Origin of the sequence: Pseudomonas sp. 22085, assembly GCF_052045815.1 — a bacterium.
Lineage (GTDB): Bacteria > Pseudomonadota > Gammaproteobacteria > Pseudomonadales > Pseudomonadaceae > Aquipseudomonas > Aquipseudomonas glycinae.
On the sequence record NZ_JBQEQA010000004.1, the window covers coordinates 228,283 to 343,612 of the forward strand.

88 protein-coding genes (1 of these 88 cut by a window edge) are annotated in these 115,330 nt (G+C 58.4%); 52 read left to right on the plus strand and 36 right to left on the minus strand.

All coding sequences use genetic code 11. The features are described 5' to 3' along the window. From glpK to glpD, 3 genes are all read left to right on the plus strand, one after another. Positions 1-316, plus strand: the 3' end of a protein-coding gene (gene glpK / locus ACTJK7_RS06475; RefSeq protein ID WP_011335748.1) for a glycerol kinase GlpK. It extends 1,187 nt beyond the left edge of the window; only the last 316 of its 1,503 coding nucleotides appear in the window; its start codon lies beyond the left edge, outside the window; the stop codon is at positions 314-316. Positions 317-411: 95 nt separating this feature from the next. Then, entirely contained in the window at positions 412-1,167 is a 756-nt protein-coding gene (locus ACTJK7_RS06480) for a DeoR/GlpR family transcriptional regulator (protein ID WP_007953179.1), read from the plus strand. A 323-nt stretch (positions 1,168-1,490) separates the two neighbouring features. Next, on the plus strand, positions 1,491-3,026 hold the full coding sequence (glpD, locus tag ACTJK7_RS06485) for a glycerol-3-phosphate dehydrogenase (protein WP_085654760.1): 1,536 nt from the start codon (positions 1,491-1,493) through the stop codon (positions 3,024-3,026). A 56-nt stretch (positions 3,027-3,082) separates the two neighbouring features. Here glpD and ACTJK7_RS06490 read toward each other — a convergent pair whose 3' ends face one another. Beyond that, entirely contained in the window at positions 3,083-3,970 is an 888-nt protein-coding gene (locus ACTJK7_RS06490) for a LysR family transcriptional regulator (protein ID WP_064383840.1), read from the minus strand. A gap of 106 nt (positions 3,971-4,076) precedes the next feature. Here ACTJK7_RS06490 and ACTJK7_RS06495 point away from each other — a divergent pair, with 106 nt between their 5' ends. The 15 genes from ACTJK7_RS06495 (at position 4,077) to ACTJK7_RS06565 (ending at position 20,262) form a co-directional block, all read left to right on the plus strand. Beyond that, on the plus strand, positions 4,077-5,444 hold the full coding sequence (locus ACTJK7_RS06495; RefSeq protein ID WP_108563141.1) for an MFS transporter: 1,368 nt from the start codon (positions 4,077-4,079) through the stop codon (positions 5,442-5,444). Then, positions 5,425-5,841 (plus strand): DUF4440 domain-containing protein, encoded by a 417-nt coding sequence (locus ACTJK7_RS06500; protein WP_108563142.1) that lies wholly within the window; start codon positions 5,425-5,427, stop codon positions 5,839-5,841. Before ACTJK7_RS06495 ends, ACTJK7_RS06500 begins: the two co-directional genes overlap by 20 nt. Continuing rightward, entirely contained in the window at positions 5,838-6,770 is a 933-nt protein-coding gene (locus ACTJK7_RS06505; RefSeq protein ID WP_064383843.1) for a PDR/VanB family oxidoreductase, read from the plus strand. Before ACTJK7_RS06500 ends, ACTJK7_RS06505 begins: the two co-directional genes overlap by 4 nt. A 40-nt stretch (positions 6,771-6,810) precedes the next feature. Next, entirely contained in the window at positions 6,811-8,085 is a 1,275-nt protein-coding gene (locus ACTJK7_RS06510; RefSeq protein WP_234420588.1) for an aromatic ring-hydroxylating dioxygenase subunit alpha, read from the plus strand. Beyond that, entirely contained in the window at positions 8,066-8,548 is a 483-nt protein-coding gene (locus ACTJK7_RS06515) for an aromatic-ring-hydroxylating dioxygenase subunit beta (RefSeq protein ID WP_064383845.1), read from the plus strand. The genes ACTJK7_RS06510 and ACTJK7_RS06515 overlap by 20 nt, the downstream gene beginning before the upstream one ends. Positions 8,549-8,576: 28 nt before the next feature. Next, entirely contained in the window at positions 8,577-10,277 is a 1,701-nt protein-coding gene (locus ACTJK7_RS06520; protein WP_440779868.1) for an NAD(P)/FAD-dependent oxidoreductase, read from the plus strand. Between the two features lie 31 nt (positions 10,278-10,308). Further along, positions 10,309-11,646, plus strand: a complete 1,338-nt coding sequence (locus ACTJK7_RS06525; protein WP_064383847.1) for an amidase family protein — start codon at positions 10,309-10,311, stop codon at positions 11,644-11,646. Between the two features lie 69 nt (positions 11,647-11,715). Continuing rightward, on the plus strand, positions 11,716-12,984 hold the full coding sequence (gene mtr, locus ACTJK7_RS06530; RefSeq protein WP_440779869.1) for a tryptophan permease: 1,269 nt from the start codon (positions 11,716-11,718) through the stop codon (positions 12,982-12,984). 263 nt (positions 12,985-13,247) lie between these two features. Beyond that, a complete protein-coding gene (locus ACTJK7_RS06535) occupies positions 13,248-14,174 on the plus strand; it encodes a glutamate/aspartate ABC transporter substrate-binding protein (protein WP_108563146.1) in 927 nt (308 codons plus the stop codon). A gap of 193 nt (positions 14,175-14,367) precedes the next feature. Continuing rightward, complete coding sequence (locus ACTJK7_RS06540) at positions 14,368-15,114, plus strand: amino acid ABC transporter permease (protein ID WP_064383850.1); 747 nt, start codon at positions 14,368-14,370, stop codon at positions 15,112-15,114. Further along, a complete protein-coding gene (locus ACTJK7_RS06545; RefSeq protein WP_064383851.1) occupies positions 15,114-15,785 on the plus strand; it encodes an amino acid ABC transporter permease in 672 nt (223 codons plus the stop codon). The genes ACTJK7_RS06540 and ACTJK7_RS06545 overlap by 1 nt, the downstream gene beginning before the upstream one ends. Beyond that, positions 15,782-16,516: an amino acid ABC transporter ATP-binding protein gene (locus ACTJK7_RS06550; protein ID WP_064383852.1), complete on the plus strand. Its 735-nt coding sequence runs from the start codon at positions 15,782-15,784 to the stop codon at positions 16,514-16,516. Before ACTJK7_RS06545 ends, ACTJK7_RS06550 begins: the two co-directional genes overlap by 4 nt. A 157-nt stretch (positions 16,517-16,673) precedes the next feature. After that, on the plus strand, positions 16,674-18,587 hold the full coding sequence (locus ACTJK7_RS06555) for a sensor histidine kinase (RefSeq protein WP_440779871.1): 1,914 nt from the start codon (positions 16,674-16,676) through the stop codon (positions 18,585-18,587). After that, positions 18,584-19,912 carry a sigma-54-dependent transcriptional regulator gene (locus ACTJK7_RS06560; protein WP_064383854.1) on the plus strand — a complete coding sequence of 443 codons (1,329 nt, stop codon included), beginning with the start codon at positions 18,584-18,586 and terminating at the stop codon, positions 19,910-19,912. The genes ACTJK7_RS06555 and ACTJK7_RS06560 overlap by 4 nt, the downstream gene beginning before the upstream one ends. A gap of 20 nt (positions 19,913-19,932) precedes the next feature. Beyond that, complete coding sequence (locus ACTJK7_RS06565) at positions 19,933-20,262, plus strand: GlpM family protein (protein WP_162831789.1); 330 nt, start codon at positions 19,933-19,935, stop codon at positions 20,260-20,262. Position 20,263: 1 nt separating this feature from the next. Here ACTJK7_RS06565 and ACTJK7_RS06570 read toward each other — a convergent pair whose 3' ends face one another. Then, positions 20,264-21,298, minus strand: coding sequence for an alpha/beta fold hydrolase (locus ACTJK7_RS06570; RefSeq protein WP_064383855.1), 1,035 nt, complete (start codon positions 21,296-21,298; stop codon positions 20,264-20,266). A gap of 205 nt (positions 21,299-21,503) precedes the next feature. On the opposite strand from ACTJK7_RS06570, the gene ACTJK7_RS06575 reads away from it, so the two are divergent. Then, positions 21,504-27,038: a dermonecrotic toxin domain-containing protein gene (locus ACTJK7_RS06575; RefSeq protein WP_440779872.1), complete on the plus strand. Its 5,535-nt coding sequence runs from the start codon at positions 21,504-21,506 to the stop codon at positions 27,036-27,038. A gap of 42 nt (positions 27,039-27,080) precedes the next feature. Here the strand turns inward: ACTJK7_RS06575 and metE are convergent, their stop codons facing one another. Then, positions 27,081-29,393 carry a 5-methyltetrahydropteroyltriglutamate--homocysteine S-methyltransferase gene (metE, locus tag ACTJK7_RS06580; protein WP_440779873.1) on the minus strand — a complete coding sequence of 771 codons (2,313 nt, stop codon included), beginning with the start codon at positions 29,391-29,393 and terminating at the stop codon, positions 27,081-27,083. Between the two features lie 111 nt (positions 29,394-29,504). On the opposite strand from metE, the gene metR reads away from it, so the two are divergent. Next, positions 29,505-30,422, plus strand: a complete 918-nt coding sequence (metR, locus tag ACTJK7_RS06585) for a transcriptional regulator MetR (RefSeq protein ID WP_007953158.1) — start codon at positions 29,505-29,507, stop codon at positions 30,420-30,422. Here the strand turns inward: metR and ACTJK7_RS06590 are convergent. From ACTJK7_RS06590 to ACTJK7_RS06605, 4 genes are read right to left on the minus strand one after another with little or no spacing between them, the layout of a single operon-like run. After that, positions 30,406-30,936: an N-acetyltransferase family protein gene (locus ACTJK7_RS06590; RefSeq protein WP_440779921.1), complete on the minus strand. Its 531-nt coding sequence runs from the start codon at positions 30,934-30,936 to the stop codon at positions 30,406-30,408. The genes metR and ACTJK7_RS06590 overlap by 17 nt on opposite strands. Positions 30,937-30,938: 2 nt before the next feature. Further along, positions 30,939-31,577, minus strand: coding sequence for a LysE family translocator (locus ACTJK7_RS06595; RefSeq protein WP_011335760.1), 639 nt, complete (start codon positions 31,575-31,577; stop codon positions 30,939-30,941). Between the two features lie 23 nt (positions 31,578-31,600). Continuing rightward, positions 31,601-32,035, minus strand: coding sequence for an NUDIX hydrolase (locus tag ACTJK7_RS06600; RefSeq protein WP_108563151.1), 435 nt, complete (start codon positions 32,033-32,035; stop codon positions 31,601-31,603). Positions 32,036-32,095: 60 nt separating this feature from the next. Further along, positions 32,096-33,451, minus strand: a complete 1,356-nt coding sequence (locus ACTJK7_RS06605; RefSeq protein ID WP_323150940.1) for an HD domain-containing phosphohydrolase — start codon at positions 33,449-33,451, stop codon at positions 32,096-32,098. 255 nt (positions 33,452-33,706) lie between these two features. Between ACTJK7_RS06605 and ACTJK7_RS06610 the strand changes: the two genes are divergently transcribed. From ACTJK7_RS06610 to ACTJK7_RS06630, 5 genes are read left to right on the plus strand one after another with little or no spacing between them, the layout of a single operon-like run. Next, the gene (locus ACTJK7_RS06610) at positions 33,707-35,980 is read left to right on the plus strand and encodes a GGDEF/EAL domain-containing response regulator (RefSeq protein WP_064383861.1); all 2,274 of its coding nucleotides are present in this window, start codon (positions 33,707-33,709) and stop codon (positions 35,978-35,980) included. Then, positions 35,977-37,851, plus strand: coding sequence for a putative bifunctional diguanylate cyclase/phosphodiesterase (locus tag ACTJK7_RS06615; RefSeq protein WP_440779875.1), 1,875 nt, complete (start codon positions 35,977-35,979; stop codon positions 37,849-37,851). Before ACTJK7_RS06610 ends, ACTJK7_RS06615 begins: the two co-directional genes overlap by 4 nt. Then, positions 37,848-38,792, plus strand: coding sequence for a cytochrome-c peroxidase (locus ACTJK7_RS06620; RefSeq protein ID WP_440779876.1), 945 nt, complete (start codon positions 37,848-37,850; stop codon positions 38,790-38,792). Before ACTJK7_RS06615 ends, ACTJK7_RS06620 begins: the two co-directional genes overlap by 4 nt. Next, positions 38,789-40,603: a DAHL domain-containing protein gene (locus tag ACTJK7_RS06625; protein WP_440779878.1), complete on the plus strand. Its 1,815-nt coding sequence runs from the start codon at positions 38,789-38,791 to the stop codon at positions 40,601-40,603. Before ACTJK7_RS06620 ends, ACTJK7_RS06625 begins: the two co-directional genes overlap by 4 nt. After that, on the plus strand, positions 40,600-42,003 hold the full coding sequence (locus ACTJK7_RS06630; RefSeq protein WP_440779880.1) for an ATP-binding protein: 1,404 nt from the start codon (positions 40,600-40,602) through the stop codon (positions 42,001-42,003). Before ACTJK7_RS06625 ends, ACTJK7_RS06630 begins: the two co-directional genes overlap by 4 nt. Positions 42,004-42,010: 7 nt before the next feature. Here the strand turns inward: ACTJK7_RS06630 and ACTJK7_RS06635 are convergent, their stop codons facing one another. Next, on the minus strand, positions 42,011-43,336 hold the full coding sequence (locus ACTJK7_RS06635; RefSeq protein ID WP_323150937.1) for an APC family permease: 1,326 nt from the start codon (positions 43,334-43,336) through the stop codon (positions 42,011-42,013). Positions 43,337-43,540: 204 nt separating this feature from the next. Further along, positions 43,541-44,356, minus strand: a complete 816-nt coding sequence (locus ACTJK7_RS06640) for a carbon-nitrogen hydrolase family protein (RefSeq protein WP_440779882.1) — start codon at positions 44,354-44,356, stop codon at positions 43,541-43,543. Positions 44,357-44,481: 125 nt separating this feature from the next. Here ACTJK7_RS06640 and ACTJK7_RS06645 point away from each other — a divergent pair, with 125 nt between their 5' ends. Together ACTJK7_RS06645 and ACTJK7_RS06650 are read left to right on the plus strand one after the other, a co-directional pair. Beyond that, positions 44,482-45,282, plus strand: coding sequence for a helix-turn-helix transcriptional regulator (locus ACTJK7_RS06645; protein WP_011335770.1), 801 nt, complete (start codon positions 44,482-44,484; stop codon positions 45,280-45,282). Between the two features lie 36 nt (positions 45,283-45,318). Then, on the plus strand, positions 45,319-46,938 hold the full coding sequence (locus tag ACTJK7_RS06650) for an FMN-binding glutamate synthase family protein (RefSeq protein ID WP_064383868.1): 1,620 nt from the start codon (positions 45,319-45,321) through the stop codon (positions 46,936-46,938). Positions 46,939-47,033: 95 nt separating this feature from the next. On the opposite strand, the gene ACTJK7_RS06655 is transcribed toward ACTJK7_RS06650, so the two are convergent. The 9 genes from ACTJK7_RS06655 to ACTJK7_RS06695 form a co-directional block, all read right to left on the minus strand. After that, positions 47,034-48,443 carry a glycosyltransferase family 39 protein gene (locus tag ACTJK7_RS06655; RefSeq protein ID WP_440779883.1) on the minus strand — a complete coding sequence of 470 codons (1,410 nt, stop codon included), beginning with the start codon at positions 48,441-48,443 and terminating at the stop codon, positions 47,034-47,036. Positions 48,444-48,486: 43 nt separating this feature from the next. Next, the gene (locus ACTJK7_RS06660; RefSeq protein ID WP_323162312.1) at positions 48,487-49,428 is read right to left on the minus strand and encodes a lysylphosphatidylglycerol synthase transmembrane domain-containing protein; all 942 of its coding nucleotides are present in this window, start codon (positions 49,426-49,428) and stop codon (positions 48,487-48,489) included. Next, positions 49,425-50,165, minus strand: coding sequence for an SDR family oxidoreductase (locus ACTJK7_RS06665; RefSeq protein ID WP_085655323.1), 741 nt, complete (start codon positions 50,163-50,165; stop codon positions 49,425-49,427). The genes ACTJK7_RS06660 and ACTJK7_RS06665 overlap by 4 nt, the downstream gene beginning before the upstream one ends. Then, the gene (locus ACTJK7_RS06670) at positions 50,162-51,472 is read right to left on the minus strand and encodes an FAD-binding oxidoreductase (protein WP_085655322.1); all 1,311 of its coding nucleotides are present in this window, start codon (positions 51,470-51,472) and stop codon (positions 50,162-50,164) included. Before ACTJK7_RS06670 ends, ACTJK7_RS06665 begins: the two co-directional genes overlap by 4 nt. Positions 51,473-51,519: 47 nt before the next feature. Continuing rightward, positions 51,520-53,028 carry a hypothetical protein gene (locus ACTJK7_RS06675; protein WP_108563154.1) on the minus strand — a complete coding sequence of 503 codons (1,509 nt, stop codon included), beginning with the start codon at positions 53,026-53,028 and terminating at the stop codon, positions 51,520-51,522. Between the two features lie 66 nt (positions 53,029-53,094). Next, positions 53,095-54,564, minus strand: a complete 1,470-nt coding sequence (locus ACTJK7_RS06680) for a UbiA family prenyltransferase (protein WP_108563155.1) — start codon at positions 54,562-54,564, stop codon at positions 53,095-53,097. Then, positions 54,561-54,935, minus strand: a complete 375-nt coding sequence (locus tag ACTJK7_RS06685) for a GtrA family protein (RefSeq protein WP_064383875.1) — start codon at positions 54,933-54,935, stop codon at positions 54,561-54,563. Before ACTJK7_RS06685 ends, ACTJK7_RS06680 begins: the two co-directional genes overlap by 4 nt. Before the next feature lie 108 nt (positions 54,936-55,043). Further along, positions 55,044-56,549 (minus strand): glucosyltransferase domain-containing protein, encoded by a 1,506-nt coding sequence (locus ACTJK7_RS06690; RefSeq protein ID WP_108563156.1) that lies wholly within the window; start codon positions 56,547-56,549, stop codon positions 55,044-55,046. A 170-nt stretch (positions 56,550-56,719) separates the two neighbouring features. Beyond that, on the minus strand, positions 56,720-58,141 hold the full coding sequence (locus ACTJK7_RS06695; RefSeq protein WP_011335773.1) for an amino acid permease: 1,422 nt from the start codon (positions 58,139-58,141) through the stop codon (positions 56,720-56,722). 433 nt (positions 58,142-58,574) lie between these two features. On the opposite strand from ACTJK7_RS06695, the gene ACTJK7_RS06700 reads away from it, so the two are divergent. Both ACTJK7_RS06700 and ACTJK7_RS06705 read left to right on the plus strand, forming a co-directional pair. Then, positions 58,575-61,700, plus strand: a complete 3,126-nt coding sequence (locus ACTJK7_RS06700) for a transglycosylase domain-containing protein (protein WP_108563157.1) — start codon at positions 58,575-58,577, stop codon at positions 61,698-61,700. 283 nt (positions 61,701-61,983) lie between these two features. After that, a complete protein-coding gene (locus ACTJK7_RS06705; RefSeq protein ID WP_440779886.1) occupies positions 61,984-66,906 on the plus strand; it encodes an NEL-type E3 ubiquitin ligase domain-containing protein in 4,923 nt (1,640 codons plus the stop codon). A 52-nt stretch (positions 66,907-66,958) separates the two neighbouring features. Here ACTJK7_RS06705 and ACTJK7_RS06710 read toward each other — a convergent pair whose 3' ends face one another. From ACTJK7_RS06710 to ACTJK7_RS06735, 6 genes are all read right to left on the minus strand, one after another. After that, a complete protein-coding gene (locus tag ACTJK7_RS06710) occupies positions 66,959-68,221 on the minus strand; it encodes a hypothetical protein (RefSeq protein WP_440779887.1) in 1,263 nt (420 codons plus the stop codon). Between the two features lie 52 nt (positions 68,222-68,273). Beyond that, complete coding sequence (locus ACTJK7_RS06715; protein ID WP_064383880.1) at positions 68,274-68,777, minus strand: CS1 type fimbrial major subunit; 504 nt, start codon at positions 68,775-68,777, stop codon at positions 68,274-68,276. Positions 68,778-68,835: 58 nt separating this feature from the next. Beyond that, a complete protein-coding gene (locus ACTJK7_RS06720) occupies positions 68,836-69,576 on the minus strand; it encodes a hypothetical protein (RefSeq protein WP_064383881.1) in 741 nt (246 codons plus the stop codon). A 33-nt stretch (positions 69,577-69,609) separates the two neighbouring features. After that, positions 69,610-70,833, minus strand: a complete 1,224-nt coding sequence (locus ACTJK7_RS06725) for a hypothetical protein (protein WP_108563160.1) — start codon at positions 70,831-70,833, stop codon at positions 69,610-69,612. Between the two features lie 3 nt (positions 70,834-70,836). After that, the gene (locus ACTJK7_RS06730) at positions 70,837-73,359 is read right to left on the minus strand and encodes a CS1-pili formation C-terminal domain-containing protein (protein WP_323150663.1); all 2,523 of its coding nucleotides are present in this window, start codon (positions 73,357-73,359) and stop codon (positions 70,837-70,839) included. Between the two features lie 82 nt (positions 73,360-73,441). After that, a complete protein-coding gene (locus ACTJK7_RS06735; protein WP_011335783.1) occupies positions 73,442-73,936 on the minus strand; it encodes a CS1 type fimbrial major subunit in 495 nt (164 codons plus the stop codon). A gap of 503 nt (positions 73,937-74,439) precedes the next feature. Here ACTJK7_RS06735 and ACTJK7_RS06740 point away from each other — a divergent pair. Continuing rightward, the gene (locus tag ACTJK7_RS06740) at positions 74,440-75,015 is read left to right on the plus strand and encodes a PadR family transcriptional regulator (protein ID WP_108563162.1); all 576 of its coding nucleotides are present in this window, start codon (positions 74,440-74,442) and stop codon (positions 75,013-75,015) included. After that, complete coding sequence (locus tag ACTJK7_RS06745; protein WP_108563163.1) at positions 75,012-75,797, plus strand: siderophore-interacting protein; 786 nt, start codon at positions 75,012-75,014, stop codon at positions 75,795-75,797. The genes ACTJK7_RS06740 and ACTJK7_RS06745 overlap by 4 nt, the downstream gene beginning before the upstream one ends. Positions 75,798-75,815: 18 nt before the next feature. Here the strand turns inward: ACTJK7_RS06745 and ACTJK7_RS06750 are convergent, their stop codons facing one another. Then, positions 75,816-76,454, minus strand: a complete 639-nt coding sequence (locus tag ACTJK7_RS06750; RefSeq protein WP_440779889.1) for a Pr6Pr family membrane protein — start codon at positions 76,452-76,454, stop codon at positions 75,816-75,818. Position 76,455: 1 nt separating this feature from the next. Then, on the minus strand, positions 76,456-76,686 hold the full coding sequence (locus ACTJK7_RS06755) for a VF530 family DNA-binding protein (protein WP_007956650.1): 231 nt from the start codon (positions 76,684-76,686) through the stop codon (positions 76,456-76,458). A gap of 301 nt (positions 76,687-76,987) precedes the next feature. Between ACTJK7_RS06755 and ACTJK7_RS06760 the strand changes: the two genes are divergently transcribed. From ACTJK7_RS06760 to cmoB, 12 genes are all read left to right on the plus strand, one after another. After that, positions 76,988-78,349: a carbohydrate porin gene (locus ACTJK7_RS06760; RefSeq protein WP_108563164.1), complete on the plus strand. Its 1,362-nt coding sequence runs from the start codon at positions 76,988-76,990 to the stop codon at positions 78,347-78,349. 241 nt (positions 78,350-78,590) lie between these two features. Continuing rightward, positions 78,591-81,002, plus strand: coding sequence for a glucose/quinate/shikimate family membrane-bound PQQ-dependent dehydrogenase (locus tag ACTJK7_RS06765; RefSeq protein ID WP_108563165.1), 2,412 nt, complete (start codon positions 78,591-78,593; stop codon positions 81,000-81,002). A 407-nt stretch (positions 81,003-81,409) separates the two neighbouring features. Next, complete coding sequence (locus ACTJK7_RS06770) at positions 81,410-81,784, plus strand: DUF6124 family protein (RefSeq protein WP_108563166.1); 375 nt, start codon at positions 81,410-81,412, stop codon at positions 81,782-81,784. A gap of 735 nt (positions 81,785-82,519) precedes the next feature. Beyond that, positions 82,520-84,943, plus strand: a complete 2,424-nt coding sequence (gene lon, locus ACTJK7_RS06775; protein ID WP_064383890.1) for an endopeptidase La — start codon at positions 82,520-82,522, stop codon at positions 84,941-84,943. A gap of 160 nt (positions 84,944-85,103) precedes the next feature. Continuing rightward, positions 85,104-85,553, plus strand: a complete 450-nt coding sequence (locus ACTJK7_RS06780) for a hypothetical protein (protein ID WP_064383891.1) — start codon at positions 85,104-85,106, stop codon at positions 85,551-85,553. Between the two features lie 29 nt (positions 85,554-85,582). After that, complete coding sequence (locus ACTJK7_RS06785; RefSeq protein WP_064383892.1) at positions 85,583-86,014, plus strand: hypothetical protein; 432 nt, start codon at positions 85,583-85,585, stop codon at positions 86,012-86,014. 156 nt (positions 86,015-86,170) lie between these two features. Beyond that, positions 86,171-86,563, plus strand: coding sequence for a protease inhibitor I42 family protein (locus tag ACTJK7_RS06790; RefSeq protein WP_064383893.1), 393 nt, complete (start codon positions 86,171-86,173; stop codon positions 86,561-86,563). 2 nt (positions 86,564-86,565) lie between these two features. Beyond that, positions 86,566-87,222 carry a lysoplasmalogenase gene (locus ACTJK7_RS06795; protein WP_170928983.1) on the plus strand — a complete coding sequence of 219 codons (657 nt, stop codon included), beginning with the start codon at positions 86,566-86,568 and terminating at the stop codon, positions 87,220-87,222. A 136-nt stretch (positions 87,223-87,358) separates the two neighbouring features. Then, positions 87,359-87,541 (plus strand): hypothetical protein, encoded by a 183-nt coding sequence (locus tag ACTJK7_RS06800; RefSeq protein ID WP_323150662.1) that lies wholly within the window; start codon positions 87,359-87,361, stop codon positions 87,539-87,541. A gap of 271 nt (positions 87,542-87,812) precedes the next feature. Continuing rightward, entirely contained in the window at positions 87,813-88,244 is a 432-nt protein-coding gene (locus ACTJK7_RS06805) for a hypothetical protein (RefSeq protein WP_323150661.1), read from the plus strand. Between the two features lie 258 nt (positions 88,245-88,502). After that, on the plus strand, positions 88,503-89,210 hold the full coding sequence (cmoA, locus tag ACTJK7_RS06810; protein ID WP_234420636.1) for a carboxy-S-adenosyl-L-methionine synthase CmoA: 708 nt from the start codon (positions 88,503-88,505) through the stop codon (positions 89,208-89,210). Beyond that, positions 89,207-90,163, plus strand: a complete 957-nt coding sequence (cmoB, locus tag ACTJK7_RS06815; RefSeq protein ID WP_236196435.1) for a tRNA 5-methoxyuridine(34)/uridine 5-oxyacetic acid(34) synthase CmoB — start codon at positions 89,207-89,209, stop codon at positions 90,161-90,163. The genes cmoA and cmoB overlap by 4 nt, the downstream gene beginning before the upstream one ends. A 133-nt stretch (positions 90,164-90,296) precedes the next feature. Here the strand turns inward: cmoB and tadA are convergent, their stop codons facing one another. Both tadA and ACTJK7_RS06825 read right to left on the minus strand, forming a co-directional pair. After that, positions 90,297-90,794, minus strand: a complete 498-nt coding sequence (gene tadA / locus ACTJK7_RS06820; protein WP_323150660.1) for a tRNA adenosine(34) deaminase TadA — start codon at positions 90,792-90,794, stop codon at positions 90,297-90,299. After that, complete coding sequence (locus ACTJK7_RS06825) at positions 90,794-92,170, minus strand: multicopper oxidase family protein (RefSeq protein ID WP_108563175.1); 1,377 nt, start codon at positions 92,168-92,170, stop codon at positions 90,794-90,796. The genes tadA and ACTJK7_RS06825 overlap by 1 nt, the downstream gene beginning before the upstream one ends. A 150-nt stretch (positions 92,171-92,320) precedes the next feature. Here ACTJK7_RS06825 and ACTJK7_RS06830 point away from each other — a divergent pair, with 150 nt between their 5' ends. Beyond that, entirely contained in the window at positions 92,321-95,449 is a 3,129-nt protein-coding gene (locus ACTJK7_RS06830) for a membrane-targeted effector domain-containing toxin (protein ID WP_440779890.1), read from the plus strand. 179 nt (positions 95,450-95,628) lie between these two features. Here the strand turns inward: ACTJK7_RS06830 and ACTJK7_RS06835 are convergent, their stop codons facing one another. Next, positions 95,629-96,666: a PIN domain-containing protein gene (locus ACTJK7_RS06835; RefSeq protein ID WP_392526744.1), complete on the minus strand. Its 1,038-nt coding sequence runs from the start codon at positions 96,664-96,666 to the stop codon at positions 95,629-95,631. Between the two features lie 469 nt (positions 96,667-97,135). Between ACTJK7_RS06835 and ACTJK7_RS06840 the strand changes: the two genes are divergently transcribed. From ACTJK7_RS06840 to ACTJK7_RS06865, 6 genes are all read left to right on the plus strand, one after another. Further along, entirely contained in the window at positions 97,136-98,362 is a 1,227-nt protein-coding gene (locus tag ACTJK7_RS06840; RefSeq protein WP_440779891.1) for an ABC-three component system protein, read from the plus strand. Continuing rightward, positions 98,359-99,024 carry an ABC-three component system middle component 1 gene (locus tag ACTJK7_RS06845; protein ID WP_440779892.1) on the plus strand — a complete coding sequence of 222 codons (666 nt, stop codon included), beginning with the start codon at positions 98,359-98,361 and terminating at the stop codon, positions 99,022-99,024. Before ACTJK7_RS06840 ends, ACTJK7_RS06845 begins: the two co-directional genes overlap by 4 nt. Then, a complete protein-coding gene (locus ACTJK7_RS06850; protein WP_440779893.1) occupies positions 98,999-101,338 on the plus strand; it encodes an AAA family ATPase in 2,340 nt (779 codons plus the stop codon). The genes ACTJK7_RS06845 and ACTJK7_RS06850 overlap by 26 nt, the downstream gene beginning before the upstream one ends. A 568-nt stretch (positions 101,339-101,906) precedes the next feature. Continuing rightward, the gene (gene trbJ, locus ACTJK7_RS06855; RefSeq protein WP_440779894.1) at positions 101,907-102,701 is read left to right on the plus strand and encodes a P-type conjugative transfer protein TrbJ; all 795 of its coding nucleotides are present in this window, start codon (positions 101,907-101,909) and stop codon (positions 102,699-102,701) included. A 193-nt stretch (positions 102,702-102,894) separates the two neighbouring features. Continuing rightward, positions 102,895-104,460 carry a P-type conjugative transfer protein TrbL gene (gene trbL / locus ACTJK7_RS06860; RefSeq protein WP_440779895.1) on the plus strand — a complete coding sequence of 522 codons (1,566 nt, stop codon included), beginning with the start codon at positions 102,895-102,897 and terminating at the stop codon, positions 104,458-104,460. After that, positions 104,457-104,780, plus strand: a complete 324-nt coding sequence (locus ACTJK7_RS06865; protein ID WP_440779896.1) for a hypothetical protein — start codon at positions 104,457-104,459, stop codon at positions 104,778-104,780. The genes trbL and ACTJK7_RS06865 overlap by 4 nt, the downstream gene beginning before the upstream one ends. 267 nt (positions 104,781-105,047) lie before the next feature. On the opposite strand, the gene ACTJK7_RS06870 is transcribed toward ACTJK7_RS06865, so the two are convergent. Both ACTJK7_RS06870 and ACTJK7_RS06875 read right to left on the minus strand, forming a co-directional pair. Continuing rightward, positions 105,048-106,328: a replication protein gene (locus ACTJK7_RS06870; RefSeq protein ID WP_440779897.1), complete on the minus strand. Its 1,281-nt coding sequence runs from the start codon at positions 106,326-106,328 to the stop codon at positions 105,048-105,050. 162 nt (positions 106,329-106,490) lie between these two features. Next, entirely contained in the window at positions 106,491-106,709 is a 219-nt protein-coding gene (locus ACTJK7_RS06875) for a helix-turn-helix transcriptional regulator (RefSeq protein ID WP_440779898.1), read from the minus strand. A 91-nt stretch (positions 106,710-106,800) separates the two neighbouring features. Between ACTJK7_RS06875 and ACTJK7_RS06880 the strand changes: the two genes are divergently transcribed. Continuing rightward, complete coding sequence (locus tag ACTJK7_RS06880; RefSeq protein WP_440779899.1) at positions 106,801-107,742, plus strand: LuxR family transcriptional regulator; 942 nt, start codon at positions 106,801-106,803, stop codon at positions 107,740-107,742. A 121-nt stretch (positions 107,743-107,863) separates the two neighbouring features. Further along, positions 107,864-108,709: a hypothetical protein gene (locus ACTJK7_RS06885; RefSeq protein ID WP_440779900.1), complete on the plus strand. Its 846-nt coding sequence runs from the start codon at positions 107,864-107,866 to the stop codon at positions 108,707-108,709. A 288-nt stretch (positions 108,710-108,997) separates the two neighbouring features. Here ACTJK7_RS06885 and ACTJK7_RS06890 read toward each other — a convergent pair whose 3' ends face one another. From ACTJK7_RS06890 to ACTJK7_RS06910, 5 genes are all read right to left on the minus strand, one after another. Continuing rightward, positions 108,998-109,558 (minus strand): hypothetical protein, encoded by a 561-nt coding sequence (locus ACTJK7_RS06890; protein ID WP_440779901.1) that lies wholly within the window; start codon positions 109,556-109,558, stop codon positions 108,998-109,000. 343 nt (positions 109,559-109,901) lie between these two features. After that, positions 109,902-111,113 (minus strand): tyrosine-type recombinase/integrase, encoded by a 1,212-nt coding sequence (locus ACTJK7_RS06895; RefSeq protein WP_440779923.1) that lies wholly within the window; start codon positions 111,111-111,113, stop codon positions 109,902-109,904. Between the two features lie 307 nt (positions 111,114-111,420). Further along, positions 111,421-112,998 (minus strand): glutamine-hydrolyzing GMP synthase, encoded by a 1,578-nt coding sequence (guaA, locus tag ACTJK7_RS06900; protein WP_011335797.1) that lies wholly within the window; start codon positions 112,996-112,998, stop codon positions 111,421-111,423. A 99-nt stretch (positions 112,999-113,097) separates the two neighbouring features. Continuing rightward, positions 113,098-114,567, minus strand: coding sequence for an IMP dehydrogenase (gene guaB, locus ACTJK7_RS06905; RefSeq protein ID WP_011335798.1), 1,470 nt, complete (start codon positions 114,565-114,567; stop codon positions 113,098-113,100). Between the two features lie 115 nt (positions 114,568-114,682). Continuing rightward, positions 114,683-115,231 carry a sugar ABC transporter ATPase gene (locus ACTJK7_RS06910; protein ID WP_108563177.1) on the minus strand — a complete coding sequence of 183 codons (549 nt, stop codon included), beginning with the start codon at positions 115,229-115,231 and terminating at the stop codon, positions 114,683-114,685. Positions 115,232-115,330 lie beyond the last annotated feature (99 nt).

Below are 115,330 nucleotides of genomic sequence, written 5' to 3' on the forward strand. Positions count from 1 at the left end.
CTCCGGCGAACGCCTGAAGGCTCTGCGCGTGGACGGCGGTGCGGTGGCGAACAACTTCCTCATGCAGTTCCAGGCCGACATTCTCGGCACTCAGGTCGAGCGTCCGAAAATGCGCGAAACCACGGCACTGGGCGCAGCTTATCTGGCCGGTCTGGCGTGCGGATTCTGGGGCAGCCTGGAAGAACTGCGCGGCAAGGCCGTGATCGAGCGCGAATTCGAACCGAGCCTGGACGAAGTCGAGAAAGAGAAGCTGTATAAAGGCTGGAAAAAAGCTGTCAGCCGTACCCGTGACTGGGCACGTGAAGACGCTGAATAAGCCAACCTGAGTACTCGTATCCGTATGTAACTGGTAGGGAGCGGATTCCTGCGGCATCATGGGCAAATTTTGCACGGCAGCCCAAAGGAAGCCCCATGAATCTGCCTCCCCGTCAGCAGCAAATCCTCGAGCTGGTCCGCGAACGCGGCTATGTGAGCATCGAGGAAATGGCCACGCTGTTCGTTGTTACCCCGCAAACCATCCGCCGCGATATCAATCAACTGGCGGAAGCCAATCTGCTGCGTCGCTACCACGGCGGCGCCGCCTATGATTCCAGCGTCGAAAACACCGCCTACGCGATGCGCGCCGATCAGATGCGCGATGAAAAGCAACGCATCGGCGAAGCCATCGCCGCGCAGATTCCCGATCACGCCTCGCTGTTCATCAACATCGGCACAACGACCGAATCGATTGCCCGCGCCCTGCTCAATCACAGCCATCTGAAGATCATCACCAACAACCTGCACGTCGCTTCGATGCTCAGCGCCAAGGATGATTTCGATGTGTTGCTGACCGGCGGCAACGTGCGTCGCGACGGCGGCGTGGTGGGTCAGGCGAGCGTGGACTTCATCAATCAGTTCAAGGTCGACTTTGCGCTGGTGGGCATCAGTGGCATCGACGAAGACGGCAGCCTGCTCGACTTCGATTACCAGGAAGTGCGCGTATCTCAGGCGATCATCGCCAATGCCCGGCAGGTCATCCTGGCGGCGGACTCCAGCAAGTTCGGCCGTAACGCGATGATCCGCCTCGGCCCGATCAGCCTGATCGATTGCCTGGTGACCGATCAGCAACCGGTGCCGGCCCTGGCGCAACTGCTGAGCCAGCACAAGATTCGCCTGGAAGTCGTTTAACCCCCCCCCCTTTTTATTTCTCGTTCCCACGCTCCGCGTGGGAATGCAGCCCGGGACGCTCCGCGTCCCCTCCCAAGCGCTGACGCAGAGCGTCAATGTATGTATTCCCACGCAGAGCGTGGGAACGATCAGCCACACTGCGTGCAACGATCAGTGCTCTGACGCGCATCTGATGTTCGAATATTTTCTTTTAGCCGCCCTTCGATGAGTTTTTTCAATCGAAGTCGGCTGGCTGCGCGCGTCTTTATGGGCTACCATTTTCGCAAATGAACATTAATGTTCGATTTCCAAGACAGAAAATCAAAAGAGCCCGAGGCCAGCCGATGTCCACCTCTACCTTGCGTACGCCCCCTATCTCCGAGATCTACGATATCGCCGTCATCGGCGGCGGGATCAATGGCGTGGGGATCGCAGCGGATGCCGCCGGTCGCGGTCTTTCGGTGTTCCTTTGCGAAAAGGACGACCTGGCCAGCCACACCTCGTCAGCCAGCAGCAAGCTGATCCACGGTGGCCTGCGCTATCTCGAACATTACGAATTCCGTCTGGTGCGTGAAGCCCTGGCCGAGCGCGAAGTGCTGCTGGCCAAGGCGCCGCACATCGTCAAGCCGATGCGTTTCGTGCTGCCGCACCGCCCGCACCTACGTCCGGCGTGGATGATCCGCGCGGGCCTGTTCCTGTATGACCACCTCGGCAAACGCGAAAAACTCGCCGGTTCCAAGAGCCTGAAGTTCGGCGCCGACAGCGCGCTGAAAAGCGAAATCAGCAAAGGCTTCGAATACTCCGATTGCTGGGTCGACGACGCCCGCCTCGTGGTGCTGAACGCCATGGCCGCCCGTGAAAAAGGCGCGCACATTCACACCCAGACCCGTTGCGTCAGCGCCCGTCGCGCCAAGGGCCTGTGGCACCTGAACCTGGAACGCGCCGACGGCAGCCTGTTTTCGATCACTGCCAAGGCGCTGGTGAACGCCGCCGGCCCGTGGGTCGCCAAGTTCATCCGTGACGACCTGAAGATGGAATCGCCGTACGGCATCCGTCTGATCCAGGGCAGCCACATCATCGTGCCGAAGCTGTACGAAGGCGATCACGCGCATATCCTGCAGAACGAGGATCAGCGCATCGTTTTCACCATTCCGTACCTGAACAACCTGACTCTGATCGGCACCACCGACCGCGAGTACACCGGCGACCCGGCCAAAGTGGCGATCACCGACGGCGAAACCGATTACCTGCTCAAAGTGGTCAACGCCCACTTCAAGAAGCAGATCAGCCGTGACGACATCCTGCACACTTATTCGGGCGTACGTCCGCTGTGCAACGACGAGTCCGACAATCCTTCGGCCGTGACCCGCGACTACACCCTGGCGTTGTCCGGCAGCACCGAAGAAGCGCCGCTGCTGTCGGTGTTCGGCGGCAAGCTGACCACCTACCGCAAGCTCGCGGAATCGGCGATGGCGCAACTGATGCCGTTCTTCACCCAGATGCGTCCGAGCTGGACGGCCACCGCTACCCTGCCCGGCGGCGAAGACATGACCACGCCACAAGCCTTGAGCGCGCTGATCCGCGACAAGTTCGACTGGGTACCGACCGAAATCGCCCGCCGCTGGGCCACCACCTACGGCAGCCGCACCTGGCGCATGCTCGAAGGCGTCGACACCCTGGCCGACATGGGCGAACACATCGGTGGCGGGCTCTACACCCGCGAGGTCGATTACCTGTGCACCGAAGAGTGGGCCACCACGGCACACGACATTCTGTGGCGTCGCAGCAAACTGGGCCTGTTCACCACCCCGGCCGAACAGGAAAAACTGGCGACCTACCTGAACAAGGTCGAGCAGAACCGCAAGATCGAAGCGGCCTGATCTTCAAGCCGCGTTGACGAAAGCCCCTGAATCGCGAGATTCAGGGGCTTTTTGCGTTACTGCGCCAGGTGCAACAGGAGGAAATCGATAAACGCCCGCGACTTGTGCGGCAGATGCGCGGTATTGGGGAATACGACGTTGATCGACTGAGAAGGCAACGTATACGCCGGCAACAGGCGAACCAGGCGTCCGCTGGCGATATCGTCCTCGACCACCCAGCCCGGCAACACCGAGACACCGAGCGACGACAAGGTCATCGAGCGAATCGCCGTGGAGGAATTGGATTCGAAATGGCTGGTGCCATTGACCTCCACCGTACTCCCCCGATCATCGCGCAGTACCCATTGCGTGGGTGCCTGCAAATTGTTGTTGGCAATCCATGGCACACCGTTCAGGTCTTGCGGGTGCGCCACCGGGTGGCGCTCGACAAACGCCGGAGTCGCCACCAGCACGATTTGATAATCCGCCAGCTTGCGGCTCTTGAAAGCCGAATCCGCCAGATTGCCCAGACGCACCACCAGATCCAGCTTTTCCGCCACCAGATCATTCAGTGACGAGTTGAAGTTGTAGCACAGGCGAATTTCCGGATAACGCTCGCTGAACAATGGAATCAACGGAAGTATGAACTTCTCGCCGTATTCACTGGTTGAACTAATTCGTAACTTTCCAGAAACCCGGTTATTACCCTTCAGCACATTGTCAAAGGCATTATCAATGTCCGCGATAATCCCCTTGAACTCTTCATAAAAGTCCTGGCCAATTTCAGTCAGCGATATATTCCGGGTATTGCGGATCAGCAACGTCGCCGAAAGAACTTCTTCCAGCGCCTTGACATGCAGGCTGGCCATGGCTTTGCTGATACTCAGGTAGTTCGCGGCCTTGGTGTAAGAGCCGAAGTCGACCACGGCGAGAAATGTCTGAACCCGATTCAGATGAGAATGCATGGCGGTAGAGTTCACTGTTTAATCCTTTCAAACATTGTTTCAAGGATAGTCGTATCGACACTCCAAGTCCATCGCCCCTATGCTTTGCGACAAAGAGGAAACATCAATGAACTATCGCTACAAGATCGCGCTGATCTTTCTGATCGGCTTTTTTATTGACTGCATAAACATATTCATGTCTGCCGTGGCATTACCGAGCATATCGGCGACATTGCAAGTAAGCAGTTCTTCGGTGGCTTGGGTGGCGAATGCCTACATCCTTGGCCTGACCCTGATCATTCCGGTCAGCACCTGGCTCGCCGGGCGCTTCGGCAGCCGCGAGATTCTCACCGCTTCGATGCTGGTGTTTACCGGCTCCGTATGGATGTGCGGCCTGGCCGACAGCTTCCATGAACTGGTGATCTGGCGCTTCGTCCAGGGCATCGGTGGCGGGTTGTTGATTCCCGTGGGTCAGGCGTTGACCTTCAACCTGTTCCAAGGCGAGCAACGGGCGAAAATCTCCACCCTGGTGATGGCCGTGGCCCTGATCGCCCCGGCCATTTCGCCGACCGTCGGCGGCATCATCGTCGACAGCAGTTCGTGGCGCTGGGTGTTCTACAGCAACATTCCGTTCTCGCTTATCGCTGCCGGATTATCCTGGTTCTGGATTCGCGAGAGCCGACCTGCCAGCCTGGCACGTCCGGATATCCTCGGCCTGCTGCTGGTCAGTGCCGCGCTGGGCAGCCTGCTGATGGGCATGTCGCTATACGGCGGCGACTATCCCGCCATCGAGGCCATTGCCTGTGTCGCGGCGGGCCTGATGTTCGTGGCGCTGTACCTGCTGCATTACCGTCGCAAGAGCGACGCGATCATTGACCTGAGCCTGCTCAAGAGCAAAAAGCTCAGCACCTCGATCTTCATCTATTACGCGATTCCCGGCGTGTTCACCGGGGTCAACCTGATGAGCATCTTCTTTCTGCAGAACACCCTGCACTTCAGCGCCCGCCTGACCGGCATGTTCATGATCCTCTACGCCATCGGAGCCTTCATCGCGATGCTCACCTGCGGCCGGCTCTACAACAAGGTCGGCGCCCGACGCCTGTTCACCCTCGGCATGCTGATCCACAGCGCCGGCATCGTAACCCTGATGCTGGTGGATGCGCCGACCGATATCGGGGTGATCGTCATCGCCTACAGCCTGATGGGCATCGGCGGCGGGATCGGCGCCAACACCGCGCAAACCACCTCGCTGATGGACTTCAAGGGCAGCGAAACCCACAAGGCCAGTGTGATCTGGAACATCAACCGGCAGATGTCGTTCAGCGTCGGCGCGGCCTTGTTCCTGATGATCTACAACCTGCTGCTCAAACAGTTCGACTCAACCCCGGCCTATCACGCCACGTTCGCGATTGCTGCGCTGGTCGGACTGTTCCCACTGCTTCAAATGAGCCAACTGAACCCTCCAAAGGAATGCCATGAACAACAACCCGGTTGAACTAGCCCGCCACAGCATCCACCACGTACATGAACTGATTCATCGTGTCTTCACCAATGCCGACGGCGCCGGCGAGGCCACCATCGCGCCACTGATGGATGTCTTCAGCGAAGACTTCAGCATGGTCACCACCTCGGCCGCCGTGGTTGGGCGAGCCCAGGTCGAGCAGCTGTTCAAAGGTGCGGTCGGTGCCCGTCCAGGCCTGGAGATCGACATCAGCGACCTGCACACAATCTGGCACGAAGGCCCGACTGTCGCCCTTCGCTACAAAGAAACCCATCGCCAGAACCAGTACGAGACGTCGCGCATTTCCTTGGCGATCCTGCACGTGCACCAGCACAGCACCCGCTGGCTTTACCTGCACGAAACACCGCTGGCCCAGGAAAACCCGGCATGAATTACACCGTTACCCATTGCCGGATGCTGTCGGCATCGATCAAGGAAATCACCGTCACCGGCGCTCCCGCCGCCACGCTATCGACCCATGCCGGTGGGCACTTCAAATGGCTGATAGCGCCCTCGGGTGAATGGCGTCATTACTCCACCGTGGAGCTGGGCGACCGCGCCGAAGGTCATTTCACCTTCGCCATTCGCCTTAGCGACGATTCCCTCAGCAGCCAGTACCTGCGCTCGCTCGCGGCCGGCGACCAGGTGCAGCTCGAGGGCCCGTTCAACACTTTCAACTACCCGCTCGACACCCAGACCGGTCGCGACATCGCGATTGCCGGCGGCATCGGCATCACTCCGCTGACCGGCATCCTGCGGCATCTGACAGCCCTGGATCGTTCGGTGCACCTGCATTACTTCGCCCGCAGCGTCGACGATGCGGCCTACGCCGAAGATCTGCGTTCACTGCTGCAAGACCGCATGAACCTGCACCTGTCCGGCCAGCGCCCGGCGATTCACCAGGTACTCGCTGACCTGTGCGCCGAAGACCGGCTCTACGTCTGCGGCCCGGCGGCGATGCTCAACGACATCCTGAGCCACGCCGAATCCGCCGGGCTGCCCCGCGATCGCATTCATCTGGAGGTGTTCAACATCGCCCCGGATGAAGGCTCCCGGGGTTTCACGGTCGAGGCGGCGGATTCCGCTGTGAGCATTGAGGTCGGTGCCGACCAGACCTTGCTCGAAGCCCTGGAGGCCGCGGGCCTGGATCCGATCTCTGACTGCCGTCGCGGCGAGTGCGGCGTCTGCGCGCTGGACGTGCTGGAAGGCGACGTCGAGCACCGGGATTTCATCATGAGCGAACAAGAAGCGGCCTGCAGCGCACGGATCTATCCCTGCGTTTCCCGGGCGAAAAGCCCACGCCTGAAGCTGGCGATCTGAAGAGGACACCCCGTTGGACAACTATTTCAATGGCAGAGAAGTGCACAAGTCTCTGTTCCTTGATCAACAACTGTTCGAACAGGAACAGCAACGCGTCTTTGCCGCAAGCTGGTGCTACCTGGGCCACGACAGCCTGATCCCAGAAACCGGCGATTACTTCACCGCCACCCTCGCCGCCCAGCCGCTGGCCATGGTGCGCCAGAAGAACGGTGACATCGTGGTGCTGCACAACCGTTGCCCGCACAAAGGTGTGAAAGTGCTGGCGCAAGCGCGTGGCAACGTGGGCCGCTTCATGCGTTGCCCCTATCACGCCTGGACGTTCAAGACCGACGGCGAGCTGTTGAGCATCCCGGTGAAAAAGGAATACGACGACTGCGACCTGAGCAGTTGCTCGGCCCACAAGGGCATGCAGCCAGTCGCGGCGGTACGCAACTATCGCGGCTTCGTGTTCGTGCGCCTGAGTGAAACCGGCATGGGTTTCGACGAGTTTTTCGGCGACTCGCTGTCAACGCTGGACAACATGGTCATGCGCTCCCCGCAAGGCAAGCTGCGCGTGGTCGGTCAGCCGCTGCTGCACAAGCATCGCTGCAACTGGAAGATGGTCGTCGACAACCAGACCGATACCTGCCACCCGATGATCGCCCACGAATCCTCGGCCGGCGAAGCCATTCGCCTGTGGAAGGAAACCGGTGACCAGAGCCAGCCTGCGCCGATGGCCGTGGAACTGTTCTCGCCATTCATGGCTTCGTACGAATTCTTCGCCGGCATGGGTATCCGCGTCTGGCCCAACGGCCACGGACACACCGGGGTCAGCAACTCGATCCACAAAGCCTACACGAGCATTCCCGGCTACTGGGAGCTGATGGTGGAAAGCTACGGCGAAGACCAGGCCCGAGCCATCCTCGACGATACCCGGCACAACACCGTGTATTTCCCCAACCTGATGGTCAAGGGCCCGATCCAGACCTTGCGGGTGATCCGCCCGGTCAGCGCAACGGAAACCATCGTCGAGTCGTGGATCTTCGAACTGCAAGGCGCTCCGGTGCAGTTGCTGGAGCGCACCGTGCAGTACAACAACCTGATCAACTCGCCATGCTCGATGGTCGCCCATGACGACGTGGAGATGTACGAGCGCGCCATGGAAGGCCTGCACAGCGACGCCAACGAATGGGTCAACGTTGCCCGCCTGTTCGAACCGGGCGAGACCTACGATCAGACCCGCGTAGTGTCCGGCACCAGTGAACTGGCGATGCGCAACTTCTACGACAACTGGCAAAACCTGATGCGGGATGACCATGCACCACGATCAAACTGAACGGGCCATCGAGCGTTTGCTCGAGACCGAAATGCACCTGCTCGATCAACAGGACTTCGACGCCTGGCAGCAATTGCTGAGCGATGACTACACCTACTGGATTCCGATGACCCGCGAACAGCGCAGCCCGCTGCACGAATCCTCGCTGGTGTATGAAGACCGCTTCCTGACCACCCTGCGCATCAACCGCCTGGCCAATGCCCGCAACTTTTCCCAACAGCCGAAAAGCCGTTGCCTGCACATTGCCCAGCGCCCCCGGATCACGATTGAAGAGCCGTCGTACAGCGCCGTTGCCAGCAGCAATCTGCTGTATTGCGAAGCCCGCGGCGAGCGCGAATGGCATTACCCCGCCACCGTCGAACATCGGCTGATCAATCTCGACGGCGAGTGGAAAATCCAGGGCAAGAAGATCCTGTTGCTCAACCCCGATCGCGCCCTCGAAAGCCTGCAGCTCATTATCTGACCGACCGAGAATTACCCCTGTGAACTCCATGAACAATCCTGCCAGCCAGGATACCGCGTGCCTGTCTTTCCCTTATGTCGACCTGCTCTACGATTACGGTCAGTTCCTGCGCAACGCCGACCAGGCCATCGGAAATCTGCCGGCACTCACGGCGGAAAAACACATCGGCATCGTCGGCGCCGGCCTGACCGGGCTGGTGGCGGCCTATGAATTGCTGCGCGCCGGTGCCCGTCGCGTGACCCTGTTCGAGGCCGAAGCAAGCCACATCGGCGGTCGCCTGTTGACTCAATGCTTCGATGACGAACAACCGCAGTTCATCGCGGAAATGGGCGCCATGCGCTTTCCACCGAGCGAGGTCGGGCTGTTCCATTACCTGAACAAGTTCGGCATCCAGACCACCGAAGCCTTTCCCGATCCGGGGGTGGTCGATACTGAGCTGCACTACCGTGGCGAGGCCCATCACTGGGCCGCGATGCAACCGCCGCCAGCGCTGTTCAGCACCGTGCATCAGGGCTGGAATGCCTTCCTGCGCGAAGGCGCGGTACTGGACGACGGCACCCGCCTTGCCCCGCCGCTGCTGCTGACCGAAATGCTCAAGCAGCACAATTACTGCGAAGTGCAGCCGGAATGGCAACGCTATCTGGACTGCTTCGGTGACAGCTCTTTCTATTCGGCGATGGTGCGTATCTTCACCAGCAAGAACCCGCCGGGCGGCAAGGTCTGGCGCAAACCGGAAGACTTCCACCTGTTCGGCTCGCTGGGCATCGGTTCCGGTGGTTTCCAGTCGGTCTATCGCGCCTCGTTCACCGAGATTCTGCGGCTGGTGGTCAACGCGCTGGAAGTCAATCAGCGACTGGTGCCGAACGGCATCTCCTCGCTGGCCGAGTTGATTGCCGACACCCGGTTCAATGGCATGCAACTGCGCGACATGATCTGCCGTACCCGCATCGAATCGATCAACAGGGGGGCCGACGGGCAAATCCTGCTGGCCGGCAGCAACGGTGAAACCTACGCCTGCGACCGGGTGATCACCACCACCACGACCCGCGCCTTGCAGGTCAATCTCAAGCTCACCCAGAACCAGGCGTTCGTCAATCGCGACGTGGCCCGGGCCATCAATGAAACCCACATGGTCGGGTCCTCCAAGCTGTTCATCCTGACCAGGGACAAGTTCTGGCTCAAACATGGCCTGGCGCAGAACATCCAGACCGACACCCTCGTCAAGGGCGTGTACTGCCTGGATTACGCGCCACAGGACCCGGATTCATGGGGCGTGGTGCTGATCAGTTACACCTGGGAAGACGACTCGCACAAGATGGTCTCCATGACCGACAAAGTGCAGCGCTGCCTGCGCCTGGTGGACGAGCTGGCGATGAGCGCGCCGGAATTCGCCCGCCACCTGATCCCGCTCAACGGCGACTACCAGCGCTACGTGCTCGAATACGACTGGCTGACCGACAAGCATGCCCTCGGCGCCTTCAAGCTGAATTTCCCCGGCGACGACATCTATTCCGAACGTCTGTTCTATCAGTTCCGCACCGCTCTCGATCCGCGTCAGGACACCGGTCTTTACCTGGCGGGCTGCGGCGCTTCGTTCACCGGCGGCTGGGCCGAAGGTTCGATCCAGACAGCCCTGAACGCAGCCTGCTCGGTCATCAGCAGCCTGGGTGGCGATCTGATCGACGGTAATCCGCTCGACGGGCTGGTTCCGCAGTACCGCTACTGCTGATTGCGTTCCTTTCTTTTCGCCGAGATTCTCCATGTACAGACAGTTTTCCATCGAACAACTCGTCAACGGATTTCGCCGTGGCGAGCTCTGCCTCGACACTTGGCAGCAAGCCCTGCGCGAGCGCCATGACCGGGCGCAGCATCTGCACAGTTTCATCACCTTCGACCCCGCGCTGTTCGCCTACACGCCGGACGCGGATCGCCAGGCGCCGCTTTACGGGCTGCCGGTATCCTTCAAGGACAACATCAATGTCAGCGGCATGCCGACCACGGCCGGCACCCCTGGCCTGGCCGATTACCGGCCGCAGCACGACGCCGGTATCGTGGCGCGCTTCAAGCAACTGGGCGCGCGGGTGGTGGGCAAGAACAACATGCACGAACTGTCGTTCGGCGTGACGTCGGCCAACCACACCTACGGCGCGGTCATCAACCCGGCCAACGAGCTGCATGGCGCCGGTGGCAGCAGCGGTGGCTGTGCCGCCGCTGTCGCCGCCGGGCTGGTGCCCTGCGCGGTAGGCACTGATACAGGCGGCTCGGTGCGTATACCGGCGGCGTTCTGCGGCGTCGTCGGGATGCGCCCGACGACCGGCGAATACCCGGCCGACGGCATCGTCCCGGTCTCGCAGACCAAGGACACACCAGGCCTGCTGACGCGTACAGTGGAAGACTGCCGGTTCGTCCACGGCCAACTGAGCGGCCGACACCTGCCAGCACTGCCCGAAGATCGTGCTCTGCGCATCGGAATTCCCGAGCGTTTCCTCTGGGCCGATCTGGACAACAACGTCAGCCGCGATTGCCGTGCCGCCATCGATGCGCTCGCCAGCGCCGGCATGGAAATCGTTGCGGTCGACGATACGGTGATCGGCGAGATCAACGAGTGCATCCAGTTCCCGCTGCCGATCTACGAATTCTTCATCGACTTTCCACGGTTTCTGATGAAGGAAGGCCGCGGCGCAGAATTCCTCGACATCCTGGCGCGGATCGGCGATCCCGGAATCAAGAAAATCCTCACTGCACAGCTGCAAAACCCGGCAATTTCCTATACCGACTATGTGCAGGCCTTGATGGGCAAGGTCCGGCTGGAGCAGGAGTACCGGCAACTGTTCAGCCACCACCAGCTGGATCTGTTGGCCTACCCGACGGTCAGTTGCAGTGCGCCGTTGCTGGCTGATTGCGCGGATGAAAGCCATTTCGAGCGGTTCGTGCGCAACACCGATCCGGCCAGCAACCTGGCAGCGCCGAGCATGACCGTGCCGGTGGCGGCGAAGGGTTCGCTGCCGGTAGGCCTGTCGTTCGATGCATTGCCGGGGCAGGACGGATTTCTGTTGCAAGCAGTGAGTCGGTTGTCCCCCCTGCTGAACATCCGATGAGCACGGCTCGCCCCGGCAAGGGGCGAGCTGGATCGAATCCTTCATGACAAAATCAATGCAGGCCCTGCCATGCGTGCCACGCCACTTGCTTCATCCACTTCCACCGCCGCACTCGAACGCTCGCCCTCGGTCCTCGGCGGCGCCATGATCATCGGCGGAACCATCGTCGGCGCCGGAATGTTTTCCCTGCCGGTGGTCATGTCCGGGCTATGGTTTTACGGTTCAGTCGCCGTGTTGGTGTTTGCCTGGTTCTGTACTTTGCATTCGGGCCTGATGATTCTCGAGGCCAACCTCAACTACCACGAAGGCGCGAGTTTCTCGACCATCACCCGTGATCTGCTGGGGCGCACGTGGAACCGGATCAACGGCCTGAGCATTGTTTTCGTGCTCTACACGCTGACCTACGCCTACATTTCCGCCAGCGGTTCAGTGATCCATCACACCGTCCAGTCCATGGGCATCTCGCTGCCACCGCGCATCGGCGGGCTGGGCTTCACCGTGCTGGTGGCGTTCATCGTCTGGCTCAGCACCTCGGCGGTGAGCCGGATGACCACCGTGGTGTTCGGCGCGAAGATCCTTGCATTCTTTCTGACCTTCGGCGGCCTGCTCGGCCATGTACAACCGGCCACGCTGTTCGACCTGAACAGCGGCACCACCCACTACTGGCCCTACTTGCTGGTGACTCTGCCCTTCTGCCTGACTTCGTTCGGATTTCACGGCAACGTACCGAGCCTGATGAAGCATTTCGGCAAGGACCCGCAGCGAATCCGTGCGTGCCTGCTGGGCGGCACGCTGATCGCTCTGGGCCTGTATCTGATATGGATGCTGTGCAGCATGGGCAACATTGAGCGCGAAGCCTTCAAAGGCATCGCCCGGCGCGGCGGCAACATCGACGTGCTGATCAGCGCTCTGGGCTCACGTCTGGACAGTGCCAATGTCGACCTGCTGCTGACTTTATTTTCCAACTTCGCCGTGGCCTGCTCGTTTCTCGGCGTGACCCTGGGCCTGTTCGACTATCTGGCTGACGTGCTCGGTTTCGATGATCGGCCCATGGGCCGCCTGCGAACCGCTGCCGCGACCTTCCTGCCACCGATGCTCTGCGGGTTTCTCTGGCCGGAAGGCTTCATTCACGCCATCGGCTTCGCCGGGCTGGCCGCCACGCTCTGGGCCGTCATCACCCCGGCATTGCTGGCCAGGGCCTCGCGCAAACGCTTTGGCAGCCCGCTCTATCGGGTCTGGGGCGGGACGCCAATGATCGGCCTGGTACTGTTTTTCGGAGTGATCTGCGCGGTTTCGCACCTGCTGTTCACCCTCGACCTGCTGCCGGTCTGGCGCTGAATCGCCGCATTCGGTTTTCCGAACGCGACCCGTCGGTCGGTTCGGATTACCGGATCAGAAACGTTGAAAAACACCATCACAAAACTTTAATAACCAACAAAATCAACCAGTTAACTTGTTGCAACTGGTCTGGCACGACTCATGCTCTACACTCCTTCGACGAATGCCTGTTGCGCCAACACAACCGGAGCCGTCAGGCATTCGAAGTACAAAAGGGCCCGCTCAAACGGCTCCATAAAAAAAACAATGTCGAGGAAAATTTGATGCGCATCGTTCCCCATATCCTGGGCGCAGCCATTGCTGCCGCTCTGATCAGCACACCAGTTTTCGCTGCCGAACTCACCGGCACCCTTAAGAAGATCAACGACTCGGGCACCATCACGCTCGGTCACCGTGACAGTTCCATCCCGTTCTCCTACATCGCCGATGCTTCGGGCAAACCCGTGGGCTACTCCCACGACATTCAGGTCGCTATCGTCGAAGCCCTGAAAAAAGACCTGAACAAGCCTGACCTGAACGTCAAGTACAACCTGGTCACCTCGCAAACCCGTATCCCGCTGGTACAGAACGGCACCGTGGACATCGAGTGCGGCTCCACCACCAACAATGCCGAACGCGCCCAGCAAGTCGCCTTCACCACCAACATCTTCGAAATCGGCACCCGCCTGCTGGTCAAGAAAGACAAGGATGGCAACCCGTCCTACAAGGATTTTGCTGACCTGAAAGGTAAAAACGTCGTGACCACCGCCGGCACCACGTCCGAGCGCATCATCAAAGCGATGAACGCCGACAAGCAGATGGGCATGAACATCATCTCCGCCAAAGACCACGGCGAATCCTTCAACATGCTGGAAAGCGGCCGCGCCGTTGCCTTCATGATGGACGACGCCCTGCTGGCCGGTGAAGAAGCCAAGGCCAAGAAGCCGGCCGACTGGATCATCACCGGTACGCCGCAGTCCTTCGAAGCCTACGCGTGCATGGTTCGCAAGGACGACCCGGCCTTCAAGAAGGCTGTCGATGACGCCATCGTCGGCCTGTACAAGTCTGGCGAGATCAACAAGATCTACGACAAGTGGTTCACCCAACCGATCCCGCCAAAAAACCTCAACCTGAATTTCAAGATGAGCGAGCAGGTCAAGAAACTGATCGAGAACCCGAGCGACAAGCCGGCGCCTGACGTAAAAATCTGATTCCTGACTAACCTTATCGCCTGAGGGAGCCACCCTCCCTCAGGCGTCTGTTACTACCTGCTGGCTTTACTGTGGAACACTCGACCTGGCGGTTTCCGAGCCGATCGCGTGTGCCCGGCGTTCAACGTCGGACGGGAAAGGATCTTCCCCAAGCGGGTGCTTGTACATCGATCGATTTCGAGGGGAGACCCTAATGAATTACAACTGGGACTGGGGCGTGTTCTTCAAGTCCACCGGCGTGGGCAGCGAGACTTATCTCGACTGGTTCATTTCCGGTCTGGGCTGGACCATCGCCATCGCCGTCGTGGCCTGGATCATCGCCCTGCTGCTCGGCTCGCTGCTGGGCATCATGCGCACCGTGCCGAGCCGCCTCGTATCGGGCATCGCGACCTGCTACGTGGAACTGTTTCGCAACGTGCCGCTGCTGGTTCAGCTGTTCATCTGGTACTTCCTGGTGCCTGACCTGCTGCCGCAAAACCTGCAGGACTGGTACAAACAGGATCTGAACCCGACCACTTCGGCCTACCTGAGCGTTGTCGTCTGCCTGGGCCTGTTCACCGCCGCCCGGGTCTGCGAACAGGTTCGCACCGGCATCCAGGCGCTGCCACGGGGCCAGGAATCCGCCGCCCGCGCCATGGGTTTCAAACTGCCGCAGATCTACTGGAACGTGCTGCTGCCCCAGGCCTACCGGATCATCATTCCGCCGCTTACCTCGGAATTCCTGAACGTGTTCAAGAACTCCTCCGTGGCGTCCCTGATCGGTCTGATGGAGCTGCTGGCGCAAACCAAACAGACCGCCGAATTCTCGGCCAACCTGTTTGAAGCCTTCACCCTGGCGACCCTGATCTATTTCACCCTCAACATGAGCCTGATGCTGCTGATGCGCATGGTCGAGAAGAAAGTCGCCGTGCCCGGCCTGATCTCCGTGGGGGGTAAATAATGGAATTCGATTTCAGTGGCATCGTCCCGGCCATTCCCGGCCTGTGGAACGGCATGCTGATGACCCTCAAACTGATGGCGCTGGGCGTGGTCGGCGGGATCATCCTCGGTACCATTCTTGCGCTGATGCGTCTGTCCCACAGCAAGCTGCTGTCGAGCATCGCCGGCGCCTACGTCAACTATTTCCGCTCGATTCCGCTGCTGCTGGTGATCACCTGGTTCTACCTGGCAGTGCCGTTCGTGCTGCGCTGGATCACCGGCGAAGACACCCCGATCGGCGCGTTCACCTCGTGCATCGTGGCGTTCATGATGTTCGAAGCGGCGTACTTCTGCGAAATCGTCCGGGCCGGCGTGCAGTCGATCCCGAAAGGCCAGATGGGCGCGGCGCAGGCCCTGGGCATGACCTACGGCCAGATGATGCGCCTGATCATCCTGCCCCAGGCGTTCCGCAAGATGACGCCGCTGCTGCTGCAGCAGAGCATCATCCTGTTTCAGGACACCTCGCTGGTCTACACCGTGGGCCTGGTGGACTTCCTCAACGCTTCACGCGCCAGTGGCGACATCATTGGCCGTTCGAATGAGTTCCTGATCTTCGCAGGTCTCATGTACTTCATCATCAGCTTTGCCGCCTCGCAGCTGGTCAAGCGTCTGCAAAAAAGGTTCGCCGTATGATCTCTATCAAGAACATCAACAAGTGGTATGGGGACTTCCAGGTGCTGACCGATTGCAGCACCGAGGTCAAAAAGGGTGAAGTGATCGTGGTCTGCGGTCCGTCCGGTTCGGGCAAGTCGACCCTGATCAAGTGCGTCAACGCACTGGAGCCGTTCCAGAAAGGCGACATCGTGGTCGACGGCACGTCGATTGCCGATCCGAAGACCAACCTGCCGAAACTGCGCTCGCGCGTGGGCATGGTGTTCCAGCATTTCGAACTGTTCCCGCACCTGACCATCACCGAAAACCTGACCATTGCGCAGATCAAGGTGCTGGGCCGCAGCAAGGAAGAGGCGACCAAAAAGGGTCTGCAGCTGCTCGAGCGCGTCGGCCTGTCGGCTCACGCCCACAAGCACCCCGGCCAACTGTCCGGCGGTCAGCAACAGCGTGTGGCGATCGCCCGTGCGCTGGCGATGGACCCGATCGTCATGCTGTTCGACGAGCCGACCTCGGCGCTGGACCCGGAAATGGTCAACGAAGTGCTCGACGTGATGGTGCAACTGGCCCACGAAGGCATGACCATGATGTGCGTGACCCACGAAATGGGCTTCGCCCGTAAAGTGGCCGACCGCGTGATCTTCATGGACGCCGGCAAGATCATCGAAGACTGCAAGAAAGAAGAGTTCTTCGGCGACATCAAACAACGCTCCGAACGCGCGCAGCATTTCCTCGAGAAAATCCTGCAGCACTAAAAGCACTGCGTTTCCTGTGGGACCGGGCTTGCCCGCGATGGGGCCCCGTCAGTTGTCGATGATGGCGACTGACAGACCGCTATCGCTGGCAAGCCAGCTCCCACAGGGGCAGTGACAGCTATCAGGTAAGTGTTGTGGTTGACCCAAGGCATCTGTGATGAAATGCGACCCCACCCTCTATCGCGCCACGCCGCCATCACTTGCCGTGAAACCCCGTCTGATCCGCCACCTGTTCCTGCCGCCGCTGGTCATCGCCCTGATGATCGGACTGGGTTACATCGGCTTCTGGACCAGCGAACATTTCGGTATCCGCAGCCTCGGCGAAAACGGCCAGCGCCAGCTGGAACTGCACGCTCGCGCGGTCGAAAGCGAGATCAGCAAATACACCTACCTGCCCAGCCTGCTGGAGCTCGAGTCGAGCGTTGCGCAGTTGCTGGACGACCCGACCCCGGACCACCGGCAAACGGTCAACGATTACCTTGAAGGCCTGAACCGGCGCAGCCGCAGTCGGGCCATCTACGTCATGGACACCACCGGCCGTGTCATGGCCACCAGCAACTGGCGCGACGTCGACAGCTACCTCGGTGAAGACCTGTCGTTCCGCGCTTACTTCCAGAACGCAGTACGCGGCCAGCCCGGACGTTTTTACGGGATCGGCAGCACCAACGGCGAGCCCGGTTATTACCTGGCCCACGGCCTTGAAGAACACGGCAAGATCATCGGCGTCGCGGTGGTCAAGGTGCGTCTGGAAGCCTTGGAGGAACGCTGGCAGCGGGCGCGCCTTGAAGCGTTCGTCAGCGACGAAAACGGCATCATCATTCTGTCCAGCGATCCGGCCCGGCGCCTGAAATCGGTCATACCGCTGAGCGACGAGACCAAGGAAAAACTCGCCCGCAGCCTGCAGTACTACTGGTTCCCGTTGAACGAGCTGCAACCGCTGGCCCGGGAAACCCTGTCCGAAGGCGTGGAGAAACTCACTTTCCCGGCCAACAGCGAGGTGCCGAGCCAGCAGGATGGCGATGAAGAAAACATCAGCTACCTCGCACAAACCCGGCCGCTGAGCGATACCCCGTGGAATTTCACCCTGCTCACCCCGTTACAGGACCTGCGGCGCGAGGCGATCAATCAGGGGATTCTGGTGGCCGTGGCGTTTGCCCTGGTGGCGTTCCTGCTGATCGCCTGGAACGAGCGGCGCAAGGTCATCGCCACCCGCCTCGCCGCCCGCGAAGCCTTGCAGGAAGCCAACAATCAGCTGGAGCGTCGGATTACCGAACGCACCGCCGACCTGCGCGCCAGCAACGAACGGCTCAAGAGCCAGATCCGCGAACGGCGTCAGGCCGAAGAGACTTTGCGCCGCGCCCAGGACGAACTGGTGCAGGCCGGCAAACTCGCGGCCATCGGCCAGATGTCCACCAGCATCGCCCACGAACTGAACCAGCCGCTGGCGGCGATGCGCACGCTGTCGGGCAACACCATTCGCTTCCTTGAGCGCGGCCAGCTCGATGTCGCCAGCACCAACCTCAAAACCATCAACGACCTGATCGACCGCATGGGCCGGATCACCGCCAGCCTGCGTTCCTTCGCCCGGCGCGGCGACGACAAGGGCCGCGCCAGCCTCGGCAAAGCGGTGGATGCCGCACTGCAAGTGCTCGGCGCCCGCGTCGAAAGTGCATTCCTGCAACTGCATCGCCAATTCGACGATGTGCAGGTGCAGATCGACCAGACCCGCCTGGAACAGATTCTGGTCAACCTGATCGGCAACGCCCTCGACGCCATGCAGGCGCAACCGCTGCCGGAACTGTGGCTGGAAGGTGAAGAATTCAACGGCAAATATCGCCTGCGAGTGCGCGACAACGGCCACGGCATCGACGCCGAAGCGCGCAAGCACCTGTTCGAACCGTTCTTCACCACCAAACCCGGCGAACAGGGCCTGGGCCTCGGCCTGACCCTGTCGGCCAGCCTCGCCGCCGCCACCGGCGGGCATCTGGGTGTCGAGCACCCGGCCAGCGGTGGTACCACTTTCGTCCTCAGTTTACCGTTGGTAAGCCCTACTCCTGCCGAGCCAATATGAACAACGACCTCAGTGTATTGATCGTCGAAGACGACCCCCATGTCCTGCTCGGCTGCCAGCAGGCGCTGACCCTCGAAGACATCCCCTGCATCGGCGTCGGCAGTGCCGAAGAAGCGCTGGAGCAGGTCGGCGACAACTTCGCCGGGATCGTCATCAGCGACATTCGCCTGCCGGGCATCGACGGCCTGGAACTGCTGACCCGGCTCAAGCAACGCGACCGCAGCCTGCCGGTAGTGCTGATCACCGGCCACGGCGACATCTCCATGGCCGTCGGCGCGATGCAGAAAGGCGCCTACGACTTCATGGAAAAACCGTTCTCCCCCGAGCGTCTGGTCGATGTGGCCCGTCGTGCCCTGGAGCAGCGCAGCCTGAATCGCGAAGTCTCGTCCCTGCGCCGGCAACTGGCCGAACGCGATTCCCTTGAAGGACGGATCATCGGGCGTTCGCCGGCCATGCAGAACCTGCGCGAACTGATCGCCAACGTCGCCGACACCTCGGCCAACGTATTGATCGAAGGCGAAACCGGCACCGGCAAGGAACTGGTCGCCCGCTGCCTGCATGACTTCAGTCGTCGCCACACCAAGCAATTTGTCGCGCTGAACTGCGGCGGCCTGCCGGAAAACCTGTTCGAAAGCGAAATCTTCGGTCACGAGGCCAACGCCTTCACCGGCGCCGGCAAACGGCGGATCGGCAAGATCGAACACGCCGACGGCGGCACGCTGTTCCTCGACGAAGTGGAAAGCATGCCGCTGCCGTTGCAGATCAAACTGCTGCGGGTGTTGCAGGAGCGCACCCTCGAACGCCTCGGCTCGAACCAGAGCGTGGCGGTGGATTGCCGGGTGATCGCAGCCACCAAGTCCGATCTCGACGAATCGAGCAAGGCCGGGGCATTTCGCAGCGACTTGTACTACCGCCTCAACGTGGTGACGCTGGAACTGCCACCCCTGCGCGAGCGCCGCGAAGACATCCTGCAGCTGTTCGAACACTTCACCCAGCAATCGGCCCTGCGCTTCGACCGGGCGCTGCCGGAGCTGGACAACCAGACGTTGTCGAGCCTGATGAGCCACGACTGGCCGGGCAACGTGCGCGAACTGCGCAACGTCGCCGAGCGTTTTGCCCTCGGCTTGCCGGCGTTCAAGAAAACCGGCGCGGGCAGCGCAGGTCAGGGCCTGGCTTTCGCCGAAGCGGTGGAAGCGTTCGAGCGCAACCTGCTCAGCGACGCCCTGCAACGCAGCGGCGGCAACCTGACCCAGGCCAGCCTGGAACTGGGGATGGCCAAGACCACGCTGTTCGACAAAGTGAAGAAATACGGCTTGAGCCATTAAGCGAGAACGATGTGGATCTGATTTTCAAGGCAATGCTCGGTGCGGCCGTGGTGGTAATCCTCGCCATGCTGGCCAAGACCAAGAACTACTACATCGCAGGGCTGGTGCCGCTGTTCCCGACCTTCGCCCTGATTGCCCATTACATCGTCGGCAAGGGCCGTTCGATCGACGACCTGAAGACCACCATCGTGTTCGGCATGTGGTCGATCATTCCGTACTTCGTGTATCTGGCGACCTTGTACGTGATGGTCGACCGCATGCGTCTCGAAGCGTCGCTGGCGGTGGCGGCGGTGGCGTGGCTGATGGCGGCGACGGTGCTGGTGTCGGTGTGGGTGCGGCTGCACGCCTGAGTCAGAGCAGGTTGTGCTCTGCCACCGGTTCGATCTGCGCCCAGTGCGACGTGTCTTCGCGATGCTCGCGCAAATACGGCAACACTGCCGCCAGCAACGGCTCCTTGAACGCTTCCTGAAAACGGTGCGCCAGCCCCGGAATCAGTCGCAACTGACTGCCACGAATGTGCGCCGCCAGGTGCACGCCGTGCATCACCGGCAGCAACGGATCGGCCGTGCCATGCACCACCAGGGTCGGGACGCGCAGTTGATTGAGCAACGCCACCCGGCTCGGTTCGGCGAGGATTGCCATGATTTGGCGCTTCACGCCTTCGGGATTGAACGCCCGGTCATAGGACAGCGCCGCCTGATGCAGCAACATCTGGCGATCATCAGTGACCGTCGGACTGCCCAGCGCCGCCAGCAGATCCGCCTGTTGCTCCAAGGCGATCTGGCGATTGGGAGCACCGCGCCGTGACAACAACTGCACCAACGCCGCGCTCGGCGCCGGCAACCCTTCGGCACCGGAGCTGGTCATGATCAGCGTCAGGCTCTCGACCCGTTGCGGTGCCATCGCCGCCATGTGCTGAGCGATCATCCCGCCCATGCTCGCGCCGAGCACGTGGAATTGCTCGACGTGCAGCGCGTCCATCAGGCCCAGCGCATCGTCGGCCATGTCGGTCAGGCTGTAAGGCGCCGCCACCGGCAGGCCGAGTTTGTAGCGCAGCACTTCAAAGGTCAGATTGGCGTCGGCCGGCGCCTGGCGCCATGTCGAAAGACCGACATCGCGGTTGTCATAGCGGATCACCCGGAACCCCTGCTGACACAGCGCAACCACCACTTCATCCGGCCAGTGGATCAACTGCCCGCCCAGTCCCATCACCAGCAGCAACGCCGGATCCGACGCACGACCGATGCTCTGGTACGCCAGGCTCACCTGCTGCAGATCGACCCGTTCGGTCGGTACATTGACGTCGCAACGCGACGCCGCGTAGGACGCCGGAACGAAAAAAACCGCGGCCAACAACGCCGCGATTGCAAAAAATCCCTTGAACATGAAAAACACCGAAACGCAGAACCCCAATAGAGCGCGAGTCTGATGAAGTTTGTTCAAGCGCGCTGCCACAGTTCGATGACAGTTTGATGAAGAGTGCCGAGCGGTCGGCTGGACCCGATAACCATGCACCACCCGCTCCCTGACCATTGCTCTTGAATGGCGCCTGAATGAGCGGATCCGCCGCTCTCTGTCTGAGCTTGTCGCCATGGTCGAACGATCCTTTTTAGAAAATCTCCCTGCCCCGCTGAACCTGCAGCACGAGTTCCCCCCTCTGCCCCTCTCTGTCGATGAAAGCCTGCTACAGGGCGCGGCAATCCGTCGGCGGACATGCAGCGAAGGGCTGCGCCAACTGTGCGCTGGCGCGCCCTCGGTTCGCGATACCCTCGACCGCTTGCTCCACGAAAAACTGGGGCTGGACGGGCAGCAGTGCGGGTTGCTGTTTCACCCGACCAACAGGCACGCGCAGCGTTTTGTCAGTCTCACGGCAGCCTGCGCCTTCGTCGTTCAGCATCCGCGACTGGAAGAATGGCTCGACAACCGATGCCGGCTGACCGGTGTGAACAGTGCCCATGCCCTGTCGACACTCACCCCGTCGCAATTGCTTGAACAGATCAAGGCTCTCGAACCGGCACTGGCGCTTGATGAGCGCTGGCAGGCTTACTGGAGCTCCCGAGCGCCGGGCACGCCGCTGTCCCGCCGGGATCAGGCCGATCGTCTGTATCGGGGACATATCGAGGCCGCCGCACAAATGGCCTTTGCCCGGCGCACGGTAACGGCTGAACAGCTGGAACCCCTGTGGGCGCTGATGGACGGGGCGCAAACGCGCAGCGCTTCGGACGATACCCTGCGCATCGAACTGCCGACCCTGCGACTGCACAACGGCGTGCGGGTCAGACCGGCGGCCGCCTGGGTCATCAGTCGCGCAGACGACGCCGCCCACTTGCTGTACGTACCCGACCAGGCGGATGCGATCCAGGCCTTCGCCCGACGCAGTGATGTGCAGACCTGGCTGGCGCAGCCGCCATTCGTGCCCGCCGGACTGCCGGTCGAGAACCTCCAGGTCGAATATGCCGCGGTCGGCCGCTCACTGACGATGGTCTTCACTGAGTGGCTGTCGCAGCAGCAAATGACCCAAGTCGCCGCATTGCGCAACGGATCGGACGGCAAACGCGATCTGGCCGAGCACGGCCCTCGCTCGCTGGACATCGCCGAGCGGATCGACCGCCAGCGCAACCTCGCCACGTTCAGCGCACCTCCCGGCCTGGACAGCCCGGCCCCGACGCCGGAGAGCGAAGACGAACCGTCACTGTTCGGCAACCTGCAGGCCGATGTGCCCTGGTCCCTGCGACAGACTGCCGTCAAGCGAGCGTTCGATGCACTGGAGTCATTGGCGGATGATGAAGCCCTGCGCTCGTTCAGAGCGCTGCAAACAACGCAGGAAAACGCCGAGCAAGCCGCCGACCTCGCCGCGCGGGCGCTGCTCGAGCGTGAGCGAACGTTGGACATCCCCACGTTCAATCGGCAGTTCACCGCGCTGTACAACGCCCACAGACAAGGGCTGATTGCCGAAGCGCAAATGCAACGGGCCCTGAATCAGATCAGCGTTGAAGAACATCAGCTGCTCACAGCAATGCTTGGCACAGCCGACAGCGCCGACAGCGATTTTGTAGCAGCCAGCCTCACGCTGTCGCTGACCGAGTCCGAAGAAAGCAGCACCACGATCAACCATCAAGAGATCAACGGCGCGTTCGTGCTGATGCGCCGGCAGCGTCCACCAGACCGCACGCAAAGCCTGATGCTCTACTGGCCCGGCAGCGGCGGCGGACTGCAACGGTTCGCCGATCGCCAGGCCCTGGAACAGCAGTTGTTCAAGGTGCATGCAAATGCAGACAGCCCGGCGCTGGTGTTGACACCACTCTCAGGCGATCCGCTGCAATACGCGTTGAATCAGCTGACCGGCGAGTTCGAAACCCGGGCGGCCACCATTCGCCAACGCAACAGCGAACCCTCGCAGGCACGACAGCGTGCAGATGAGCTGCAACACCTGCGCAGCCAGACGCTTGCCCTTCTACAAGTGCCAATCCACGCAGCCCGACGGCTGGCCATGGACTTTCGACTGGATCAGCAACGCAGCGCCACCCTCGCCACACAGTTGCCCGACTGGCTGCGTAATTTGCCGCAAACCGAACAACGCCCCCTCAAGGAACTGATCCAGGCCTGGATCGTTGCGATGAACCGCAGTCACGCATTGCTGACCGTCACGTTGCCGCCTCGCGAGGATTTCACCCGCCAGCGTCTGCAGGAACGGCTGCGTGGGGACTTCTCCCTTGAAGGGCATTTTTCGGTGCAACTGAACCTGCCGGATTCGGTGGCACTGCAGAAGCAGACATTCAACGCGCCCGGCGCCCCCGGCACACCTCAGAAACTGGTGGCGATACCCAGCGCCACCCGCAGCAGCCTGTCGCTGGAGACCCTGGCGCAGCTCAACATCGACAATACACCGTCGATGAATCTGGAACCCTTGCTGATGCGCCTGGACTTCATGCAGGTCGAAGTCAGTGCCAGCGACGACCGCGAACGCTCCACCCTGCTTGAGGGGATCACCCTTCCCTATCTGCGCAAGCTGCTGCCGGAGCTGGATCTGCCCAAGGCCTACGAGCAACTGATTCACTCCACCTTCAAAGGCGCGACCGACGAGCCGCCGTTCCGGCGGGATCATCGGCGCGAATGTCTGCTCGAACCCTGGCGCCTGATGCTCAGGCTGCAAGGTCGATGCGCATGGCTGCAACATCAGATCGACCAATCTGCGTTGCAGATCTTCGATACGGCCATCGATGCCGACACCGACGAAGCCTGGAACCATGGTGATCGACGTATCGTGCTGCGCCCGGCGTTCCTGTCCGCCGGTGGTCCGGACACACCGGGCGAAGGGCCCGCTACGCTGTCCGGCGTGACCTTTATCGAAGAACAGGCAGGCGGCACGACATTGCTGTACCTGCCGGATGCGCCCGACGGTCGATTCCTGCGTGGTTACGACAGCCTCGAAGCGGCTCGCAAGGATCTGTTCCATCGCTGCAGCCAGGACACGATGATCCGCTATCTCGCCGGCCGCGCCTTGCAGGGCAGCGTCCGGGCCCACGAAAAACGTATCGCTGAAGCAGTGGATAAACGCTTTGACGGCATGATCGGCGTCGGACTGAAATGGCCACCCACCACATCGCTCGCCGCGCATCTGCTCGATGCCCACATGGGCCGCCTGATCGAGGCCCATCGCGGCACCTCGCGCTCAAATGAAGCGCTGTACCAAGAGCGCTATGCCCTCAATGGTCCCCGAGTATTCAACTACCTGAAAATGGCCTTGGGGCTGGTGCCCTTCGTGGGTACGGCAATCGCGCTGTATGACGCCTGGATCGCCGGCAATCAGGCCGTCGCGGCGTTTCTGCGGGGCAAGGTCGGCGATGGGCTGGCCGAGGTCGAATCGCTGCTGCTGTGCCTGATCGATGCCGCCATCGATCTTTTGCCCGGCGCCGGCGCGAGCCTCAAAGCCCGTTCGGCGACCCGCACCCGCCTGCTTCGGAACCTGGCGACAGACTCAGCAGCGCTGACGCTGCGCAATCAAACCCAGACGCGCCGCATCGTCGAACGATTCGCCGGATACGAATATGAGAACCCGCTCTCGCTGGCCGGTGTGCAACCGGTCGACAGTGGCGTGTGGCGAAACATTTACCGGCATGCCGACGGGAATTTCATCGTCCGCCAGGGCAGGGTCTACAAGGTCGAATGGAGTCGTGATTCACGCAACTGGCGTTTGAGCGGCACCCCCCGCAAGACCTATAAACAACCCATCGCCCTGAACGAGGCAGGTGAGTGGGATACCTGGTTCGGTGTCTACGGCACCACGTTCGAGGGCGGGGGACTCGGTGGCGGCAATGTGCTGGGGTACATCGCCGACACCCTCGATCCGGTCTGGCCGCAAGCCATCCGCAACCGCCTGCCGCGCCGGTGGGTCGACCGCGCTTATCGGTTGCACCATCGGCTGACCCTTGAATGTGACAGCTTGAGCAACCGCATCGACGCCCAGGTCCGAAGAAGCGATGTGGTGATCAATACCCACTATCAGAACCCCGATAATCTGTTGTTCAGACTGGCCGCAGAAAAATGCTGCCGGGATGACATTGCCTTGGCCAAGCGTCAGTTTCAGACAGTGGCCGAGCTGCGTCCCCTTTCTCACGGCAACAAGCTGCGTGCGTTGCTGGATATACAGAGCCGCGACGCCAAACTGATCACCGACCGCCTCAAACACCGCGCGCTGATCACCAACCAGCGCATCAGGAAAAGACTGGATGACCTCGATGCACAGCATGAGGCCCTCGATGCGCTGCCGGCGGAGTCGATCGACGCACGCTGGAGACAGCGTCAGGACATGCACCGGACCCGTCTCGAGATCATCAGCGCTATCGAGGACGTAGAAGGATTCATGAGCGATCTCAACCGTTGGTACAGCCTCATCACCGTGCAAACGGACAGGGCCAGACTGAGGGCGGTGGTCGATGACATGAACCGACGCATGACCGATTTCAATCTCGGGTACGTCAAGACTTCGCAACGCCTGGAGACGGTGCAGAACTTCGAACACAGCGGCGATATCTCCTGGCGTTATCTGCAACAAAGTGCCTGGCAATTGCGGGCCGACATGGACCGAGCCCTGTTCACTCAGTTCAGTCTGTCGGAAGTCAGCGCCACGCGGGCGCAGCGCATGCAGATACTGACTGACTGCCTCGACACCTATGCAAAATATCGCCGGGAAATGAACCAGTGGACCGCCAGTTACCCCCAGTACTTTCATATGGAAGAGTTCGAACCATTGATGGCCGGCGTGGAAGCCATGGCCGAGCGTGCCAGAAAGGCCATCGACCTTCCGGTACCCGCTCGCCCTGGCGGGCAGCGCGACAAGAAAATCTTCCGGACCGAAAACGATCAGTGGCTGATCGGGGTGGAGAACTGGGAACTCAGAACCCGCAAACGGCAATTCGTCCTGAACCACGGCAAAGCCGGGCAGCAAGTCTGGGAACAGGCAACCAACGGCCGGTATCGCCAGGTGACGCCACAGCCACAAACACTGCCGCCGGCGCCCCGCCATCTGCCGTCACTGCTGGCCGATGCGCGCAAGCGGCTTGATGGACAACCGGCCTATCAGGCAAAGGTGCAGACCTATGCCGAACATGACATGCTCCCGGTGGATCTGGAACACATGATGGTCAGTGAAGCCAATGACTTGTCGCGCCGGGCCAGAGATATCGAAGCCCTGTCCGCCGGACATCCGGTGATCGCAGAACTGAACGCCATGGCGGCCCGAATGCGTATTCAAGGACGGCAAATGCGCACCCGGCAGACCCTTGCCAGCCGAAGCCCCACCGATGGCATGCTCGAAGATCTGCTGCAACAAAATGCCGTGGAGGTCCGCAAGGTCGCGCTGATGAAGCAACTGCGCAATCGCACCGACGGCCGGCCAGATTACCTGCAGGAATACGAAATTCGCGATCTGAGCCTCCAGCCGCCCCGGCTGTTGTGGTATGCACATTTTCACTACAGCAAGGCCAGGCCAGCGTTCGGCGACTTCGAAAAAGCCCATTTGAAACTGCCTGAACACCGTGGCAAAACCCACGCTGACGATCAAACGTTACCCTACGCCGACATCGGCAAACGTTCGCCAGTGCTGCCCTGGTTCGAAGCGCTTTGACACGCCCCGGGGAGCGGTTCGCCGCTCCCTGTCTCTTGCGTGTTACGCCAACTGACTGCGCAACTGCCGCGCCGCCGCGACCATGTTGACCAGCGCTGCTTCGGTCTCCGGCCAGGCGCGGGTTTTCAGCCCGCAGTCGGGGTTGACCCACAGGCGCTGCGCCGGGATCCGTTTTACGGCCTTGCTCATCAACTTGACCATCTCGGCAGTGTCCGGCACCCGCGGCGAGTGGATGTCGTAGACACCCGGGCCGATGTCGTTCGGGTAGTCAAACGCTTCGAAGGCCTCGAGCAATTCCATGTCCGAACGCGAGGTTTCGATGGTGATCACGTCGGCGTCCATGTCGGCAATTGCCTTGATCACATCGTTGAATTCGCTGTAGCACATGTGGGTATGAATCTGGGTTTCATCCTTCACGCCCGAGGCTGTCAGGCGGAACGCCTCCACGGCCCAGTCGAGGTATTCCTGCCATTGTTCACGGCGCAGCGGCAGGCCTTCGCGGAACGCGGCTTCGTCGATCTGCACGATCTTGATCCCGGCGTTTTCCAGGTCCACCACTTCGTCCCGCAGAGCCAGCGCCAGTTGTTGCGCCTGGACTTTGCGCGACACGTCTTCGCGCGGGAACGACCACATCAGCATGGTCACCGGACCGGTCAGCATGCCTTTCATGACCTTGTCGGTCAGGCCCTGGGCATAAGTGATCCAGTCCACGGTCATGGCGTTCGGACGACTCAGATCGCCATAAATCACCGCCGGTTTCACACAGCGCGAGCCATAGCTCTGCACCCAGCCGAAGCGGGTGAGCAGGTAACCGTCGAGCTGTTCGGCGAAATACTCGACCATGTCGTTGCGCTCGGCTTCACCGTGCACCAGCACATCCAGGCCGAGGCGTTCCTGCACCTGCACCGCGTGGCGGATTTCGCTGCGCATGGCATCGTGGTAGTCGTTGGCCGACAGCTTGCCCTGCTTGAACGCCTGACGGGCCAGGCGGATCGAACCGGTCTGCGGGAACGAGCCGATGGTGGTGGTCGGGAACGTCGGCAATTTCAAACGCGCCTGTTGTGCGGCGATGCGCTTGGCGAACGGCGAGTGACGCTGGCTGTCGCCGGCATTGATCGCCTCGACCCGCGCTTGTACGTCGGCTTTGTGAATGCGCGGCGAGCGGGCGCGACTCTCTTGAATCACGCGGCTTTCGGCCAGAGCGTTTTGCACTTTTGGCGCCTGTGGATCGTTCAGCGCATCACGCAACACCGAAATTTCGCTGCACTTCTGCACGGCGAATGCCAGCCAGCTTTTCAGTTCCGGATCGAGCTTGTCTTCACGCTCGACATCCACCGGGCTGTGCAACAACGAGCAGGAACTGCTGACCCACAGGTTGTCGCCAAAACGCTCCTGCGCCGGTTGCAGTTGCGCCAGCGCCTGCTCCAGTTCGCAGCGCCAGACGTTGCGTCCGTTGACCAGCCCGACCGACAGAATCTTGTAGGTCGGCAGGCGATCGAGCACCTGACCGAGTTGCTCCGGTGCACGCACCGCATCGATGTGCAGGCCTTGCACCGGCAGGCCGACGGCCAGACCAAGGTTGTCTTGCAGGCCACTGAAATAGGTCGCCACCAGTTTCTTCAGCGGCGAGTACTGAAGGATGTGATAAGCGCGTTCGAAAGCGCTTTTCCAGGCTTGCGGCAGGTCGAGGGTGAGGATCGGCTCATCGATCTGCACCCATTCCACGCCTTGTTCGGCGAGGCGACCGAGGATTTGGTTGTATACCGGCAGCAGGCGCTCGAGCAGATCGAGCTTGTCAAAGCCGTTGCCTTTCGCCTTGCCCAGCCACAGGTAAGTCAGCGGGCCGATGATCACCGGTTTGACGTTGTGACCGAGGGCTTTGGCTTCTTCGACTTCATCGAACAGCTGTTCCCAGCTCAGCTTGAATTGCTGGTCGGCGCTGAATTCCGGGACCAGGTAGTGGTAGTTGGTGTCGAACCACTTGGTCAGCTCTTGGGCGTATTGAGTCTTGCCGTGCTCGCCGCCGCAGCAGGAAGACGTGGCGCCACGGGCCATGGCAAACAAGGTGTCGAGGGTCGGCAGGCCGCGTTCGTCGCGCACAGCGTCGAAGCGCTCGGGGATCACACCGAAGGTCAGCGAGTGGGTCAGCACCTGGTCGTACCAGGCGAAGTCGCCGACCGGCAGCAGGTCGATGCCGGCGTCCTTCTGCAGTTGCCAGTGTCTGGCGCGCAGTTCGCGGCCGACCTGATTCAGGGCGGCCTGATCAAGATCACCTTTCCAACAGGCTTCGAGGGCTTTTTTCAGTTCGCGGTCGGCGCCGATGCGCGGGAAACCCAGGGTGTGTGCCACGGCCATGTCGAGTGTTCTCCATTGCGTAAAAGATGGCGCCATTGTCGACAGCCAGGGCAACATGAGACAAACTCAACCTTTTCGTGTTGATCACAAATTTCCCTCATGGAGCCTGCGGTGCTTGAGATCCGTCACTTGAAAACCCTGCATGCCCTGCGTGAAGCCGACAGCCTGGTGGACGCAGCCGACCGCCTGCACCTGACCCAGTCGGCGCTGTCCCACCAGTTCAAGGAGCTGGAAGAGCGCATGGGCATGCCGTTGTTCGTGCGCAAGACCAAACCGGTGCGCTTCACCAGCGCCGGCCTGCGCCTGCTGCAACTGGCCGACGCGACCCTGCCGCTGCTGCGCGCCGCCGAACGTGACATCGGGCGTCTGGCCGGTGGCACCGCCGGACGTCTGCACATGGCCATCGAATGCCACAGCTGCTTCCAGTGGCTGATGCCGACCATCGACCAGTTCCGCGATGCGTGGCCGGAAGTCGAACTTGACCTCGCTTCGGGTTTCTCGTTTGCACCGCTGCCGGCGCTGGCCCGGGGCGACCTGGATCTGGTGGTGACGTCCGACCCGCTGGAAATCGCCGGCATCACCTACGTGCCGCTGTTCACCTACGAAGCCATGCTTGCGGTCGCCAACCAGCACGCGCTGGCAAGCAAACCGTACATCGTCCCCGAAGACCTGCTGACGGAAACCCTGATCACCTACCCGGTCGAACGCGATCGGCTGGACATCTTCACCCGCTTCCTCGAACCGGCCGACATCGAACCGGCGCAGGTACGCACCTCGGAGCTGACGGTGATGATGATGCAGCTGGTGGCCAGCGGCCGTGGCGTGTGCGGCATGCCGCACTGGGCGCTGCATGAATACAGCTCGCGGGGTTACGTGAAAGGCAAGCGGCTGGGCGAGAAAGGTCTGTTCGCGACGCTGTACGCGGCGATCCGCGCCGACATGCTGGACGCGCCGTACATGCGCGATTTCCTGCTGACGGCCAAGGACACCTCGTTCTCGACCCTGGATGGGGTCAGCGCGGTTCGTTGAGGCTGGCGGTTGGCACGAAAGGCTGGGACCACATGTGGATCTTGTCGAAGTAGTCCTCGCCGACCCGCACCGCCATCGGTTCGAGGCCGAACTGGATGAAGCCGCAGCGCTGGTACAACTTGAACGCCGCGTCATTGCCGGCGGTGACGGTCAGTTGAATGACTTTCAGCGCCGGATGCTGCTGCGCTTCACCCAGCACCGCCTCCATCAGTTTCAAACCCAGACCGCGCTGGCGATACTCGGCCGACACATACATGCCGAACACCGTTGCCTTGTGCCGGGCCTTCTCACGAGGCTCAAACGCCAGGCCGACGATGCCCGCCAGCCGGCCGTCCTCGAACGCGCCGAACACCGCATCGAGCTTGCTGGTCAGGCGTGACTCCCACCAGCTCAGCGGCATCACTGCGCGCTCGCGCACGCTGGAGGTGAACGCCTGGGGATGCCGGTCATAGGCTTCCAGCATCAGTTCGCGATAAGCCAGCGCATGACTGGCGTCCAGCCGCTCGATCCACATGCTCAAGCCGACCGGCGTTGTTCAAGCATCAGCCGTACGGCCAGACCGCCGAGCACAAACCCCATGAAATAACGCTGCGCCGCCAGCCAGGTCGGATTGCTGACGAACCACGACGCAATTCCCGCCGCGAAGAGCGCGATCAACAGATTGACGCTGAAACTGACGCTGATCTGGGTCAGGCCGAGAATGATGCTTTGAGTGAACACCGAGCCGTGTTCCGGGGTAATGAACTGAGGAAATACCGAGAGGTAGAACACCGCGATTTTCGGGTTCAGCGCGCTGGTTAGAAAGCCCATGGTGATCAGTTTGCGCGACGAATCCGCCGGCAGTTGCTGCGCCTCGAATGGGGAACGGGCGCCGGGCTTCACCGCCTGCCAGGCCAGCCACAGCAGGTACAGCGCACCGGCCCACTTCAACACTTCATAGGCCATCGGCACCGCGAGAAACACCGCAGTCAAACCGGCAGCCGCCGCGAACAGATGCACAAAGAAACCCGCCACCACGCCGAGCAGCGAAGTCACCCCGGCGCGCCGCCCCTGACAGATCGACCGCGAGATCAGGTAGATCATGTTCGGCCCTGGCGTCAGTACCATCAGCAGGGCGGCGGCGGCAAAAATCAGCAGGTCTTGAAGCGGGATCATGACGAAGTCCTTTGCACGAATGATCAGGCGATCGCGGTCAGCGAGGCTCGATAAAACGGCAGGATCAGGTCGCGTGTCAATGGGGCGAGAACCACATCGCCGTCGGTGGCAGGATCAATCCAGATCACCTCTTCGATCTCGGCGGCCGGAGATACTTCGGCGTCGATGGTCAGCTGAAAGATCTCGGCCTGCACGACGAATCCCGGCTCGTTGGCGGCGGGTGCCGAGAACTGGCCGAGAAAGCTCGCCTGCGCCGGAACGATCACCAGTCCCAGTTCCTCTTCCAGCTCACGGGCCAGCGCATGCACCGGCAGCTCGTGGGCCTCGATTTTGCCGCCCGGTTGCATGAACGCCGTGGTGTTGCGCTTGCGCACCAGCAGGGTCTGGCCGGCGGAGTTGAGCAGCAACGCGGCGGCAATACGAATGATGCGGGGGGAAACAGCGGATACAGAGGTCATGGGTCAGCCATCGGCCTTGGGAAAAACCGCAAGGATCCCATGCCGACCGCGCCAGCGTCATCACCCCTGGGCCAGAAGCACGCTTTCCCCCTCCTCCGGTACTTTCACGAACACCTTGTATTTAGCGCCCTCCATGGCTTCGAAACTGATCAGTTTGTCCACCAGCAAAGCACTCAGCACCTTGCCGGCATTGAGCAGCAACATGCCGTTGTCGGCGTTGAGATTGCGCGCCAGGATCATCCCCGCCGCCAGTTCCCGGGTACCCAGCACCTTGACGCTCGGATCGGTCAGGGTGATGTCGCTGACCATTGCACAGACCTTGATGAAATCCTCGATCAGTTCGGGATCGTAAAGTTTGCCGGCGTACTGGCGCAGGTACAGCAACGCTTCATCACTGTTCATTTGCCGCTCGAGAATCAGCCCGCGCTGCAACTCGACGAAATCCACCGCCAGTTTCAACAGCCGCGAACCCAAGGGAATGGCTTCGCCCTTGAGCCGGTCGGGAAACCCGCTGCCATCCCAGTGTTCCTGATGATGCAGGATCAGCCGCGCGGCATCCTTCATCGGGTCAAGGGTCATCAACAGCGATTCGCTCTGTTTCGGATACGCCCGGTAGCGATCGCGCTCGGTGCTGTGCAACAGGTCCGACGGCGTGGTCATCATGCTGTCGGTCCAGCTCAGCTTGCCGATGTTGTAGAGCGCGGCGGCCATGGTCAGGTCGCGGCTGGCGGCTTCATCAAACCGATGTTCGCGGCAATAGCAGCGCACCAGTTCGATGATCTGCCGGTTGGTCTGCTTGGTCGGCGGCAGGCGCAGGTTGGCCAGCAACGAGAACATTTCGGTGCCTGTCAGGAAACTGCGCTTGAGCTCCTCGTAGGCCAGATCGAGCATGTCGGCGGTCTGCTGCAGCTCGGCGGTGCGGGCGGCGACGCGCTTTTCCAGAGTGCTGTTGAGCAACTTCAGCTGATCGTTTTGCGCTCGCGTCAGTTGTTCCAGACGCTCGCGCTCGCGTGCCAGATGCTGATGCTCGAGGGCCTGACGCAAGGTCAGGAGCATTTCTTCGTCGTTCCAGGGTTTGCTGATGTAGCGCTCGATCTGCCCTTCGTTGATGGCCTTGATGATTGCAGAAGGTTCGGCGTAGCCGGTGAGCATGATCCGCGCGGTCGCCGGGTACAGCTCATGAACGCGAGCCAGCAGCGTAGCCCCATCCATGTTGGGCATGCGCGCATCGCTCATCACCAGATTCACCGGTTGCTGCTCGAGGATTTCCAGAGCCTGGGCACCGCTGGTGGCCAGCAACACGTCATAAGGCTGGCCGCGCAGCAGACGGCGCAGGCTGTTGAGGATCGGTTCCTCGTCATCGACCAGCAGCACTTTGGGCCGGGGCGGCGAAATCGGGGCGGACGGCTCTTCCATGGCGAAGCCTCGTGAAAAACGTTGGACATGACTGACGCGCCGACAGACCTCCCCGCTTGCCCGCGCCTGAACCAAAGGCTAGATGATTTTCGCCGGGGCCGTGTAAATCCTCTGTTACACCGCGACAGGCGAAGTTGCGTCCCTGCAACTATGCTCAAGTGGCGGGACGACACCATCGGCCTGCGCGCAGGCATGGGATGAGGGGAAAGGGATGCTCCCGATGACGAATGTACGTGTACAGGCGGGTATTGCGTCATGAGTGCGCAACCCGGCCCTATCAACCGTCGTGTGCTGATCGTCGACGATACCGCGTCGATCCATGAGGATTTCGCGAAAATCCTCAAGTCGGCCACGGTTACAGACGACAGTCTGGACGAAACCGAAAACCTGCTGTTCGGCGATCCGACCTCCGCTCCCGCCGCCCCCAGGGACCCTTTCGAGCTGGACTCGGCCTATCAGGGCCGCGAAGCGCTGGACAAGGTCGAAGCCGCACTGGCCGCGGGGCGTCCCTACGCCATGGCCTTCATCGACATGCGCATGCCGCCGGGCTGGGATGGCCTGGAAACCATCGAGCGACTGTGGCAGGTCGACCCCAAGCTGCAAGTGGCCCTGTGTACCGCTTATTCCGATTACTCCTGGGAGGACATTGACCAGCGGCTGGCCCTGACCGATCGCCTGCTGATCCTGAAAAAACCCTTCGATGCGATCGAGATCCGGCAGCTGGCCAGTGCCCTGACGGTCAAGTGGCAGATGACCGAAGACGCCGCCATGAAGATGAACCTGCTGGAGCAGGCGGTTCAGGCGCGTACCCGGGAGCTGTCCGACGCCAACATCATCGTGCAGAACAGTCCGACCATCCTCTACCGGTTGCGCGGCGAACCGTCGTTTCCGCTGATGTACATCTCCCACAACATCACCCGCTACGGGCATGTCGCGGCTGATCTGGTGGGGTCGGCCACTTGGGCGCAGACGCTGATTCACCCGGACGATCAGCCCAGTGTCGATGCCGCCATGGGCCGGGTGCTCGATCGCCATGCAGAGGGCGCCTCCATCGAGTTTCGCCTGCGCACGGGCGCGGGCGACTGGCGCTGGGTGGAAAACCGCTACATCCCGGTGCGCGATCACGACGGCCGACTGCTGGAAGTCGAAGGGATCATTCTCGATATCACCGAGCGCCGGCTGGCCGAAGAAAAGATGAACCTGCTGGCCCGCACCGACGGTCTCACCGGGCTGGCCAATCGCGCCACCCTGATCGAGCGCCTGCATCAGGCCTTCGCCGCCGCGCGTCGGGGTGCGGCGCCTTTTGCGGTGTTTTATCTGGATCTGGACCATTTCAAGCGGATCAACGACACCCTCGGCCATCCGGTCGGCGATTTGCTTTTGCAGGAAGTGGCACAGCGGATCAAATCGAATGTGCGGGAAAACGACGTAGTCGCACGGCTGGGCGGTGACGAATTCGCGATCCTGCAGTTGGATGTCAGCGACCCGACCCAGTCCGCCACCGTCGCCGCCAAGATCCGCGATGCACTGTCGCAGCCTTACCACTTGACGGGCAATGCCGTGCACACCTCCGTCAGCATCGGCATCTGCCTCTACCGGGCCACAAGTCTGGATGCCGACAGCCTGCTGGCCGGCGCCGACATGGCGCTGTACCGCGCCAAGGAAACCGGGCGCAATCAGTACCAGTTCTACTCCGAGCAAATCACCCGGGAAGTGGCCGAGCGCATTACCCTTGCCGAAGAGTTGACGACAGCGCTCATTCAGGGAGGACTGAAGCTCGATTACACGCCGGAAGTGGACATGCACAGCGGCAAGATTCTCGGCATGGCCGCGCAGGTCAAATGGCAACATCCCAGGCTGGGTCTGCTGCCGGCGTCGGCCTTTGTACCGGCAGCGGAAAAGACCGGTGCAATCATCCCGCTCGGTCGCTGGATACTGGATCACGCCTGCTGGCAGATGCGCCAATGGCAAAACGAGGGAGTGGCGCCTCCGGTGATGGCGATCAGGATTTCCCTGGCGCAACTCAAGAGCGGGCCCGAGCTCATCTATGACGTGCTGCGCACCACCGCCCGTTGGGAGCTGGCACCGTGGGATCTGCGTTTCGATGTCACCGAAGCGACCCTGGCCCAGACCAAATGGACCCACAACGATGTGCTGCCGCGCCTGAGTGAGCTTGGGGTGAAGATCGCCATCGACGATTTCGGCACCGAATACTCATCGTTCGATTACCTGAAAACCTACCGGGTCAATCACCTCAAACTCTCCCAATCCCTGATCGACAGTGCGGCCCAGGATGAAGGCAGCGCCAACACCCTGCGCGCGATCGTCAATTTCGCCCGGGATCTGGCGATCGACATCAGCGCCGAAGGCGTCCGGCCCGCAGATCGGGATGACGCCCTGGCCTCGTCGGCACCGCTGAAAAACGTGCAAGGCGTTTGCTTCAGGGAAGCGGTCAGCCCCGAACAGGCGGCGCGTCTGCTGAAGGGCGGGAACGCGACTGCCCCGCTGCCCAGGGAGGATGAGGGATGAAAACACCTTTTCCCCAGACCAACCGGCGCATTCTGATCGTCGATGACACCCCGGCGATCCATGCCGACTTTCGCAAGATCCTCACCCCGGACACCCACGGTGAAGCGGATCTGAACACGCTTGAGCAAACGCTGTTCGGCACCCGCCAATCGCCGCACCTGACGTTCCAGCTCGACTCCGCCTATCAGGGCCAGGAAGCACTGAAACTGGTGCAAAACGCACTGGACGAAGGCCGGCCCTATGCCCTCGCCTTCACCGACATGCGCATGCCGCCCGGTTGGGACGGCCTGGAAACCATCGAAAAACTCTGGGCAGTGGACCCCAATCTGCAAATTGCGCTGTGCACCGCCTATTCCGACTACAGCTGGGAGGCCATGGCCGAACGCCTGGAGTTCGGCGATCAGTTGCTGATCCTGAAAAAGCCGTTCGACACCCTGGAAATCCGCCAGATGGCCAATGCCCTGACGTGGAAATGGCAGCTCGCCCAGGACGCTGCACTGAAGATGCTCAACCTCGAGCAGACCATCGAGGCCCGCGTGCACGAATTACTCAAGGTCTCGCGCCTTTTGCAGTACGACAGCCTCACGGGACTGCCCAACAGCACCTTGCTCGGTGATCGTCTGACTCAATCGCTGGCCGCTTGCCGGCGCCATGACAAACAACTGGTGGTGATGTTTCTCGGGCTGGATCGCTTCAAGCGCATCAACAATGCCCTGGGCCATCCGGCGGGCGACGAGATGCTCAAACGGGTCGGCCAGCAATTGCTGGCCTGCGTGCGCGAATCGGATTCGGTCTTTCGTTATGGCTCCGACGAATTCGTGGTGATGCTCAGCGACATCAACCATCCGCAGCAGTCGCGCAGCATCGCCGAGAAACTACTGAGCGCCATCCGCGCTCCACAGACAATCGTCGGGCATGACGTGAGCGTCACGGCCTGTCTGGGCATCAGCCTCTACCCCGATGACGGGCTCGAGGCCATCGAGCTGATCAAGAAAGCTGAAACGGCCATGCGCAGCGCCAAGGAAAACGGACCGAACGAAATCGGCTTTTTCATCGAAGCCATGAACCAGCGCGCCCGGGAACAGCAAAGCATCGAGTCGGGCATTCGCCAGGCCCTGCAACGCCAGGAATTCGTCTTGCACTATCAGCCGAAAATCGAGCTGGCCAGCGGCCGGGTAGTCGGTGCCGAGGCACTGGTGCGCTGGCAGAAACCGGGGCATGGCTGGGTCTATCCCTCGGAGTTCATCCCGGTGGCCGAAGACAGCGGCCTGATCGTGCCGCTGAGCAAATGGGTGCTGGCCGAGGCCTGTCGTCAGACCCGTGAATGGCAACAGGCGGGATTGCCGCCGATTCGCATGTCGGTCAACACCTCGGCCATCGACTTTCGTCAGCGCCACTTCGTCGAGGGCATCGAGCAGGTGCTGGCACAGACCGGACTGGATCCCCGTCTGCTGGAACTGGAGATCACCGAAGGCGTGCTGATGCAGAACGTCGACGCGACGATGAGCGCGCTGAACCGGCTGAAGGCGTTGGGCGTCCGACTGGCCATCGACGACTTCGGCACCGGCTATTCCAGCCTCAGCTATCTGCGCCGGTTTCCCATCGATGTGCTGAAGATCGATCAGTCGTTCATTCGCGGCCTGAGTCATGACAGCAGCGATGCGGCGCTGGTCGGCGCGATCATCAGCCTGGGCAAGAGCCTGAATCTGAACGTCATCGCCGAAGGGGTGGAGACCGCGCAAGAGTTGGCGTTCCTCAAGGATCACCACTGTGAGGAAGGCCAGGGCTACTACTTCAGCAAAGCCTTGCCGGTGGACGCCTTTGCCCGATTGCTGGCGTCCGCTCAGCCTGGTCCGTGGGGTGTTTCATGAATCGCCCGGCGTTGTTTCTACTGTTCGCGCTATGCGCAAACACCCTCGCCGCGCCACTGGACGAGCCGCTCAAGCCCTTGCCGGCCATCCCGCCACAAGACCCGAAGCGGGTCGAACTGGGACGTCAGCTGTTCCATGACCCACGGCTGTCGATCAACAACACGCTGTCTTGCGCCAGTTGCCATCAACTGGATAAAGGCGGCGCCGACACCCGCGCCTTCTCCAACGGCTTCGATGGGCAACCGGTGGCGGTCAACACACCGACCGTGTTCAACGCCAGCCTCAATTTCCGCCAGTTCTGGGACGGTCGCGTCGAAACCCTGGAAGAACAGAGCAACGTCGTGATCACCAGCCCCCACGAAATGGGCAGCGACTGGAACACGGTCGTGCAACGGATCGCTGACGACGCAGCCTATGGTCAAAGCTTTCGTGCCGCCTACCCCGATGCCGTGAACCGGGCCAATATCCAGAATGCGCTGGCCACCTATGAGCGCACGCTGCTGACCCCCGACTCCCGTTTCGATCAGTACCTGCTGGGCAATACCGATATCCTGACCCTCGAAGAAAAATACGGCTATCAGCGTTTCAAGGAGTACGGCTGCATTGCCTGCCATCAGGGCGTCAACATTGGCGGCAACATGTTCCAGAAGTTCGGCGTGTTCGGCGACTACATCGCCGATCGCGGTAACCCGACAGTGGCCGACCAGGGCCGTTTCAACGTGACCGGCGACGAAGCCGATCGCGCCGTGTTCAAGGTGCCGAGTCTGCGCAATGTTGCCCTGACCGCACCGTACTTCCATGACGGTTCGGCGCCCACCCTCGAACGGGCGGTTGACGTGATGTTCCAGTATCAGTTGGGGCGCATGCCCAGCGAAGAAGACAAGACCCTGATCATCCTGTTTCTCAAGACCCTGACCGGCCAGAGGGAGGGCAAGCCATGATGAAGGTCTCACGCCGTGTCAGCCTGCTGTTGCTCGGTCTCGTCACCGTGTTGCTGGCCTCGATTCTGGTGTTTCTGTACCTGAAATCGAGTTCCGAGCAGACGACGGCCTATACCGAATCCCGGGATCTGATCCGCCAGATCAAGCAACAGGATTCGTTGTGGGAAAACGAAATCCTCAAGGCCCGGGTGGCGCTTTCGCACAATTACGACCCGTTGATTTCACCCATGAACGAAATGAACCGTTTGTGGGAACGCTTCGACACCATGGAGTCCGGCCACGGGCGCAGCGACTCGCAACAATGGAACGAGGCTCACGACAGTTTTCTCACGGCCATGCAGGAAAAGACCCGGCTGGTGGAACAGTTCAAGTCGCACAACGCCCTGTTGCGCAATTCCCTGGCGTTTCTGCCGACCGCCGAAGATGACATTCAGGCGCAACTGGCCGACCTGTCCGACCTCGACAAGATCCAGGTGCAGAACATCGCCACCGACACCTATGACCTGCTGCTCAGCGCCCTGGAGTTTTCCCAGGTCACCTCCGACGACAAGGCCGCCGACATCGTACTGGGCTTGAACAAACTGGCGGTGAATGCGCAACGCCTGCCCCAGGACTTCCAGGCCCCGATCAGGATCCTGAGCAATCACATCAGCCTGATTCTGCGCGAGCAGCCAATCGTCAACCGGTTGCTCGAAGAAATAGAGGCGATCCCCGTGGCCGAGCGTCTGGACAACATCACCACCATGCTCAACCAGGATCAGCAACAGGCCGAAAAAATCGACCGTAAATATCACTTCTATCTGCTGCTGTTTTCCGTCCTGCTGATGTTGTCGCTGTTGTGGCTGGCCATCCGCCTGATCCGCAGCTTTGCCGAGATCAATCGAGTCAACGCGGCCCTGCAAACCGCCAACGATGTGCTGGAGCAACGGGTCGACGAGCGCACCCGGGAGCTCAAGAACGCCCAGAGCGAACTGCTCGATGCCGCGCGCCAGGCCGGCATGGCCGAGATCGCGACCAACGTGCTGCACAACGTCGGCAACGTGCTCAACAGCGTGAACATCTCCTCCGACCTGATCTCGCGCAAACTGCGCAGCAGCAAGGCGCAGGGGCTGGGCAAGGCCATGCAACTGATCAACGAACACCCGGACGACCTCGGCCATTTCCTCAGCGAAGACCCCAAGGGCAAGCTGCTGCCCGGCTACCTCAATCAACTGGTCGGCGCCATCGCCCAGGAACAGCAGGAGATGGTCGACGAACTGAACCAGATGAACAAAAGCGTCGATCACATCAAGGACATCGTCGCCACCCAGCAATCCTATGCCGGGGCCAACAGCATGACCGAGGCGCTGTACATCAACGAGCTGCTCGAAGACGCGCTGCGCATGAACGCCGGCGCCCTCACCCGGCACCACGTCACGGTGGTCAAGGAATACGCCGAAGTCCCCCAGGTGATGGGCGACAAACACCGTTTGCTGCTGATCCTGATCAACCTGATCAGCAACGCCAAGTACGCGATGTCCGACCTGAGCAACCGCCCGCGCACCATGACCCTGGGGGTAAAGATCGTCGACGACAGTTTTCTGGAAATCAGCGTCAGGGACGACGGCGAAGGCATCGCACCGGAAAACATGACGCGGATCTTTGCCCACGGTTTCACCACCCGCAAGGAAGGCCACGGCTTCGGCCTGCACAGCTGCGCGCTGGCGGCCATCGAGATGAACGGCCACCTCACCGCCCACAGCGACGGGCCGGGACTGGGCGCCTTGTTCACCCTGCAGATTCCGCTGATCACCGTTACGGAGAACGCATGAGCGAGCTGTCTAACCGCCGCATCCTGCTGATCGATGACATGCCGTCGATTCACGAGGACTTTCGCAAGATCCTCGCCCCGGCGCCGGCGCACTCGGCAAAACTGGACGAGATGGAAGCCGCCCTGTTCGGCGTGCCCGCCAAACCCCGGCAAGCACCTTTCGAGCTGGATTCGGCCTACGGTGGAGAGGAAGGCCTGGCCAAACTCAACCTGGCCCTGCAGGAGCAATGCCCGTATGCCCTGGCCTTCGTCGACATGCGCATGCCGGACGGTTGGGACGGGGCGCGCACCATCGAAGAACTCTGGAAGCAGGATCCGCAGTTGCAGGTGGTGGTCTGCACCGCCTATTCCGATTACTCCTGGGACGAACTGCTGGATCGTCTGCACGCCCATGACCGACTGCTGATCCTGAAAAAGCCCTTCGACAACATTGAAGTCCAGCAGATGGCCAACACCCTGCTGACCAAATGGCAGATGACCGAACGCGCGTCCTTGCAAATGCATCACCTGGAACATCTGGTGGATCAGCGCACTGCCCAGTTCCGGCAGGCCAGCGAAGCCTTGCAGCGGGAAATCGACGAACGCAAACAGCTGGAAGGCCAACTGGTGCAGTCGGAAAAACTCGCCTCGCTGGGTCAACTGGCCGCCGGGGTCGCCCATGAAATCAACAACCCGATCGGTTTCATTTCCTCCAACCTCGGCACGCTCGACGGCTACTTCCAGCAACTGCTGGCCATGCTCGGCGCCTATCACACCGCCGGGCAGAACTTGCCCGCCGAAGCCGCCGCGCAGTTGCAGCAATTGCGCGAGCGTCTTGAACTGGACTATCTGCTGGAAGACATCCCGACGCTGATTCGCGAATCCAAGGAAGGCATTGGTCGGGTCGGACAGATCGTCCGGGATCTCAAGGATTTCTCCCGGGTCGACAGCCAACAGGAATGGCAGTGGGCCAATCTGCAACAGGGCATCGAATCGACCCTGAACATCGTCGCCGGCGAGCTCAAGTACAAGGCCGATGTGGTCAAGGAATATCAGGATCTGCCGGACATCGAATGCCTGCCCTCGCAAATCAATCAGGTGATCATGAACCTGGTGGTCAACGCGGCGCAGGCCATGGGCCCGGAGCGCGGCACCATCACCCTGCGCACCGGCGTGCAGGGCGAAACGGCAATCATCGAAGTGGCCGACACCGGTTTGGGCATCGCCCCCGAGACCCTGCAGAAAATCTTCGACCCGTTCTTCACCACCAAACCGGTGGGCCAGGGGACAGGCCTGGGCCTGTCCCTGTCGTATGGCATCGTGAAGAAACACGGCGGCGATATTTCCGTGCGCAGCACGTTGGGCGCCGGCACGACGTTCCGCGTGCAGTTGCCGTTGCGCCAGACCCGCCCGGCGGCCTGATGCCGGGTCAGGCGGCTTCCTGGAAATCCATCTCCGGCGGTTGTCGGCGGAAACCACCCGTGAGCACCGCCAGGTACACCACGCCAATCGCCAGCCAGCTCAGGCCCAGATACACCGCCAGGTGATCGAGGCTGACCATCAGCCACAAGTCCGCCGCCAGGCCGATGAACGGGAAGATCAGGAACAGGATCAACTCGCGCAGACCCTTTTTCTCGCCGCCGATCCAGTAGTGAAAAATCACCGACAGGTTGACCAGACTGAACGCCAGGAACGCCCCGAAGTTGATGAACGAGGTCGAGGTGGTCACATCGAGTTTCAGCGCCAGCAAGGCCACCACCGCACACAGCAGGATGCTGTTGACCGGCGTGCCGAAGCGCTCGTGCAAGGTGCCGAAGAATGACTTGGGCAGCACACCGTCACGGCCCATCGCGAACAACAAACGCGAACCGCTGGCCTGCGCCGACAGACCCGAGGCGAACTGCCCGACGATCAGGCCGATCAGGAAGATCGACACGAACAGATCACCGCCAATGTTGCGCGCAATCTCGTAAGCCGCCGAGTCGACGCTGTCGAACTGGAACGAAGGATGGGCGATCTGCACGAAGTACGAGACGCCAACGAAAATCAGCCCGCCGATCAGGGTGATCAGCATGATTGCCCGAGGGATGGTCCGGCGTGGATCGCGGGTTTCTTCGGTGAGGGTGCTGACCGCATCGAAACCGAGGAACGAATAGCAAGCGATGGCCGCGCCGCTCATGATCAGCGGCATCTGCATGTCGCCATTGAAGAACGGTTTGATCGACCACAGCGGCGTGCTGGCATCGCCGCCGACGTAATGCACGCACAGCGCGACGAAGGCGATCAGTACCAGAAACTGCACCAGCATCAGCAAGGCGTTGATGCCGTTGGCCAGCTTCAGGCCAATGATGTTGATTGCGCTGGTGATGCCGATGAACGCCAGCACCCAGATCCACTGCGGGATCGACGGGAAGGCCGACGCGAGGTACGCGGCGCCGATCAGCCAGATCGCCATCGGCAGAAACAGATAATCGAGCAGCACTGCCCAACCGGCGATGAAGCCGAGTTTCGGGCTGATGGCCTTGCGCACATAGCTGTAGGCCGAGCCGGCCACCGGGAACGCGGCGGCCATGCGCCCGTAGCTCATGGCGGTGAAAAACATCGCCACCAGTGCCGCCAGATAGGCGGCGGGCACCATGCCGGCGGTGGACTGGGCGAGGATGCCGAACGTGCCGAGGACAATGATCGGCGTCATGTAGGCGATGCCGAACAGCACCACCGACCCCAGCGAAAGGGTGCGTTGCAAACGAGCCATGGGCGACTTACTCCGGATTTTATTGGATTTATGGCAGAGGCCGAGTTCGGCGAATGTTTCGGGTGTTGCTGATCGTTCCCACGTCGAGGCGTCGAACCGTCTGCGTGGGAATGCCTCAATGGACGCTCTGCGTCCGCTCTTGGGACGCAGATCGTCCCGGGCTGCATTCCCACGCAGAGCATGGGAACGATCGGGTACAACGGGTCAAGGAATCAGCAGCTCACGTACTCCGCAGGCGTGTTCAACCACCTCCCCCGGCAACCTCAACCGCTGATCATCCAGATACCGATAATCCTTGCGCGCCAGCTCCAACTGGCCGAAATCCAGCTCGACACTGAACCGCCCTTCCTCACGCCCGGCCTCGAATAGCACCGTGCCCAGCGGATCCACCAGCGCACTGCCGCCGGCAAACATCAACCCGTCATCCCCGGCGTCGACCCGATTGACCATCAGCGCAAACGCCTGGTTTTCCTGAGCCCGGGCCATGATCGCGGTGCGGTGGGTCGGGCCGTACGGGTCCATGTTGCCGTTGGTCACGATCAGCAATTCGGCGCCCAGTTGCGCCAGGGCCCGGGCCGACTCGGGGAACTCGATGTCGTAGCAGATCAGCAGACCGACCCGCACGCCGTTCCACAGGCAGGTGGCGTAACGGTCACCCGCCTCGAACACACCGCGATCAGAGGCCCAGAGGTGGGTCTTGCGGTATTTCAGGGCGATGCCTTCGGGAGTCATCAGCAGCGTGGTGTTGTAGAAGCGGCCGTTGTCGTTTTCGGCCATGCCGATCACCACGGCAAGGTTGCGCTCGCGAGCGGCGGCCTGCACGGCGCTGACGGTCGGGCCGTCCAGTGGTTCGGCGATCTGCGCCACGGTGTCGGCGGTCGGAAAGCCCATCAGGTGGGTCTCGGGGAACACGATCAATTGCGTGTCGGCGGCGCAGGCCGCCATCGCCGCGAGGGCGCGTTCGAGGTTGTACGCAGTGTCTTTGTCACGGCCCGCCAACTGGGCGAGTTCGACTTTCATGGGTAGTCCTTGTTATGAGCGCCGGGCGCCGAAAGATTGCCCGGCGGCTGTCTGTGGGCCAGTATGCTTCGCATTCGACCGGCCAGGGAATTACGCGGCCGGGGTAACCCGATAGGGGTAGAGGCATGACTCTTTCGTTTGACGACATCACCTGGCACCGCGCCGTCGGGCAGTTGATCGACGCCCTCGACAAGCCGAATTTCTGGGCGCAACTGGTGCGTCTGCTCGACCAGTACGTGCCGTTCGATAGCTGGGTGGCGCTGCTGTTCAGCGCCGACCGCCACCCGCAGGTGTTCGCCGAATGCCCCGGCGCGGATGGCAGTCCCGATCAGTTGTTTCAGGATTACCTGCGCGGTCTGTACCTGCTCGACCCTTTCTACATTGCCTGCCGCGAGCAATCGCGCACCGGGTTGTATCGCCTGTCGGAGGTCGCGCCGGAGCACTTCGAACTGACCGAGTATTACCAGCGATACTTTCGTCTGAATGTGGTGGCCGACGAAATCCAGTTCAATTGCCAACTCGAAGGCGACCGCACGCTGTGCCTGTCGCTGGGCAGTCAGCAGCGCTTCACCGGCGAGCAGATTGCCCTGCTGTCACTGATCCAGCCGTGGGTGCTCGGCCTGTTGCGCCAGCGCCTGCCCTATGAAATCAACGAAACAGTGGCCCTGGCCCCGGCCCCTGCGCAACCGGACTGGCGGGTGCAGCTCGAAGCGTCGGTGCAGCAACTCAAGGGCGCGCAACTGACCGCCCGGGAACTGGACGTCGGGCGCCTGATGCTCAGCGGTTGCTCCAGTAAAGAAATCGCCCGTAAGCTGGAAATCTCTGTTGAAACCGTGAAAGTCCATAAGAAACACATGTACAGCAAGCTGGGGATCAAGTCCCAGTCGGAACTGTTTTCGATCTTTCTGCAGGCGCAGAACGCCTGACTGCCGCAAAAAAACCGTCCGAACCAAGGAAACCGTATGAGCCTGTCACTCCTGAGCCGCTACGCCTTCTTTGCCGTCTGCGTGATTTTCACTCTCGCCAGCCTGCCCTTTCTCGAACATGACTGGCTGTGGCCGATCACCGCCGTCACCGGCGTATTGAGCCTGATCGGTCTGTTCGACCTGATGCAGAGCCCGCACGCGGTGCGCCGCAACTATCCGATCCTGGGCAACATCCGTTATCTGGTCGAAGGCATCCGCCCGGAAATCCGCCAGTACCTGCTGGAATCCGACAGCGACGCCCTGCCCTTCTCTCGTGCCCAGCGTTCGCTGGTGTACTCGCGGGCCAAGAATGAAACCGCCGACAAACCGTTCGGTACCCTGATCGACGTCTATCAATCCGGTTTCGAATTCATCGGCCACTCGATGCGCCCGGCGCCGTTGAGCGACCCGAGCAGTTTCCGCGTCACCGTCGGCGGCCCGCAGTGCACCCAGCCATATTCGGCGTCGGTATTCAATATCTCGGCCATGAGTTTCGGCTCCCTCAGCGCCAACGCGATCCGCGCGCTGAACCAGGGTGCGAAACTCGGCAATTTCGCCCACGACACCGGCGAAGGCAGCATCAGCCCCTATCACCGCGAACACGGCGGCGACCTGACCTGGGAACTGGGCAGCGGCTATTTCGGCTGCCGCACCAGCGACGGCCGCTTCGACCCGGAACGCTTCGCCGCCCAGGCGCAGACCCCGCAAGTGCGGATGATCGAAATCAAAATGAGCCAGGGCGCCAAACCCGGCCACGGCGGGATCCTGCCCAAGCACAAGGTGACCCAGGAAATCGCCGATACCCGCGGCATCCTGATGGGCGAAGACTGCATTTCACCGTCGCGACACAGCGCGTTCTCCACACCGATCGAGATGATGCATTTCATCCAGCAACTGCGTGAACTGTCCGGCGGCAAACCGGTGGGCTTCAAGTTCTGCCTCGGCCATCCATGGGAATTCATGGGCATCGCCAAGGCCATGCTGGAAACCGGCATCCTGCCGGACTTCATCGTGGTCGACGGCAAGGAAGGTGGCACCGGCGCCGCGCCGGTGGAGTTCACCGACCACATCGGCGTGCCGATGCGCGAAGGCCTGCTGTTCGTACACAACACCCTGGTGGGGTTGAATCTGCGGGACAAGATCAAGCTCGGCGCCAGCGGCAAGATCGTCAGCGCCTTCGACATCGCCAGCGTGCTGGCCATCGGCGCCGACTGGGCCAACTCGGCGCGCGGCTTCATGTTCGCCATCGGCTGCATCCAGTCGCAAAGCTGCCACACCAACAAATGCCCGACCGGCGTCGCCACCCAGGACACCCTGCGCCAACGCGCACTGGTGGTGCCGGACAAGGCCCAGCGGGTCTACAACTTCCACCGCAATACGCTCAAGGCCCTGGCGGAAATGCTCGCCGCCGCCGGCCTCGACCATCCGTCGCAACTGTCGGCCAAGCATCTGGTACGGCGCATGTCGGCCACCGAAATCAAACTGTTCTCGCAGCTGCATGTGTTCCTGAAACCGGGGGAATTGCTCACCGGGGAAGTGAACGGCGAGTTCTATTCGCGGATGTGGCAGATGGCGCGGGCGGACAGTTTTGAGCCGCAGGAAATTGCGGCTGCCTGAGAATCAAACCGGCGCACTCCCTTTACAGATGTTGCGCCGGTCTCCCTTAATATAAGCCATCCTGAAAAGCGGGTAATGCGCACGTTTTAAGTGCCTTAACGCCTGGAGATACAATCAGCTCCATCCCTGGACTTCAACAGTGCGATGGAGCTTTGCTGATAATCGTTTTTTTCAACCACCATCGTATCCAACTGCTTTGAGTAACTGCTTAATTCATCAGCATCCGGATCGATTACATAGAAACAAGGCCCCGTACTCCCTGCTTTCAGTTGCCTCTTCAACTCCTCGAAGGATTTTGTACGAACCGACGACCCCAGTATCTGGAGATAATCGGAGTAAACCGAGTTGGCATAGACTGGTAAATCTCTACCCTCCTCCATTACTTTTTTCACCGGTGATCGCAGATCGCTCTCAATTCTGAACTGGCTGCGATCCGGGTCACTCAAAACAAACGAAGCGGAAACTCCACAAACGAATATCAACATCGTCCACCTGACAAAACCATCACGTACCAGACCAAAACCGTACGACACTAAAACAATTGTTATCGGAAGAAAAACCATTGCATTTTTCAGAGTCAGGATTGGCGTAAAAAACAATGACCTTAGGTAAGCCACCGTCACACCAAAGAACCAGCAAAACAACAAAACCTTCAACACATCCTTCTTATCCTGAACCCGAAACAACTTCACCAGCGCGAGAACCAGCAAGAACAGACACAGCAGCACTACCGGCAAACTTCCGAACTGCACGACAAACATATCTATAAAAAAACTTTCTGCCGGTTTTTTTATCCACGTCCCGGTCCTGCCAAAGTTTTTCAACAGGTACTGGAACAGTGGAATCAATGAGCTGCAGATCAGCAGTCCAGCGATAGCACTCGCACTAAACAAACGCCTTTCAAAACCAGCTCGAATAGAAAAATAAATTAAAAGAAAAAACTGCGCCGCCATCGGAAGAAAACCAAAGTAATGGGTATTCACAAGCATTGAGCCAACAACTGAATACAACAAAACAGTTCTGAAATTTTGTGTCTCAAGCAAATTGAAAAACATCAGGAGCGACCACACCATCAACAAGACCAGAAGACTGTAAGATCTTGTTTCTTGCGCTTCGACGACAAGAATAAAGCTGACCGTGCTCAACAAGGCTGCAATCACGCCAACCCGACGATTAAACAACGCCGCCCCCAAGCAATACATTGAAGGAATTACTGCAACACTCAAGACAAGCGAAAAAATCCGTCCCACCCGTTCCCCATAACCAAAAACCTGATGCACGAGCCAAAGCAAGATCTGATACAGCGGCGGATGAACATCTTCGACGGTCAGCTGAAAAACGGTATTTAAACTATTAGCCGGATTACTGACATTAACGCTAAAGACTTCATCAAACCAAAGACTCCGCTCAAACAGGCCATGGCCTCTCAAGCCCCCTCCAATTATCACAAAAATTAATAATGCGACGTGTTCTCTCTGCACCACACTGATTGCTTTTGAAAACATGAACCTCTCCTGTGTTCCGGCGCTGCACCTGCGATTGGAGTATTTATTGTTTGATGTCTACAAACATTACTGCACCCAAACCGACTGCCAGCCACAGCGTGACGAGCCGCAACAAGACTGTTGCCGCAATGGAATCCGGTAAACCGACACCATCCGAAACCAGCAGCCCCACCATCACCGCTTCAGCACTGCCCAACCCACCGGGCATGAAACTCAGCGCGCCGGCCAGCATCGAAACGGCATAAATAAAAATCGCGGATATCAGAGTTACGTCTGCCTTCATCGCCAGCAAAATCCAGTAAAACGCCAACCCTTCCAATCCCCATGCCAGGACGCTCAACAGCGTCGCGCCAATCTGGCGGCCTGGGGTGTGGCAGCTGCGAGACTGATGCAACACATGAACGCAATGGCGTAGTAACCGGGAAAACCAGCCGTGCCGGTGCTCGATGCGCCGATCAATCGCGCTGACAAGACCCGACCGGGACACGAGCAACATGCAGCAGGCCAGCAGCACCAGACAGGCGACAATCATCGACAGCCATTCGGGATGAGCGCTCAAACCCAAAAGAGCCAGCGCAACTATCCCCAGCAAGTCGGAAAGTCGTTCACTGAACAACGCAGCAAAACTGTGCACGTAAGGCACATCCCAACGCTTGAGCAGGACGCCGCGCAACGCCTCGCCAGCCTTGCCAGGGGTGGTGGTCAGGGCGAACCCCGCCAGGTAGATTTTCAGGCTTGGCCACCATGGCATCGGATGGCGCAAGGCATTGAGATAAACCTGCCAACGCAAAAAGCGAAGACCGTAGCCAAGCAGAACCAGCCCGATGATTTTCCCTGCCTCCCACCCTCCCACCCGGCTGACCGCCGCGCTCACGGCCACCCCTCCGCCCCACAGGGAAAGAGCCAGATAAACGAGAGCGGAGCAGACTGCCGAGCCGATCAGAACTCGATAGCGCCATCCGGAGAGCTTCACAGACTGATTCATAGATTCAGTCTCTTGAAAATCGGCTGGGGTATAGCCCGTATCAGACACATGATCCAAGCCCAGAATCCGGGTACGTAAAGCACCGCCTTCCTGGATTCGATGCCCGCGACAATCCGTCGGGCGACTGTCTCCGGTTGTGCAACCAGTAACGCCGGTATCTTCAGCCCCTGCGTCATCGGCGTATCGACAAATCCGGGTTTGATCGTGATCACATGCACGCCCGACTTGAACAGACGTGGGCGTAAACCTTCACAAAATGTGGAAACCGCTGCCTTGGCTGAACCGTAGACATAGTTGCCGGGCCGCCCGCGATCCCCGGCAACCGAGGAAATAACCGCCAGCGTGCCGCTGCGCTGGACAGCCATCCGGTCAGCCAGCAGCGTCAGAAGCGCAATCACCGAAGTGCCATTGGTGACGAATGCCTGCACAGTCAGCTCGATGCTTTTTTCGCACGCGGTCTGATTCGGCAAGGAGCCGTAGGCAATCAGGCAAATATCCACCGTCTGCAATGTCGCCAGGCAGTTCTCCAACATCATCGAGTGCGCGGCGATTTCGTTGACATCCATCACGTACGGCGTAACCGCACTCGCACCGCGTATTTGCAGGTCGGCGCAGGTCTGTCGCAGTTTTGGCGCATCCCTGGCGACAAGAAAGAACTGACTGCCTTCAGCCGCCCAATGACGCGCGCAAGCGCTGGCGATCGCCGATGTGGCGCCCACAATGAGTATTTTTTTCATTGAATGACTCGCTGCCAGAAACGGGAAATCAGGGCCGGGTCACGCATCGCTTCCACTTGCTCCCAGGCGGGATAGGCTCGGCGGAAATCACTGCCGCTCATGTGGGCGTCCTTTGCCGGATACAAACGGCCACCCGCTTCCCGGACGATGGCATCGAGGCTCGGCAGGAGTTTTCTGCTCAAGGTTTTGTTCTGTGGAAAGTCCAGCGCCAGTGAGGTGCCCGGCATTGGAAATGACAGCAGCCCGGGCGATGCGATATCGCCGCAGCGCTTGAGTACTGCGAGAAAGGATCCGCTGCCGCTGCGGGCAATGGATTTGAGCAGTTCGGCCAGTGCCGCTGGGGCCACCGAGCTTGGCAAGACACACTGAAACTGCTGGAAGCCCTTGTGTCCGTAAAGGCGGTTCCAGTGCTCGATGCTATCCAGTGGATAGAAAAATGGACGGTAAGCAAGCGTGCGACATTGCCTGATTACCGGTTGCCGTTGCCAATAAAAATGGTTGAACAGTTTCAATGTGATTGGATTGACCAGCGACACGGGCAGCCGAATCGGCAAACGCAGCGAATGTGAAGTGGCAGCCTCAAGCGGACCCGTTTCGCAATGATTGCCGGCCGTATAAACACCCCGCCCTTGCGCACTCCCCTTGGCCAGACAATCGATCCACGCAACGCTGTATTCGTGGCCGGCATCCATTTCACCCGACAGGTCAAAGAATGCCTTCAAGCTGTCAAAGCGCACCCGCAAGGTATCGATGAGGCTGGACTGGATTCTGCGCAGGCGAAGACTTACCCAAGTGATGATCCCCGTCAGGCCCAATCCTCCTATTGAGGCGGCAAACCACTGCGGGTTTTCCGATGCGGAACACACCATCGGCGGTTGCATGGATCGATGCAAACCGAAACTCATCACAGAATGGGCAAACGTGCCGCAGCGATGATGATTTTTGCCGTGCACATCATTGGCCACCGCACCGCCCAGCGTCACATGTTGCGTCCCGGGCGTAACGTGCAAAAACCAGCCGCGCGGGATGGCCAGTTGCAGAATCTCGCCCAAGGTGATTCCGGCCTCGGCACAAATCCAGCCGTTATCCCAATCGGCATCTATCAAGCGATTCAGAGTACGCATTTGCAACACATGATCACTGGCAGCCAGACAGCTGTCGCCATAGCTTCGGCCATTGCCGAAGGGCAACGAAGAGCCGTAAATTTCGACCACCCGATGCCACTGCGGTCCCAGGTCGGTTTGCCAGTGGCATGGATGGCCGGTTTGTGGAGCGGAGGGGTAATTGCCCCATGACGAGAGCGACAATTGAGTATTCTCCCTGCGGTAACTGAGCCCGTTGACAGTTTCGTGAGTCACTCGAAATAATTGATTTCAAACTTGTTGCTGTGTTCTTCCTCACGAAACGCCCTCAGTACACCTCTAAGTTTGACAGCGGATACTGAGTCCACTGCATAGAGAGACACTGAGTCCTCTGCCGAGGTTATATTTGGAACGACCAACTTCAAACTGGCAACTTTTATAAAATACGCCGGCCGCTTGCTGAACCACTCGTCATAAATAAAAGCGTATTTAACATCGTGACGCCTCATCAAATCACCGATCCACAACGAGTTACTTTCCAAGCGCCCAAATTTCAACACTTCATAATTCGCCAGACCGGTGAGGTCTAGTACATATTGATCGGTCACCAATGAAACCAGCCCCAAATCGTTGACGGCTAACGGCTCATTCAAACGAGAGGCAATCAATGCCATCATGTACTGTTGATTGTAGATATTGGCAGATGCCCATGGCGTACTCAATGTCACATACACAAAGCTGGTAAAGGCCACAGGCAAACAACTGAATACCACTAGCATCCAGCGCCCGCTCAGATACCTGCTGCAGGCCACCAGAAAAAAAAGCGAAACAAATGCAAGCCAATACACTTCATATCGGCCGTACCAACCCGACTTGCCAAATACCATATGCAGCACCGTGACGTTTAACAACAGCAACACCAGTGCCATTCTTCTGGAGTAAATACAGCAAAGCATCAACACACCGAAAACCACCCAACCCCATAGCTTGAATTGCGCCAGCGCATGTGCAGCAAGGGATTGAAGATCGGAAATATCTGATTTGGAAAGTACCGAAGATGGCAACACATCGAGTCCGACGCTTTGCAGGAACAGGCTGAAGGCTGCAAGGGCCATCAGTATGGCAACACCACAATAAACTACTCTCCAGCGCTCACCGCTCATAAAAAGATAGCCCAAGGCGGGAAAGGAAATTGCCAAATCTTCGTAACGTACCAGCGGCAGCAAGAAAATCGCCAAATACAGAACGATCGATACTTTTTGTTCTCCGAAAAACTCTTTACGAATAACACCTGCGGCAATCAAAACCGTCAGATAAACTTGCAAGCTGTGTTCCATCCCGTTGAAGACAAGTCCATATAGATTCAACGAAAAAAACAACCCCATCGCGATCAGCACCGAAAACTGACGATTCAAGCGCTTCAACAAATCAAACATCAACAGAAAAGTCAGAAGCGAAAAGATGATATTCAGCACCAGTGGCGCATAGTAAAACGCATCCCCCAACATTGAGAAAGGCGCAAGCAAAACAGGCCATATAATGCTTGACGAAGGGGCAGAATACTCTCCCGCGTTAACTCCGTAGTGCCCCGCCCATATATTCCTGGCCATCTTCATATGAATATATGGATCATCCAGCGTATAGATCATCACACCATGATTCATCATCATGATCGATAGAAACAAAACACCTGCCGGAACAAAAAAAATGAATACGGCTGTCCATACTTCCGGAGCGCTTATGCGCTGACTTGCGGAAACGCTGGTTATGACTTCACCCATTTTTGATTAAACCCTTGATCAGCCTAATGAATAGCCACAGGCACGGTGTGCTCTGGCTTATTCGTTTCATGCCGCCACCCAGAAAATCAGACAAAACACTGCGCCCATTGCCAGGCTCAGGCGATCACGCACGGCAAAGACCACCGGGTCGTCATTCATCCGGCCGCGATGGGTCAGCAACCAGATTCGGGTAATCCAGAGCAGCAGCACGGGGCAGGCCAGCCAAATCCAGCGAGGGTGCGCATACAGCGCGGTCGTCGCACCGTCATGGATGTAAAGCGCCAGCACCATGACAGCCAGGTACCCGGATGCAGCGCCCAACGAGGAGAGCATTGCCAGATCCGCTGGAAAGTAGTCGCGTCCGCCGGTTCTCCCGGTGATGCCGCTGTTGAGCGCCAACAACAGTTCGGCGTAGCGCTTGATCAGCGCCAGGCTCAAAAACATGAACATGGAAAAGGCCAGCATCCAGACCGTCAGTTCCAGTTCGAAAGCAGCTCCGCCAGCAATGATGCGCAGGGTATATAGAAGGGCCAAAGCAATGACATCGAGCGCCATAAGCCGCTTCAGCACCAGCGAATAAACCAGCGTCAGCAAGTAATAACAGGCAAGTACCACCACGAATTGACGCGGCAGCCAGATCCAGGCCCCCGTGAAGGCCACCAGCAACAGCAAAGGAAAAACCATCAACCCGGACTTGATCGACAAATCCCCACTGGCGAAGGGCCGTGCGTGTTTGGTTGGATGCTTGCGATCATCGGCAAGGTCAAGCAGGTCGTTCAGTACATAGACACCCGATGCGCATAATCCAAAAAACAGGAAGGCCAGCACGCCGTGCCACAACGACATCGGATTGACCAGTTGATGCGCGGCGAGCAAGGGAATAAAAATCAGGGTGTTCTTCACCCATTGATGAATGCGAAAGGCTTTGTACCAACTCCTGAAGTTCGAAGCGTAGGCACGGTCCACCTGAACGACGTTGCCCAAGTGCCTGGCGGCAAGTTCGACACCCGGTAACGGATTGACGACATAGCCTTGCCTGGCGGAACGCCATACCGGGAGATCGTCGAGTGAGTTGCCGACGTAGTCGAATCCCCCGTCACCGTACAGCTCCACCAACAAATCACGCTTATTCATCCCCGACAGGTTGCACTCAAGCGTGGTTGCCAAAACCTCATCGAACACCTTCAGGTGCTCAGCTATGCGTAACGCCAACGAATGATGGCTGGCCGTGGCCAGCACTATTTTCCGGCCGCTGTTGCGTTGCGCCTCGATCATCCATAGAACATCCGGATCGTAGGGCAATGTCGTGACATCGATGGTCGTTGCATGAGCTAACTGTTCTTTCAGATAGGATCGACCGCGACCGAGCCAGATCAAGGGTTTGCAACATTGCAGCGGGGCCTGCCTCATAAAGGCCATTGCACATTCGAACAACAGATCAGTCTTCAGAAGCGTTCCGTCCAGATCGATGACGAATGGCGTCGTCGACAGGCAAGGGGCATTTACCGACGGTGCATCAGGCAGAGATACGTTCATGGCTGGCGCTCCCGACACAGCACAAACCGAAAAAAGCAGTACCCCAGCAGCAGATTCATCAGGGAAAACCCAGACACCGTCACCAGCCCCGGCAAATTGCGTGAATCGGCAAATACGCCCACGCCATAACTCAAAACACCCATCACGCTCATGAACATCAGATACGCCACCACCGACGTTCGGGTCTCGAACGTGTAGAGCGCGTTCATGTAAAACGAGAAGGATGCGGCGATGCAAAACGCAGCGAAGTTACTGGCAGACTGGTCCAACTGAACCGCGCTGCTCAGTACAAAAAAAATCTGCCAGTGAACCAGCGTTGCGGCCAGGCCGATTGCCGTTTGCGCGGGAAATCCTTTCCACAAGATCCTCATCGTCAATCCTTGCTGTCACTGCAACGGGCGGGGCTTTCACGCTAGGGCAAGGTACGGGTGCGGTCTACTGTCAGAAATTACAGGTCGGCGCTGGTTTCTGACCAACGGTCACCATTGTAATAACCGCCCGTGAGGCGGCTCTTTCAAGACGATGAAGCCGTAGTCGCCGATCAGGTAGAGGCGGTAATAGAGGCTGTCCACCAAGGGTGGATAGCCCATCAGACCGGCGTGGGTCGCGTTGCGCCGTTCGCGTTCTGCAACCACATTGGTGATGCCCGCCGACGGCAGGGTTTCGGCGAGCATGAAGTAGTCGATGTTCAGCAAGTAACGCAGCACCGGCAGTTGTTTGAACGTCCCTTCCGCCCCCGCGAGCCAGCGGTCGGAGTACGTCACCGAGAGATAAATCCGTTTGGCTTCGCGCAGTTCTCGATGGGACGAGATGTCGTGGCTGAGGATGTAGAGAGCACTGCTGGCGAACGTTTTTTCCATCGTCAGCACCCGGCCATAAGCGAAGGACAGCGACAGCGTGGCCAGAAGCGCAATCGCCAACACCAAAGGCAACCGTTGATGCAGCGGCATCAACCCCAGCCAGGCCAGATAGAACAGCAACATCAACAGCACGCCAAACCCCATCAGGGTGCGCGCGCCTTCGTTGAAATCGCGAAACAGCAGGGTCATGCCCGGCACCAGCAGCACAACCAGCGGCAATGCCAGCAGGCAGCTGAAGCTCAGCAGCAAGCCCTTGGCGCGGGACAGGTGGCGCTCGCGAATCTGCCGCCCCAACTGCACGGCGCCGCTCACAGCACACAGCACCAGCGCAATAAAAACCGCCGTGTAACCGCCGTGAAACAGCAGCGCAACCTTCTCCATCACCCGAGCGAGATTGATGCCGAGCTGCAGCCACGGATCGGCGCCGGGATTGAGCAATTGCGCGCGCCCGGCGTCAGTGAATGGATAGGCCGTGACGCTGTAGATCAGCACCGCCAGCAGCAGTTGCGCCAGCCGCCAGCCTGACCGGTGCCAGAGTTCATCCCAAGGCACTTGCCGATGAACATTGCGCAGCAATTCCAGGCAGCACAACCCGAGAAACACATTCAGGCTGATCTGATACAGCCCGATCGCCAGCGCCAGCAACGCTGACGGCACCAGCCATCGCTGAATGCGTGAAGCGCCGCAAAAGGTGATCGCGTAAATCACCGCGACCAGACTCAGTGCCATGCCGGCCCCGTCGTATTGATAAGACAGGTTCTGCAACAGGAAGGGGTTGTACCAGAGCGGCAACGGCACCAGACAGCACGCCAGGGTCGGTTCGGGAAAGTAATGGAAGGTCAGCCGGGTCAGAGCGAACGACATCGCTACGGTGGCGAGCAACAGCGGTAATGGAAAAATGTTCGGTGCTGCGCCGGTAAATGTCAGCGCCTGATACAGCCAGTCCATGAACAACCGCCCCTGCGCCGCCCAGGCATTGCCGGCAGCCAGAGTGCGCCAGTTGTCGTCGATGTAGGGGAAGTCGGCGAGGATCAGCGGCAGGATGTAGAGCAACGTGGCGATCAGGAAGAACAGCACGACCTGACGGCGGCCAAGTTCTCGTACGAGAAAATCGCTGATCCTCATACCTGCGCCTCTGTTCACGGCTGCGCTGGAAACAACGTAGATAAAACTTCGAACATGACTCTGAATAAGAAGTCGTTTTTTGCGCTGATTTCAGACCAGCGGCATCAACTCACACCCATGAAAAAGCCCCGGACTTTCGACCGGGGCTTTCAGGTTTCAGCGACAACGAATTACGAAGCCGAACGCATCGCGCCCTGTACCGAATCCTTCGGTTGCAGCTTGAACACGTAGAACAACACGGTCAGCAGCACCAGGAACGCCGGGCCCACATACAGCGCCACGCGAGTATCCGGGAAGTACGCCATCAGGCCGACCACCAGCACCAGGAACGCCAGCGCCAGATAGGAGCTGACCGGGAACAGCCACATTTTGTACTTCAGGCCGGCCCGTTCGCTGGCGCTCAGGCCTTTGCGGAATTTCAGCTGGGCCAGCAGGATCATCACCCAGGTCCAGATCGCGCCGAAGGTGGCGATGGATGTCACCCAGACGAAGACTTTTTCCGGTACCAGATAGTTGAGCAGCACGCCCAGCAGCAGGGCGAAGATCGACAGCAGCAACGCCCGACGCGGTACGCCGTTGCTCGAGGTGCGAGCGAAACCGGCCGGCGCCTGACCGTTCTGCGCCAGGCTGTAGAGCATGCGACCGGTGCTGAAGATGCCGCCGTTGCACGACGACAGTGCGGCGGTGATCACCACGAAGTTGATGATGCCGGCGGCGGTCTTGATGCCCAGACGCTCAAAGGTCATCACGAACGGACTGCCCTGGGTGCCGATTTCGTTCCACGGATAGATCGACAGGATCACGAACAGCGCGCCGACGTAGAACAACAGGATCCGCCAGAACACCGAGCCGATCGCATTCGGGATGGTCTTCTGCGGGTTCTTCGCTTCACCGGCGGTCAGGCCGATCATTTCCACGCCCAGATAGGCGAACATCACCATTTGCAGCGACATCAACACACCCGTCACACCGTTGGGCATGAAACCGCCGTGGGCCCACAGGTTGGAAATCCCCAGCGCCACGCCGTCGTTGCCGAAACCGAAGGCGATGATGCCGATGCCGCCGAGCACCATGGCGATGATGGTGACAATCTTGATCAGGGCGAACCAGAACTCGAATTCACCGAAGGCCTTGACCGCGATCAGGTTGATCGAGCCCATGCTGACCAGCGCCGCCAGCGCCCAGATCCAGCGCGGCACATCGGGGAACCAGATGCCCATGTACACCGCCACCGCCGTGATTTCAGCGACGCAGGTCACCAGCCACAGGAACCAGTAGTTCCAGCCAGTGAGAAAGCCCGCCAGCGGGCCGAGGTAATCCTGTGCATAGCGACTGAAGGAGCCGGCGACCGGGTTGTGCACGGCCATTTCGCCGAGGGCGCGCATGATCACCAGGATCGCCAGACCGCCGATGATGTACGAGAGCATGATCGCCGGGCCGGCCATTTCGATGGCCTTGGCCGAACCGAGAAACAGACCGACACCGATGCAGGCGCCGAGCGCCATCAGGCGAATATGCCGTTCACCGAGTTCGCGTTTGAGCGGACCGCCTTGAGCGGTTTCGCCATGGGGCGGGTGATTGCCGACTGGCATGGGGGACTTCCTCGTCTTGTTATTGGATGTGACCACCGAGTGTTCAAGCGTCGGCCGATAAGCCTGCGCCTGGGTAAAACCGGCCCTGCCTCGTGGGCAGGGCCGTCCCGCAGAAGCAACCTGCGGGATCAGCGGGCCGTGCAGTATAAAAAGCTTGCGACAGGTTTTTTCACTCTATAAGGCATCTGATTCAGACGTAAACCTCGACAATCTTGCGGTTTACGAGACAAATCATCCTGCATTTCGAGGATTATTCACCGCACAAATGGGCGCGGAGTATTGCACAGCAATGGTGCAACGTCATGCCGCAACCGGGTCTGAAGGTTTACTCAGATGACGCCGGCCACCGTTCTTCACAATTTTTTCACCGACGCCAACCACCGACTAAGCTTCAGACAAGTCCGATCAATCTGCGTGAATGGATCAATCGACTATGGGCGCTTTGTGGCAAACCGATTCGAGTGAAAAAGTGGTTCCGACTGAACGTGTGGATGAAGCGCCTGTCCCTGAAAAACCCCGTCGCAATCGGCACGGGTGGAAGGCTTTCTGGCTTCTGGTGGTGATCATCGCGATTGTCGTGGGCCTGGCTGCGATGAAGGAAATGCGCACCTCGCGTTTTCAGTCCCGCGAGGTCAGCCAGTACGCCGCCAAACTCAAGTACGAATTGCAACCGGGGCCCAGCGAAGCGATCCGCTATCCAGGCAACGGTCCGTTCGATCTGCGTCTGGGTTACAGCTCGCTGGACGAATTCCTGCCACGGCTGATCAAGCGCAACTACGTGATCACCGAGCAGACGCGCTTCTCCCCGGCCCTGCTCAATTACACTGACAAGGGCCTGTTCGTGCCCTATTCAGAGAAGATCCAGGCCGGGCTGTCGATCACCGATTGCCGGGCCGCGCCGCTGTATCAGTACAACTATCCGCAACAGCTGTATTCGAGTTTCGAGTCGATTCCGCCGGTGGTGGTCAACAGCCTGCTGTTTATCGAAAACCGCTTTCTGCTCGACCCCAGGCAACCGCTGGCCAACCCGGCGGTGGACTGGCCGCGCTTCGGCATGGCCGCGTGGTCGCAAGTTGCCAAGCTGCTGCACTTGCCGGGGCAGTCGGCCGGTGGCAGTACCCTGGCCACGCAACTTGAGAAATACCGCCATTCACCCGATGGCCTGACGGTGTCCGGCGCGGAGAAAATCCGCCAGATGATTTCCGCCAGCGTGCGCGCCTATCAGGGTGGCCCGGACACCTTGCCGGCGCGGCAGAACATCGTTCGCGATTATCTCAACAGCGTGCCGCTGTCGGCGGTGCCGGGGCATGGTGAGGTACATGGCATGGCCGAGGGCCTGCGGGTCTGGTATGGCGCAGATTTCAACGAGGCCAACCGCAAACTTTCCAGCTCAGCGACCGATCCGCAGTCCATGGCGGACAAAGGTCTGGCCCTGCGCGAAATGCTTTCGCTGATGATCGCCCAGCGCCGCCCTTCGCATTACCTGACCAAGGGACGAGAAGAACTGGTCGAACTGACCAACAGCCACTTGCGCCTGCTCAAGCAGAACGGCGTGATCGACGCTGCCCTGGCCGATGCCGCGTTGGCCAGCACCATCAGCTACCGCGACTGGCAGACCCAGCCGACGATTCAGCCGATCGAAACCAACAAGGGCATCAGTGTCGCCCGCAGCCGGCTGGCGTCGATGCTCAACCGTCCGCTGTACGACCTTGACCGCCTCGACTTGTCCGCCACCAGCACCCTGCAAGGCGAACTGCAAACCCAGGCCACCACTTACCTGAAGAAACTCGCCGACCCGGCCTATGCCGCTGAAATCGGCCTGATGGGCGAACGCCTCCTGACACCCACCAGCACCACTCAGGTGCGCTACAGCTTCACCCTCTTCGAGCTGACCCCGGACGGTTCCCGCGTACGGGTGCAGACCGACAGCACCGATCAGCCGTTCGACATCAACGAAGGCAGCAAGCTGGAACTGGGCTCGACCGCGAAGATGCGGGTGCTGACCACCTACCTGCAAATCATCGCGGAGCTGCATGACAAGTACGGGGCCATGAGCGCGCCGGAACTGAAGAAAGTCGAGGTACCGGATCAGGATCGCCTGAGCCAGTGGGTGATCGATTACCTGATCCAGAACAAGGATCACGACCTGTCGAAATTGCTCGGCGCAGCTCTTGATCGCAAATACTCAGCCAGTCCCGGCGAAGCTTTTTTTACCGGTGGCGGGCTGCACACGTTCCATAACTTTCGCAAGGAAGACAACGGCCGCCTGCCGACCCTGCGCGATGCCCTGCGTGAGTCGATCAACCTGCCGTTCATTCGCCTGATGCGCGATCTGGTGCGCTACACCACCTACTCAGGTCCCAACAACAGCGCCGAACTGCTCAAGGACGACCGCGACCCAAGACGTCAGGAATACCTCGCCTCGTTCGCCGACCGAGAGGGCACCTCGTTCCTGCTCAAGTTCTGGAAAAAGTACCGGAACAAGGACACCCAGGCCCGGCTCGACACCTTCCTCGACAGCATGCGCCCGACTCCGATCCGCATGGCCGCCGTGCACCGTTACCTGCTGCCCGACGCCAGCCAGGAAGACTTCAACACCTTTGTGCGCTCGCATCTCAAGGGCGTCAAAATCACCGAAAAACTCACCGACGAACGCCTGGAACGGCTCTATCTGGCCTACGGCCCCGGCACCTACGACCTGCCGGATCAGGGTTTCATCGCCAAGGTTCACCCGCTGGACCTGTGGATGATCGGCTACCTGCTCAACCACCCGGACGCGACGTTCAAGGACATCGTCAAGGCCAGCCAGTTCGAGCGCCAGGAAGTCTACAGCTGGCTGTTCAAGAGCAAGCACAAGGGCGCCCGCGACAGTCGCATCCGAACCATGCTGGAAATTGAAGCGTTCCTCGACATCCATCAGCGCTGGCAGAAAGTCGGCTATCCATTCGATCACCTGGTGCCGTCGCTGGCCACCGCGATCGGCAGTTCCGGCGACCGCCCCGCCGCGTTGGCCGAACTGATCGGCACCATCCTCAACGACGGCGTGCGCATGCCGACCCTGCGCATCGACAGTCTGCACTTTGCCGCCGGCACGCCTTACGAAACGAAACTGGTCAATGATCCTCACGTCGGCAAACGGGTGATGCCGTCCGAAGTGGCCACGGCGATGCGTGAAGTGCTGTCGCAGGTGGTGGACTCGGGAACGGCCAAACGTGTTTCCGGCAGTTTCAAACTGGCTGATGGAACACCGCTGACCATGGGTGGAAAAACCGGTACCGGTGACAACCGGATCGAGGCCATCGGCTCCGGCGGGCGAATTCTCAGCTCGAAATCGATCAACCGCACGGCGACCTTCGTGTTCTACATCGGCGACCACCATTTCGGCACGCTCACCGCGTTCGTGCCGGGGCGTTCGGCGGAGAACTTCAAGTTCACCTCGGCCTTGCCGGTACAGGTCCTCAAGGGCATGGCGCCGATTCTGATGCCTTACCTGCAACCGGGCAGCGACTCACAGTGCCGTGCCCCGCAGACAACGACCGTGGCCCTGGCTTCAGATTGAACCGATAGTGGGCGGTAGTTATGTGTTTTATACATATCAATATTCAATGATTAACGTATCAACCCGACACGGAGACAACAGGCATTTAAACTAATTAATCGAGACATTGAACGTTAGGCTGAGAATTCATTACTTGTTCAAGGCCTGCACAATGACAGCAACATCCACATATAAAGGGCAACATTACGATTTAATTAAATCGCGCATCGATCCGGTATTCAGGGCTATGCAATTGCATCGGGCCCGAGCCCTGGGAAAGGCGTCACTCAACCGTGAGTCATGGATGGTCACGACTCCGGATGCCGAGCTGGAACGCCTGTCCGCCGATAACCGCCGCGCCTGGGGCGCGCAGAACCGCATTGACAGAATGCTCGGGAGCCTTCAGGACGTTTATGCATTTGCCGAGCCTTTGCTGAAGAAGAAGTTGCTCGAACAGTTCAATGTCGAAGTCGATGTGAGAAATACATACGTCAGACTCTACGAGGCGGCGACAACCCCCTGGTACGTGATTGATATCACGAAAGCGTCACGGGCCCGCACCGTTTCAATGCTCGACGCCGCGCTGCACAACTTCGCGCACGATGAAACCTATCAACACTACTCGACATTCATTATCAAAACCGATGCGGCCCGAGACTTGTTCGACGTCTCGCCGATTGGCAAAACAATCAGCATCAGCCAGTTTCAGACGCTGTGCCGGGAACTGGACATCGGGGCCCGGTACAGGGCCCATCTCGAAACATTCCTGCTGAACAAGGAGCCAGTCGCCGAGACCTATCTGCGCACACGCGTCGAGCAAAGTCAGCAAGCTGCGCTGAAGGCTGCCGCCCGCATGGCGCAGATCAAAAAGGACATTGGCCCCGGTGCCTACGTGTTGATTCGCGAGCTGTTGCTGGGCCGGCAGAATCTGGTACTCGACGGTCAGGCCATGTGCGTCTGCGATCTGGGCCTGATGGACCTGACCTTGACGGGGATCGTGATCATTCGCCCCGACCCGGCACAGGCGCAACACTCGCAGAAAATGATTGCCTACGTGCCGCACGACCCCGACCACCCGCTCAAGGAATACGCTTCGACACTGGCGTTCATGGACGAGCTGACACGCCAGTTACGGGCAAACAGAACGCTGCCGTCTTCCGGTATCAGCTATCGCCAGTTTTTCAGCCAGTTTGTTGATCAGGAACAGCGCGGGCACTTTTTCGCCGGGCTCGAGCAGCGCCTGACGTATGTCAAATGGTACGCCAGGGAACCGGGGGATCCGCGACCGTCCTGGCGGGAAACCCCGGTCGAGAAACCTCAGCTGCAATTCAGCGCACCGCCGATCACAGCCCCCCTGTGGACGTATCTGTACCAGCAACGACTCAATAAAATTCTCAACGACGCGCGCGGTCTCGCAGTATCGACCGCCGATGCCGACAGCCAGGCGCGTTGGGCCTGGTGGGAGAACTTCAAGAAGATCGCCTCGGACATCTTCAATGCCGCGCTACTGGTGATGACGCCCTTTGTTCCGGGACTGGGCGAACTGATGATGGCCTATACCGCTTATCAGATCGTCAACGACGCCGTCGAGAGCGTGGTGGACATGATCCAGGGGCATTGGGTCGAGGCGGCAGAATATGTGGTGGGAGTCCTGACCGATGTCCTGCAACTGGAAATCTTTGCCGCCGGTTCTGAAACAGGTCACGCTTTGGGGCTCAAACCGTCACTCTTGGTCGAGGGAATGAAACCGGTACAGTCGTTCGACGGTAAAACCCGTCTCTGGCAGCCGGACCTCAGACCTTACGAACAACCGCAGCTGGCGCCACCGAAGACATCACGCCCCGATGCACTGGGGCTGCACAGGCATGCCGGCAAGATTGTCTTGCCACTCGAGGGCAAGCACTACGAAGTGCAGCGCGACCCGCGCAGCGGACTTCATCGGATTCGCCACCCGACACGCCCAAACGCCTATTCGCCCGAGCTGCGCCATAACGGTCAGGGAGCCTGGGTCCATGAGGGGGAAAAACCGCAGGACTGGCACGGACCCAGGCTCATGCAGCGCCTTGGTCATAGCGTTGATGGCTACACCACCGCCGAACAGGATCACCTGCGCAATATCAGCGGGACGCCGCAAGCTTCGCTGCGACGCATGCACGTCGAAAATGCCGCTCCCCCGCCCCTGCTGGCCGACACGCTCACACGCTTCAACACTTGGAATGAGGCCAAAAACGTGGGCCGGCTGATCCGCTCGGGGCAGCCGCTGGACCCGGCCTCGTACTGGTTTGAACGAATGGTGCCGGACATGCCCGGCTGGCCGGCCGACAAAGCCCTGAAGGTTTATGAAAACGCCGATCTGACCGGTAGTTATCGCCAGTACGGCAACCGGCAAGCCACGGACCGGCAGACGCTCGGCATCAGCCTGGCCGACATGATGGCCGGCAAGCTCCCGGAGCGGCTCGTGAATTTCCTGGACCATACGCAAATGAAAGCGTTGCTCGGCAAGCAATACCCGAAAAACCAACGGGCACAGGTCTTGCGCAACCAACTGGCGGATATCGTGGAAACCCGCACGCCGGACATCTTCCAGTACCAGTACCGACTCAAGGATCACAACAGCGATGCTCGGGTTCAACTGCTGCAGCAGCAGTATCCGCAACTGCCTTCCAGGGTCGCTGAAACCCTGCTGACAAGAGCGACTCCCGATGAACAGCAAGTCATGCTCGAGGAGCGACGCATCCCGCTACGCCTTAGGGACCAGGCCCGGGAAAGCGCTTTTGAGGTCAGCGCTGCGCGCGCGGCTGAAGGCTTGCATGAGCCGGCACTGAGGGGGCCCGACACCGAACGCCTGACCCTCAATGCCCTGAAGTTTCATACCGACACGTTTGCCGATTTACGCATCGATGTGCGCGAAGGCACTTATGACGGTCCGCTACGCTGCAGCGCAGGCAGTACAGAGGCCACGACCCGACGTGTGTTGATCAGGGACGAACATGGCCAATATGAAGTGCGCGACGGCACGAACAATAAGCTGCACGAGGGCGGCGACTTGTATGAGGCCATCCTGCAGGCGCTGCCTGCTGACAAGCGCGCGGCCCTGGGCTATCGCACCGGGCAGGGAGAAATGTTCAGGCAATGGGTGATGGCCAAAACCCAGGCGCCCGCCGAGCGCAGGACATTACTCGCCCGGCCCCCGATCCGCCCGGTCGTACCACTGGAAACCGAGTTGCTGCTGCGCGGAGGGGGACTGTCCAGAGATGCCCGGACCGTGGAAGAAAAAGTCAGGAACCTCTATCCGCATTTCAACGAAAACGAAGTAGCGGCTTTCAGCCGATCGCTGCATGCCAATGGCGATCCTCATGCGCATATCGATCGGCTTGAACGCGAGCTCAAGACGTTGAAGCAGGAACTCGAACAGTGGCGACAACGCTACCTGAGCAATTGGGATCCCGATGCCGCCGATACCAACCTGCCTCAAGGCTACTGGGACTATCATCGCAAGGGCGGACGCTTCATTGCCGACCGGCTGCTGGAGTGTTTCGAAAGAAAGTCCGAAGTGTTCGGCGAGCGCTCCACGAGCCTGGAGAGCGGCTATGCGCTGGATCTGTCCAAGGAGTTTCTAGCCCATGACCTTGAACGTTGGTGGCGGGAGATGCCGAGCGAGCTCAAACCCTGGCTCGAACAGGTCACGACCCTGAACCTGGATGGCTCACGGTTCTCCCCGGCACCGAACGGTCTGCTCAAGGACTTTCATCATCTGCGCCAGTTCAGCGCCAGAGGCTGTGGATTGCCCGCACTCCCTGAAAGCGTCGGCAAGATGCGGCTGCTCGAGACACTGCGCCTGAACGACAATCAGATCCGGTTGACGCCTCCCGCCCTTGAGCAACTGCGTAATCTGACACGCCTTGAAACCCTCAGGCTGGATGACAATCCTCTGGGCACGCCGCCGAATATCGAGCGGATGCCCAGACTCAAGGTGTTGAGCCTGGTGAACGCCCATATCGACACCTGGCCCGAGGGGCTGTTTGCGAAGGCCCGGCCTCGAGGCTTCTTTCTGGACCTGCGGATGAACACGATCAGGGATGTCCCCCAGGTACCTCTGGGCTCCAATGAAGCGCAGCTGATTGCACGTTCCCGACTTCACGGGGACCGGTTGTCGTCGTCCGCGCGCGCCACATTCGAGGCGTACAGAACGTCGGTGGGCAGGGCCCCTCACGATACCTATTCCACTGTCGCCGATGACCTGCTCGAACGGTGGCCCGTCTCTGTCGACACGTCCTTTATGGAAGAAACGGCGGGCGTGGGTGCCTACCGGGCGGAAGCCTGGCATGCGGTGGCCAGCGAACCCGGTTCCGACGGATTTTTCAGGGTTCTGCAAGACCTGACCCGTTCCGCCGATTACGAGCAGGGAGGAGAGGCGCAGGACCAGTTGACCGACCGTGTATGGCGAATGATCGGTGCCATGGACATCGATACGCCGCTGCGCGAAGACCTGTTCCTCATGTCGACCGATCCTGAAGGCTGCGAGGATGCCGGCGCCCAACTGTTCAACAACATGGGCGTCAAGGTACTCGCCTCCGAGGCCCGCTCGTTTTCCACCCACCGCGCGGAACTGGAAAGCAAGCTGGTGACGCTGGCCAAGGGCTCGGCGCGCCTTGGACAAGTCGGCGAAATCGCCCGGGCAGACATCCGGGCGCGCGAGGGCAACCCCGATGAGGTCGAGGTGCATCTGGCCTATGAAACCGGTCTGGCCAAACGCCTGGAACTGCCCTGGCAGTCCGAAGCCATGAAGTTTCGCCCGGTCGCCGGAGTCGATGACGCGACCATCGACCGTGCGTACGACACAGTGATCGAGCGCGAGACAGGCGACGGTCTGGTCAACCAGATGATCGAGCAGCCGTTCTGGGAAGCGTACTTGCGTGAGACCTGGCCTGGAGAATTCGAAAGCAATAAACGTGTTCACCTGGAAAAATTCGATCTGCTGGAGGATCTGCGCTCGGCCCAGGAGGACTGGGTTCGTTCGGCACAGCTGCCGCCGGAACAACGCTATCTGCGCAGGCATGCCCTCAGTGAGCTTGCCCGCAAACTGTCCGTACCCGAGGAGGAAGTCTTCACACCAGAACCGATGAGCGACCAGACCTACGAACGCTTGCTGCGAGACATCGGCTATCAGGAGAAGGAACTGAGCAGAAGGCTGACCCGCGAGGCCATGAGCCGGGCGAGGATCTGACCCTCGCCACGCCCTGAAGGCAGCTGCCTTCAGGGCGTGGCACAGGCGCGACCTAGACCTCCGAATCCCAGATCACGGTGATGTTACCGGCATACCGTCTGGCCTTGCCGGGTTGCAACATCTGCTCCACGTAGAACGCCGGTATTTCAAAGTGCAAGGTGCCCGCCGCCCGCTCCAGAAAGCGCTTGGGTTGAAAGATCGTCCCCTGCGAATCGTCCGTCAGAGGCCTTTGTCTGACCGGTTGACCGGCCATGTCGGTGATGCCGTGAGGCAGGCTCACGCTGAGGTAGACCTGCGGGAACGTCGAGCCGGTTTCGGTATCACGCAGGGCACAGGCACCGATACCGCCATACTCGCACTGGAAGAACATCTTGAATTTCGAAGAGGCAGAAATGTTGAAGGTCTGATCCCGGAACAGTCGTGCAGGCCGGCGTCCTTCCTGAAGCCAGGCCTGCCAGCCGCCCTGCGGCACCAGTTCGATCCTGTTGCCGCCCGGCGGCAGGGCGACCTTGAGTACATGCTGGACATCCAGTACGAAGCGAAAGGTCAGGCTCGAATTGTCCGGCAGCATGTTGTCGCCCATGTCAAAGTCGCCGCCAGGCGCGATGGAATAACTCAGTTCCCCCGTGTACAGCCCCGCCGACATGACCAAGGGATCGGGGGTGCGCAGTTCGTAACCCAGATCCAGGTAGTCGTAGGTCATCCACGGAATGGAGAAGGCTGCTGCCTTGCTGCACGCCGAATCGCTCGGGGTCCGCCAGAAAAACGTATAACTGTCAGGCCCGTAGGTGGCCATCGCGCCATGCTGACAGGAGCCGGGCGCACCTCCCCATGAGCCACCGACCCACAATCGATTGTGTCCCTCCAGATCGTTCGAGGCACCCGTCAGATCGGTCACGGTGTCGCTCAGGACATATTGCGATCCCAGGGCTCCGATCCGGATTTCCACGGGATGCGACTCCCCCGTCACCACATTCGAGACGTTCAGACTTCGCCACTGCGCTGGCGCCTTGAGCGTCGCCCCGGCCCGTTCGGGCGCTCCGGGTTCGATGGCGTGGATTGCGGAAAAACGCAGTGGCAACCGTAGACCGGACAGGTTGTAGGCCTTGCAATCATTGACGTATGTGGCGCAATAACCACTCTGCGGGGTCTGGTTGATGAATTGATTGTTTTGCGGATTGGCGGGATCGGGAATGAAACTGGCGCGAATCTCTTGAGTGACCGCCAGCGCCGAGGACGAAAACACTCCTGCGAGCACGTGAACAAAAAACCATCCTTTACCGAACGTCCTGACTGTTCCAAAGCTGAAATCCATTGACCCTTCCTTGCACTGAAAGCCGTGGTGAATGCTTGAGGTTGTCCTTCAATTACCCCGCCGGAGCTGCCGCGCTGAACATGATGTTGACGGTGCCGTAGTAATCACCCGGTTTGTAGCCTCCGGCCTGCTCTCTGGGCTCGATCTCCAGGGGCACCCGCACGCCGAGCTTTGCCTCTTCGGCCGACACCACTTGCAGCGGGAACGGATTGTTGGTGAGCTCCTTGCCGTTGAATGTCACCCGCAAATTGATGTTTTCCCGAGAATCGCGGCCATTGGTCAGGTAGGGAAAACTCTCCAGGCGTGCTTCTATGGCACTGCTGTCATGTTTCACATCAAAGTTGCGACGCAGCGTTCCCAGCTTCGAAGTGTGCACATTCCAGTGCAGGCGCTGTTCACGATGTATCCAGTCCGGCTCGCTGGGAATGACATAGAAGTTCAAGGTGGGAATATCCACCGAAACGAAGAATTCGATCTCCTCGCGCGCGGCGAATGCCCAGGTTCCCGTCAACGCCAGCCCGCTGGCTGAGGTCAGAGCGATCCATTGTCTGATCATTTTCCGATACCCGTTACTTGCATGAATGAAGAGCAATTGCCTGTGCCTTCGGACGCTGTCACCCGGCGACACGCAGGTTTTTCTTCGCCTCACCTTCGACCAGAATGAAGCGGTATTCACGTCCCGGTTTCTTCTCGAACTCGAATGACTTGCCCGCCATGACATGGTGCTTGGTGGTTGGCTCGCAGTCGGTTTCATCGGTTTTCGAGCAACTCTTGAACTCATCGATCACCACCACCGTATTGCCGTTGTTACGCACCTTGTAAGCACCGGCGCTGTCTTCGATCACGCTGTCGAAACGCGCATTGGCCGGGCGCACGAAGAAAATGGTGCCGAAGCCGGCCATGACGTTCACGCCCGCCGTCAGCGTCTTTTTGTAGTCCTCGCGCTCTTCCTGGGAGACCGCGAATTCGTCTTCCTTTTCCGGCACCACCGGCACGAACCGCACCCGGAAATAACGCTCCTTGTCCCGCTCGCCCATAAACAGTAAACGGGTGCCCTGCATGCCCTGGGCCGGAATGATCAAACGGGCCGGGCTGGCCATCAGACCGTCCCGCGCACTGGCATCGGCCTGGACTTTCACGGGCACTTCGGAGGATGTGCCATCTGCGTTGTAAATGATTTCCAGCACATTGATCTTGACGAATGCCGTGCTGTCACCGCTGTTGTAGACACGTTTCAGATACGTGCTTTTATCACCGGCCAGATAGTCGTAGACGACGCCGATATTGATGTTCGGACCGGCGTACGCACTTTGAAAAAGCAAACCTGCCACCAGCAGAGCAACGAGTTGTTTCATCAGCAGAACCTCGATTTGAGTACAGTGACTCGATCAGATTTCCGAATCCCAAATCACCACGACCGTACTGGAATACCTGTTTCCACGATCAGCCTTGAGTATTCGTTCGGTGTTGGCCTTGTCGATTTCGAAATGCAGGGTTCCGGGCTTGCGATCGACATAGATTCCCGGTTGAAAAACGATGGCCCTCGACTCCTGCGGGAACAGTTCCTGTCGCTTGACTGGCCGTCCACTGGTGTCGGTCAAACCGTTGGGCAGGGTCACACTGACGATGATCGGTGTGCCGTAGTTGGTCCCCTCATTCCATAATCCACAGGCCGTTACCGTTCCGGAGCCGCACTCCAGGTACATCTTGAATCTGGAGCTGGCCGAGATGTAGAAGGTCTGGTCGCTGAACAGGCGTTCCGGGGCCCGCCCTGAGTTCAACCAGCGCTGCCACCCGCCCTCGGGTTGCAAGGTAATCCGGTTGCCACCCGGTGGCAGATCCACCTTCAGTGTGTGCTGTACGTCCAGCACGAAATCCAGCGTGAGGTTGCCGTCATCCGCCCCCATGAACGGCCCCATCGTGAAATCGGCGCTGCCTCGACCGACGCTGTAGGTCAACGATCCGGTGTACAACCCGGACGACATGCTCAAGGGATCAGGCGTGCGCAACTCATAGGCGATATCGAGGTATTCGAAGGACATGTGCCCCACGTCGAACGCAGCCGTCTTGATGCAGGTTCCCGGCTGAGGTGTTTTCCAGAAAAACTGGTAAGTGGTCGGGCTGTAATAGCCAACGCCGCTGTACTGGCATGGCGGCGGCGCGTATACCCAGGAATTGCCGGTCCACAACTTTCGATGCCCCTCAAGCACATCGGTCTGTCCCGTCAGTTCGGTGACCGGTTTACTCAGTTGAAACTTCGACCCGATACCGCTGATACGGACTTCAACGATGCTCGTTTGCTGAGTTTCATGATTGATCACGTTCAACTGTCGCCATTCGGACGGCACTTTTACCCACACGCCGTTACCCGAAAACATGGGGGTGAAGGAGCTGAAGCGAATCGGCACCTGAATACTGAACATGTTGTTGTCCGCGCATTGGGCCGGATGACTGGCGCAATAACCACTGTTCGGCGTCTTGTTGATGAACACGTTTTTATTGGGTTGCGACGGATCGGGCTGGAACAGCGCCCGGATCTCCTGGTTTGCCGCGTGCGCACCTGATGTGCCCAGCACGCTCAGCAAGCCCAGCCAACAGGCTGTTTTTTTCATCGCTCAGCCCGCCTTCTGATCGGTGAATGTGGCATCGGCCAGGGTGTCGGGGCTACAACGCAGGTCACCAATCATCAGCACGTTGTTCTCCACTCGCCCCTGTTGCGGATCGAGGCGGAACTGGCACAGCAACTGGTCCGCGTAGCGAACCTCCAGCGTCGGAGAACCCTCGTTCATTTCCATGGAGAAGAACCCATCCACTTCGCTCACTCCGCGGCTGGCGTGATTGATGACGTGATGCCCCTTGAGCGGTCGCCCCTGAGGGTCGAGCAGACGGCCGAGCACGGTCAGGGTTTTCATCACTTTCACCTTGCGATACTCCACGCCGCCCTTGTTCAAGTGATAACGGGCGCGCGGCGGTTCGATGGACGCTGCCGGCACGTCGTTGCCTTCGAAGTCGAAGCTCACGGAACTGTTCTTGTAGGCCGTGAGGGGAATGAAGTTGCGTCCCGGCCGCAGGGCTGCGCTGCCACCACTCAAGTCGTCGGCGCGCAAAGCGATGCCATCGATGTCGGACTCGACATCCACGATCATTCCCGCCCCTCGCCCCTGATGCTGGCTGGTCATCACGATCTGCTGCCCACCAATCGCTACGGTGCTGTCGAGGTTCAGCCCCCCTGTGTAATTGCCGTTGTAGGAAGAGCGCTGAACGAAACCATCGCCGTTGATACTGTCGGTGCTGAAATATGCCTGGCCGTTCAGACCGACTCCGTAGGTGTCGGTGATGAGCGTTGCCGCCACGCTCTGCAGCGCGTGACCTTCAAGGGTTTTGCGATAACCCAGAGAAGCGTTGTTATCACGGCTGCCATCGCGGGCCGTGCGGGTGCCGATGCTGCCGGAAATCTGCTGACCCGGACCGCCGAGCGCCACGTTGAGGCTCAGATCGATGCCCCGGTTGCGTGCATCGCCACTGCTGTAACTGCCGGGACGGTCGAACACTGACAGACGCCAATTCGAGTCACTGCCAAACACCGTGGTGCGCTGGGTCCAGCCCAGGTCGACACCGATGCCCTCGACGTTACCCTCGCTGTGAGCCACCCGGGCGTTGATCGAACTGTTGCGGCTGAGACGATGATTGAGCGCCAGCGATGAATTGCTGGTCTGCCCGACGAACACATTGCGCTGACGAATGCGTGTGCCGTCAGGCAAGGTGTCGTAGGTGTCAGTGGTGTCCAGCCAGCTGCGATTGTGACTGATCACCAGACTGCCCGAGCCATAGTTGTACAGGCCTTGCAGGTCGAGACCGGTGCCATGGTCCTCGGTCTGATAGAAATTGGCATACAGGCTGATGCTGTTGGCCAGGGTCCAGTCGATGGAAGTGCCGTATTGCAGCTTTTCCCGGACTTGACGCGCCGACAGCCCGAGGATGACCCGCGGGTGCAGCAAGTAGTTGAGCGAAGCCCCGGCGGTTGCGTCGCCACTGGCCTGTTTGTCCCAGTTGCTGAGCAACTTGGTCTCCTGACCGGCAAACAGGTTGTAGCGCCAGCGCTCGTCGGGGTTGCGCCAGTTGTTCGGCTTGTAGACCAGCTCCTGGGTGGTCGAGGTTGTCTGGCCGTCTTCGATCAGACGCACCTCCACTTCATAAATGCCCCCGGGCAAGGGCCGGGTGTCGAGGGTCTGCAAACCGGCGGGCACCGACTGGGTGTTGATGAGCAGTCCGTCGCGGTAGATTTCCGCCGACGCCTGACGGTTGGCGGTGACATAGATCGGGTAGACGCTGGGGTTTTGCAGGTCGATCGCCAGGCTGTCGGAACTGCCGTACATCACGCCCACAGTGGTATCGGGGCTGGTACCAAAGGAACGCGGCTGACGGGTCAAGCCTTCCGACGTGGGGGTGAAATAGCCCAGGCGCAGAAAACTGCCTTGCAGTTCGCGTTGCGTGTGCAGCTCGTAGACCGCGTGATAGAGCTGGTCGTCGGGACCACCCAGGCGGGCCAGTTGCATATTGAACGTCTGGCTCCAGTTGCCCAGGCTGCTGCTGGCTTCGAGGCCGAAACGCCCACCCAGATCCTGCTCCTGGCCGCCATTGAGATTGAGCTGATTACGCACGATCAGGCCGGTGCTGCCCTGATCCGGCTGGTCGTAAAAACGCTTGGCCTCGGTGTCGCGCTCGGCATTCTCGGTGAGGATGGAAACCAGCGAGTTTTCCAGGTTGTAGTGCACCGCCAGCATTTGCTCGGGGCATTGACCGGTGCAGGATCCCAGCGCCACGCCGGGTTTGAGGTAGCTTGCCCATTTTTCCCGTTCGACGGCGCCGAAACGGTTTTCGCTGGTATCGGTGAAGTCGAGCAGGGTCAGGCGGTCATCACGAGACAGCACGATCATCGCCTCGCCCAGCGGCTGCTGATCGAGTTCGACCCGAACAGCCAGGGGGACATCAAAAAAGTGCTCCTCGAAGTCTTTCGGCAAGCCTTTGGCCTGCGCGAGCAAACTACGCGGTGTCGTACCGACAGGTTCGGGAGCCGCTACTGCGCCAGCACACAACAACAGCGCAAACGCAGCCGCGACGGGGGTCATCGGGAACATGAACACGGACTCTGATGGCGATCGGAAAAAGTCCGGCTGACAGACATTCGCGTCAGCCAGCCGGCTTTTGTTACTTCAAGGGTTAGAGCGCGGCGCCGACGGGAGGAACAGCGTCGAACATCATGGTGACTGCGCCGGTGTAATCGCCCGGGGTGAAGTTGGTGCCGGCGGCGGTGATGCGTAGCGGTGCACGGTAGTTCACATCGGACTCGGCCTCGCCAACAACCATTTGCGGGGTCTGGGTCAGAACCTTGTTATTGAACTCGACTTTGAGATCAATGATGCTTGAGCCGCCGACCAGTTTCGGCACGCCTTCCAGATAGCCATGAACCGAACCGTTGGTGTTGCGCACATCGAAGAAACCTTCCACGGGTTTCATGGTTCCGGTAATCGGGCTGAAGCTCATGTCCTGATCCTTGTTGACCAGGTCAGCATCCGTTGGCACCACATAGAATCCGTTGGTCGGTACATGGGCGACCAGGCTGATGGAGTGACGTGCTTCACCGGCAGCGAAGACCACGGAAGAGCTCAGAGCCAGAACAGCCAGTGGGGCAGCGAAAGCGATTTTCTTGAACATCGGTCAGTACCTGTTTTCTTTTAAAGGATCGAAGCGTTGAAACTTCAAATCATTCACGCCGACAGGGGCTGTGTTGACATGAAGTTTCAACGCCGGGGCATGATCGACTGTTCACTCCGGAATGTAAGCAGGCAACTTCCAACAAACTTGTAGTTAAACCAGCTCATGACCAGAAAGAAAAAACGCGATATTTTCGACATTCAAAATAACGACTGTCAGTTTAACCCTACATACAGTTTCATATAAAAAACCACACAGCAATTCCAACTAAGGAATGCGGGGATAATTGCACTTTCCAGAGCATTTACTCAATCATTTATAGAGTTTCAACTTTAACTTTCCGGTCATTGATACAGATATTTCTCAGTGTTACAGACGCTCGAAATTCGCCTTCAGACCCGCCCACCGCTCGTCAGGGAGAAGGCACGCTCAGTGAAAAAGCCCTTGCCCGCAGCAAAAGATATATCTTAAGTTGTATCTAAACACGACGAGAGAACACTGAAATGAGAGACCATCATTCCCCCCACCGCGAGCATGGCGACAGCCGTGACGGCTTCGAAAAGCGCCATGGTCGCGAACGCGGCGGTCGCGGCCCGCGTGTATTCGCTCCGGGCGATCTGAAATTGCTGCTGCTGGCGCTGATCGCCGAGCAGCCGTGCCACGGTTACGACCTGATCCGCCAGATCGAAACCATGTTCGACGGCGCCTACAGCCCCAGCCCGGGCGTGATCTACCCGACCCTGACGTTTCTTGAAGAAAGCGAAATGATCACCGGCGACGCCGAGGGCGGCAAAAAGCGCTACGCGGTGACCGATGCCGGCCGCCAATCCCTCAGCGAACAGGCGGTGGCGCTGGACGGCGTGCGCATGCGCATCGACGTCAGCAAGCGCTCGCTGCGCGGCCACGACCGGCCGCCGGAAATCCATGAAGCGGTGCACAACCTGCGCCACGCCCTGCAGATGCATCACGGTCGCTGGAGCCCGGAAGAAATCCTGCGCGTACGCGACCTGCTCAACGACACCGCCAAAGCCATCGTCGACGGCCCCGCCGTTCAACCTGCCCCGGAGAAAGCCGAATGACCGCAGTCGATACCCAAACCATTCACCGCGTCATGCATGAAATCAAACGTCGCCGCCTGGAAGTGTTGCGAGTGGTCGACCTGACTCCACGCATGCGCCGCATCACCCTCGGCGGGCCGGAACTGGCAGGTTTTATCAGCCTCGGCACCGACGATCACGTCAAACTGCTGTTCCCGCAGAACGCCGAACAGGCCGCCGCGCTGGAAACCCTGGTGCTCGGCGCCGGCAAGAGCGACGTGCCGATGCCCGAGATGCGCGACTACACCCCGCGTCGTTATGACCTGGACAAGCTTGAACTGGACATCGATTTCGTCCTGCACGGCGACGGCCCTGCCTCGACCTGGGCCGAACAGGCCCAACCTGGGCAGTTCCTGCACATCGGCGGCCCGCGTGGCTCGATGATCGTGCCGGACATCTTCGACAGCTACCTGCTGATCGGCGACGAAACCGCCCTGCCCGCCATCGCCCGTCGCCTCGAAGGGCTGGCGGCCAATCGCAAGGCGCTGGTGGTGATCGAAGTGGAAAACGGCAAGGAGCAGCAAACGCTGGAAAGTGCGGCGCAGGTCAACGTGATCTGGGTGCTGCGCGAGGGCGGCAAGGACAACCTGCTGACCACTGTCAAACAATTGCAGGTGCCCAAGGGCAATCTGTATGCGTGGGTGGCGACCGAGACCAAGGTTTCGCGGCAGATCCGCCGGGTGCTGCTCGATGAGCACGGACTCGACGAGAAGTTCGTCAAAGCGGTCGGTTACTGGCGCGCAGAAGGCTCCGAAGAAGAGTGAATACGAGCGGCGGCGCTGCTAAAGGCGCCGCCCCTGCCAGCGATCAATCCCGATCACCAGTAAAGCCATCAGCACAAACCCCAGCAAAATCCCCCCGGCATTGACGAACACCTGTGGATAACCCAGCAGTGCCACGTCAATGAACGGATACGCGTAAGCCCCCAGCAAATGCCCGCGCAACAGCGCATAGGCGAAGTACACCAGCGGATAGATCAGCCAAAGCGGCAGGTGCTTCAGACGCAAAGAGCCCTTCGGCACACACAACCACCAATAAGCCAGAAACAGCAGCGGCATTACGTCGTGGAGCAATTCGTCAGCGATAAACTGCCAGCCCTGCGGGTGCCACAGATGTCGTAGCAGAATGCTGTAGGCCAGTCCCACTACGGCAATGCTCACCGCGATACCACTGCTGACCCAGGGTTGCAGAAACCAGCGGCGCGCGGCGGATTCGCGCTCGGTCACCGCGCAGGTCAGCACCACCGCCACCAGGGTGTTGGTGAGCACGGTGAAATAACTGAAGAAACTCACCAGCCCGCCCAGCAGGCTGGCGCCGACGCTCAGCCGGGCGAAGAAAATCAGGTACAGCTGAATTCCCAGCCCGGCCCAGCCCAGCACCGCAACCGAAGTGATCAGGCGTCCCCGCAAGACGGCGTTCATCTCAGAGCGGACGCTTGGTGCGCATCAGTTTCACGTACAGCCGCTCGACTTTCTCCCGCGCCCACGGCGTCTTGCGCAAAAAGGTCAGGCTCGACTTGATGGTCGGATCGCTCTTGAAGCAACGGATGTCGATGCGCTCGGCCAGGCCCGACCATTCGTAGTGGGTCACCAGCGCATTGAGGATCTGTTCGAGGGTCACGCCGTGCAGCGGATCGGGGTTGTGGTCGTTCATGCCGGGCCTTTGGGCGAAGTGAAAATGCAGAAGCCGCGCACCTTAGCCGAGGGCATGGGCGGGTGGAAGGCCTTGGGTTAAATGTAGGCCAACCGGAGAAGATCGCAGCCTGCGCCCACGCCTGCAATGCGCTGTATTGCCGCACTGTTACCGAATCCGAAAGGGTTCATGTCAGCAAAAGCCCTTTGTGTTTTTGTAACAGGACATTATCCTGCCGCCCTTCTGCTGAACCGCTTCACTGCCTGCGTCAAATCGTAGCGGCCAGTTTATCCCCCAAAAAAGATCAAGAAAGACCCAATTCATGCCCGATTTTCCGTTCTCCCGAGACAGCGCTATCTCAACCCTGCGCCTGATCGGCGGCTGCACCGCCCTTGGCCTCGCCACCTGCACCCAGGCCGCCCCGGCCTTCGACAGTGAATCACCGTGGATGCTCGGTGACTGGAACGGCACCCGCAGCGAACTCGCGGCAAAAGGTATCGACTTCAAGCTCGACTACACCGGCGAAATGGGCAGCAACCTGCACGGCGGCTACGACCACGACCGCACCGCGCGCTACAGCGACCAATGGGGCCTCGGCACTCATCTGGACCTGCAAAAACTGCTCGGCTGGAACGACGCCGAATTCCAGTTGACCGTGACCAAACGCAGCGGCAACAACATCAGCAACGACCGCATCAACGACCCGCGCGTCGGAGGCTTCACCTCGGCCCAGGAAGTCTGGGGCCGTGGCCAGACCACCCGCCTGACGCAGATGTGGTACCAGCAGAAATTCTTCGACCAGAAGCTCGACATCAAGGTCGGCCGCTTCGGTGAAGGCGAGGACTTCAACAGCTTCCCGTGCGACTTCCAGAACCTGGCGTTCTGCGGCTCGCAGGTCGGCAACTGGGTCGGCGGCATCTGGTACAACTGGCCGGTCAGCCAATGGGCGCTGCGCGTCAAATATCACCTGACGCCAGAGCTGTACGCGCAGGTCGGCGCCTACGAGCAAAACCCGTCGAACCTTGATCGCGGTAACGGCTTCAAGCTCAGCGGCAGCGGCACCCAGGGCGCAATCCTGCCGATCGAACTGGTGTGGAAACCGAAGCTCAACGGCCTGCCGGGCGAATACCGCGCCGGTTACTACTACAGCAACGCCAAGGCCACCGACGCCTATAAAGACAGCAACGGCCAGCCGGCGGCCCTGAGCGGCGAAGCCTATCGCAGCGCCTCGAGCAAACACGGCGTATGGCTCGGCGTGCAGCAGCAGATCACCAACGTCGCCAGCGACAACTCCCGTGGCCTGAGCGTGTTCGCCAACGGCACCATGCACGACAAGAAGACCAACGCCATCGACAACTACGTCCAGGCCGGCCTGGTCTACAAAGGCCTGTTCGACGCCCGCGCCAAGGACGACATCGGTCTCGCCCTGGCCCGCGTCCACGTCAACCCGGCCTACCGCAAGAACGCCGAGGCGACCAATCAGGTCCGCGCCGTCTACGACTACGAAGATCCGTCCTTCCTGCCGCCGCAGGACACCGAATACAGCGCCGAACTCTACTACGGCGTGCACGTCACCAACTGGCTGACCGTGCGCCCGAACCTGCAATACATCCGCCATCCGGGCGGTGTGGACAAGGTCGACGATGCGCTGATCGGCGGGATCAAGATCCAGTCGTCGTTCTAAAAGAACGACAAAGAAACCTGTGGGAGCTGCGGTGCGACGATTCGACTTGCCAGCGATAGCGGTGGGTCAGACAGCAGATATGCCGGCAGATAGACCGCCATCGCTGGCAAGCCAGCTCCCACAGGGATCGAAGAAAAATTCGATAGCTAGACAAGTTTTTATCTGAACCATGCCCGCGCCAAATCGTCATCTAAAGTGACTACAGCGCGGGACAACTTGAAACGTCACGGAGAATCACACTATGAGCACTGAAGGTGCTTCGAGTCGAAGCCGTCTTCTGCCGAACCTGCTCGGCATTCTGCTTCTGCTGATGGGCCTGGCCATGCTGGCCGGGGGAATCAAGCTGAGTACGCTCGGCGGCTCGCTGTATTACCTGCTGGCCGGTATCGGCATCACGCTGACCGGCATTCTGATGCTGATGCGCCGTCGCGCAGCACTGGGCCTGTACGCCATCGTGCTGTTTGCCAGCACCGTCTGGGCGCTGTGGGAAGTCGGCCTGGACTGGTGGCAACTGGTGCCGCGTCTGGCGCTGTGGTTTGTCCTCGGTTTCGTGATGCTGCTGCCGTGGTTCCGTCGCCCGCTGCTGCTCAACGGTCCTGCACCGATGGGCACCGGCGGTTTGACCGTGGCCGTGATTCTGGCCGGCGTCACCGCTCTGGCCAGCCTCTTCACCCACCCGGGCGAAACCTTTGGCGAACTGGGTCGCGACACCGCCGACACCACCAGCACCGCGCCAGCCATGCCTGATGGCGACTGGCAGGCCTACGGCCGCACCGAGTTCGGTGACCGCTACTCGCCGCTGAAGCAGATCACCCCGGCCAACGTCGGCAAGCTGCAAGAAGCCTGGCGCATCCAGACCGGCGACCTGCCGACTGCCGATGATCCGGTGGAGCTGACCAACGAAAACACCCCGCTCAAAGCCAACGGCATGCTCTACGCCTGCACCGCCCACAGCAAAGTGCTGGCGCTGGACCCGGACACCGGCAAGGAACTGTGGCGCTTCGACCCGCAGATCAAGAGTCCGGTCGGCTTCAAGGGCTTCGCCCACATGACCTGCCGTGGCGTGTCGTACTACGACGAAGCCGCGTACGCCAAGTCGGAAAACGCCGCGTCCGCTGTCATCTCCGAGGCCGGCAAAGCCGTCGCCCAGGCCTGCCCGCGTCGCCTGTACCTGCCGACCGCCGATGCCCGACTGATCGCACTCAACGCCGACACCGGCAAAATCTGCGAAGGCTTCGGCAATAAAGGCGTGGTTGACCTGACCCAGGGTATCGGCCCGTTCACCGCGGGTGGCTACTACTCCACCTCGCCTGCCGCGATCACCCGTGATCTGGTGATCATGGGCGGCCACGTGACCGACAACGAATCGACCAACGAGCCATCGGGCGTGATCCGCGCCTTCGACGTGCGTGACGGTCACCTCGTGTGGAACTGGGACAGCAACAACCCGGACGCCACCGAGCCTTTGGCGCCGGGCGAAACCTACAGCCGCAACTCGGCCAACATGTGGTCGCTGGCCAGCGTCGATGAAAAACTCGGCATGGTTTACCTGCCACTGGGCAACCAGACTCCTGACCAGTGGGGCGCCGACCGCACCCCGGGCGCCGAGAAATTCAGCGCCGGCGTCGTGGCCCTGGACCTGGCCACCGGTAAAGTGCGCTGGAACTACCAGTTCACCCACCACGACCTGTGGGACATGGACGTCGGCAGCCAGCCAACCCTGCTGGACATGAAAACCGCCGACGGTATCAAGCCTGCGCTGATCGCCCCGACCAAACAGGGCAGCCTGTACGTCCTCGACCGTCGCGACGGCACGCCGATCATCCCGATCCGCGAGATCCCGGTCCCGCAAGGCGCCGTGAAAGGCGACCACACCGCCCCGACCCAGGCCCGTTCGGACCTGAACCTTCTGGCCCCGGAACTGACCGAAAAAGCCATGTGGGGCGCCAGCCCGTTCGACCAGATGCTGTGCCGCATCCAGTTCAAGGAACTGCGCTACGAAGGCCAATACACGCCTCCGTCGGAACAGGGCAGCCTGATCTATCCGGGTAACGTCGGCGTGTTCAACTGGGGCGGCGTCTCGGTCGACCCGGTTCGCCAGATGCTGTTCACCAGCCCGAACTACATGGCCTTCGTCTCGAAAATGGTGCCGCGCGAAAAAGTCGCCGCCGGCAGCAAACGCGAGAGCGAAACCGCTGGCGTGCAACCGAACACCGGCGCGCCATACGCGGTGATCATGCACCCGTTCATGTCGCCACTGGGCGTACCGTGCCAGGCCCCGGCCTGGGGCTACGTCGCCGGTATCGACCTGACCACCGGCAAAGTCGTCTGGAAACGCAAAAACGGCACCAGCCGCGACAGCTCGCCAATTCCGATCGGCTTCACCCTGGGCGTGCCAAGCATGGGCGGCTCGATCGTCACTGCCGGCGGCGTCGGCTTCCTCAGCGGCACGCTGGACCAGTACCTGCGCGCCTACGACGTGAACACCGGTAAAGAACTGTGGAAATCGCGCCTGCCTGCCGGCGGCCAAGCGACCCCGATGACCTACACCGGCAAGGACGGCAAGCAATACGTCCTGCTCGTTGTCGGTGGTCACGGCTCGCTGGGCACCAAGATGGGTGACTATGTGATTGCCTACAAACTGCCGGAATAAGTTTTAGCGGCGGTAAGGAAAAAGGCGATGCCCTGTGAGGGGTGTCGCCTTTTTTTGTGGACTGCGGTTTTTTACACGAGGTGTTTATGTCCTACAGACGGGGGGGGTTTGCAGGGGATGTTTCTGACAGGTCGCGTCGGTTGTGGCTCGGAAATGGGGTGGATAGGCTTTGGGGGTCGCTGCAAATTCAGCGAACGGGCGTCGCGGCCCGATAACTGATGCATAATCGCCAACCTCACGGCACCTCGGTGCCTGTTGTTTGTTTCATGGCGGCTGTGCGCGGGATACCTTCTTTGGAGGTATGCCGATTCCTCAGTTATCGGTCCGCGAACCCGCGTACAGCTGCCACCTCAGATTGCGTCGCGGCAATCGAAGGCAGCTCCAATTTCACCAACTGAGTATTCACCATGAAAAAGCCAACACCCAATCCCCCCGAATCAAACGACACCTCACCCTACGAATCCGCCGATTCAAAGAAACTCCACGACGCCGCCGAGCGCGCGCTCGACCACCATTTCAATCCCATTCCAAAAAAATGCCCTGGCCGCCGACCGAGCCAGATGTTTCAGATTTCCCCGGACATGGACGATGAAACCCTGCTGGCTCATGCGTGTGAGTCTTTGGCCACAGCCAGTGTCATGGCCAGTGATGTAGCGGCTTTTGTCGATACGCCGCAGCGGCATCGGATCCTGGGGATTCAGCAGGTGATCATGCTGGCGGAACTGGCGGTGAATCGGGTGCTGGATAACGTCGAAGTACAACGTTACCCAACACACAGCTAAGCCGCCCTGACAAAATCGACTGCCAGCCACAAACCGCATTCGCTGGCAGATCGACTGGGACGCAGAGCGTCCCGGGCTGCATTCCCACGCAGAGCGTGGGAACGATCAAAGTCGCCCTGACGGAATCGACTGCCAGCCACAAACCGCATTCGCTGGCAGATCGATTGGGACGCAGAGCGTCCCGGGCTGCATTCCCACGCAGAGCGTGGGAACGATCAAGTTACAGCCATGCGCGGGAGGGCCTACGCCCTGCCAGGTTCCATTCCCCGGTCGACCAACCCGCGCATGGCTCCCCAAAAAACAGGATGAGCGTTAGCTCGACAAAGCTCTTGATCTTGATCCACCCGTCCCTTCGGAAGGCTGAGTGGAGGTGTTCATCCGGGGATTGGCGCGCAGCGCCGTTTGGCGAAGCCGAACTCATCGACGAAGTCGATGCCCCCGGAGGGACGCCGGAGCGAAGGAACCCGAGCCTGCGAGGGCCGAACGCCGGGACGAGCCTTTTTGGGTACTTTTTTGGCGTTTGAAAAAAGTGCCTCGCCGTAAGGGCGAAACCGCCAGCGGGCGCACCCGAAGAAACGGATATTCACCCAAAACCCCAGAGCATGGTCGGCCCAAAGGCCGCCAAGCCCAAAACCCTGTCAAAACCCTGAACACACAAGCAGAAACACCCACCCCCATTGAAACCACCCAAACCCTGCCCCATCTAACAGCCATACCCAATTGCGCAGGTGCCCCATGAGCGACCAGCAAGAATTTCCCGAAAACCCCGACGACATCACCGAAACCGACGCCGAACACATCGAACACCACGTCCCCGGCAAAGGCCTGGCCCTGCCCGGCCAGAACCTGCCGGACAAGGTCTACATCATCCCGATCCACAACCGCCCGTTCTTCCCGGCCCAGGTCCTGCCGGTCATCGTCAACGAAGAACCCTGGGCCGAAACCCTCGAACTGGTCAGCAAATCCGAACACCACTCCCTGGCCCTGTTCTTCATGGACACGCCCCAGGAAGACCCGCGCCACTTCGACACCAAGGCATTGCCGCAATACGGCACCCTGGTCAAGGTGCACCACGCCAGCCGCGAAAACGGCAAACTGCAATTCGTCGCCCAGGGCCTGAGTCGCGTGCGCATCAAGACCTGGCTCAAACACCATCGCCCGCCGTATCTCGTTGAAGTCGAATACCCGCACCAGCCCACCGAGCCGACCGACGAGGTCAAGGCCTACGGCATGGCGCTGATCAACGCGATCAAGGAACTGCTGCCGCTCAACCCGCTGTACAGCGAAGAGCTGAAGAACTACCTCAACCGCTTCAGCCCCAACGATCCGTCGCCGCTGACCGACTTCGCCGCCGCCCTCACATCGGCGACCGGCAATGAGCTGCAGGAAGTGCTCGACTGCGTGCCGATGCTCAAGCGCATGGAAAAAGTCCTGCCGATGCTGCGCAAGGAAGTCGAAGTCGCGCGCCTGCAAAAAGAAATCTCCGCCGAAGTGAACCGCAAGATCGGCGAGCATCAGCGCGAGTTCTTCCTTAAAGAACAACTCAAGGTCATCCAGCAGGAACTCGGTCTGACCAAGGACGACCGCAGCGCCGACCTCGAGCAGTTCGAGCAGCGTCTGGAAGGCAAGGTCCTGCCGACGCAGGTACAAAAGCGCCTCGAAGAAGAGATGAACAAACTGTCGATCCTCGAAACCGGATCGCCGGAGTACGCGGTCACCCGCAATTACCTCGACTGGGCGACCTCGGTACCGTGGGGCGTGTATGGCGAGGACAAACTCGACCTCAAGCACGCGCGCAAGGTGCTGGACAAACACCACGCCGGCCTCGACGACATCAAGGACCGCATTCTCGAATTCCTCGCGGTCGGTGCCTATAAAGGCGAAATCAGCGGCTCCATCGTGCTGCTGGTCGGCCCGCCGGGCGTGGGTAAAACCAGTGTCGGCAAATCGATCGCCGAATCGCTCGGCCGGCCGTTCTACCGCTTCAGCCTCGGCGGCATGCGCGACGAAGCCGAGATCAAGGGCCACCGCCGCACCTACATCGGCGCGCAGCCGGGCAAACTCGTGCAGGCGTTGAAAGACGTCGAAGTGATGAACCCGGTGATCATGCTCGACGAGATCGACAAAATGGGTCAGAGCTACCAGGGCGACCCGGCCTCGGCGCTGCTCGAAACCCTCGACCCGGAACAGAACGTCGAATTCCTCGACCACTATCTGGACCTGCGGATGGACCTGTCGAAAGTCCTGTTCGTCTGCACCGCCAACACCCTGGATTCGATTCCCGGCCCGTTGCTGGACCGGATGGAAGTGATTCGCCTGTCGGGCTACATCACCGAAGAAAAAGTCGCCATCGCCAAGCGCCACCTGTGGCCGAAACTGCTGGAAAAGGCCGGCGTGTCCAAGGGCAGCCTGAGTATCAGCGACCCGGCGCTCAAAGCCTTGATCGACGGTTACGCCCGTGAAGCCGGCGTGCGCCAGCTGGAAAAACAGATGGGCAAACTGGTGCGCAAAGCGGTGATGAAGCTGATCGACGACCCGAAAGCGGCGATCAAGATCGGCCCGAAAGACCTCGAAGCGTCCCTCGGCCATCCGGTGTTCCGCAACGAACAAGTGCTGTCCGGCACCGGAGTGATCACGGGACTTGCCTGGACCAGTATGGGCGGCGCGACACTGCCGATTGAAGCGACGCGGATTCACACGCTCAATCGAGGTTTCAAACTCACCGGGCAACTGGGCGATGTGATGAAGGAGTCGGCGGAGATCGCCTACAGCTACGTCAGCTCGCACCTGAAACAGTTCGGTGGTGACGCGAAATTCTTCGACGAAGCTTTCGTCCACCTGCACGTACCGGAAGGCGCCACACCGAAAGACGGCCCAAGCGCCGGCGTGACCATGGCCAGCGCCCTGCTCTCCCTCGCCCGTAATCAGCCGCCGAAAAAAGGCGTGGCGATGACCGGCGAGCTGACGCTGACCGGCCATGTGCTACCGATTGGCGGGGTGCGTGAGAAAGTAATTGCGGCAAGACGGCAGAAGATTTTCGAGTTGATTTTGCCGGAGCCGAACCGGGGTAACTTCGAGGAACTGCCAGATTACTTGAAGGAAGGCATCACTGTGCATTTCGCCAAGAAGTTTTCGGACGTGGCGAAGGTGCTTTTCTAATTTGAAGACTGGCCCCGCCCATTGGACGAGGCCTTCTGTATATAAAAAACAGCGATAGCCATAATTATAAAAAAGAATAAAAAACTGTCACATATGACAGTTTCAATATCATTCCTGGAAAACCACACTGCCTGCTCGATCCAACGAGCAGGCCGCCATCATGCCCCAGCAAATCAAATATCTGTTCGCAAGCGGAAAAGCTGACTTTACAAGAACCGGAACGATAGCAAACATCCCTGCCCCGCTCACCGACCTTGAAATGACCCCTGAAGGAGCATTCAGTCAATTGAGCAACAGCATTAGTATCGATTTGGTTCAATACAAGGGACAAGCCAGTGAAGTTCAAGTGCAAATCTCGCTTGCAGACCCCGACAACCCTAAAGTCGTTGGTTATCATGAGTACAGGAATACTGCAGACCACAGACCTTCAAGGGAACTTTTTTCCTTTGACATTTCCAACGCCATGATCACTTCAATAAAAACACAACTGACACCCCAGACATCCTTTTTTGAGATAACCCAATTAAGTTTTGAGGCACTCTCTAATGATGGCGATCACAAGCGCACAATAACAGGAACCGCAAAACTCCTGATTAATGAAATGCAATAAACCAAACGACAACCCAGAGTGGCAAGACCATGTCAAACCTGAACGCTGTTGTTGTAACCGCGAAATTTCAATTAACGATCGATATCAAAGCTGAAGGATTTAGCTTTTCTTCAAAAACAATTGTAACGGATAACGTGGATGGCTGGACGTCTGACGGAAAAACCGTGGAACTGGACATTCTGACGGAAAACTCTGCATCCAAACAGATAATAACTCTCAAAATCTCTCAAGAGGAAGCTCCCATAGTTATCTCTATTGCCCAGAGCACATTGGGAAGAAATGGATTAAACCAAGTGCATTACAACAACATCCAACAAGATCTGGAAAGTACAACGACCAAATTATCAAGCAACCTGTTCAAATACGATGTATCGAAAATAGAACTGGAAGCAACTTCGGACTTACTTGATCAGAGCTGTAAAATTTCAGGCTTCGGAAGTATTCTGATCCACCATGTCTAGGCATTGACTCTATCTGTGGATTCTCTTGGAAAACTTCACAGATAGATCTCCATCACTCACAGCGAAATGCCCCTGAATCGCGTCCTTCGCCGTCACAATTTGTCTCATCTTCAGTTATGCTCGCCGTTCGTCGCCAACGCCGGAGCCACTGAGTCCATGTCCCCCCTTCGCCTGTTTGTCCCGCTGTCCCTCGCCCTGCTGGCCGCCTGCGCCACGCAACCGAAAACCAACGTGACCGTGGAAAAACAGAGCGAATGCCCGGTGCGGCTGAGCAACGGGCAAAATCTGATCGTCACGCTCCCGAGCAACCCGACTACCGGTTACCGCTGGGCCATCCAGGATTCGGCCGGCGGCGTATTGCGCGCCCTCAGTCCCGAGGTCTACAGCAACCCGGAAGATGCCGGCGTGGTTGGCGCGGCCGGTCTCTCGACCTGGCGATTCCAGGCTTTCGCCCCCGGCACCGGGCGTCTGCGCCTGACTTCGCAGCAACCCTGGGCGCCGGAAGTGTTGCCGGTGGAGACCTTTGACTGCGCCATTTCGGTGAACTGATCGTGGGCTGGCTGATCCTGGCGCTGATGGGCGCAGTGACCTTTCTCTATGGCCTCAGCACCCATGCAGCGCTGCTGTGTCTGCTGGTCAAACCGTTGCCGGTGTTGGCGTTGCTCGGCTGGCTGCATGACGCGCCACCCAGCGACTATCGGCGCTGGATCAGCCTCGGTCTGATTTTCTCGCTAGTCGGCGATGTATTGCTGGCGTGGCCGGGGGATCTGTTTGTGTTTGGTCTGGGGGCGTTTCTGCTGGCGCATCTGTCGTACCTCAAGGCCTACCTCAGCGATTGCCGGCGCCTGGCCCTGCTGCCGCTGATCCTGGCGCTCAGTGTGGGCGCCGTGTTGTTGGGTATCCTGATTTCCAGCGGGCTCGGTCCATTGACCGTGCCAGTGATCGTCTACGGCACCGCCATCAGCGCCATGCTCTGGCGCGCGCTCGCCCGACTCGGCAGCGGCGTACCACAACGCTCAGCGCTGCTCGCGGCGGGTGGCGCGGTGGCGTTCGTGTTCTCTGACAGCGTGATCGGCATCAACCGGTTTGTCGCACCATTTCATGCGGCACCTTACGTGATCATCCTCAGTTACTGGTTGGGGCAGTGGGGGATTGCGGCATCGGCATTTGCGAGAAGCCAAAAAAATTTATACCCCGACACAAATTAAGCTTGTGTCGGCATATTTTATTACGCAACGATCTAAAGCACTGTCATTTATTACAGTAGACGCTCATTTTCCAACTTCATAAGATCAGCCAGCCCTAAAGACAATAAAGTTTTCAGGCTATCAAAAGGATCTGATCATGAATTCACCAAACAATACCTCACCCTTAATCGCAACCGGCACCTTGACCGCCAGTGTGAATGGTATTGATAACTTTAATGCCGAAAGTCTTTTATTGGTAACCGATGGAAGAACTATTGCTATTGGCGGGATCCAAAGAACCCGATCGCACTTTCACCCAGCCGGTGGCCCAGGTGCCTGAATCCTCATTTCCAGTGGACTCGGGCCGTTGACCGTGCCGGTGATCGTCTACGGCACCGCCATCAGCGCCATGCTCTGGCGCGTTGGCGTTCGTGTTTATCACCGCCTCCACTTTCCAAAATAGAGATAGATATATTTGAACTAAAAATCCGCCACCCATAATTAAGTAGAATTAAAGACTGTAAGTTCTGACAGTTATCAGCCGCATTTTCCAATCTTAAACTGCGCCAGCGACTTTACTTCCTTTTGTCGCACATCAGAGGATTTTGAATATGGGCATTCAGAGCGGTTCATCCAATTCGGTGGCCAATACGTTCACTTACCAAATTGATAGCGGTGAGGCAGGCGAGTTTTACTATGCGCAGGGATACTCGGGAAGGTATCTCGAAATCACTGGGGCACGGGACGACTGGGAGCATCAACTTGAGCAAATGATCTTTCGATTTGATCCTGCTATCACAAGCGGGCAATACTCGCTCGACAGCCCTGTCGTTCAAGTCGGAGTACTGACTGGCTGGGTCAATATCCGTTACACCCCAATATCCATGACCCTGAAGCTCACGGTCGATCATGCGTCCCAGCACATTTACGGTGTGTACGACATTCAGACGAAAGAGGATTACGCGGGTGGCAACAACCCCGGTATCAGAGTAAATGGGCTGTTCGACGTGATCTGGAGCACCACCAATTCGCGCCGTCGATAATCAAAAAACTCTCCCAGATATAAACGTCAGACTCAGGCGGCAAACCCTGCGGTTGCCAGAGCCTGAGTCTGAAGACGTGTGAAGTCCTCAAACAACAGAATGAACCCAATTCACACAAGGCCTCCCCCCACGCCCCGATACACGGTTTATCAGACAACCCGCGCATCTGCGCGCCAGTTTGGCTAAAATGCCGGCCTTTTCATCGACACCGCCGGAACCGCCGTGAGCAAAGAACCCGATCGCATTTTCGCCCAGCCGATGGCCCAGGTGCCTGACTTCGCCTTCAACGAAGACGTGGTGCGGGTGTTCCCGGACATGATCAAGCGTTCGGTGCCGGGTTACCCGACCATCGTCGAGAACCTCGGCGTGCTCGCGGCGCAGTTCGCTCAACCGAACAGCGTGCTCTACGACCTCGGTTCGTCCCTCGGCGCCGTCACCCAAGCCTTGCGCCGACATGTGCGCACCGACGGTTGCCGGGTGATCGCAGTGGACAACTCGGCGGCGATGGTCGAGCGCTGCCGCGAGTATCTCAACGGTCAGGATTCGATGTTCCAGGAGTTGCTGCCGGTCGAGGTGATCGAAGGCGACATCCTCGCCCTCGATTTCAAACCGGCCTCGGTGGTGGCGCTGAACTTCACTCTGCAATTCATCGCCCCGGAACAGCGCACGGCGTTGCTGTCGCGTATTCGCCAATCGTTGCTGCCGGGCGGTGCACTGATTCTGTCGGAGAAGCTGCGTTTCAACGATGCCGAAGAGCATGCGCTGCTGACCGATCTGCACGTCGCGTTCAAGCGCGCCAACGGTTACAGCGAACTGGAAATCGCCCAGAAGCGCAGCGCCATCGAAAACGTCATGAAGCCCGACAGCCTCGAAGAACACCGCGAGCGCCTGCTGGCCGCCGGGTTCTCGAAAGTCGTGCCGTGGTTCCAGTGTCTTAACTTTGCCTCGTTGATTGCCTTGCCATGATTGATCTGTCCCCCCTCGCCCGCCGGCTGGCCGGCACGCCGCTGGCCGAATGGGCCAATACCCTGCAAGTGCAGCTCGACAAGAAAATGGAGAAAGGCCACGGCGATCTGGAGCGCTGGCAGAGTGCGCTGGACGCCCTGCCGAAGATCCAGCCGAGCGAAGTCGACTTGCTCAACGGTTTGAAACTCGATACCGATTGCGACGATGAAACCCGTGCACAAATGCGCACCGCGCTGATGGGGCTGTCGCCGTGGCGCAAGGGGCCGTTCGATCTGTTCGGCGTGCACGTCGATACCGAATGGCGTTCGGACTGGAAGTGGTCGCGGGTTTCGCCGCATCTGGATCTGAAGGGCAAACGCATCCTCGATGTCGGTTGCGGTAACGGCTACTACATGTGGCGCATGCTCGGTGCCGGCGCCGACAGCGTGATCGGAGTCGATCCTAACTGGCTGTTCTTCTGCCAGTTCCAGGCGGTACAGCGTTATCTGTCAGAGCCGAATGCCTGGCACCTGCCGTTCCCGTTCGAAGACCTGCCGCCGAATCTTGAAGGCTTCGACACGGTGTTTTCGATGGGTGTGTTCTATCACCGTCGCTCGCCGATCGAGCATTTGCTGGCGTTGAAGGATTGCCTGGTGAAGGGTGGCGAACTGGTGCTGGAGACGTTGGTAGTCGAAGGTGACAAGCATCAGGTGCTGGTGCCGGAAGACCGTTATGCGCAGATGCGTAACGTGTGGTTTCTGCCGTCGGTGCCGGCGCTGGAATTGTGGCTGCGTCGTGCCGGGTTTACTGACGTGAAATGCGTGGATGTGAGCACCACCACTGTTCAAGAGCAGCGCGGGACAGAGTGGATGAAGTATCAGTCGCTGAGTGATTTCCTTGATCCGGATGACCACAGCAAGACGATCGAAGGGCTGCCGGCGCCGATGCGGGCGGTCATCGTCGCGAAGAAGTAACGCTCCCTTCCAGACACTGCAAAAAATTGTGGGAGCTGGCTTGCCAGCGATAACGGTGGATCAGTCGACATCAATGCTTGATGTGCCGACGCCATCGCTGGCAAGCCAGCTCCCACAGGGTTTGTGTTGTTCTTCAGTCTGCGGGTTTTGCCCGCCGCGCCCTGAAGAACTCGGTCAACACCGCCCCACACTCCTCCGCCAACACTCCACCTTCATGTAACACTCGATGGTTGAGAAAGCCCTGAGTGAAGAACTGTCCCTGACTCTGCACAATCCCGGCCTTGGGCTCCAGCGCGCCGTACACCACACGGGTGATCCGCGAGTGCACGATCAGCCCGGCGCACATGCTGCACGGTTCCAGCGTCACGTAGAGCGTGCTGCCCGGCAGTCGATAGTTATCCACCGCTTGCGCGCCAGCGCGGATCGCGACCATTTCTGCGTGTGCGCTGGGATCACTGGTGCTGATCGGGCAGTTGAAGCCACGGCCAATGATCTCGCCGTCCTGCACCAGCACCGCGCCCACCGGCACTTCGCCGAGTGCTGCACCTTGCGCCGCCAGCTCCAGCGCCTCGCGCATGAAGTCGCGGTCACGGCTGCGGTCGATGATCGCCGCGGGGCGAATCTGGCGCATCACTTCACCTCGATGGCGGCCATCAGGCCGGTTTCCATGTGGTCGATCACGTGGCAGTGGAACATCCACACCCCGGGGTTATCCGCCACCAGCGCCACTTGCGCGCGCTCGTTCTTGCCCAGCAGGTAGGTGTCGGTGAAGTACGGCAGGATCTTGTGCCGGTTCGACGCAATCACCTTGAAACTCATGCCGTGCAGGTGGATCGGGTGCTGGTACTGAGTCATGTTCTTCAGTTCGAAAATATAGCTCTGGCCGAGTTTCAGGCTGGCGATTGGCCGGTCGGCGCAGGTTTTGTCGGTGATGTCCCAGGCCTTGCCGTTGATCTGCCACAGGCTCGGTGGCTTGCCGTTGTCGACGTTGACCGACACCGAACCGACCCATTCGAAATTGAAGTTGAGTTTCTCGGCATTGGCCAGATCCGGCTCGGCCACCGGATTGGCCGGCAGTGCTTTCGGCCAGTCGGTCGGCGCGTCAGTGTTGGCCACTGAACGCAGGGTGCCCAGGCGAACCGGGCCGTTGCGCAGCGACAGTTCTTCACCGGCCGGCGGTGCCTTGATCGCCAGGCAGATGCGCATGCCCGGGCCGAGCCAATATTCCTTGCCCAATGGGCGCGGCTCGACCGGGTTGCCGTCCAGCGCATAGATTTTTGCCTCGACGCCGGGAATATTGATGCGGTAAGTCAGGGTGTTGTCGAGGTTGAGCAGGCGTACGCGGGTGATCTGCCCGGCCGGCAACTCGATCACCGGAGTCGGCACGCCGTTGATCGTCGACAGCCGCCCCGCCGTACCGCCACGGGCGGCTTCGCGCGGGATGCTGAATTCGACGAAGTTGCCCTCGTCGTCGATGTGCCAGTTCTTCAGGCTCAGGGTCTTTTCGTACTTGAACCCGGTCGGCTCGCGCTCCTCGACAATCAACGGTCCGACCAGCCCGCGCCCGAGCTCCTCGCTGCTGCTGACGTGCGGGTGATACCAGTAGCTGCCGGCGTCCGGCACCCGGAATTTGTAATCGAAGTATTCACCCGGCAGTACCGGCAGTTGCGAAACATAGGGTACGCCGTCCATTTCCAGCGGCAGACGGATCCCGTGCCAGTGAATGGTCGTCGCCACGGGCAGATGGTTGATGAAGCGCACCCGCAGCCACTCACCCTGACGCACGCGCAATTCGGTGCCCGGCGCCGATGGGCCGAAGGCCCAGGCTTCGGTCTTGCGCCCCGGTACCAGCTCGACGTCCAGCGGTGCAGCGATCAGCTCATAGTCATGCCCTGCGTCGGCATCGGCCATCTTGCCCAGCCAGTAACGCGACGCGCCCCCCGCTCCCACGCCAACGACAACAAGACCGGCCAGGCCACCGAGGATTTGGCGACGGGTAAAGGACATGAACTCAACTACCTCACGTATCTGCGGCGGGCCTGTGCGCCCGCAAAAGGCGAATACGATACACCTGCGCCTGCGAAACGGTAAGGGCAGCGTGGCGGATGGCCGCACATCAAAGACGATCTCGGGTAGTAACCCTGTACCGCACTTCCCTTGAGCGAATGGGTCACCCTCCGACCTCACTCTCAAGGAATAGAGCGAATGAACCCGACAGAACAACGTACGCTGCCCAATGACGCAGACAGAGCTGCACTCAAGGTCATGGCCACCCAAGTGGTCACGGCGTGCCCGAGTCTCAACGACACGGCCCGACAGGTGGCCATTGAAGTTCTCGCCAGGCAGGGCGTTACCGGCCTCGACCCCGATCACGTCTATTACCATCGATTCAGAACAGCTCAGAGCCTGTCCACATCATTCACCGGTTGGCAGCACTATGGCGAAAAGCCCTATGAAAGCCTGACCCTGACGCAACTGGTAATACACCGGTTCCGCGCCACGGATCAGGACAACGCCGACTTGCTCGGTGTATACGGCGGTTTTTACAGCGCAGGACCAGACTCCGAAAACTTCGATGCAAGCAACGAAGTCCGGCTGCACGGTCACGAGGTGATCAACGACTTCTGGAACCTCAATTTCAGCGAGCGTTACCGCAACGGGCTGCAGTCGTTCTGGAGTCAGCACTCCAGCGAATTCCGCACACTGGCCAAATGCAACTTCCTCGGCAAAGCCGTTGAAGCCCGGGAGCTCGGCCACCTGAACGACGAAGACTTCCAGACTGCAATCAGCGCGGTCATCGGCCCGCTGAGCTGGCCCGTGAGCCTGCCAAGTCTGCAAGCCGAGTTCATGCCCGGCCATGGCCTGCGGGTTTGCGCACTGGATATCGACGGCCGCGTGGCCACCGACATCCTGCGCATCATCGACTCGACCGGCCGGCAAATCCTTTATGTGCCCGGCGACAACCAGCCATTTCATGTGCTGGACACCCCCGCCGACCTGCATTGGTGGGCCTTGCAACAGTTGAACGAGAAAGCGCCGCGTGAGCTCTTCCTCAAACATTTCTCGCTGGCTGACCGGCACTGGATGACCGAACACATCAGTGACCTGATGAATCGACTGGTCAGCACCTGGGGGCATTCGGATCATCATCTGATCAACCGTAACGATCACACGGTCACGGTGGATGCATTCAGCTGGCTGCGTGACTGTGCCCATAGCGCGATGTTCGCCGAAGCGGATCTTTCCCTGACCTCAAACGCGGATCTGCGCAAGAAACTGTGGATCGGTTATCTGAGCGCCGGCCTGAAAATATTTGGCCCGATGACTGTAGTGGGCTGGCCCGTGGCATTGCCGGTCATTGGCGCCAGTCTCGCCGACATGGGGCTGAACATCGACAGGGCGGTCAATGGCAGGACTGCCGCGGAACGCAAGGAAGGTGTCCTGGCGGCCATTTTCAGCGGCATCGACGCGCTGTTTAATATTCCGTTTCTCAAGGGCACAGGCGCACTGGCGGAGCTCGACGTGCCGTCAGAAGCCATCGAAGCAAGCGAACTGACAGAAGCCGATACAGCAGCGGAACTGGAGCCAGAACAACCGAATGACATCGTGCCTGTTCTGCCAGAACAGCCCTCGGTCATATCCGAACCAGTGCAAGCTTCACAAATCCCGCAACGCTTTCAATCCAACGCAATCCTCGACGGTCTTGATCCGGTTACGGAGCCGGGCAAATATCGCGGCATCTACAGACTCGACACCGATCCTCCCTACGCCATCCAGATGAACGACACGGCCTACTGCGTCCGTTACTTCAACGACTCACAGGGTGGCGGATTCTGGGCGATCATCGACCCGGCCAAACCCAGCCAACTGATCCACGCCATACCCGTGCGCTTGAACAGCGAAGGCCTGTGGGAGCGCATGACCCGACTGGGACTCAAGGGAGGCGGCCAGTGCCTGGGCAGGCAATGCACCGTCGATGTGGCACTTGAACTTGATACACGCGAACCCTCGCCCGCTGAGCCGGAGCCGTTGGTCACACAACCTGGACCGTCAAACCCTGCGCCCAGCGAGCCGCCGAACATCCGACTGGTCAAGACGCCTTACGCAGTCGATCCGCAGCGGGAGTTCGAACTGAGGCGTTGGGCCCTGCAATTACGTGAAACCCATATTCAACTGCGAATTGGCCCTGACGGCGGGCTGATCGCTCCGGATCGCTATGCCCTGTATTTCGCCGATAAAGCCCGCGCGCTTCGGATCTCCGCCAGGCGCTTCTACAAGAACCTGCCATGGGCAAACCTGCCGCCACGCCCGCCGATACCTGCAATTACCTCTTCAATGACCTTCATGGATTTCGTAGCACAGGCACTCAAGGAAGCGCCCGGTCTGGTGATCGGCGAAACCCCGGGCCGAATCACCAGCATGCGACTGATCATTGAAAACATGCCTGCTCTGGCGCGCGAAGGCGTCAAGACGCTTTATGTGCGCCGACTGCTCAGCGACTTTGCCCAGGCTGACCTGAATGCATACTTCAAGTCCGGCGTCATGTCCGAGGACTTGCAGCAGTACCTGAGTCGCCTCGGTACCGATCCGGCAGGGCGGTTCGACGAACTGGCACTGGTCAAAAGCGCCCGAGAAAACGGTATTCGAGTCCAGGCGACCGATTGCGCGGCCTCCTACAAAAGGCCCGATACGCTCGCACGGCCCGAGGAGCAAATCATGACCAATCACCTGACAGCCGACATCATGTTTATCGACAAGAACCTGAATGACGTCGGCAAGTGGGTGGTACTGACAGGCGTGGAAAACACCAATACGTTCAGGGGCGTTGCCGGCATCAGCGAACTGGAAGGCGGCATTGGCTTGCGCATTGAAGAAGTTGATCCGGGACTGGGCGAACGTGTCTCACCGGACCCAGGCATCGATATAGAACGGGGCCCGCATTCAGAAACGCTGGTACAACGCGGGACTTTCGATACCCATTACGTCGACGCGCTGGTGCAATTGGAAGCGGCGCCGGTCAGCCGAAGCGAACTGCAAATACACCGACTCCTGTATCGCGCGGGCATGTATGTTTTCGAACGTTCGCAAGGTACCTATCGGTTGTTCCACAGAAGTGTGAACGGCGAGATTGTACAAACCCCTGTCCAGACCTTCGCAGACGGGCGCTATTACATTGATCGCCCATCCTGGGGTCCGGTACACCGCGTCCCCTACGATAATCTTGAGCAGTTATCCAGCGCACTGAAACAGATGGGGCTGCAACTGCAAAGCCGCCTTCCCCACTGACCTGCCCATTGCCACAAACAAAAAAACCCTGGCCGAAGCCAGGGTTTTTCATTGCATCAATACAACCGGTGTCGCGGGATCACTCCCACTCTATTATCAATAGATGTTGTAAAAGCAGCTAAATCAACTAATTATTGAAAAACCATAAGCCAGTACCACGAAAAAAACCATGCTCAGCATCACGTATCGAGCATATCCCACTCATCTCCGAGCACCCAGCGAATTGCTGATAGCTTCCCATTGACCATTCCCCACTCGAAGTCAGACCAAGGCCCCAACTCTGCGATGCCAATCTCCTCCTCGGCTCTTTTCATGGAGGCAAGCATTCCCTCCCAAATGGTATCGACCAGGAGGTTGCGCCGATCTTCCAGAGTAGCTTGGTCCCAGACTTCTTTCGTCACAAGCTTCGCTTCACCGTCTTCGACGCGAGCGATAATATTCCATTTTCTGTTGTACCAAACCTGCGTGGTCAGCTTGTTTTCTGCCTCAAGCAGTTCAGATAACTGCCGAGGGTCTTGACTGAACTCACGCTCGAATCGAGTTTCTTCGATCAGGTCGCTTGCAAATTCGCTGAGTAGCGTACTTAGGTTGGTTTCGTATCGTGACCTCACACCATCAAAAAGCGAGGCCAAATCGGGATGCGGGAGACGCGTGTCAGCCCCCTTTTGGCTGAAATCGTGAATGTTATGGGTCACGAACGCAAACACGTCATCTTCTTTGCGCTCGGCTATCGCATCAATGAACGTCTCGATGATGATGGCATCCCCAATCCCATTCATTTGCCGGTGAAATGGGGCAACCTTGGCGATAGCCCGATCCGCCGCACGCACCTTGATGCGATCGCTGACAGGGACGGGGGACGCTTCCCCGATCAGCTTTTCGATCAATTCCACCGCCTCGTTCACAGCCTCTCCGCCAGTAGCGACTCGATGGTCGACTTCGTTCAGCTGTCTCAGCGTGGCATCTCGACCTTCTTCGGGGGCAAATTGCATAATTGCCTCCCTGACACGCTTGAAGTGACTGGAAAGGCTTGCTCGACTTGTCGCCATGACTCGGTCGCGATTACGAGCAAATTCGTCAATGATGATCTGCGGCATGATCAGAACGACCTCCCCAGATTCAGCCATCGCAGTCAACGCGTCCAGCAAAGGCAGGTGTCTGGGGTCTTTCGTAAGGTCAAGCCATACAGATGTATCGATCAACAGGTTCAATCTCATTCGCGCTCGTCCCCTGTCGTGCCGACCTTTACTGTGGAATCCCTTCCAACCACCCTTTGCAGCTGACGTAGCAGGACGGCACATTCGGCGGGGTCGCCGCCGCGACGTACTTCGGCAAGCAAAGCTGCTGCATAGGCCGGCCGGGCCTGGAAATAGGCAATCATAGCCTCATCATGCGGCCTATCTCTCATAGGTGTTCACCTCCTCACAAAGCGCGCCGTTCCAGTAGCCCGGCCTACGGACCAGACCAGCTAGACGAGCATACTAGCGTCCCGACATCCTTGTATCACGCTGGAAACTGCGTTCGGCATCCTGCTGCGACAAAACAGGATTGCTAAGCGATCTACTCACGGCGCATGGCTCTTACAGGTCTGACTGATCCATAAGCTCGTACTCATGACTAAAAATAATAGCCTTGTGATATCATTCTTGCGCCTAAGTGCATAATCGTGTGGTGAAAGGAGTCAACATGAGCGACGAGGAAGCAAGCAAGTACCCACATAGCGCCATTTCCACTTGGAGCGGATTCGTTTACCAAGGAAAAGTAGCGCTTTATCATTGTCTGAAACTTATCAATCAAGGCGACTGTGATTTCCAGCTACAGCTCGACAGCACAGACGATTTTGCCATTTATAAAAACAATAAAGTAATAAGCGCCCATCAGGTAAAGGCAAAAATCGGTGACTATCGCAGCAACTACAAAGACGCTTTAAAAAAGTCAGCTTTAATAGAACTCGACAGAGTCGCAGGAATCAAAAGATATTTCCACATATCCCAACCTATCAACGATGATAGCGACTATATAGACCCCAATAACGAGCGAGTTGAATTTTACGCATATGGTGCTGTACGCCACTGCGAACTTGACAAGATTGAAGAACTAACAAAGCAGGTAATCAAAGAAATTTACGCCCGACAAGCGGTAGTCTACGATGATAGCCTTGTAGACGCCAACTACTGTCTAGCATCTGATAAAATTAGCTCTCAAGCGCTAATTATTCACGCAAAAATACAAAATGATGGTGACGCTCAGCGTATAGCAGCTTATGAACATCGGGTGCCTGCGGAAAGCATTCTTAAAGACATAATGGACGCGAATCCATACGAAAGAAAAGACTATTACGCGATCGAGTTGAAGGCGCGCCTACACACATACTTGGAAGAAAGGTTAGCTGAATCGCTCCCAGGTATGTCGGACGCGGCATACGAACGAGCTAGACGTATCTACGAGCTTATAAGACTCTCTGAGGGTGGCGACTTCAAAATACTTTGTCAACTTATGAAGCCGTCAGAAAAATTCTCACGCATACAGAGTTCAGATATACGTCGATACTCAGACCTCCTGCATACAATCAGTGCTGAGCCCATCTTAAAACGACTACCGCACTATTTAGACAACGATAATAAATTCTACGCGCCTACAGCATTATACTTACCAGAACCAACAGACAAGAAATACTGTACATCTGAAATTATAGCAGAAATAAAAAACAATGATGATCTAGGCAGGCTACTATTCGAATTTAACAATCTTATTGCAGCCAAGGCCAACGAGAGCTTCACAATCGATACAAAGTATACAAACTATCTCGACACAATCACCCCTGACGATCAGAATCGCATCGACAGCAACATTACCAAAAGTTTGTGCATCAGCATTTTAACAAAAGACGACGCAGAGGCTCGACTTAAATGATTATTGACCTCATTCACCAAGCCCTAGATGCACACAACTTTTCCAAAGTACATGAGAACGACACTACCGGCTTCTATGTTCGAGAAGATGGCACCGCGATCAGATTTGCAGTCTTGCACAGGTTAGACAGTTTAATGAAGCCTGGCGACCTCAATGCCACCATTAATCAGTCAGCACCGGTAGAGTTTATAACTAACCCAGCCTTTAAAAAGAATTGCGATTTAATTTGCATTCATCACCTTGACAAGCTTGCCGAGTTCAAAAATTACGAAGAGCAGATTTTTGAAATAGAAGAAGATCCTCATTTCTATAAAAAATACGTGCTTTACTATAGCGACACAGAGATTGAAGCGATTAAGGGAATCAACTTTGCCAAGCTGAACGAACTGATTTCAGACAAAGCACAGTTCGACATATACAAAAACGAACCCACAGCCGCCACTAAATACAGCGCAGCCGCAAAAATATTCATTAAGCTGCCATTTTTGGCGCTTCACATAAATAAAGCGGAACTAATCCCCCTTCGTTTGCAAATCGACGAAGCAGTGGCCGAGGCCGACCTTAGCAAGACCTATGAAACAATACAGAAACATGGCCTATTAAATGTGGAAGACTTGATCAAGGAACTGATTAACGATGAACTGGCAAATTTCCAAAATTGAGATTTCAAGCTTCAAGGCTTTCAAACAAATCCATCTGGATTTCGGCGACTCATCACTATTGACATTGGATGGCCCTAACGGGTTTGGCAAAACCAGTATATTTGACGCGATTGAATTATTGTTAACCGGCAGCATCAAAAGAATTTGTCATTTGTTCACCACATTAATGATGGGAAATAGAACAAATTACGAGGACAACTTGCTTTGGAATAACCGCTCCGGCGACAAAGACTTAGCAATTAAAATAGAGTTCACCAATGGCTCACGCAAGCTAATTCTAGCGAGGCATACACCCGCAGCAGACTTTGACGAGAAATCAAACAATCGAGCAGACCAGTTTGCTCATCTCATGCTTTACGAGTTACCTGAGTTCTCGTCAAACGATTATATACGAGATAATCTTCGCAGCGAAAGCTTCATTGAGGAGCTATTCGGCAAAAACTTTAAAGAGAATTTCTCTTACTTAAATTATCTAGAGCAGGGCCAAAACCAACTCCTCCACACGCGAGTAGACAAGCGCAAAGAAGCATTAAACAATCTTTTCAATATTAGCGACGTAAAAGCAGATAGAGATAATTGCAAGGCCATCGCTTTGCGGCTTACAAAGTTTATTAGTGATCCAAAGCGTGCCGCAGATCTGTCAAGGCTAGAGTCGGAAGCCGGCTTACTGAAGGGAATGATTCAGGCAGACTTAGGAGCAATAGAATATAAAAATGCCTCTACAGCAGCGCTGCAACCTGGCTGGGACAAGGAGAACCCCTTCCCCACATACTCTGCGGAGATCCATGGAGAATACATCGAGACCATCCAACGCCTTCAAAGACTGGCTCAACAAAAAGGAGCAATACAGTCTAGAGACAAAAACGAATCTATTGAAAATTATATCGAGCTGAATAAGGACTCGATCAAGTGTCTGGCGCACTTCGGCACTGACCTGAACAAATTGGATGGCCTCGAAGCCACCAAAAATGAGTTAAATGAACTGCTCAAACGTGGTGGCATTGTCAAACGCGGAGCTACTGTCATCAACGCCGATGAGGCCAATAGCCTTACTGGATGGTTCCAAGGGCGTTTGGAATGGTTCCTTGAGCAAATAATTACCCGCGACGCGCTTCAGCAAAAGAGCAGTGCCAACACCAAAGTTGCAGCCGAGCTGAATCGTCTGAAAGCAGAACTGGTGGCTGAGCACGCTAAACTCTATCCCGACGATCAGCATTGCCCAATGTGCGGAGCCGACTGGCAATCCCATGATGCGATGCTGCAAAAGATTGAAGTCAGGTCAAAGCAGATCAATGAAGCGCTAAGTGCTGATGGCCAGACCTTGATAAACCTCACTGGGCAGATGGCTGCGGAGCTGACTTTAATTGAAGCTCAGATCCAAGGCCGGGAAGCGGAGCTATCCGTAGGTTACAACAGCGCCCTACACAACGCCCTGCTCCGCGAAAAAGCTCGCTTACCGGCGATTAATCAACTCGCCGCCCGGCTTCAAGCCTTAGGCGTACAAATTGACTACTCGTTTTCTGAAAATGACGAGGAGGTGGACACTCGGACTCAAGCTTTGACAGCGTTCATCAGAAGTCAGAAAACAGCCGAGACAGAACCTCTTCCGCAAGATTGGAGAAATGTGATCACATCTGCATTCAAAGAGCTGCAAGATTTCTATATCGTTGAGCCTCAAACGTTGAGAGACAAAGAGCTTTATATCATAGCTAAAGCAAACGAGGCGCAAAGCAGCAGGCTGAAGCAGTGTCTTGATGAGCTACAGATCATTCAGCGTGAAACAAAAGCAGCGCAAATTGCTAAAGCCAAGGTCAACAACCTAAAGTCCACCTTAGAGAAAACAGAGCGCAGTTACTCTGAACAAACGATTGCTGAAATTGAGCTGATTTTCCACATATATAGTGGTCGACTCATTCAGAACTATCAGCGTGGCTTGGGTTTATTTATTGAAAGTAAGGATGGCAAAGAACTCAGGTTCCTCACAGCAGAAAAATCTGAGTATGATGCGATTTTGTCGATGAGTTCTGGACAGGTGTCAGCACTCAGCCTAGGCTTTTTCCTCTCACTGAATCGAGTTTATTCAAGCGTACCGCTTATCTTAATCGATGACCCGTCCCAGTCGTTGGATGAGGTCAATATCGCTTCTTTAACTGATCTACTTCGCTGTGAGTTCAGCAATCGCCAATTGGTAGTTTCTTCGCACGAGGATGATATCTCCTCGTATATGCGTTACCGATTCGCCAAAGCTGGCCTGAGCACCCGATCATTAAACATGCAACGCCTAGCTAAAGAAGCCTTAGTCTCCGCTGGCTGAACTATCATAATTGGGGCACATGGAACGTGCCCCTTGTGTACGATCGGCTTCACAAAACCATTTTTCAGTTTGAACAATAGCTCTCCTCTTCATATTTATGGCCACCTGTAACCACGCCGTCGAGGTTGGGCCTTCCCTTTGGTGCCCTCTGTCATGACTCGTGCTCCTATTTTTGCTTTTCAGACGCGGCAGCGGCTAGGGCCTCGCAGAGCAAGATATCGTCGAACCGTAGGTGAGTGAGGAGCGGTGTTGAGGGGGAGCAGGCGCAGCCTGTGGACCCACAACACACATCTTGCCGTCCCGATAAGTGCAACCTCACATAAATTTAAGGAAATTTTCCGCCACCGCAACAAAACCAACTTATAATTTCCTAAATTATTCTTAAGTTTCCTTGTGTTGCTTTGAATTTCCTTTAGTTGCCTTTAGTTTCCTTGCGACGAATCCCCCTACGGTCATTTCGGCCCTTTATGCACTTTGGTAGATCCGGATAGAAAACTATCCGCATGTTTATAACCATCCCATATCAGTGAATAATCGAAACTCGAGCGCCACAGACGAGGAATTCGATATGGATCAGGAATCAGGAACCCCCTTGGCTTATGCCTCCCGAAAGTTAGGTCGAAACGTAAGGCTTGCTATCGCGATGGCAAGCACATTCGTCGGAGTGGGTATTTACACTGCGCCCTCCCCTGCTTACGCCATCTATTGCGCAAATTGCTCGACGTTCTATCAACAGATGTTCGAGTATGCCGAACAGGTCAACACGGCACTAAACACAGCCCAGCAACTTCAAACTCAAATACAGCAGTATCAGAACATGGTCACACAAGGCACTGGCCTACCCGATTCGATGTTCGGGAGCATCGCTGCCGACCTTAAAAGTGTGATCAATATCTATCAACGTTCGCAGGCGTTGGGCCGTCAAATTGAGAACATGGATGCGCAGTTCAATACTGCATTTCCAGGCTTCGAATCCTACCTTCAACAAGCGGCAAACTCCGCAGAAACTCCAACGCGAGATCGTTATAAAAAATGGTCGGAGCAAGGCCGCGACAACGCCAAAACAGCTATGGAAGCGGCGAACATCAATACCAGCACTTTCCAGTCAGAAGATGCTCTGCTCAACCAAATAGTGGCACGTTCGCAAAGTGCCGCAGGACGGATGCAAGCCATGCAGGCGGGCAATGAAATAGCTTCGCAGAACGTGCAGCAACTGCAAAAGCTGCGTGATCTGGTGGCCACGCAAATCAATATGCAGGGTAATTACATGGCTCAGCAAGGCGACCGAAAAGCCGCTAGCGAAGCAGCCGAGCAGCAATTTGAATCGCGTGAAAATAGACGCGGCGGTGTGAAGGGGTACTGAAGATGGTTATCTCGAAATGGGTCATGACCCTCATTTGCGCCGGGGCCGCGATGATGGGCTCAGTTGTCACCGTGGTCATTCAACGCGATAGCGACTGTGCTGTGGCGGCTGAACAACATAGGCAACAGCATGACGCAGATGCTGCTTTTGGGGCACGTCCTAACTCTCGCGGCGGCGTTAAGGGGTACTGATTATGGAACGTCGCCTGCTCTTATTTATTGCCTTAGCAAGCATGCTCTTGGCTGGAAATGCTATGGCTGCAACAGACCTGTCCCATGCCGACACCTCGGTTCAGGGCCTGCTAGATCTCGTTTTGCAGCAGTCTCACCAGTGGTCAGGAAAGCTGTACGACTACGCCATAAGATTATTTTGGCTGCTCGCCACTATCCAGTTCATCTGGACGTTTATGCCTCTGGTCATGAAACAAGCTGATTTGGGCGAGATAGTCGGAGAGCTGCTGCGCTTCATCATAGTGATCGGTTTCTTCCTGGCGGTAATGACCTACTCCGTGGAATGGTCGACAGCCCTTGTCGACAGCTTCCGCGATGCGGCCGCATCAGCGAGCGGTCTTGGCCGAGCGTTAGAACCCGGCGATATGCTCGCGGTAGCCCTGGACTTCGGCCGCACTATGGTGAAGGGCATTTCAGTGTTCTCTCCGGGCAAAGGAGTTCTGATCGCAGTATGCGCGGTACTGGTCTTGGCGTGCTTCGCCTTTATCGCAGCGTTTATGTTTGTGACGCTTGTAGAGGCCTACGTAATCATCAATGCGTCAGTGCTGTTCTACGGTTTTGGTGGCTCGCAATGGACACGCGATTTCGCGATTGCTCCCATGCGGTTCACCGTGGCAATCGGCGCCAAGTTGTTCGTCTTGACTCTGATCGTCGGGCTGATCGTACAGTCGGCCAAAGAATGGTTAGCTGCCTACACCAACGATGAAGCCTCATTGATGACAATGGTCGGTTTAGCCTTGGTGTGCTGCTACCTGACGAAGACGATTCCTGACCTAATCGGCGGCATGATTAGCGGCACATCAATGGGCGGCGGCTCGACCATTGGTGGAATGACAGTGGCTGGTGCTGCCGGGGCGGCAGCTGCTGCGGCCACTATCGCCACGGCTGGGGCTGCCGCTCCTGCTGCTGGTGCTCTCGGTGCTTCTGGGACTAGCGTTGCCGCCGGTGCCAGTGGGGCTAGCGGGGGGCTGGCCACCTCGATCAACTCCAGCTTTGCCGGTGCGCCTGCGGCGACCGCCTCCAGCGGCAGTGCAACCGCTGGCATCAGTACAAGCACGGGCGGACAAGCAGCTGCCAAAGGGGCAGCGGCTTCCGGTGCTCGATTAGGCGGGAGCGCGGCCCCACAGCAAACGGCAAGCAGCGCTAAGCAGGCCAACGAGCAGGCTGCAAAAAACGTCTTGGGCAGCAATGACAAAGACCAACAAGCAACACAGCAAGGAAGCGTTGTCAGCTCCGGCAGCGCACTTTTCCAAGCAGCAAATGGCGGAGCAAAGGCACTCGGAGTGATGGCCTCAATGGCCGTGCCGGGCATGGAGAGCGCGCACTCTTTTACTCTTGGTGCCGGCTCTCCATCCCCCGCTTCTGATGAGTCCAGTACGACCGTTCCGCCCCATAGCAGAGATGCTGCAGAAGCAGAATCCAACCTTATTCGTCCGGCCTCTGAAAGCAATTCCCCACTCGGCCAACTGACATCGCTAAATGTGCCAGGAATGGCCTCAAGCAACGACCAACCGGAGAAACAACTATGATGGCAATTTTTAAGTTCGCAGGATTCGCCGTGTTCGCATCAACCTCCGCAATCGCCTTGTGGGCGCTCGGTAGGTGGCTACGGAGCAAAGGCCATGGACCATTGCTCGATAGACTGGATCAACAATGGACTGCTTTGCAGCTTCGAGTTAGCCCGCTGGCCCTTTCGGCATCCTTTCACATGTTTTCCGGAGCGCAGCATCTGAATCGCCTCCCTTTGCTGGGTAGCAAGAGCAGTGCAGCCCAGGCCCAACAAATTGTGATGGCGATACGAGCGGTGCAGAAAGCTCAAAGGAAAGAGGCCCCCGAGAATCGTCAGTAGCTCATTCAGCAGTAAGGGTGGGGGCATCACCACTCCCCGCCCATTTTCAGAGATGCGCGATTAGCAGCAACATTAGTAATACGCACGGACTTTGAACATCCCTCAAAGGACGGAGAATCAGCGAGGCAAAGCTGCGGGTAACCTGCGCGAATGGGCCGCCGTCAAAACCCTGGGGGCTTCGCCATTAGTAATACGCACGGACTTGTGCCAACTCCCACTACCCCCTGTGATCCTGCCCCCTTTGGTGCAAACCAGACTGTGTTGATATCAACAGCCCGAAAGTTTTTCTGTGTGTAATACGCACGGACTTGTCTCAAGCTCCTGGGCCGCTGGCTTACCCGCTCGATACCAACTGCGGCGACTCATTCCAAGGGCCTCCCAAGGCTTCTGGCGGGTCAGGGACGCCTGTTCGTAGGTTTCCCGGTCTACCGCACCGGCGGCGCGTCGGCGCGCTTCCTCGCGCTTCCGGTGACGCTCTGCGGCCTCGGCCTGGCTGACGATGGTTTTAAGCTGCCGCTGTTCCTCGGTGGTGATCCTGAACAGGTTGATAAGGGTGTCATTCTTGGGCGTGTAAAGGGGCGTGAACTCCTTGCCACCAAAGGTGACTTTCTCCCCGGCCTCGTAGGCTTTGGCCTTGCTGAACAGTGTCATCAGTTCCTTGGAACGGCTGTTCCACTGCGGATCGAGTTCGCGGGCCAGCGCTGCCGCTTCGTGGTACATCTGCTTGCTGTTGGTCGCCCCGGACAGCAGCAGGAAATTCAATCGCCAAAACAGGTGCTGCATTCGGCTGCCTTCACTGACACCGCCGCGCAGCTCGGCCAGCTTGCGCAGGTCTTCCAGCCGATCCCACGCGAGCTGTCGGCCGGAAAACCCGCGCAGATTGTCAGCTTTGCTGCCGGGCACCAAAAGGAAAGGCTTTCTCGTTGCGCGCTGTTCGGCCTGTTTCTGTTGCTCCTGCCGTTGCTTCTCGATAGTCCATCGGGCTGCCGGTAGAAGGGCCTCGGCCAGATACTCGAAGTTGTAGCGGATCGGCTGACCATCAAGGCCGCTCTGGACATGAACCACGCGGCAGACTTCGCCGCTCTTGCTGTTGACCGTCTCGACGGTGCGCAGCACGCGACTGGCGTCCTTGGCCATCGGGTCAGCCCCGACGTGCGCGAGACGATCCACAAGGTAGCGTTGGCAGACGTTCCAGCGGGGCAGGGCCTGTCGTGGAATCGTGCCCTCCAGTAGCCACTTGGCCTGTATGCCCCGGCCGCTGTAGATCAGCACGGACGGCGGCGGCAAGCCCTCTTCGGCGCAGAAGTATAGGACGGACGCGGCCAGTTGGTCAGACGCTCGCCCAGCCAGCGCGGGCACGCGGTAGGTGTCGAGGTCGGCGAACAGCAGACCAAGCCGCAGAAGATTAACGACTCGCCTATTGGGTCGGATGAACTCTGCTTGGGACATCCACGTGTCACGTTTTTTGTCCAACAAACTGAGCACTTTTGGCATATCAGCCAAACGATGAGAAGACTGGCGCTTTTCGCCTCGGGAGTCGACGAGCAACGAAAAAAAACCGGCTCTCGTCCTATCGTGGTACATCTGCGCTTCGTCCTGAGAACTGAAAAGCGCAAGCTGTGAACTTGCGCTATTCAGCTCTACCAGAGCGTTTGCAGTGTCTGAGTAAGGACGCGATATCGACCTTGTCTCAGGCCTTACTCGCACCGCTCAGACTGCCATTCCTGGCCTAGGAGCAGGGCCGGACTCCCTGCATGTATCAATCCACTCTTCTACCTCGGCTAAATCCCACACGACCTTGCGGCTACTCACCGCAATTCGACGTGGAAATTTACCCTTCATTTCAAAGTTATAGATCGTGCGCTCACATAGCGGGATCATCGACAGGAGTGTCTTTTTGTCGATGAGTTTTTTGCTCGATGGGTGCATAGCTAGGCCCTACCAGTCACAGCGAATGTGTGCCTGATCGTGCCTTTAGGTGCCTATTGCTTCGACAGAATGATTGGCTAGAATGGTTGACATGAAAAAACAAACGACCATAGCCATTTGGGAAGCGTGTGACGCCTCCGTCAGAGAGGCCCTTCACCGATTCCTTGATCGCTGGGAGCCTTACTCCACAGCATCTAAACGCTATCCGATCGTTCGTCTGGTCGAAGAGCTTATCGACCCAGCCGTAGCGGCATATGCCGAAACGCTTCCATCGCGTTATCAGGGCCATATACCCGGAGCAGGAACAAATGTAGCGTTCAGCGCGATTATGCAGCTGGTTGGCGTTGCCGCTATGGTCCGCCTACAGCGTCAACTGCTACGAGCCTTTGTTCTGACCCACGACAAGCAGTCGGGAGATGATCGCCGCTTCATTGCGACGCTTGAGACGTTGATAGAACTGGTGCTCGCATGTAAGCGCAAGCAACCGTCTAACAAGGATATGGGCGGTTTGAACGGTCAACGCTTGAAGGGGTTTTGCAGATTCTGCGGCGCGCGAGCAGAGCTAGCATTGTTCGCAGAAGGTGAAGGTCAGCGTGACCTTGATGAACACCTTCGCCTGAGCAACCTGTACTGCACCACCCACCGCCCAAAGACACCAGATGGACGCTGGAACCCGGCATACAGGCAAGCTATGAGATCTGTAGCGCAGTTCGACCTAGAGCTGGCCAGATTGAGCAGACAATGCGCGATACGAGCAGAGCCTAAGGCAAAGTCAGGTGACGAGCTCATCGACACGTATATCTTTCAGTACATGCTTAGCCAAACACTACATCTAGCGGACGAAGCTCAGCTAAGAAATCTCGCTCGACTAATGGTGGACATGAAGTTGACAGACCGGAGAAAGCAAATCCTCGTGTTGCAGAAATTCGGCTTCAATCAGTCAGAAATTGCTCGCAGACTAGAGATCGAGCGCCAAGCAGTTTCCAAGGCGCTTCGCTCAATCCCTGATAGCTTTCGACTTCCGACAGCGTAAGGTCGCCTTTAAAAATGCACGCATTGTTGACCGTACCGCCCTGAAGGGCGCTCCACGGAGCGTCGTAAAATTCTTGAAACATGTCCCACAGCGTTATACACAACCTATCACGGAGCGCCCATTGGAATACTTAGAAAACCGCATAAAAAGATTAATATCTGAAGCCAGACAACTTGAAGCAAGAGTCGCCTACCATCAAATCGACTGGAGCAACTGGACGCTAAATAAAGACCAAAATAATCCACCGCAGTATTTACTTGACGCGGACGACGAGTTTGTCAGACCTTTTCAGGAAACACTAGAGAGCATCTACCTAAACATCATCTGCTACTTAGACAATAAAAATCTAAATCACTATCTAAATACATACCTCCGAATATTTGGCAATAATCCGTCAAGTCTAAATCATCGAGATGAATTTGAGATAGATCATTATGGCTCGGGTGAGCCATACAGTGTATTCATAGCTAAAACTAGTAAATTCTTATCATCCTTCGAATTCACAGAATCAAGTGAAGATCAGTACGAAAGAATAACTGGCCTACAATACCTAGAAACGATACTTAAAAATACAGCCGTCATCATTTCAAAAAACAAATTAGCACCAAAATCAGAGGCCGATGTATACAAAGCGGTAAAGTCAACCCTAAACGTTGTCTTTGCAAGTTCAAAATCCCCAAAGAGCAATTTTATAAAAACAGCCAAAGAATATTGTCCAGACATATTAATCCCCGAGCTATATGCGGCCGTAGAATACAAATACGCTGCTGATGAACAGAAGCTGAAATCTACAATCGAGCAAATTGCGGCGGATGTAAAAGGCTATACTGGAGATAGTGACTATCGCGTTTTCTACGCTGTATTTTATGTAACAGAAGACTTCTGGGGACAGCAGAAATTTTCGAAAGCCTGGAACGACCAAAATTTCCCAAAAAACTGGATGCCAATATACGTTGTGGGAAAGTAATTATGGCAAATGACTAGACTCCCTGGGGCCTTGAATCAAGCGCAAGAAATGCGGATCGACAAAGAAGAGACTATAACCCCCTCTGGTCGTAGGCAGCCGTACGGACGCTAGCTGGCAGTCCATACTGTCTTCTCCAGTAGCAATAGACTGGAAACGGCCGTTGCCACCTATGTAAAAGGTAGCAATCGGCCGACTAAAGACAGTCAGCCCCCGTCCACTAACGGACCATAGCGAACGAAGAATTTATCGCGCTATCCACATGAAAGAGGTCGACAACTGACATATCAATCAGTACTGAATAATCATCTTTCTATAGAAATGGGGATCATTTAACGTAGGGCTAAACAAACAATCGACGAACTCGCCATCAGTCCCGCCAAAACCATCATCCATACCAGATATCACGAAGTAGCTTCTATAATTCTCATAGATCTCATAGTGCAAATTTTGAAAGAAATCTATAAAGTTTATATCACAAAAACATTCAGAAAGGATTCTAGACTCATAGAATCTCATTCTTTTGGTACTGCCATCGCTATATCTGTAGAGATGCTCTAAGCGATTCAATATATTATTCTCTACGATTTTTAGCTCATTTAACGATATGTCATGTCTGCATTTAAATGCACAGAATAAATAATAATTCGGATTTCCTGAGCTGTAGGATCTAGATGCTAGATCCCCCATGGTCAGACCTAGTTTTGCGAAACTAGGGTTGCTGGCGTCAGCACCCAAATAGAGCCATCCATCTCTTGACTCCATATCAAGCTTCGTCCTCTCCCAAACATACTCCATTTTGTAATCATCAAAGGTATCAATGTCTTCAATGGTTATTTTATCTTTTCTCAATCTCCCCACTCCCTAGCACGAAAAAACATAAAACCAGAAGCCTAAGAAGTCTTCTAAGGGATCCTGGCCTGCGCATTATGACAGATGTATTTACCTTACGGCCATGAGACACGTCCCGCCGATTCGTATCAGCTGAAGCAGTATACACTTGGCATTGCATACGATGACGAATTGCTTCTGGTCGTTAGCAATCAACCGTGAATTATTACTTTCACCCATCAGCCATACCTGTGACTGTTCATATCAAACGCAAATAACTAGTCAGCACCAATGAAAGCCGCTGCTTAAGCGCAGGGCAATTTCCCCCTAAGCGATTTGCTGGCATGGGAGATGACCATGCAGACTACCTATTCGTTTCTCGCAGTTTCTTAAGCGTCCATTCATCAATCATATCGGCCCAATCCTGCAACATCGCACGACGCTGATCCCGGTACTCGGCCTTGTTGTAAACGGCGCGCACACCTTTCTGCTCGTGTGCGAGGCACTTCTCGATCCAGTCGGAGTTGTAGCCCGCCTCATGCAACAGCGTGCTGGCCGTGCGTCGCAGGTCGTGGGGACCGAACTTGCCTAGGGGCACCCCTTCCTTTTGGGCAAGGCGATAGGTGAGCGTCAGTACCTGATTGATCGTAGCTGCACTCATCGGCAAATCAGAGTCGTAGCGTGACGGCAAAACGTAGTCTGAACCTCCTGCCAAGGTTTTCAACGCGATGAAGAAATCCAATGCCTGCCTGGACAGAAACACCAAATGAGGGTTTCGGCGCTTCATCCGCTCTTTGGGGATCGTCCATAGCGCCTCGCTGAAATTGATTTCACTCCACGTCGCATTGGTCAGCTCGCTTTTGCGCACCATCGTCAGCAGCAGGAGTTTGGCTGCGGCACGAACCGACGTCGCTGTCCCGATCCGATCCATGTACTGGTACATCAGCGCAATTTCATCAGGCGTCAGCGCCCGATCACGTGGCTCGAATTTGGCGATGCTGGCAGACCTCACCAGATCCGCTGGGTTTTCAACCTTCTGGCCACGCTCAATGGCCCAACGGAAAACTTGCAGCACGATCTCCCGTGAATGGACGGCGGTTGCAGGCGCACCCCGCTCCACTATGGCGTCCGTCAGCGCTCGCAGATCCTCGTGAGTGATTTCAACCAGCTTCTGATTACCAAACTTCGGCTTCAGCTCGCGCTCGTAGACTGATCGACGCATGTCTCGCGTCGAGTCCGCCATCTGGTAACCGCGCAGCCATTTTTCAGCCCAAGCGTCAAAAGTCTCAGCACCCTTCGTGCGCGCCTTCGCACGCGCTTTTTCCTTAGCTGGAGACTTTCCAGCGGCGACCATCTTCTTCGCCTCCCCTAGCCGCTCGCGAGCCTCTGCCAGAGTGATCCCCCCTAAGCCATAACGACCGAAGGTGATGGTCTCCTGCCGGCCGTTGATGGAGTAGTTGTAGCGAAAGGAGATTGAGCCGGCTGGGGTGACGGCCACGTACAAGCCGTCACGGTCAATCACCTTGTAGAGCTTGTCCTGGGACTTGAGATTTCGAAGCTTGGTATCGGTGAGCATGGCTTCCACTATTTCCATGAAAAAATACCATGCCCTGAAAAGCGCGGAAGAATGGGGCCCATCCCCAGTAAAACCGGGCCTTTAGGCCAACTCGATACCATGCCAAAACTGAGGCAAAGGACATGGTATTGAGCGTCATGCATGGCATTAGATGCAGTCAATACCCCGTACCATGCCACACAAACACCGTGCTTGGCGATGCAGAACGCTACCCGAATTTGCCAGACCCAAAAAGCCAAAAGCCCGCAATTACGCGGGCTTCAGGGCATTTTTTGCTAGATCGTGCCGGGCAGTGCCAGACGCGGGATCATTCCCACTCAATCGTCGCCGGCGGCTTGCTCGACACGTCGTAAGTCACGCGGGAGATGCCTTCGATTTCATTGATGATGCGGCCGGAAACGGTTTCCAGCAGTTCGTAAGGCAGGTGTGCCCAACGTGCGGTCATGAAGTCGATGGTTTCCACGGCACGCAGGGCCACGACCCAGGCGTAACGGCGGCCATCGCCGACCACGCCAACCGATTTCACCGGCTGGAACACGACAAACGCCTGGCTGACCTTGTGGTACCAGTCGGCCTTGCGCAGTTCTTCGATGAAGATGTGGTCGGCGCGACGCAGCAGGTCGGCGTATTCCTTCTTCACTTCGCCAAGGATGCGCACGCCCAGGCCCGGGCCCGGGAACGGGTGACGGTAGACCATGTCGTACGGCAGGCCCAGTTCCAGGCCCAGACGACGGACTTCGTCCTTGAACAGTTCGCGCAGTGGCTCGACCAGTTTCAGGTTCATTTCTTCCGGCAGGCCGCCCACGTTGTGGTGCGACTTGATCACGTGGGCCTTGCCGCTTTTCGCGCCAGCCGACTCGATCACGTCCGGGTAGATGGTGCCCTGAGCCAGGTACTTGATGTTGTCCAGCTTGCAGGATTCGGCATCGAACACGTCGATGAAGGTACGACCGATGATCTTGCGCTTCTTCTCCGGATCGGCTTCGCCGGCCAGGTTGTTCAGGAACTGGTCTTCCGCGTTGGCGCGGATCACCTTGACGCCCATGTTCTCGGCGAACATGGCCATCACCTGCTCGCCTTCATGCAGACGCAGCAGGCCGTTGTCGACGAAGACGCAGGTCAGCTGATCACCGATGGCCTTGTGCAGCAGCGCCGCAACCACCGAGGAATCCACACCGCCGGACAGACCCAGCAGCACGTTGTCGGTACCGACCTGTGCGCGGATGTTGGCGATGGCGTCTTCGGCGATCTTCGACGGGGTCCACAGGGCTTCACAGCCGCAGATGTCGAGAACGAAACGCGACAGGATGCGACCGCCCTGCTTGGTGTGGGTCACTTCCGGGTGGAACTGTACGCCGTAGTAAGCGCGCTCGTCGTTGAACATGCCGGCGATCGGACAGCTCGGGGTGCTGGCCAGGATGTGGAAGTCGCTTGGCATCTTGGTGACCTTGTCACCGTGACTCATCCACACGTCGAGGCCGAACAGGCCGTCGGCGTCGATGTGGTCTTCGATGCCGTCGAGCAGACGGCTCTTGCCGACCACGTCAACACGGGCATAACCGAACTCACGCAGTTCGGAGCCTTCAACCTTGCCGCCCAGTTGCTCGGCCATGGTCTGCATGCCGTAGCAGATACCGAAGACCGGTACGCCCAGGTCGAACACCGCTTGCGGGCAGCGCGGGCTGTTGGCTTCGTGCACGGACTCGGGACCGCCGGCGAGGATCACGCCTTTTGGCGCAAATTCGCGGATCGCATCTTCGTCCATGTCGAACGGGTGCAGTTCGCAGTACACACCGATCTCGCGCACGCGGCGGGCGATCAGTTGGGTGTATTGCGAGCCGAAGTCGAGGATCAGGATGCGGTGAGCGTGAATATCGAGGGCCATGATTCAGTCTCGTCTAAGTCATTCAGAAACAGTCGTGATTCAGAAACAACTCGGGGCTGAATAAAACAGCCCCGGTTGCTTAGCTTGTTGCTTGAAGGCTCAACCTACGCGGTAGTTTGGCGCTTCCTTGGTGATCTGCACGTCGTGAACGTGGGACTCGGCCATGCCGGCACCGGTGATCCGCACGAACTCAGGCTTGGTGCGCATTTCTTCGATGTTGGCGCTGCCGGTGTAACCCATCGAAGAACGCAGACCGCCCATCAACTGGTGGATGATCGCGCTCAGGGTGCCCTTGTAAGGAACACGGCCTTCGATCCCTTCAGGTACAAGCTTCTCGGCGCCTGCCGAGGAGTCCTGGAAGTAACGGTCGGAGGAACCTTGCGCCTGGGACATGGCGCCCAGCGAACCCATGCCGCGATAAGCCTTGTACGAACGACCCTGGAACAGTTCGATCTCGCCCGGCGCTTCTTCGGTACCGGCGAACATCGAGCCCATCATCACGCAGGAAGCACCAGCCACGATGGCCTTGGACAGGTCACCGGAGAAACGGATACCGCCGTCGGCGATCAACGGAACACCGGTGCCTTCGAGGGCAGCGGCAACGTTGGCGATGGCACTGATTTGCGGAACGCCGACACCGGCGACGATACGGGTGGTGCAGATCGAGCCAGGGCCGATACCGACCTTGACGGCGTCGGCGCCAGCTTCGGCCAGAGCCTTGGCGGCAGCGCCGGTGGCGATGTTGCCGCCGATCACCTGCACTTCAGGGAAATTCTCTTTGACCCAGCGAACGCGGTCGATCACACCCTTGGAGTGACCGTGAGCGGTGTCGACCACCACCACATCCACACCGGCATTGACCAGGGCTGCAACGCGGTCACCGGTGTCTTTACCGGTACCGACTGCAGCGCCAACGCGCAGACGACCCTGGTCGTCCTTGCTGGCCAGCGGGTAGGCCTTGGCTTTTTCGATGTCTTTGACGGTCATCATGCCTTTGAGGGCAAACTTGTCGTCGACGATCAGGACTTTTTCCAGGCGGTGCTTGTGCAGCAGCTCGCGGACTTCGTTCTTGTCGGCGCCTTCGCGAACAGTGACCAGACGCTCTTTGGGCGTCATCACTTCACGAACGGTGGCATCCAGACGGGTTTCGAAGCGTACGTCACGGGAAGTGACGATGCCGACCAGGTCGCCATCGTGCAGCACCGGAACGCCGGAAATGTTGTGCATGCGGGTCAGTTCGAACAGATCACGAACCGTGGCGTCAGCCTCGATGGTGATTGGGTCCTTGACCACACCGGCTTCGAACTTCTTGACCTTGCGAACTTCGGCAGCTTGCTGCTCGATGGTCATGTTCTTGTGGATAATGCCGATGCCACCTTCCTGAGCCATGGCAATTGCCAGACGGGCTTCGGTGACGGTGTCCATGGCGGCAGAAACCAGAGGAATGTTCAGCTCGATGCCACGGGTAAGGCGGGTCTTCAGACTGACTTCGTTAGGAAGCACCTCGGAATAACCGGGCACTAGGAGAATGTCGTCGAAGGTCAGAGCTTCTTGGCTGATACGCAGCATCGCGGGGGCTCCCGAGCGGGAAAATGGAAGCGCGCCATTATACTCAGACACCCTACCGGGCTCAATGTAAAACTTGTCTTATATCAATGTTGCTGATGTACGGGAAAAGTTGCCCTTACAGCTCGACCTTGACCCAGCTCACCGGCTGATCCAGCCAGTCGGCGAATTCGTCGATGAAACTCTGCTTGAACCCCGCCTCCAGCCAGTTGTTGAAGATGAAACCGAGGTTGGAAAACCCGCATTCCTGTAAATACAGAAAACCGTTGATATCGTCTTCATGCCCGCATTCGGGGCAGGTGAAGTTGTCGGTGCGGCCCGGCATCCAGTCTTCCAGACTTTCGAACAGCGCTTCGCCGATCTCCTGCCGGCACTCGGCGCAACCGGCCTCTTCGAGAAAACCCTTGGCCGGGGTGTAGATGCAGCGCTTGGTGATGACTTCCAGCCCATTGATCGGCTCACCGAACGGCAGCGCCTCGGGATGCAGCACCACCGCGCGGGCACCATCGGCGATGGCGTAGGCCATGCGATTGCCAGTGCGTCCGCAGGTGCTCAGTTCTTCCTTGACGATATTCCTGCGCACCAGCCAGCGCAGGATCGCCCGGGCCCGGGGCTCGTGCACCGGCAGGTTGGAGATTTTCGGGACGATGATGCTCTGCGAATTCATGAAAAGTCCTGCGGTATGGCTTCTGACGCCTTCGCGGGCAAGCCCGCTCCCACAAGGTTCTCAGTCGCTCACACATCCTGTGTCCATCTGAGAAATCTG

What these genes read in the sequence shown, in the direction of transcription:
- ACTJK7_RS06850 (WP_440779893.1), top strand. Translation starts at nt 98,999, where the DNA reads ATGAACTGGCAAATTTCCAAAATTGAGATTTCAAGCTTCAAGGCTTTC.
- ACTJK7_RS06495 (WP_108563141.1), top strand. Translation starts at nt 4,077, where the DNA reads ATGAACTATCGCTACAAGATCGCGCTGATCTTTCTGATCGGCTTTTTT.
- ACTJK7_RS06555 (WP_440779871.1), top strand. Translation starts at nt 16,674, where the DNA reads ATGAAATGCGACCCCACCCTCTATCGCGCCACGCCGCCATCACTTGCC.
- ACTJK7_RS06590 (WP_440779921.1), bottom strand. Translation starts at nt 30,936, where the DNA reads ATGTGGATCGAGCGGCTGGACGCCAGTCATGCGCTGGCTTATCGCGAA.
- cmoB (WP_236196435.1), top strand. Translation starts at nt 89,207, where the DNA reads ATGATTGATCTGTCCCCCCTCGCCCGCCGGCTGGCCGGCACGCCGCTG.
- ACTJK7_RS06755 (WP_007956650.1), bottom strand. Translation starts at nt 76,686, where the DNA reads ATGAACGACCACAACCCCGATCCGCTGCACGGCGTGACCCTCGAACAG.
- ACTJK7_RS06680 (WP_108563155.1), bottom strand. Translation starts at nt 54,564, where the DNA reads ATGAACGTATCTCTGCCTGATGCACCGTCGGTAAATGCCCCTTGCCTG.
- ACTJK7_RS06630 (WP_440779880.1), top strand. Translation starts at nt 40,600, where the DNA reads ATGAGCGAGCTGTCTAACCGCCGCATCCTGCTGATCGATGACATGCCG.
- ACTJK7_RS06745 (WP_108563163.1), top strand. Translation starts at nt 75,012, where the DNA reads ATGACCGCAGTCGATACCCAAACCATTCACCGCGTCATGCATGAAATC.
- ACTJK7_RS06685 (WP_064383875.1), bottom strand. Translation starts at nt 54,935, where the DNA reads ATGAGGATCTTGTGGAAAGGATTTCCCGCGCAAACGGCAATCGGCCTG.
- metE (WP_440779873.1), bottom strand. Translation starts at nt 29,393, where the DNA reads ATGGCCGTGGCACACACCCTGGGTTTCCCGCGCATCGGCGCCGACCGC.
- ACTJK7_RS06625 (WP_440779878.1), top strand. Translation starts at nt 38,789, where the DNA reads ATGATGAAGGTCTCACGCCGTGTCAGCCTGCTGTTGCTCGGTCTCGTC.
- cmoA (WP_234420636.1), top strand. Translation starts at nt 88,503, where the DNA reads ATGGCCCAGGTGCCTGACTTCGCCTTCAACGAAGACGTGGTGCGGGTG.
- ACTJK7_RS06895 (WP_440779923.1), bottom strand. Translation starts at nt 111,113, where the DNA reads ATGCTCACCGATACCAAGCTTCGAAATCTCAAGTCCCAGGACAAGCTC.
- ACTJK7_RS06750 (WP_440779889.1), bottom strand. Translation starts at nt 76,454, where the DNA reads ATGAACGCCGTCTTGCGGGGACGCCTGATCACTTCGGTTGCGGTGCTG.
- ACTJK7_RS06575 (WP_440779872.1), top strand. Translation starts at nt 21,504, where the DNA reads ATGGTCGAACGATCCTTTTTAGAAAATCTCCCTGCCCCGCTGAACCTG.
- ACTJK7_RS06515 (WP_064383845.1), top strand. Translation starts at nt 8,066, where the DNA reads ATGCACCACGATCAAACTGAACGGGCCATCGAGCGTTTGCTCGAGACC.
- tadA (WP_323150660.1), bottom strand. Translation starts at nt 90,794, where the DNA reads ATGCGCCAGATTCGCCCCGCGGCGATCATCGACCGCAGCCGTGACCGC.
- ACTJK7_RS06675 (WP_108563154.1), bottom strand. Translation starts at nt 53,028, where the DNA reads ATGGGTGAAGTCATAACCAGCGTTTCCGCAAGTCAGCGCATAAGCGCT.
- ACTJK7_RS06665 (WP_085655323.1), bottom strand. Translation starts at nt 50,165, where the DNA reads ATGAAAAAAATACTCATTGTGGGCGCCACATCGGCGATCGCCAGCGCT.
- ACTJK7_RS06840 (WP_440779891.1), top strand. Translation starts at nt 97,136, where the DNA reads ATGAGCGACGAGGAAGCAAGCAAGTACCCACATAGCGCCATTTCCACT.
- ACTJK7_RS06700 (WP_108563157.1), top strand. Translation starts at nt 58,575, where the DNA reads ATGGGCGCTTTGTGGCAAACCGATTCGAGTGAAAAAGTGGTTCCGACT.
- ACTJK7_RS06785 (WP_064383892.1), top strand. Translation starts at nt 85,583, where the DNA reads ATGTCAAACCTGAACGCTGTTGTTGTAACCGCGAAATTTCAATTAACG.
- ACTJK7_RS06805 (WP_323150661.1), top strand. Translation starts at nt 87,813, where the DNA reads ATGGGCATTCAGAGCGGTTCATCCAATTCGGTGGCCAATACGTTCACT.
- ACTJK7_RS06765 (WP_108563165.1), top strand. Translation starts at nt 78,591, where the DNA reads ATGAGCACTGAAGGTGCTTCGAGTCGAAGCCGTCTTCTGCCGAACCTG.
- ACTJK7_RS06910 (WP_108563177.1), bottom strand. Translation starts at nt 115,231, where the DNA reads ATGAATTCGCAGAGCATCATCGTCCCGAAAATCTCCAACCTGCCGGTG.
- ACTJK7_RS06595 (WP_011335760.1), bottom strand. Translation starts at nt 31,577, where the DNA reads ATGATCCCGCTTCAAGACCTGCTGATTTTTGCCGCCGCCGCCCTGCTG.
- ACTJK7_RS06570 (WP_064383855.1), bottom strand. Translation starts at nt 21,298, where the DNA reads ATGTTCAAGGGATTTTTTGCAATCGCGGCGTTGTTGGCCGCGGTTTTT.
- glpD (WP_085654760.1), top strand. Translation starts at nt 1,491, where the DNA reads ATGTCCACCTCTACCTTGCGTACGCCCCCTATCTCCGAGATCTACGAT.
- ACTJK7_RS06635 (WP_323150937.1), bottom strand. Translation starts at nt 43,336, where the DNA reads ATGGCTCGTTTGCAACGCACCCTTTCGCTGGGGTCGGTGGTGCTGTTC.
- ACTJK7_RS06740 (WP_108563162.1), top strand. Translation starts at nt 74,440, where the DNA reads ATGAGAGACCATCATTCCCCCCACCGCGAGCATGGCGACAGCCGTGAC.
- trbJ (WP_440779894.1), top strand. Translation starts at nt 101,907, where the DNA reads ATGGATCAGGAATCAGGAACCCCCTTGGCTTATGCCTCCCGAAAGTTA.
- ACTJK7_RS06500 (WP_108563142.1), top strand. Translation starts at nt 5,425, where the DNA reads ATGAACAACAACCCGGTTGAACTAGCCCGCCACAGCATCCACCACGTA.
- ACTJK7_RS06730 (WP_323150663.1), bottom strand. Translation starts at nt 73,359, where the DNA reads ATGTTCCCGATGACCCCCGTCGCGGCTGCGTTTGCGCTGTTGTTGTGT.
- guaB (WP_011335798.1), bottom strand. Translation starts at nt 114,567, where the DNA reads ATGCTGCGTATCAGCCAAGAAGCTCTGACCTTCGACGACATTCTCCTA.
- ACTJK7_RS06550 (WP_064383852.1), top strand. Translation starts at nt 15,782, where the DNA reads ATGATCTCTATCAAGAACATCAACAAGTGGTATGGGGACTTCCAGGTG.
- ACTJK7_RS06880 (WP_440779899.1), top strand. Translation starts at nt 106,801, where the DNA reads ATGAAAAAACAAACGACCATAGCCATTTGGGAAGCGTGTGACGCCTCC.
- ACTJK7_RS06640 (WP_440779882.1), bottom strand. Translation starts at nt 44,356, where the DNA reads ATGAAAGTCGAACTCGCCCAGTTGGCGGGCCGTGACAAAGACACTGCG.
- ACTJK7_RS06505 (WP_064383843.1), top strand. Translation starts at nt 5,838, where the DNA reads ATGAATTACACCGTTACCCATTGCCGGATGCTGTCGGCATCGATCAAG.
- ACTJK7_RS06790 (WP_064383893.1), top strand. Translation starts at nt 86,171, where the DNA reads ATGTCCCCCCTTCGCCTGTTTGTCCCGCTGTCCCTCGCCCTGCTGGCC.
- ACTJK7_RS06480 (WP_007953179.1), top strand. Translation starts at nt 412, where the DNA reads ATGAATCTGCCTCCCCGTCAGCAGCAAATCCTCGAGCTGGTCCGCGAA.
- ACTJK7_RS06615 (WP_440779875.1), top strand. Translation starts at nt 35,977, where the DNA reads ATGAAAACACCTTTTCCCCAGACCAACCGGCGCATTCTGATCGTCGAT.
- ACTJK7_RS06875 (WP_440779898.1), bottom strand. Translation starts at nt 106,709, where the DNA reads ATGCACCCATCGAGCAAAAAACTCATCGACAAAAAGACACTCCTGTCG.
- ACTJK7_RS06690 (WP_108563156.1), bottom strand. Translation starts at nt 56,549, where the DNA reads ATGAGGATCAGCGATTTTCTCGTACGAGAACTTGGCCGCCGTCAGGTC.
- ACTJK7_RS06655 (WP_440779883.1), bottom strand. Translation starts at nt 48,443, where the DNA reads ATGTTTTCAAAAGCAATCAGTGTGGTGCAGAGAGAACACGTCGCATTA.
- ACTJK7_RS06845 (WP_440779892.1), top strand. Translation starts at nt 98,359, where the DNA reads ATGATTATTGACCTCATTCACCAAGCCCTAGATGCACACAACTTTTCC.
- lon (WP_064383890.1), top strand. Translation starts at nt 82,520, where the DNA reads ATGAGCGACCAGCAAGAATTTCCCGAAAACCCCGACGACATCACCGAA.
- ACTJK7_RS06695 (WP_011335773.1), bottom strand. Translation starts at nt 58,141, where the DNA reads ATGCCAGTCGGCAATCACCCGCCCCATGGCGAAACCGCTCAAGGCGGT.
- ACTJK7_RS06605 (WP_323150940.1), bottom strand. Translation starts at nt 33,451, where the DNA reads ATGGAAGAGCCGTCCGCCCCGATTTCGCCGCCCCGGCCCAAAGTGCTG.
- ACTJK7_RS06715 (WP_064383880.1), bottom strand. Translation starts at nt 68,777, where the DNA reads ATGATCAGACAATGGATCGCTCTGACCTCAGCCAGCGGGCTGGCGTTG.
- ACTJK7_RS06825 (WP_108563175.1), bottom strand. Translation starts at nt 92,170, where the DNA reads ATGTCCTTTACCCGTCGCCAAATCCTCGGTGGCCTGGCCGGTCTTGTT.
- ACTJK7_RS06660 (WP_323162312.1), bottom strand. Translation starts at nt 49,428, where the DNA reads ATGAATCAGTCTGTGAAGCTCTCCGGATGGCGCTATCGAGTTCTGATC.
- ACTJK7_RS06620 (WP_440779876.1), top strand. Translation starts at nt 37,848, where the DNA reads ATGAATCGCCCGGCGTTGTTTCTACTGTTCGCGCTATGCGCAAACACC.
- ACTJK7_RS06535 (WP_108563146.1), top strand. Translation starts at nt 13,248, where the DNA reads ATGCGCATCGTTCCCCATATCCTGGGCGCAGCCATTGCTGCCGCTCTG.
- guaA (WP_011335797.1), bottom strand. Translation starts at nt 112,998, where the DNA reads ATGGCCCTCGATATTCACGCTCACCGCATCCTGATCCTCGACTTCGGC.
- ACTJK7_RS06800 (WP_323150662.1), top strand. Translation starts at nt 87,359, where the DNA reads ATGAATTCACCAAACAATACCTCACCCTTAATCGCAACCGGCACCTTG.
- ACTJK7_RS06735 (WP_011335783.1), bottom strand. Translation starts at nt 73,936, where the DNA reads ATGTTCAAGAAAATCGCTTTCGCTGCCCCACTGGCTGTTCTGGCTCTG.
- ACTJK7_RS06710 (WP_440779887.1), bottom strand. Translation starts at nt 68,221, where the DNA reads ATGGATTTCAGCTTTGGAACAGTCAGGACGTTCGGTAAAGGATGGTTT.
- ACTJK7_RS06650 (WP_064383868.1), top strand. Translation starts at nt 45,319, where the DNA reads ATGAGCCTGTCACTCCTGAGCCGCTACGCCTTCTTTGCCGTCTGCGTG.
- ACTJK7_RS06760 (WP_108563164.1), top strand. Translation starts at nt 76,988, where the DNA reads ATGCCCGATTTTCCGTTCTCCCGAGACAGCGCTATCTCAACCCTGCGC.
- trbL (WP_440779895.1), top strand. Translation starts at nt 102,895, where the DNA reads ATGGAACGTCGCCTGCTCTTATTTATTGCCTTAGCAAGCATGCTCTTG.
- ACTJK7_RS06705 (WP_440779886.1), top strand. Translation starts at nt 61,984, where the DNA reads ATGGTCACGACTCCGGATGCCGAGCTGGAACGCCTGTCCGCCGATAAC.
- ACTJK7_RS06525 (WP_064383847.1), top strand. Translation starts at nt 10,309, where the DNA reads ATGTACAGACAGTTTTCCATCGAACAACTCGTCAACGGATTTCGCCGT.
- ACTJK7_RS06720 (WP_064383881.1), bottom strand. Translation starts at nt 69,576, where the DNA reads ATGAAACAACTCGTTGCTCTGCTGGTGGCAGGTTTGCTTTTTCAAAGT.
- ACTJK7_RS06645 (WP_011335770.1), top strand. Translation starts at nt 44,482, where the DNA reads ATGACTCTTTCGTTTGACGACATCACCTGGCACCGCGCCGTCGGGCAG.
- ACTJK7_RS06725 (WP_108563160.1), bottom strand. Translation starts at nt 70,833, where the DNA reads ATGAAAAAAACAGCCTGTTGGCTGGGCTTGCTGAGCGTGCTGGGCACA.
- ACTJK7_RS06545 (WP_064383851.1), top strand. Translation starts at nt 15,114, where the DNA reads ATGGAATTCGATTTCAGTGGCATCGTCCCGGCCATTCCCGGCCTGTGG.
- ACTJK7_RS06610 (WP_064383861.1), top strand. Translation starts at nt 33,707, where the DNA reads ATGAGTGCGCAACCCGGCCCTATCAACCGTCGTGTGCTGATCGTCGAC.
- ACTJK7_RS06540 (WP_064383850.1), top strand. Translation starts at nt 14,368, where the DNA reads ATGAATTACAACTGGGACTGGGGCGTGTTCTTCAAGTCCACCGGCGTG.
- ACTJK7_RS06520 (WP_440779868.1), top strand. Translation starts at nt 8,577, where the DNA reads ATGAACAATCCTGCCAGCCAGGATACCGCGTGCCTGTCTTTCCCTTAT.
- ACTJK7_RS06560 (WP_064383854.1), top strand. Translation starts at nt 18,584, where the DNA reads ATGAACAACGACCTCAGTGTATTGATCGTCGAAGACGACCCCCATGTC.
- ACTJK7_RS06770 (WP_108563166.1), top strand. Translation starts at nt 81,410, where the DNA reads ATGAAAAAGCCAACACCCAATCCCCCCGAATCAAACGACACCTCACCC.
- mtr (WP_440779869.1), top strand. Translation starts at nt 11,716, where the DNA reads ATGCGTGCCACGCCACTTGCTTCATCCACTTCCACCGCCGCACTCGAA.
- ACTJK7_RS06835 (WP_392526744.1), bottom strand. Translation starts at nt 96,666, where the DNA reads ATGAGATTGAACCTGTTGATCGATACATCTGTATGGCTTGACCTTACG.
- ACTJK7_RS06600 (WP_108563151.1), bottom strand. Translation starts at nt 32,035, where the DNA reads ATGACCTCTGTATCCGCTGTTTCCCCCCGCATCATTCGTATTGCCGCC.
- ACTJK7_RS06780 (WP_064383891.1), top strand. Translation starts at nt 85,104, where the DNA reads ATGCCCCAGCAAATCAAATATCTGTTCGCAAGCGGAAAAGCTGACTTT.
- ACTJK7_RS06865 (WP_440779896.1), top strand. Translation starts at nt 104,457, where the DNA reads ATGATGGCAATTTTTAAGTTCGCAGGATTCGCCGTGTTCGCATCAACC.
- ACTJK7_RS06490 (WP_064383840.1), bottom strand. Translation starts at nt 3,970, where the DNA reads ATGCATTCTCATCTGAATCGGGTTCAGACATTTCTCGCCGTGGTCGAC.